119 protein-coding genes, 22 tRNA genes, 1 rRNA gene, 4 pseudogenes and 2 riboswitches (1 of these 148 only partly in view) are annotated in these 113,907 nt (G+C 36.4%); of the genes and pseudogenes, 94 read left to right on the plus strand and 52 right to left on the minus strand.

The features are described 5' to 3' along the window. Positions 1-74 precede the first annotated feature (74 nt). The 23 genes from rrf (at position 75) to DN389_RS02735 (ending at position 2,156) form a co-directional block, all read left to right on the plus strand. Positions 75-190 (plus strand): 5S ribosomal RNA (rrf, locus tag DN389_RS02625). Positions 191-194: 4 nt separating this feature from the next. Then, positions 195-270 (plus strand) — tRNA-Val (locus DN389_RS02630). A 4-nt stretch (positions 271-274) separates the two neighbouring features. Further along, positions 275-350, plus strand: a tRNA-Thr gene (locus DN389_RS02635). Positions 351-363: 13 nt separating this feature from the next. Next, a tRNA-Lys gene (locus tag DN389_RS02640) sits at positions 364-439 on the plus strand. Positions 440-453: 14 nt separating this feature from the next. Further along, positions 454-534, plus strand: a tRNA-Leu gene (locus tag DN389_RS02645). A gap of 29 nt (positions 535-563) precedes the next feature. Beyond that, positions 564-638: transfer RNA gene (locus tag DN389_RS02650), tRNA-Gly, on the plus strand. Positions 639-654: 16 nt separating this feature from the next. Next, positions 655-743 (plus strand) — tRNA-Leu (locus tag DN389_RS02655). Between the two features lie 3 nt (positions 744-746). Beyond that, a tRNA-Arg gene (locus DN389_RS02660) sits at positions 747-820 on the plus strand. A gap of 10 nt (positions 821-830) precedes the next feature. Continuing rightward, a tRNA-Pro gene (locus DN389_RS02665) sits at positions 831-904 on the plus strand. 14 nt (positions 905-918) lie between these two features. Beyond that, positions 919-991: transfer RNA gene (locus tag DN389_RS02670), tRNA-Ala, on the plus strand. Between the two features lie 21 nt (positions 992-1,012). After that, positions 1,013-1,089 (plus strand) — tRNA-Met (locus tag DN389_RS02675). A gap of 4 nt (positions 1,090-1,093) precedes the next feature. Further along, positions 1,094-1,170, plus strand: a tRNA-Ile gene (locus tag DN389_RS02680). Between the two features lie 17 nt (positions 1,171-1,187). After that, positions 1,188-1,280, plus strand: a tRNA-Ser gene (locus DN389_RS02685). A 27-nt stretch (positions 1,281-1,307) separates the two neighbouring features. Continuing rightward, positions 1,308-1,384, plus strand: a tRNA-Met gene (locus tag DN389_RS02690). A 3-nt stretch (positions 1,385-1,387) separates the two neighbouring features. Next, positions 1,388-1,463: transfer RNA gene (locus DN389_RS02695), tRNA-Asp, on the plus strand. Between the two features lie 14 nt (positions 1,464-1,477). Further along, positions 1,478-1,553, plus strand: a tRNA-Phe gene (locus tag DN389_RS02700). 14 nt (positions 1,554-1,567) lie between these two features. Continuing rightward, positions 1,568-1,643, plus strand: a tRNA-Thr gene (locus DN389_RS02705). Between the two features lie 10 nt (positions 1,644-1,653). Beyond that, positions 1,654-1,729: transfer RNA gene (locus DN389_RS02710), tRNA-Lys, on the plus strand. 13 nt (positions 1,730-1,742) lie between these two features. Then, a tRNA-Gly gene (locus tag DN389_RS02715) sits at positions 1,743-1,813 on the plus strand. A 10-nt stretch (positions 1,814-1,823) separates the two neighbouring features. Further along, positions 1,824-1,900, plus strand: a tRNA-Ile gene (locus tag DN389_RS02720). 7 nt (positions 1,901-1,907) lie between these two features. Beyond that, positions 1,908-1,982: transfer RNA gene (locus DN389_RS02725), tRNA-Asn, on the plus strand. A gap of 6 nt (positions 1,983-1,988) precedes the next feature. After that, positions 1,989-2,079: transfer RNA gene (locus DN389_RS02730), tRNA-Ser, on the plus strand. Between the two features lie 5 nt (positions 2,080-2,084). Further along, a tRNA-Glu gene (locus tag DN389_RS02735) sits at positions 2,085-2,156 on the plus strand. Between the two features lie 111 nt (positions 2,157-2,267). Here DN389_RS02735 and DN389_RS02740 read toward each other — a convergent pair. Continuing rightward, positions 2,268-2,432 (minus strand): annotated as a pseudogene (locus DN389_RS02740) (IS4 family transposase); the annotation flags it as partial. Positions 2,433-2,896: 464 nt separating this feature from the next. Between DN389_RS02740 and DN389_RS02750 the strand changes: the two are divergent. Continuing rightward, the gene (locus DN389_RS02750) at positions 2,897-3,841 is read left to right on the plus strand and encodes an L-lactate dehydrogenase (RefSeq protein ID WP_000715343.1); all 945 of its coding nucleotides are present in this window, start codon (positions 2,897-2,899) and stop codon (positions 3,839-3,841) included. Positions 3,842-4,014: 173 nt separating this feature from the next. Here DN389_RS02750 and DN389_RS02760 read toward each other — a convergent pair whose 3' ends face one another. Next, positions 4,015-8,238: a S8 family serine peptidase gene (locus DN389_RS02760; RefSeq protein WP_149236781.1), complete on the minus strand. Its 4,224-nt coding sequence runs from the start codon at positions 8,236-8,238 to the stop codon at positions 4,015-4,017. Between the two features lie 32 nt (positions 8,239-8,270). Then, positions 8,271-8,876: a CalY family protein gene (locus DN389_RS02765; RefSeq protein WP_088123627.1), complete on the minus strand. Its 606-nt coding sequence runs from the start codon at positions 8,874-8,876 to the stop codon at positions 8,271-8,273. Positions 8,877-9,346: 470 nt separating this feature from the next. Here DN389_RS02765 and glgB point away from each other — a divergent pair, with 470 nt between their 5' ends. The 5 genes from glgB to glgP all read left to right on the plus strand — a co-directional run bounded on the left by glgB (position 9,347) and on the right by glgP (position 17,386). Next, positions 9,347-11,284, plus strand: coding sequence for a 1,4-alpha-glucan branching protein GlgB (gene glgB, locus DN389_RS02770; RefSeq protein ID WP_060486611.1), 1,938 nt, complete (start codon positions 9,347-9,349; stop codon positions 11,282-11,284). Beyond that, on the plus strand, positions 11,232-12,362 hold the full coding sequence (gene glgC / locus DN389_RS02775; RefSeq protein WP_000057613.1) for a glucose-1-phosphate adenylyltransferase: 1,131 nt from the start codon (positions 11,232-11,234) through the stop codon (positions 12,360-12,362). The genes glgB and glgC overlap by 53 nt, the downstream gene beginning before the upstream one ends. Before the next feature lie 18 nt (positions 12,363-12,380). After that, positions 12,381-13,415, plus strand: coding sequence for a glucose-1-phosphate adenylyltransferase subunit GlgD (gene glgD / locus DN389_RS02780; protein ID WP_000504142.1), 1,035 nt, complete (start codon positions 12,381-12,383; stop codon positions 13,413-13,415). Positions 13,416-13,528: 113 nt separating this feature from the next. After that, positions 13,529-14,959 carry a glycogen synthase GlgA gene (gene glgA / locus DN389_RS02785; protein ID WP_002203738.1) on the plus strand — a complete coding sequence of 477 codons (1,431 nt, stop codon included), beginning with the start codon at positions 13,529-13,531 and terminating at the stop codon, positions 14,957-14,959. A gap of 18 nt (positions 14,960-14,977) precedes the next feature. Continuing rightward, a complete protein-coding gene (gene glgP, locus DN389_RS02790) occupies positions 14,978-17,386 on the plus strand; it encodes a glycogen phosphorylase (RefSeq protein ID WP_149236782.1) in 2,409 nt (802 codons plus the stop codon). 157 nt (positions 17,387-17,543) lie between these two features. On the opposite strand, the gene DN389_RS28720 is transcribed toward glgP, so the two are convergent. The 3 genes from DN389_RS28720 to DN389_RS02805 all read right to left on the minus strand — a co-directional run bounded on the left by DN389_RS28720 (position 17,544) and on the right by DN389_RS02805 (position 19,433). Next, complete coding sequence (locus DN389_RS28720; protein WP_000911073.1) at positions 17,544-17,678, minus strand: hypothetical protein; 135 nt, start codon at positions 17,676-17,678, stop codon at positions 17,544-17,546. 76 nt (positions 17,679-17,754) lie between these two features. Further along, positions 17,755-18,477 (minus strand): lipase family protein, encoded by a 723-nt coding sequence (locus DN389_RS02800; protein WP_001260119.1) that lies wholly within the window; start codon positions 18,475-18,477, stop codon positions 17,755-17,757. 173 nt (positions 18,478-18,650) lie between these two features. Continuing rightward, positions 18,651-19,433: a TIGR00266 family protein gene (locus DN389_RS02805; RefSeq protein ID WP_149236783.1), complete on the minus strand. Its 783-nt coding sequence runs from the start codon at positions 19,431-19,433 to the stop codon at positions 18,651-18,653. Between the two features lie 321 nt (positions 19,434-19,754). Here DN389_RS02805 and cspD point away from each other — a divergent pair, with 321 nt between their 5' ends. Beyond that, positions 19,755-19,955, plus strand: coding sequence for a cold-shock protein CspD (gene cspD / locus DN389_RS02810; protein WP_001193052.1), 201 nt, complete (start codon positions 19,755-19,757; stop codon positions 19,953-19,955). A 44-nt stretch (positions 19,956-19,999) separates the two neighbouring features. Here cspD and DN389_RS02815 read toward each other — a convergent pair whose 3' ends face one another. Continuing rightward, on the minus strand, positions 20,000-20,731 hold the full coding sequence (locus DN389_RS02815) for a yteA family sporulation protein (RefSeq protein ID WP_149236784.1): 732 nt from the start codon (positions 20,729-20,731) through the stop codon (positions 20,000-20,002). 109 nt (positions 20,732-20,840) lie between these two features. Next, complete coding sequence (locus tag DN389_RS02820) at positions 20,841-21,794, minus strand: 1,4-dihydroxy-2-naphthoate polyprenyltransferase (protein WP_088082644.1); 954 nt, start codon at positions 21,792-21,794, stop codon at positions 20,841-20,843. Between the two features lie 194 nt (positions 21,795-21,988). Here DN389_RS02820 and DN389_RS02825 point away from each other — a divergent pair, with 194 nt between their 5' ends. The 16 genes from DN389_RS02825 to DN389_RS02905 all read left to right on the plus strand — a co-directional run bounded on the left by DN389_RS02825 (position 21,989) and on the right by DN389_RS02905 (position 39,795). Beyond that, positions 21,989-23,383 (plus strand): isochorismate synthase, encoded by a 1,395-nt coding sequence (locus tag DN389_RS02825; protein WP_149236785.1) that lies wholly within the window; start codon positions 21,989-21,991, stop codon positions 23,381-23,383. Then, entirely contained in the window at positions 23,380-25,134 is a 1,755-nt protein-coding gene (menD, locus tag DN389_RS02830; protein ID WP_098189488.1) for a 2-succinyl-5-enolpyruvyl-6-hydroxy-3-cyclohexene-1-carboxylic-acid synthase, read from the plus strand. Before DN389_RS02825 ends, menD begins: the two co-directional genes overlap by 4 nt. Then, positions 25,131-25,943 carry a 2-succinyl-6-hydroxy-2,4-cyclohexadiene-1-carboxylate synthase gene (gene menH / locus DN389_RS02835; protein ID WP_098189489.1) on the plus strand — a complete coding sequence of 271 codons (813 nt, stop codon included), beginning with the start codon at positions 25,131-25,133 and terminating at the stop codon, positions 25,941-25,943. The genes menD and menH overlap by 4 nt, the downstream gene beginning before the upstream one ends. 68 nt (positions 25,944-26,011) lie before the next feature. Further along, positions 26,012-26,830 (plus strand): 1,4-dihydroxy-2-naphthoyl-CoA synthase, encoded by an 819-nt coding sequence (gene menB, locus DN389_RS02840; protein WP_000963888.1) that lies wholly within the window; start codon positions 26,012-26,014, stop codon positions 26,828-26,830. 448 nt (positions 26,831-27,278) lie between these two features. After that, on the plus strand, positions 27,279-28,724 hold the full coding sequence (locus DN389_RS02845) for an o-succinylbenzoate--CoA ligase (RefSeq protein WP_142343559.1): 1,446 nt from the start codon (positions 27,279-27,281) through the stop codon (positions 28,722-28,724). Continuing rightward, positions 28,725-29,831, plus strand: coding sequence for an o-succinylbenzoate synthase (gene menC, locus DN389_RS02850; protein ID WP_098189490.1), 1,107 nt, complete (start codon positions 28,725-28,727; stop codon positions 29,829-29,831). Positions 29,832-30,221: 390 nt separating this feature from the next. Further along, positions 30,222-30,920: a response regulator transcription factor gene (locus DN389_RS02860; RefSeq protein WP_149236786.1), complete on the plus strand. Its 699-nt coding sequence runs from the start codon at positions 30,222-30,224 to the stop codon at positions 30,918-30,920. Then, positions 30,913-32,010, plus strand: coding sequence for a sensor histidine kinase (locus DN389_RS02865; RefSeq protein ID WP_046956086.1), 1,098 nt, complete (start codon positions 30,913-30,915; stop codon positions 32,008-32,010). Before DN389_RS02860 ends, DN389_RS02865 begins: the two co-directional genes overlap by 8 nt. Positions 32,011-32,100: 90 nt before the next feature. Then, complete coding sequence (locus DN389_RS02870; RefSeq protein ID WP_149236787.1) at positions 32,101-32,961, plus strand: M15 family metallopeptidase; 861 nt, start codon at positions 32,101-32,103, stop codon at positions 32,959-32,961. A gap of 359 nt (positions 32,962-33,320) precedes the next feature. Beyond that, entirely contained in the window at positions 33,321-34,421 is a 1,101-nt protein-coding gene (locus tag DN389_RS02875) for an amidohydrolase/deacetylase family metallohydrolase (protein WP_098189492.1), read from the plus strand. Next, positions 34,399-35,502: a DgaE family pyridoxal phosphate-dependent ammonia lyase gene (locus DN389_RS02880; RefSeq protein ID WP_016077169.1), complete on the plus strand. Its 1,104-nt coding sequence runs from the start codon at positions 34,399-34,401 to the stop codon at positions 35,500-35,502. The genes DN389_RS02875 and DN389_RS02880 overlap by 23 nt, the downstream gene beginning before the upstream one ends. 1 nt (position 35,503) lies before the next feature. Further along, the gene (dagF, locus tag DN389_RS02885) at positions 35,504-36,259 is read left to right on the plus strand and encodes a 2-dehydro-3-deoxy-phosphogluconate aldolase (protein WP_088123615.1); all 756 of its coding nucleotides are present in this window, start codon (positions 35,504-35,506) and stop codon (positions 36,257-36,259) included. Further along, positions 36,252-37,268, plus strand: a complete 1,017-nt coding sequence (locus tag DN389_RS02890) for a sugar kinase (protein ID WP_149236788.1) — start codon at positions 36,252-36,254, stop codon at positions 37,266-37,268. Before dagF ends, DN389_RS02890 begins: the two co-directional genes overlap by 8 nt. Beyond that, the gene (locus DN389_RS02895) at positions 37,268-37,993 is read left to right on the plus strand and encodes a GntR family transcriptional regulator (RefSeq protein ID WP_000539264.1); all 726 of its coding nucleotides are present in this window, start codon (positions 37,268-37,270) and stop codon (positions 37,991-37,993) included. The genes DN389_RS02890 and DN389_RS02895 overlap by 1 nt, the downstream gene beginning before the upstream one ends. Before the next feature lie 109 nt (positions 37,994-38,102). Next, the gene (gntP, locus tag DN389_RS02900; protein WP_098802280.1) at positions 38,103-39,428 is read left to right on the plus strand and encodes a gluconate permease GntP; all 1,326 of its coding nucleotides are present in this window, start codon (positions 38,103-38,105) and stop codon (positions 39,426-39,428) included. 169 nt (positions 39,429-39,597) lie between these two features. Then, the gene (locus DN389_RS02905; protein ID WP_001290407.1) at positions 39,598-39,795 is read left to right on the plus strand and encodes a YjcZ family sporulation protein; all 198 of its coding nucleotides are present in this window, start codon (positions 39,598-39,600) and stop codon (positions 39,793-39,795) included. A gap of 50 nt (positions 39,796-39,845) precedes the next feature. Here DN389_RS02905 and DN389_RS02910 read toward each other — a convergent pair whose 3' ends face one another. From DN389_RS02910 to DN389_RS02935, 6 genes are all read right to left on the minus strand, one after another. Then, positions 39,846-41,825 (minus strand): FtsX-like permease family protein, encoded by a 1,980-nt coding sequence (locus tag DN389_RS02910; protein ID WP_088123611.1) that lies wholly within the window; start codon positions 41,823-41,825, stop codon positions 39,846-39,848. After that, on the minus strand, positions 41,822-42,574 hold the full coding sequence (locus DN389_RS02915) for an ABC transporter ATP-binding protein (RefSeq protein ID WP_000393250.1): 753 nt from the start codon (positions 42,572-42,574) through the stop codon (positions 41,822-41,824). Before DN389_RS02915 ends, DN389_RS02910 begins: the two co-directional genes overlap by 4 nt. Positions 42,575-42,594: 20 nt before the next feature. Next, positions 42,595-44,550, minus strand: a complete 1,956-nt coding sequence (locus DN389_RS02920) for an ABC transporter permease (RefSeq protein ID WP_097889144.1) — start codon at positions 44,548-44,550, stop codon at positions 42,595-42,597. Between the two features lie 67 nt (positions 44,551-44,617). After that, positions 44,618-46,597, minus strand: a complete 1,980-nt coding sequence (locus DN389_RS02925) for an FtsX-like permease family protein (protein ID WP_098189495.1) — start codon at positions 46,595-46,597, stop codon at positions 44,618-44,620. Between the two features lie 94 nt (positions 46,598-46,691). Continuing rightward, positions 46,692-47,714: a sensor histidine kinase gene (locus DN389_RS02930; protein ID WP_000765337.1), complete on the minus strand. Its 1,023-nt coding sequence runs from the start codon at positions 47,712-47,714 to the stop codon at positions 46,692-46,694. A gap of 2 nt (positions 47,715-47,716) precedes the next feature. Beyond that, positions 47,717-48,412: a response regulator transcription factor gene (locus DN389_RS02935; protein WP_098189496.1), complete on the minus strand. Its 696-nt coding sequence runs from the start codon at positions 48,410-48,412 to the stop codon at positions 47,717-47,719. A gap of 208 nt (positions 48,413-48,620) precedes the next feature. Here DN389_RS02935 and DN389_RS02940 point away from each other — a divergent pair, with 208 nt between their 5' ends. Both DN389_RS02940 and DN389_RS02945 read left to right on the plus strand, forming a co-directional pair. After that, positions 48,621-48,893, plus strand: coding sequence for an autorepressor SdpR family transcription factor (locus DN389_RS02940; RefSeq protein ID WP_088064669.1), 273 nt, complete (start codon positions 48,621-48,623; stop codon positions 48,891-48,893). After that, on the plus strand, positions 48,890-49,528 hold the full coding sequence (locus tag DN389_RS02945; RefSeq protein WP_088123608.1) for an SdpI family protein: 639 nt from the start codon (positions 48,890-48,892) through the stop codon (positions 49,526-49,528). The genes DN389_RS02940 and DN389_RS02945 overlap by 4 nt, the downstream gene beginning before the upstream one ends. Before the next feature lie 42 nt (positions 49,529-49,570). On the opposite strand, the gene DN389_RS02950 is transcribed toward DN389_RS02945, so the two are convergent. Continuing rightward, positions 49,571-50,443: an AraC family transcriptional regulator gene (locus DN389_RS02950; protein ID WP_098189497.1), complete on the minus strand. Its 873-nt coding sequence runs from the start codon at positions 50,441-50,443 to the stop codon at positions 49,571-49,573. A 306-nt stretch (positions 50,444-50,749) separates the two neighbouring features. Between DN389_RS02950 and DN389_RS02955 the strand changes: the two genes are divergently transcribed. From DN389_RS02955 to DN389_RS02970, 4 genes are all read left to right on the plus strand, one after another. After that, complete coding sequence (locus DN389_RS02955) at positions 50,750-51,520, plus strand: ABC transporter ATP-binding protein (protein ID WP_000859653.1); 771 nt, start codon at positions 50,750-50,752, stop codon at positions 51,518-51,520. Beyond that, positions 51,507-53,456 (plus strand): ABC transporter permease, encoded by a 1,950-nt coding sequence (locus tag DN389_RS02960; RefSeq protein ID WP_149236789.1) that lies wholly within the window; start codon positions 51,507-51,509, stop codon positions 53,454-53,456. The genes DN389_RS02955 and DN389_RS02960 overlap by 14 nt, the downstream gene beginning before the upstream one ends. A 144-nt stretch (positions 53,457-53,600) precedes the next feature. Further along, complete coding sequence (locus DN389_RS02965; protein ID WP_046956099.1) at positions 53,601-54,179, plus strand: class I SAM-dependent methyltransferase; 579 nt, start codon at positions 53,601-53,603, stop codon at positions 54,177-54,179. Then, positions 54,179-54,778 carry a DedA family protein gene (locus tag DN389_RS02970; protein WP_149236790.1) on the plus strand — a complete coding sequence of 200 codons (600 nt, stop codon included), beginning with the start codon at positions 54,179-54,181 and terminating at the stop codon, positions 54,776-54,778. Before DN389_RS02965 ends, DN389_RS02970 begins: the two co-directional genes overlap by 1 nt. A 71-nt stretch (positions 54,779-54,849) precedes the next feature. On the opposite strand, the gene DN389_RS02975 is transcribed toward DN389_RS02970, so the two are convergent. Together DN389_RS02975 and DN389_RS02980 are read right to left on the minus strand one after the other, a co-directional pair. Then, complete coding sequence (locus DN389_RS02975) at positions 54,850-55,233, minus strand: hypothetical protein (RefSeq protein WP_087984913.1); 384 nt, start codon at positions 55,231-55,233, stop codon at positions 54,850-54,852. A gap of 73 nt (positions 55,234-55,306) precedes the next feature. Then, on the minus strand, positions 55,307-55,765 hold the full coding sequence (locus DN389_RS02980) for a helix-turn-helix transcriptional regulator (RefSeq protein WP_088123603.1): 459 nt from the start codon (positions 55,763-55,765) through the stop codon (positions 55,307-55,309). A gap of 216 nt (positions 55,766-55,981) precedes the next feature. Between DN389_RS02980 and DN389_RS02985 the strand changes: the two genes are divergently transcribed. The 3 genes and pseudogenes from DN389_RS02985 to DN389_RS02995 form a co-directional block, all read left to right on the plus strand. Next, complete coding sequence (locus DN389_RS02985) at positions 55,982-56,335, plus strand: YxeA family protein (protein ID WP_060486635.1); 354 nt, start codon at positions 55,982-55,984, stop codon at positions 56,333-56,335. A 69-nt stretch (positions 56,336-56,404) separates the two neighbouring features. Next, positions 56,405-56,584, plus strand: a complete 180-nt coding sequence (locus tag DN389_RS02990; protein ID WP_071757572.1) for a hypothetical protein — start codon at positions 56,405-56,407, stop codon at positions 56,582-56,584. 40 nt (positions 56,585-56,624) lie between these two features. Beyond that, positions 56,625-56,845 (plus strand): annotated as a pseudogene (locus DN389_RS02995) (hypothetical protein); the annotation flags it as partial. A gap of 39 nt (positions 56,846-56,884) precedes the next feature. Here the strand turns inward: DN389_RS02995 and DN389_RS03000 are convergent. Next, on the minus strand, positions 56,885-57,892 hold the full coding sequence (locus DN389_RS03000; RefSeq protein ID WP_098189500.1) for an Rpn family recombination-promoting nuclease/putative transposase: 1,008 nt from the start codon (positions 57,890-57,892) through the stop codon (positions 56,885-56,887). Positions 57,893-58,023: 131 nt separating this feature from the next. On the opposite strand from DN389_RS03000, the gene DN389_RS28345 reads away from it, so the two are divergent. Both DN389_RS28345 and DN389_RS03005 read left to right on the plus strand, forming a co-directional pair. After that, positions 58,024-58,161: a DUF7003 family protein gene (locus DN389_RS28345; protein ID WP_179874285.1), complete on the plus strand. Its 138-nt coding sequence runs from the start codon at positions 58,024-58,026 to the stop codon at positions 58,159-58,161. Between the two features lie 24 nt (positions 58,162-58,185). After that, positions 58,186-58,692 carry a DUF2199 domain-containing protein gene (locus DN389_RS03005; protein WP_149236791.1) on the plus strand — a complete coding sequence of 169 codons (507 nt, stop codon included), beginning with the start codon at positions 58,186-58,188 and terminating at the stop codon, positions 58,690-58,692. Between the two features lie 40 nt (positions 58,693-58,732). Here DN389_RS03005 and DN389_RS03010 read toward each other — a convergent pair whose 3' ends face one another. Together DN389_RS03010 and hpt are read right to left on the minus strand one after the other, a co-directional pair. Further along, positions 58,733-59,635 carry a diacylglycerol/lipid kinase family protein gene (locus tag DN389_RS03010; RefSeq protein ID WP_046956106.1) on the minus strand — a complete coding sequence of 301 codons (903 nt, stop codon included), beginning with the start codon at positions 59,633-59,635 and terminating at the stop codon, positions 58,733-58,735. 86 nt (positions 59,636-59,721) lie between these two features. Continuing rightward, positions 59,722-60,249, minus strand: coding sequence for a hypoxanthine phosphoribosyltransferase (gene hpt, locus DN389_RS03015; RefSeq protein ID WP_149236792.1), 528 nt, complete (start codon positions 60,247-60,249; stop codon positions 59,722-59,724). Positions 60,250-60,409: 160 nt separating this feature from the next. Here hpt and DN389_RS03020 point away from each other — a divergent pair, with 160 nt between their 5' ends. From DN389_RS03020 to DN389_RS03045, 6 genes are all read left to right on the plus strand, one after another. Beyond that, complete coding sequence (locus tag DN389_RS03020) at positions 60,410-60,625, plus strand: hypothetical protein (protein ID WP_097889152.1); 216 nt, start codon at positions 60,410-60,412, stop codon at positions 60,623-60,625. A gap of 183 nt (positions 60,626-60,808) precedes the next feature. Further along, positions 60,809-61,141 (plus strand): hypothetical protein, encoded by a 333-nt coding sequence (locus DN389_RS03025; protein WP_098189501.1) that lies wholly within the window; start codon positions 60,809-60,811, stop codon positions 61,139-61,141. A 177-nt stretch (positions 61,142-61,318) separates the two neighbouring features. After that, on the plus strand, positions 61,319-61,807 hold the full coding sequence (locus tag DN389_RS03030; protein ID WP_097808224.1) for an LPXTG cell wall anchor domain-containing protein: 489 nt from the start codon (positions 61,319-61,321) through the stop codon (positions 61,805-61,807). Between the two features lie 88 nt (positions 61,808-61,895). Beyond that, positions 61,896-62,516 (plus strand): class D sortase, encoded by a 621-nt coding sequence (locus DN389_RS03035; protein ID WP_097889154.1) that lies wholly within the window; start codon positions 61,896-61,898, stop codon positions 62,514-62,516. 39 nt (positions 62,517-62,555) lie between these two features. Further along, entirely contained in the window at positions 62,556-63,245 is a 690-nt protein-coding gene (locus DN389_RS03040; protein WP_060486642.1) for a response regulator transcription factor, read from the plus strand. Further along, positions 63,242-65,092 (plus strand): sensor histidine kinase, encoded by a 1,851-nt coding sequence (locus tag DN389_RS03045; RefSeq protein WP_149236793.1) that lies wholly within the window; start codon positions 63,242-63,244, stop codon positions 65,090-65,092. Before DN389_RS03040 ends, DN389_RS03045 begins: the two co-directional genes overlap by 4 nt. A 209-nt stretch (positions 65,093-65,301) precedes the next feature. Here the strand turns inward: DN389_RS03045 and thiT are convergent, their stop codons facing one another. Then, the gene (gene thiT, locus DN389_RS03050; RefSeq protein WP_097856768.1) at positions 65,302-65,970 is read right to left on the minus strand and encodes an energy-coupled thiamine transporter ThiT; all 669 of its coding nucleotides are present in this window, start codon (positions 65,968-65,970) and stop codon (positions 65,302-65,304) included. An 86-nt stretch (positions 65,971-66,056) separates the two neighbouring features. Beyond that, positions 66,057-66,158, minus strand: a riboswitch (TPP riboswitch). A gap of 194 nt (positions 66,159-66,352) precedes the next feature. On the opposite strand from thiT, the gene DN389_RS03055 reads away from it, so the two are divergent. From DN389_RS03055 to DN389_RS03065, 3 genes are read left to right on the plus strand one after another with little or no spacing between them, the layout of a single operon-like run. Beyond that, positions 66,353-66,580, plus strand: a complete 228-nt coding sequence (locus tag DN389_RS03055; protein ID WP_000060518.1) for a FeoA family protein — start codon at positions 66,353-66,355, stop codon at positions 66,578-66,580. Further along, positions 66,577-68,565 (plus strand): ferrous iron transport protein B, encoded by a 1,989-nt coding sequence (gene feoB / locus DN389_RS03060; RefSeq protein WP_088064653.1) that lies wholly within the window; start codon positions 66,577-66,579, stop codon positions 68,563-68,565. Before DN389_RS03055 ends, feoB begins: the two co-directional genes overlap by 4 nt. Before the next feature lie 16 nt (positions 68,566-68,581). After that, positions 68,582-68,749: a FeoB-associated Cys-rich membrane protein gene (locus DN389_RS03065; RefSeq protein ID WP_000989599.1), complete on the plus strand. Its 168-nt coding sequence runs from the start codon at positions 68,582-68,584 to the stop codon at positions 68,747-68,749. Positions 68,750-68,785: 36 nt separating this feature from the next. Here the strand turns inward: DN389_RS03065 and DN389_RS03070 are convergent, their stop codons facing one another. Next, positions 68,786-69,364, minus strand: coding sequence for a lipoprotein BA_5634 family protein (locus tag DN389_RS03070; protein WP_097889156.1), 579 nt, complete (start codon positions 69,362-69,364; stop codon positions 68,786-68,788). A 404-nt stretch (positions 69,365-69,768) separates the two neighbouring features. Here DN389_RS03070 and DN389_RS03075 point away from each other — a divergent pair, with 404 nt between their 5' ends. From DN389_RS03075 to DN389_RS03095, 5 genes are all read left to right on the plus strand, one after another. Beyond that, positions 69,769-70,434: a PspA/IM30 family protein gene (locus DN389_RS03075; RefSeq protein ID WP_000110287.1), complete on the plus strand. Its 666-nt coding sequence runs from the start codon at positions 69,769-69,771 to the stop codon at positions 70,432-70,434. A gap of 79 nt (positions 70,435-70,513) precedes the next feature. After that, positions 70,514-70,918: a DUF350 domain-containing protein gene (locus DN389_RS03080; protein WP_000220323.1), complete on the plus strand. Its 405-nt coding sequence runs from the start codon at positions 70,514-70,516 to the stop codon at positions 70,916-70,918. A 21-nt stretch (positions 70,919-70,939) separates the two neighbouring features. Then, positions 70,940-71,446 carry a DUF4178 domain-containing protein gene (locus tag DN389_RS03085; RefSeq protein ID WP_000051753.1) on the plus strand — a complete coding sequence of 169 codons (507 nt, stop codon included), beginning with the start codon at positions 70,940-70,942 and terminating at the stop codon, positions 71,444-71,446. A gap of 12 nt (positions 71,447-71,458) precedes the next feature. Further along, a complete protein-coding gene (locus tag DN389_RS03090; protein ID WP_098189503.1) occupies positions 71,459-72,274 on the plus strand; it encodes a DUF4247 domain-containing protein in 816 nt (271 codons plus the stop codon). Positions 72,275-72,371: 97 nt separating this feature from the next. After that, the gene (locus DN389_RS03095) at positions 72,372-72,590 is read left to right on the plus strand and encodes a hypothetical protein (protein ID WP_000180096.1); all 219 of its coding nucleotides are present in this window, start codon (positions 72,372-72,374) and stop codon (positions 72,588-72,590) included. Between the two features lie 109 nt (positions 72,591-72,699). Here the strand turns inward: DN389_RS03095 and DN389_RS03100 are convergent, their stop codons facing one another. Both DN389_RS03100 and DN389_RS03105 read right to left on the minus strand, forming a co-directional pair. Beyond that, positions 72,700-73,572 carry a YitT family protein gene (locus tag DN389_RS03100; RefSeq protein ID WP_000411242.1) on the minus strand — a complete coding sequence of 291 codons (873 nt, stop codon included), beginning with the start codon at positions 73,570-73,572 and terminating at the stop codon, positions 72,700-72,702. A gap of 187 nt (positions 73,573-73,759) precedes the next feature. Beyond that, positions 73,760-74,794 carry a YdcF family protein gene (locus DN389_RS03105; RefSeq protein WP_088123594.1) on the minus strand — a complete coding sequence of 345 codons (1,035 nt, stop codon included), beginning with the start codon at positions 74,792-74,794 and terminating at the stop codon, positions 73,760-73,762. 710 nt (positions 74,795-75,504) lie between these two features. On the opposite strand from DN389_RS03105, the gene DN389_RS03110 reads away from it, so the two are divergent. Then, on the plus strand, positions 75,505-75,915 hold the full coding sequence (locus DN389_RS03110; RefSeq protein WP_098189505.1) for an excalibur calcium-binding domain-containing protein: 411 nt from the start codon (positions 75,505-75,507) through the stop codon (positions 75,913-75,915). An 80-nt stretch (positions 75,916-75,995) separates the two neighbouring features. Further along, positions 75,996-76,229: a spore germination protein gene (locus DN389_RS03115; protein WP_033658693.1), complete on the plus strand. Its 234-nt coding sequence runs from the start codon at positions 75,996-75,998 to the stop codon at positions 76,227-76,229. A gap of 162 nt (positions 76,230-76,391) precedes the next feature. Here DN389_RS03115 and cydB read toward each other — a convergent pair whose 3' ends face one another. After that, the gene (cydB, locus tag DN389_RS03120; RefSeq protein ID WP_149236794.1) at positions 76,392-77,420 is read right to left on the minus strand and encodes a cytochrome d ubiquinol oxidase subunit II; all 1,029 of its coding nucleotides are present in this window, start codon (positions 77,418-77,420) and stop codon (positions 76,392-76,394) included. Then, positions 77,410-78,759, minus strand: coding sequence for a cytochrome ubiquinol oxidase subunit I (gene cydA / locus DN389_RS03125; protein ID WP_048541033.1), 1,350 nt, complete (start codon positions 78,757-78,759; stop codon positions 77,410-77,412). The genes cydB and cydA overlap by 11 nt, the downstream gene beginning before the upstream one ends. A 224-nt stretch (positions 78,760-78,983) precedes the next feature. On the opposite strand from cydA, the gene DN389_RS03130 reads away from it, so the two are divergent. After that, positions 78,984-79,547, plus strand: a complete 564-nt coding sequence (locus DN389_RS03130) for a beta-class carbonic anhydrase (RefSeq protein WP_000838167.1) — start codon at positions 78,984-78,986, stop codon at positions 79,545-79,547. On the opposite strand, the gene yidD is transcribed toward DN389_RS03130, so the two are convergent. After that, positions 79,544-79,780, minus strand: coding sequence for a membrane protein insertion efficiency factor YidD (gene yidD, locus DN389_RS03135; protein ID WP_000809334.1), 237 nt, complete (start codon positions 79,778-79,780; stop codon positions 79,544-79,546). The genes DN389_RS03130 and yidD overlap by 4 nt on opposite strands. Positions 79,781-79,908: 128 nt before the next feature. Between yidD and luxS the strand changes: the two genes are divergently transcribed. Next, a complete protein-coding gene (gene luxS / locus DN389_RS03140) occupies positions 79,909-80,382 on the plus strand; it encodes an S-ribosylhomocysteine lyase LuxS (protein ID WP_001141371.1) in 474 nt (157 codons plus the stop codon). Between the two features lie 227 nt (positions 80,383-80,609). Here the strand turns inward: luxS and DN389_RS03145 are convergent, their stop codons facing one another. The 6 genes from DN389_RS03145 to ytzI are packed head-to-tail and all read right to left on the minus strand — an operon-like array spanning position 80,610 to position 81,991. Continuing rightward, entirely contained in the window at positions 80,610-80,840 is a 231-nt protein-coding gene (locus tag DN389_RS03145) for a YczI family protein (protein WP_000916679.1), read from the minus strand. Between the two features lie 11 nt (positions 80,841-80,851). Further along, positions 80,852-81,091, minus strand: a complete 240-nt coding sequence (locus tag DN389_RS03150; protein WP_149236795.1) for a hypothetical protein — start codon at positions 81,089-81,091, stop codon at positions 80,852-80,854. A gap of 24 nt (positions 81,092-81,115) precedes the next feature. Then, complete coding sequence (locus DN389_RS03155; protein WP_149236796.1) at positions 81,116-81,349, minus strand: DUF3953 domain-containing protein; 234 nt, start codon at positions 81,347-81,349, stop codon at positions 81,116-81,118. Between the two features lie 28 nt (positions 81,350-81,377). After that, on the minus strand, positions 81,378-81,608 hold the full coding sequence (locus tag DN389_RS03160; RefSeq protein WP_088123588.1) for a YczI family protein: 231 nt from the start codon (positions 81,606-81,608) through the stop codon (positions 81,378-81,380). Positions 81,609-81,621: 13 nt separating this feature from the next. Next, the gene (locus DN389_RS03165; RefSeq protein ID WP_147786656.1) at positions 81,622-81,849 is read right to left on the minus strand and encodes a DUF3953 domain-containing protein; all 228 of its coding nucleotides are present in this window, start codon (positions 81,847-81,849) and stop codon (positions 81,622-81,624) included. Further along, a complete protein-coding gene (gene ytzI / locus DN389_RS03170; protein ID WP_000472802.1) occupies positions 81,842-81,991 on the minus strand; it encodes a YtzI protein in 150 nt (49 codons plus the stop codon). Before ytzI ends, DN389_RS03165 begins: the two co-directional genes overlap by 8 nt. Positions 81,992-82,074: 83 nt before the next feature. Here ytzI and DN389_RS03175 point away from each other — a divergent pair, with 83 nt between their 5' ends. The 3 genes from DN389_RS03175 (at position 82,075) to DN389_RS03185 (ending at position 83,609) form a co-directional block, all read left to right on the plus strand. Next, the gene (locus DN389_RS03175) at positions 82,075-82,392 is read left to right on the plus strand and encodes a hypothetical protein (protein ID WP_000448410.1); all 318 of its coding nucleotides are present in this window, start codon (positions 82,075-82,077) and stop codon (positions 82,390-82,392) included. A gap of 84 nt (positions 82,393-82,476) precedes the next feature. Continuing rightward, positions 82,477-82,956 carry an antimutator 8-oxo-(dGTP/GTP)ase gene (mutTA, locus tag DN389_RS03180; protein WP_000276386.1) on the plus strand — a complete coding sequence of 160 codons (480 nt, stop codon included), beginning with the start codon at positions 82,477-82,479 and terminating at the stop codon, positions 82,954-82,956. Positions 82,957-83,069: 113 nt separating this feature from the next. Beyond that, a complete protein-coding gene (locus tag DN389_RS03185) occupies positions 83,070-83,609 on the plus strand; it encodes a DUF3267 domain-containing protein (protein WP_149236797.1) in 540 nt (179 codons plus the stop codon). A 90-nt stretch (positions 83,610-83,699) separates the two neighbouring features. Here the strand turns inward: DN389_RS03185 and DN389_RS03190 are convergent, their stop codons facing one another. After that, the gene (locus DN389_RS03190; RefSeq protein ID WP_149236798.1) at positions 83,700-84,371 is read right to left on the minus strand and encodes an HAD family hydrolase; all 672 of its coding nucleotides are present in this window, start codon (positions 84,369-84,371) and stop codon (positions 83,700-83,702) included. Positions 84,372-84,464: 93 nt separating this feature from the next. Here DN389_RS03190 and DN389_RS03195 point away from each other — a divergent pair, with 93 nt between their 5' ends. Both DN389_RS03195 and DN389_RS03200 read left to right on the plus strand, forming a co-directional pair. Then, positions 84,465-85,556, plus strand: coding sequence for a recombinase family protein (locus tag DN389_RS03195; RefSeq protein ID WP_149236799.1), 1,092 nt, complete (start codon positions 84,465-84,467; stop codon positions 85,554-85,556). Positions 85,557-85,737: 181 nt separating this feature from the next. After that, the gene (locus tag DN389_RS03200; protein ID WP_000849118.1) at positions 85,738-85,965 is read left to right on the plus strand and encodes a hypothetical protein; all 228 of its coding nucleotides are present in this window, start codon (positions 85,738-85,740) and stop codon (positions 85,963-85,965) included. Positions 85,966-85,998: 33 nt separating this feature from the next. On the opposite strand, the gene DN389_RS03205 is transcribed toward DN389_RS03200, so the two are convergent. Genes DN389_RS03205 through DN389_RS03215 form a run of 3 tightly spaced genes read right to left on the minus strand, consistent with a single transcriptional unit; the run spans position 85,999 to position 88,581 of the window. Then, entirely contained in the window at positions 85,999-86,805 is an 807-nt protein-coding gene (locus tag DN389_RS03205; RefSeq protein ID WP_000368763.1) for an ABC transporter permease, read from the minus strand. Next, positions 86,798-87,562 (minus strand): ABC transporter ATP-binding protein, encoded by a 765-nt coding sequence (locus DN389_RS03210; protein WP_149236800.1) that lies wholly within the window; start codon positions 87,560-87,562, stop codon positions 86,798-86,800. The genes DN389_RS03205 and DN389_RS03210 overlap by 8 nt, the downstream gene beginning before the upstream one ends. 11 nt (positions 87,563-87,573) lie before the next feature. Then, complete coding sequence (locus DN389_RS03215; RefSeq protein WP_149236801.1) at positions 87,574-88,581, minus strand: ABC transporter substrate-binding protein; 1,008 nt, start codon at positions 88,579-88,581, stop codon at positions 87,574-87,576. 120 nt (positions 88,582-88,701) lie between these two features. On the opposite strand from DN389_RS03215, the gene DN389_RS03220 reads away from it, so the two are divergent. The 3 genes from DN389_RS03220 (at position 88,702) to DN389_RS03230 (ending at position 91,654) form a co-directional block, all read left to right on the plus strand. Continuing rightward, complete coding sequence (locus DN389_RS03220) at positions 88,702-88,998, plus strand: DUF3986 family protein (protein ID WP_088123584.1); 297 nt, start codon at positions 88,702-88,704, stop codon at positions 88,996-88,998. A gap of 11 nt (positions 88,999-89,009) precedes the next feature. Further along, entirely contained in the window at positions 89,010-89,240 is a 231-nt protein-coding gene (locus tag DN389_RS03225; RefSeq protein WP_098189510.1) for a hypothetical protein, read from the plus strand. A 272-nt stretch (positions 89,241-89,512) separates the two neighbouring features. Next, positions 89,513-91,654 (plus strand): LTA synthase family protein, encoded by a 2,142-nt coding sequence (locus DN389_RS03230; protein ID WP_149236802.1) that lies wholly within the window; start codon positions 89,513-89,515, stop codon positions 91,652-91,654. Positions 91,655-91,866: 212 nt separating this feature from the next. Here DN389_RS03230 and DN389_RS03235 read toward each other — a convergent pair whose 3' ends face one another. Then, the gene (locus tag DN389_RS03235) at positions 91,867-92,676 is read right to left on the minus strand and encodes an alpha/beta fold hydrolase (protein ID WP_098189511.1); all 810 of its coding nucleotides are present in this window, start codon (positions 92,674-92,676) and stop codon (positions 91,867-91,869) included. Between the two features lie 16 nt (positions 92,677-92,692). Then, positions 92,693-93,728 (minus strand): annotated as a pseudogene (locus DN389_RS29050) (catalase). Between the two features lie 182 nt (positions 93,729-93,910). Here DN389_RS29050 and DN389_RS03245 point away from each other — a divergent pair. Together DN389_RS03245 and DN389_RS03250 are read left to right on the plus strand one after the other, a co-directional pair. Then, a complete protein-coding gene (locus tag DN389_RS03245) occupies positions 93,911-95,167 on the plus strand; it encodes an ATP-binding protein (protein WP_149236803.1) in 1,257 nt (418 codons plus the stop codon). After that, positions 95,164-96,381 carry an ATP-binding protein gene (locus DN389_RS03250; protein ID WP_088123581.1) on the plus strand — a complete coding sequence of 406 codons (1,218 nt, stop codon included), beginning with the start codon at positions 95,164-95,166 and terminating at the stop codon, positions 96,379-96,381. The genes DN389_RS03245 and DN389_RS03250 overlap by 4 nt, the downstream gene beginning before the upstream one ends. 264 nt (positions 96,382-96,645) lie before the next feature. Here DN389_RS03250 and DN389_RS03255 read toward each other — a convergent pair whose 3' ends face one another. Further along, positions 96,646-97,509: a collagen-like domain-containing protein gene (locus DN389_RS03255; RefSeq protein ID WP_149236804.1), complete on the minus strand. Its 864-nt coding sequence runs from the start codon at positions 97,507-97,509 to the stop codon at positions 96,646-96,648. Positions 97,510-98,013: 504 nt separating this feature from the next. Between DN389_RS03255 and DN389_RS03260 the strand changes: the two genes are divergently transcribed. Then, on the plus strand, positions 98,014-98,337 hold the full coding sequence (locus tag DN389_RS03260) for an iron-sulfur cluster biosynthesis family protein (protein ID WP_048540845.1): 324 nt from the start codon (positions 98,014-98,016) through the stop codon (positions 98,335-98,337). 223 nt (positions 98,338-98,560) lie between these two features. Next, a complete protein-coding gene (locus DN389_RS03265) occupies positions 98,561-99,466 on the plus strand; it encodes a DMT family transporter (protein WP_149236805.1) in 906 nt (301 codons plus the stop codon). 28 nt (positions 99,467-99,494) lie between these two features. Here the strand turns inward: DN389_RS03265 and DN389_RS03270 are convergent, their stop codons facing one another. Next, complete coding sequence (locus tag DN389_RS03270) at positions 99,495-99,716, minus strand: hypothetical protein (protein ID WP_000639043.1); 222 nt, start codon at positions 99,714-99,716, stop codon at positions 99,495-99,497. A gap of 291 nt (positions 99,717-100,007) precedes the next feature. On the opposite strand from DN389_RS03270, the gene DN389_RS03275 reads away from it, so the two are divergent. Further along, complete coding sequence (locus DN389_RS03275; RefSeq protein WP_060486665.1) at positions 100,008-100,391, plus strand: ATP synthase subunit I; 384 nt, start codon at positions 100,008-100,010, stop codon at positions 100,389-100,391. Between the two features lie 115 nt (positions 100,392-100,506). Here the strand turns inward: DN389_RS03275 and DN389_RS03280 are convergent, their stop codons facing one another. Both DN389_RS03280 and pckA read right to left on the minus strand, forming a co-directional pair. Further along, the gene (locus DN389_RS03280; protein WP_149236806.1) at positions 100,507-100,704 is read right to left on the minus strand and encodes a hypothetical protein; all 198 of its coding nucleotides are present in this window, start codon (positions 100,702-100,704) and stop codon (positions 100,507-100,509) included. A 273-nt stretch (positions 100,705-100,977) separates the two neighbouring features. Then, positions 100,978-102,564, minus strand: a complete 1,587-nt coding sequence (gene pckA, locus DN389_RS03285; RefSeq protein WP_048540837.1) for a phosphoenolpyruvate carboxykinase (ATP) — start codon at positions 102,562-102,564, stop codon at positions 100,978-100,980. A gap of 228 nt (positions 102,565-102,792) precedes the next feature. Further along, a riboswitch (SAM riboswitch) is annotated at positions 102,793-102,914 on the plus strand. 169 nt (positions 102,915-103,083) lie between these two features. Here pckA and metK point away from each other — a divergent pair. After that, positions 103,084-104,283 carry a methionine adenosyltransferase gene (gene metK / locus DN389_RS03290; RefSeq protein WP_000163113.1) on the plus strand — a complete coding sequence of 400 codons (1,200 nt, stop codon included), beginning with the start codon at positions 103,084-103,086 and terminating at the stop codon, positions 104,281-104,283. A 41-nt stretch (positions 104,284-104,324) separates the two neighbouring features. Here the strand turns inward: metK and DN389_RS03295 are convergent, their stop codons facing one another. Then, entirely contained in the window at positions 104,325-104,504 is a 180-nt protein-coding gene (locus tag DN389_RS03295; protein WP_149236807.1) for a hypothetical protein, read from the minus strand. A 6-nt stretch (positions 104,505-104,510) separates the two neighbouring features. Beyond that, complete coding sequence (locus DN389_RS03300; protein ID WP_088080084.1) at positions 104,511-104,690, minus strand: hypothetical protein; 180 nt, start codon at positions 104,688-104,690, stop codon at positions 104,511-104,513. A gap of 330 nt (positions 104,691-105,020) precedes the next feature. On the opposite strand from DN389_RS03300, the gene DN389_RS03310 reads away from it, so the two are divergent. Both DN389_RS03310 and DN389_RS03315 read left to right on the plus strand, forming a co-directional pair. After that, entirely contained in the window at positions 105,021-105,530 is a 510-nt protein-coding gene (locus tag DN389_RS03310; RefSeq protein ID WP_000117134.1) for a MogA/MoaB family molybdenum cofactor biosynthesis protein, read from the plus strand. After that, positions 105,527-106,129 (plus strand): molybdenum cofactor guanylyltransferase, encoded by a 603-nt coding sequence (locus tag DN389_RS03315; protein ID WP_149236809.1) that lies wholly within the window; start codon positions 105,527-105,529, stop codon positions 106,127-106,129. Before DN389_RS03310 ends, DN389_RS03315 begins: the two co-directional genes overlap by 4 nt. A 278-nt stretch (positions 106,130-106,407) precedes the next feature. Here the strand turns inward: DN389_RS03315 and DN389_RS03320 are convergent, their stop codons facing one another. From DN389_RS03320 to DN389_RS03330, 3 genes are all read right to left on the minus strand, one after another. After that, positions 106,408-107,550: a glycosyltransferase family 4 protein gene (locus tag DN389_RS03320; RefSeq protein ID WP_149236810.1), complete on the minus strand. Its 1,143-nt coding sequence runs from the start codon at positions 107,548-107,550 to the stop codon at positions 106,408-106,410. A gap of 12 nt (positions 107,551-107,562) precedes the next feature. Continuing rightward, on the minus strand, positions 107,563-108,096 hold the full coding sequence (locus tag DN389_RS03325) for a phosphatase PAP2 family protein (protein ID WP_000868583.1): 534 nt from the start codon (positions 108,094-108,096) through the stop codon (positions 107,563-107,565). A 295-nt stretch (positions 108,097-108,391) separates the two neighbouring features. Further along, positions 108,392-108,904, minus strand: a complete 513-nt coding sequence (locus DN389_RS03330) for a gamma carbonic anhydrase (RefSeq protein WP_000640213.1) — start codon at positions 108,902-108,904, stop codon at positions 108,392-108,394. A gap of 74 nt (positions 108,905-108,978) precedes the next feature. Here DN389_RS03330 and DN389_RS03335 point away from each other — a divergent pair, with 74 nt between their 5' ends. The 3 genes from DN389_RS03335 to DN389_RS03345 all read left to right on the plus strand — a co-directional run bounded on the left by DN389_RS03335 (position 108,979) and on the right by DN389_RS03345 (position 111,162). Further along, on the plus strand, positions 108,979-109,782 hold the full coding sequence (locus DN389_RS03335) for an alpha/beta hydrolase (protein WP_046958673.1): 804 nt from the start codon (positions 108,979-108,981) through the stop codon (positions 109,780-109,782). Positions 109,783-109,823: 41 nt separating this feature from the next. After that, positions 109,824-110,888: a tetraprenyl-beta-curcumene synthase family protein gene (locus DN389_RS03340; protein ID WP_141499258.1), complete on the plus strand. Its 1,065-nt coding sequence runs from the start codon at positions 109,824-109,826 to the stop codon at positions 110,886-110,888. A gap of 61 nt (positions 110,889-110,949) precedes the next feature. Continuing rightward, positions 110,950-111,162, plus strand: a complete 213-nt coding sequence (locus DN389_RS03345) for a hypothetical protein (RefSeq protein ID WP_088064624.1) — start codon at positions 110,950-110,952, stop codon at positions 111,160-111,162. A gap of 35 nt (positions 111,163-111,197) precedes the next feature. Here DN389_RS03345 and DN389_RS03350 read toward each other — a convergent pair whose 3' ends face one another. The 4 genes and pseudogenes from DN389_RS03350 to DN389_RS03365 form a co-directional block, all read right to left on the minus strand. Beyond that, a complete protein-coding gene (locus DN389_RS03350; protein WP_149236811.1) occupies positions 111,198-112,499 on the minus strand; it encodes a PepSY-associated TM helix domain-containing protein in 1,302 nt (433 codons plus the stop codon). 114 nt (positions 112,500-112,613) lie between these two features. Next, a complete protein-coding gene (locus tag DN389_RS03355) occupies positions 112,614-113,138 on the minus strand; it encodes a tetratricopeptide repeat protein (RefSeq protein WP_088123560.1) in 525 nt (174 codons plus the stop codon). Next, positions 113,135-113,796 (minus strand): annotated as a pseudogene (locus DN389_RS03360) (aspartate/glutamate racemase family protein). The gene DN389_RS03355 and the pseudogene DN389_RS03360 overlap by 4 nt, the downstream one beginning before the upstream one ends. Positions 113,797-113,820: 24 nt before the next feature. Continuing rightward, positions 113,821-113,907 carry the 3' portion of an ABC transporter permease gene (locus tag DN389_RS03365; protein ID WP_098802290.1) on the minus strand. Its footprint extends 594 nt past the window's final position, so only the last 87 of its 681 coding nucleotides appear in the window; the start codon falls outside the window, past its right edge; the stop codon is at positions 113,821-113,823.

Genomic DNA, 113,907 nt, shown 5'->3' on the forward strand with positions numbered 1-113,907 from the left:
TGAAAGAATATAAAAAACTTGTTGACTTTAAAAGTTAAATAAGTTATAATGATTCTTGTCTTAAATGAATACAGTCTGGTAATGATGGCAGAGAGGTCACACCCGTTCCCATACCGAACACGGAAGTTAAGCTCTCTAGCGCCGATGGTAGTTGGGACCTTGTCCCTGTGAGAGTAGGACGTTGCCAGGCAAATGGAGGATTAGCTCAGCTGGGAGAGCACCTGCCTTACAAGCAGGGGGTCGGCGGTTCGATCCCGTCATCCTCCACCATTTAGCCGACTTAGCTCAATTGGTAGAGCAACTGACTTGTAATCAGTAGGTTGGGGGTTCAAGTCCTCTAGTCGGCACCAGTTTTTATTGCAAGAGCCATTAGCTCAGTTGGTAGAGCATCTGACTTTTAATCAGAGGGTCGAAGGTTCGAATCCTTCATGGCTCACCATTTTAATGAAATATGCGGGTGTGGCGGAATTGGCAGACGCACTAGACTTAGGATCTAGCGCCTTTGGCGTGGGGGTTCGACTCCCTTCACCCGCACTTTTAATAAAATAACTCAAACATGTCTTGCGGAAGTAGTTCAGTGGTAGAATACAACCTTGCCAAGGTTGGGGTCGCGGGTTCGAATCCCGTCTTCCGCTCCAATTTTCAATATGACATGCCGGGGTGGCGGAACAGGCAGACGCACAGGACTTAAAATCCTGCGGTGGGTGACCACCGTGCGGGTTCGACCCCCGCCCTCGGCACCATATGCGCCCGTAGCTCAATTGGATAGAGCGTTTGACTACGGATCAAGAGGTTAGGGGTTCGACTCCTCTCGGGCGCGCTTTTATTAACGGGAAGTGGCTCAGCTTGGTAGAGCACCTGGTTTGGGACCAGGGGGTCGCAGGTTCAAATCCTGTCTTCCCGATTTTCCAAAAACATGGGGCCTTAGCTCAGCTGGGAGAGCGCCTGCCTTGCACGCAGGAGGTCAGCGGTTCGATCCCGCTAGGCTCCACTTATTTTAATATATTTTTATGGCGGTGTAGCTCAGCTGGCTAGAGCGTACGGTTCATACCCGTGAGGTCGGGGGTTCGATCCCCTCCGCCGCTACCATAAAGGACCTTTAGCTCAGCTGGTTAGAGCAGACGGCTCATAACCGTCCGGTCGTAGGTTCGAGTCCTACAAGGTCCACCACTAAAGCTTTATATCTCGGAGGTATACCCAAGTTCGGCTGAAGGGATCGGTCTTGAAAACCGACAGGCGGCGAGAGTCGCGCGGGGGTTCGAATCCCTCTACCTCCTCCATTTTTTCTAAATTAAATATTTTATCATCGCGGGGTGGAGCAGCACGGTAGCTCGTCGGGCTCATAACCCGAAGGTCGCAGGTTCAAATCCTGTCCCCGCAACCAAATGGTCCCGTGGTGTAGTGGTTAACATGCCTGCCTGTCACGCAGGAGATCGCCGGTTCGACCCCGGTCGGGACCGCCATTTTTTTACATAAAGGCTCGGTAGCTCAGTCGGTAGAGCAGAGGACTGAAAATCCTCGTGTCGGCGGTTCGATTCCGTCCCGAGCCACCATTTTGAAGTCGCAAGCCGACTTAGCTCAACTGGTAGAGCAACTGACTTGTAATCAGTAGGTTGGGGGTTCAAGTCCTCTAGTCGGCACCACTTTCAAAATGAGCCATTAGCTCAGTTGGTAGAGCATCTGACTTTTAATCAGAGGGTCGAAGGTTCGAATCCTTCATGGCTCACCATTTACAATTTAATGCGGGTGTAGTTTAGTGGTAAAACAAGAGCCTTCCAAGCTCTGGTCGAGAGTTCGATTCTCTTCACCCGCTTTTCAATTATGGGCCTATAGCTCAGCTGGTTAGAGCGCACGCCTGATAAGCGTGAGGTCGATGGTTCGAGTCCATTTAGGCCCACCATAATTATTCCGCAGTAGCTCAGTGGTAGAGCTATCGGCTGTTAACCGATCGGTCGTAGGTTCGAGTCCTACCTGCGGAGCCATATTATAGAGAAGTACCCAAGTGGCTCAAGGGGCTCCCCTGCTAAGGGAGTAGATCGCGAACGCGGTGCGAGGGTTCGAATCCCTTCTTCTCTGCCAGAATTGGCCCGTTGGTCAAGTGGTTAAGACACCGCCCTTTCACGGCGGTAACACGGGTTCGAATCCCGTACGGGTCATACTAAAAGAGATAGCATAATCTGCTATCTCTTTTTTGTTGTGTAAAAGCGGACTTTGGATAGTCTGCTTTTTTATGCAATAGAAGAAATATGAAGTATTCGCTGTTGCAGTGGGGTACATAGAGAGCCGTAAATACAATCATGTTGTTTATTTGGACCTGTATGAATATGAAGGAACTATCTATCTAACAAATGATACTCAAGTTGAACTTTTACCCCAGCTGTATGGCTGTAGCCTCCTACACTTGGAGAAACCGATGAAAATACATCCGGGAGCTACTGTGGAAAATAAATAATATATAGAAGAAGCTGTCTCTCAATAGGGGTGATCTACTGGAGACAGCTTTTTTTATGTTGTCATTATTGTCGAGTTTTGTCGGTAAGTCGATATTCCTTGTCGAATCGTTGATATATTTTGAGTTACGGTAGATATATTCTAAAAATCGTTGATATATGAAAATAATCGCCGATATAATTTCACTTACCGACAAAAACGTAAGAAAATCCCTTTCACAATCTAAAGAAAACGCCTCCATTGAAATGGATTCCACACCTATTCCATCAACTTTACACTCTATGTGAAAAAGTTCACAAATAGGTCATAATTTGTGAACTTTTTCACAATAATACGTGCTACAATATGAATGTAAAGAAGTTAAACAACATTAAATTAGTATTTTAATTAATTACTTAAACAATCATAAAAAAATATATGTGAACAATAGAGAGGGGAAATTACCATGAAAAAAGGTATCAATCGTGTAGTATTAGTAGGAACAGGAGCTGTAGGTTGTAGTTACGCTTACTCAATGATCAACCAAGGTGTAGCTGAAGAATTCGTATTAGTAGATGTTAATGAAGCAAAAGCAGAAGGGGAAGCAATGGACTTAAGCCATGCGGTACCATTCTCTCCATCACCAACAAAAGTTTGGAGCGGTAGCTATGCAGATTGTAAAGATGCAGATCTAGTTGTTATCACTGCTGGATTACCACAAAAGCCAGGTGAAACTCGTTTAGATTTAGTTGAGAAAAACACAAAAATCTTTAAACAAATCGTTCGCGGTATTATGGATAGCGGATTCGATGGAATCTTCTTAATCGCAACTAACCCAGTTGATATTTTAACTTACGTAACTTGGAAAGAATCTGGTTTACCAAAAGAGCGCGTAATCGGTTCTGGTACTACTTTAGACTCTGCTCGTTTCCGTTACATGTTAGGTGACTACTTAGATGTAGATCCACGTAACGTTCATGCTTACATCGTTGGTGAACACGGTGACACTGAACTTCCAGTATGGAGCCACGCTACTATCGGTGTACAAAAACTAGAAACAATCTTAGCTAACAATGAACAGTACAAACAAGAAGACTTAGACAAAATCTTCGAAAACGTACGTGATGCAGCTTACCATATCATCGAGCGTAAAGGTGCAACTTACTACGGAATCGGTATGTCATTACTTCGTGTAACTAAAGCAATCTTAAGCAACGAGAACAGTGTATTAACTGTATCTGCATACCTTGAAGGACAATACGGTGAGAAAGATGCTTTCGTAGGTGTTCCAGCTGTTATTAACCGCGACGGTGTACGTGAAATCGTAGAACTTGAGTTAAATGAAGAAGAAAAAGCGAAATTTGCTCATTCTGTAAAAGTATTAAAAGAAACAATGGCACCAGTACTATAATAATTGCTAAATAATTCAGAGGCGGAAAACTGCTTCCTACCTCTGAGTTTTTATATAATTTAATATAAATTCCTTTTCCGGTTTCCCTTGTATATCCCCAATATACCCCTTTTGCTGGATTAGGGTCGTTTATAGAAAAGAGCACTCTACTTTATATAGAGTGCTCTTTATTATTATTTTTTAGGTGTTAATCCTAATTTCTTTAAAATATCTGCCAGTGTACCGCTTTTTGATTTTTCAACAGGTATTTGTGATTTAGATGCATCTGGACCTTTTTTCAAGAAGTTCTTTTCAACGAAACGAATATCTTTTTCATCGACAATGCCATCTTTGTTAAGGTCGCCGTCTTTCACAGATAGTCCTTTTTTACCATAGTTGCTAGCGATAATTTCAGCATCTTTTATATCAATTACTTTATCACCATTTACATCGCCAGCAAGATTTTCATCAGGTCGTGCATAATAATATTGACCAAGCAGCTTACCATCTTTTTCAGTACCTAGTTTTGTAGTTAGTCGGCTTGTTAAATGTCCTGGAACCTCCACGTATAAGTTATAATCACGTGTATTAACAGGAAGTCCATTCAATTTGAAGTAACCGTATTTATCAAGTGAGCCTTCAAACTTATGACGGTAAGAATCCGTTGCATATACTTTTACACCAAGCTTTGTATAATCGAATTTCTCATCTAAATATCCACGTTCATTTAAGAATGCACCAGGTTTAATATTTCCTTCTACTTTTGAGTTTAAAGACATAACTGAGAATGTTTGATCTTGAAGTACACGCATTCTGTTTGGCTCTGATTCACCTTGTTTCCAGTAAACGAACACTGGTAAATCTAATTGAGCATTTGCTTCATAAAACTCATCATTTTCTACCTTGAAAGTTACATCAATGAACGGGAAGTCACCATCTAATCCGGCGAAGTTTTTATCATCGATAGCTCCGCCTACTGTAACAGAACCTTCTTCTAGTTTCGGTTCATTCACTTTTGCGGTTACCCCTTTTTCAGAAAGGAGTTTTTCAAAAGCAGGATTCAATTTCGCATTTGCAAATTTGAAGTTCTTCTCTAGGAATTTTACGTTAAATTCTCCAGATACAAATTGTTTCACATGTTTGGCGTTTAGTGTCACAGTGAACTCATCATCTTTATATAATTCTTTTTTATCATAACTAGCTTTCGCATATTGAGCACCTTGCGGAATAAACCAATAGTTATTTACACCGCTTGGATAGTCAGGACCTGCAGTTGCATAATCGAAAATATATACGCCTGTGTTCATTGGACCTTCAGTTTTAAAGGAATCAGGTGTAATACCAACTTTAAAGTCACCATTTTCAGTAATAGGTAAAAACTTGTGCAAGTATGGAGAATAGTCATAGTACATAACGCCGTTCGCTTCTTGCGTAATGTTTAATCCTTTTCCTCTTAAGTAGTCAACGTTAGAATCATATACATTTCCTTTAATCCATAGTGCTTTTTTACCGTCTTCTACTGTATAGTTTTCTTCATTTAATTCATAAATACCAGGCTGTAATCCAGTTAATTTCACTTCTGGTGGTGTATTATCAATTACGACGTAATCGCCTTTCACACGTGCCTTCCCGGCTTTATCGTAGCCAACAAATTCAATTGTGTAATCTCCTTCAGGGAAGTCGATTTTCTCATCACCAATTGGTTTTGCCGGATCATTTGTGAAAGGATACACTTTTCCGTTAAAGAATGAATCTAAGTAGTAGTACACATCCGTTTGTAGTCCACTCGTGTTTAACGTTCCAAGGAAACCGAGAGCTTTATTTGTTTTCGAATCTTTCACGATAAGATCTAACGTTTCAAGTTCGCTATTTAATTGGAACGCCCCGTGAACATATGATTCACGGTATGGATTGAATGTAGATGTATCAGTTGAGATTGTTTTTCTTGATAATAGTGCATTTTCAATACCAGGCTCTGACACACGAATAGAGAACGGAATTTGATACGTTTCTTCTTTATTTTTCGTGTTTGTAATATGAATATATCCTTCATATCGACCTTGCTTTGCACCAGCAGGAATATTAATTTTTGCTTCAATTTCATCTGATTTACCAGCATCAATCGTAATTGTTTCAGAAGTAGAAATTTTTACACCGTTTGCGGTAGCGTCGTTAATGGCAGAAGAAGCTGGTGTATAAGAAATTTCTGTTTTAAATTCTTTCTTCTCTTGTTTATTGCGGTTTTCAATTTTAATTTTTCGTTTTTGTTCAATTGATTCCCCGTCTTTTTGATAGTATTTACCGAATGCAATGGATCCAGTTTCTTCTGGTACTTCAATCACTTCATCATTGACAATTGTTTTTGTCGTATCTAACACTTTAAAACTGGTTTCTGTGTGAACAGAGTTATAAGCATCTACTCGTCCAGCTCCAACTTCATATACAGAATACTTCTCTTTTAAATCGTCAGCTGTGTTCATAAGAGACGCTTTTACATCGAATGGAGAGTATTCTGGGTGTTCTTGCAAAATAAGAGCAGCAACGCCAGCGATATGAGGAGATGCCATGGATGTTCCTTGCATACGTTCATAGGAAACATCGTAGTTTTCACCTTCTTGCGGGTCGTTAATATATTCAGGTACTGTTGAAAGTACCGCAACACCAGGCGCTGTAATATCAGGTTTAATATCATCATTTGATGTAACAGGGCCGCGTGAGCTAAAGTCTGCAAGATGATCGCCTTCTGTTTGAATGTAATTGATTTCATCGAAAGTTAAGGATGTTTTACCTTGTTCAATTTGAGCTTTTAGTTTTTCGCCATCTTCTTTCGTTAGGCGGAATGCTGGAATGTATTTTGTACTTTCGCCAATATAGTAAGGAATTTCTCCATCCACATTGTTATAAATAATAACTGCTTTTGCACCAGCTTGTTTCGCATTTGCGATTTTTTCATCAAATGAGATTGTACCACGTGCAACGAGAGCGATTTTTCCTTTTACATCCTTTTTACTAAACTCGTCAGGAGTACCGATTCCTACAGATTCAATAGGGAGAGATTGTCCTTTGAAATCCTCTATTTTATCAGTGAAGTTTTTGCCGAATAAAATTAGGTTAGGGAATTGTAATTGTCCAGCATGACCTGATAGTTTCGTTAATGAAATAGAGCTATCACTTGCTCCAACTGTAATAGCAAATGGAGAAGCGCCTGGTGATCCGAGTGTCGCTGGATTTGGGCCAGAGTTCCCGGCAGCAACGACTGTAACAACGCCCGAAAGCATTGCGTTATTGACAGCGATAGACGTTGGATCAAGCGGGTTGTTGCTATCGTCACCTAACGATAAGTTAATGACGTTCATACCGTCAGAAATAGATTTATCGATTGCAGCAATAATACCAGAACTATCGCCGCTTCCATAAGGACCGAGTACACGATAGTTATACAGTTCAATGTCAGGTGCAACACCTTTTACTGCGGAATCTGATTTGTTTTTCTTTTGGGCAGAAACGATACCTGCTACGTGAGTACCATGCGCAGTATAGAAGGAAGAACCACGATCATCAAATTCAGGAGCGCCAGATTGTTGCCACTCTGTATAAGTTGTTTCCATCGGATCTGCATCGTTATTAATAAAGTCCCAACCTTTTACGGAGTTTGGGTCTACCTTACTAGAATCTTCACCCGGTTTTGCGCGATAGCCTTTATACACGTCTTTTAAGTCAGGGTGATTGTAATCAATACCTGTATCTAATACACCAACTTTAATTCCTTTTCCAGTAATGCCCTCGCTATGTAACTTATCTACCCCAATTTGCGGAATGCTATCTGTTAGTTTTTGAGGTGCTTTCTGCTCCGCTTGTTTTGGTAAATTTAATTTCACTTCGTAATCTTTCCAAATACGTTTTACAACGCCAATTCGTAACAATTCTTCCACTGTATTTGCAGGTAATGTCAGCGCAACGCCATTTATAGCGTGCTTATAAGAACGTTTAATTTGTACAGACTGGAAATTCCCTGATTTTACTGATGGGCTAAATTGATAAAGACGTTTGAGTCCTTTTTGGAATTCCTCATGTTCTTGATCAATACGTGCCTTTATATTTTCAGGAGCAGCTTGTAACCCTTTTTCTTTTTGTTTTAATTCATTAATCTTTACTGGAGCAGTTTGAAATTCTACAATGATATTTACTGGTTCAGGACTACTCGTATTAATGTCTGGTGAAATAGTAAAACCAGGATTGGCATCTAACGTTTGTAATGCCTGGCGCTGTTCTTTAGAAAGTTTTGATAGTAAAGACTGGGCGTTGGAAGAGTCAATTTGGTTAATAGGATTTTCAGCAAGTACATTGAATGGAAGGGCAGTTGAAAATAGAACGCCAGCCGTTACAATTCCGGTAACAAAACGATTTTTCTTTTTCATATATAGGCCTCCGATAATTTATATTTTAAAAATTATTTCTCCACACCTGGTGTTTGCTCTGCATGGAATGTCCAGTTTAGCTGCAGGGAATCACCCTGGAATTTATTTTGATCTTGGTCGTTATCTTCAAAGGAGAAGAGAACGTGTAAATAATCTGTGTCACCAGACTTAATACCGTCTATTAAGTTATGACGTTCTAGAGAAGTAGCTACATCCTCAGGTTTCATAGTTTTTAATTCTGATAGTTTTGTTTCCCACAAAATTTCATGATCATCGTTTGGGTTAGATGGCTTTCCATCATTCACTAAAAATTTGACGATGATGTGATCACCTAAATCTTCACCATCATTATTTTGCTTTGCATCTGTAACCTCATAGGATGTTTCAAGTGCTACTTTTGCAATATCTAATGTTCCTTTGTTTTCAAGCTTGAAATTTCTTTCAATCAAATCACCTGGTTTTAAATCTTTCACATTAACAATTACGCTTGGGTTAATAGAAAGATCTAGTGTACCAGCTTGAAATGAGTTACTAGATGTTTCAGAATCACTGAAATAGGCGAATACACCGCCGAATGTAAGGGATAAGCCAAGTGAAGCTGTGACAACTCCCATTCCAACTTTTTGTTTTAATGACATAAGAAAGCCCCCTAATTTAATTTTTTATCGAACTTTCGCCTGGAGCATGGATAGAGTAAACATAGTGTTTCAGTATGAATTATAGTTGCGAAGGTTCGTCGTTCTTTATTGAGAACAAGTATATGCTTATGAATTTTCCATTTCAATAAAATTGTGACAAAAAATGTTGAGAAACATTTTTTTATGACAGATTATTTTGTTACGATTTTAAGTGATAAATAGCGGGTAAAATAGGATAACTCTAATGAAATAAAGGTTGAGAAATAAATAATAGGATGAAAGACTAGTAGGTAATAAAGCGTTTACAATGAATATTCGTCAAAATTCGATATTTTACACAGTAAATTTGAATATTTTAAGCGAAATTAAAGAAAAAAACGAATGTTTTTTTAAAAATAACAAGGATATTTCAGTTTTTCGCAGAATTGGTAAAGTATAAAAAATTCTGTCATCTTAGTGAGGTGAACATATTGGATGTAATAAATTGTGAAGAAGTGAAACGAGATGAGTTTCATACAGAAAAGTACTATGACAGTTATAACATCTTTGGGGCACATATTGTGACGGAAGATGGGATGCGAGGTGTACGATTCACAGTATGGGCTCCTCATGCGAAAGCAATGAGTGTTGTTGGAGATTTTAATGAATGGGATTATGAGCAACATAAGATGCTACAAGTGACAGAAGAGGGGATTTGGTCCTTGTTTGTACCGCATATTGAAGAGAATGAGATATATAAGTATGCGATTGAAACGATGGATGGTGACGTTATTTTAAAAGCAGATCCTTACGCAGTATATGCAGAAGTAAGACCAAATACGGCATCTGTAGTTTTTGATATAGAGGGATATGAATGGAATGATAAAAACTGGATTCGTAAGAGAAAGAAAAAATCGATTTATAAAGAAGCGATGACAGTTTATGAATTACATTTCGGTTCTTGGAAAAAGAAAGAAGATGGCGCTCTGTATTCTTATAGAGAAATGGCCGAGGAGCTCATTCCGTATGTGGTGGAACATCAATTTACACATATTGAAATTATGCCGCTTGTTGAGCATCCATATGATCGTTCTTGGGGATATCAAGGGACGGGGTATTATGCAGCGACAAGTAGATTCGGCACGCCACATGATTTGATGTATTTTGTCGATGAATGTCATAAATATGGAATCGGTGTCATTTTAGATTGGGTGCCGGGGCATTTTTGTAAAGATGCTCACGGTTTATATTTGTTTGATGGGACACCGACTTATGAATATAAAGATATAGATGTACAAGAAAACCTAGTATGGGGAACTGTTAATTTTGATTTAGGGAAGAGGGAAGTACGTAATTTCTTAATTTCAAATGCGTTATTTTGGATGAAGTATTTCCATATTGATGGTTTCAGGGTGGATGCAGTTGCGAATATGCTGTACTGGAATAAAGAAGGACAAGAACAAAGTAATGAGCACGCTGTTTCATTTTTACGAGAATTAAATGAAGCGGTGTTTGCAGAAGATGAAGATTTTCTTATGACAGCAGAAGATTCAACAGCTTGGCCACTTGTAACAGCTCCAACGTATGAAGGTGGGCTTGGGTTCAATTACAAATGGAATATGGGCTGGATGAATGATGTGCTGAAATATATGGAGTGTGCGCCTGAGTATAGGAAGTATATTCATGAGAAAATGACGTTCTCTTTAATATATGCTTACTCTGAAAATTTCATATTACCGCTTTCTCATGATGAAGTCGTTCATGGGAAGAAGTCGTTATTAAATAAAATGCCAGGAGATTACTGGGATAAGTTTGCTCAACTTCGTTTATTATATGGATATTTCTTTACTCATCCAGGGAAGAAATTGCTCTTTATGGGTGGAGAATTCGGGCAGTTTGATGAGTGGAAAGACCTTGAAGATTTAGATTGGAATTTACATGATTTTGAAATGCATCGTTATATGCATGATTACTTTAAAGAGCTCATAGCATTGTATAAGCGCTCCAAACCACTTTGGCAGCTTGATCATTCACCTGAAGGATTTCAGTGGATAGATGCTAATAATCATGAGCAAAGTATTTTCTCGTTTATCCGCCAAGGGGATAAACAAGAAGATGCGTTAGTTGTCGTATGTAATTTTACGAAAGCTACATATGAAAACTATAAAGTAGGTTTGCCAGATTTCGAGTATTATAACGAGATTTTAAACAGTGACGCTGAGCAATATGGCGGATCGGGGCAAGTGAATAAGAAACGTCTCAAGACGATTCAAGAACCGTATCATAATCAAGCGGCACATGTAGAAATTACAATTCCACCATTTGGCGTATCCATATTACGACCAGTGAAGACGAGAAAGGGGAGCAAAAAACAAGATGGCTCAAAAGCAAAAGTGCGTAGCAATGTTACTAGCAGGGGGAAAAGGTAGTCGATTAAGTGCATTAACAAAAAATTTAGCCAAGCCAGCTGTTCCATTTGGTGGTAAATATCGCATTATTGACTTTACGCTAAGTAACTGTGCGAATTCTGGTATTGAAACGGTTGGGATTTTGACGCAATATCAACCACTCGAACTTCATAATTATATCGGAATCGGCAATGCTTGGGATTTAGACCGAGTAAGCGGTGGAGTCACAGTGTTACCTCCTTATGCGGAGTCTTCAGGTGTGAAGTGGTACACAGGTACAGCAAGTGCCATTTATCAAAACTTAAACTATTTAAGTCAATATGAACCAGAGTATGTTCTGATTTTATCAGGCGATCATATTTATAAAATGGATTACAGTAAAATGCTAGATTACCATATTGAGAAAGAAGCGGACGTTTCGATTTCTGTTATTGAAGTGCCGTGGGATGAAGCGAGTCGCTTCGGTATTATGAATACGAACGAAGAGATGGAGATTGTTGAATTTGAAGAGAAACCGCAATTTCCAAGAAGTAATCTTGCATCAATGGGAATTTATATTTTTAACTGGGCAATTTTGAAAGAGTATTTAGAGATGGATGCAAGAAATCCTGAATCTAGTAATGATTTCGGAAAAGATGTACTTCCGCTTTTATTAGATGAAGGGAAAAAGCTGATGGCGTATCCGTTTGAAGGATATTGGAAAGATGTTGGAACGGTGAAAAGCTTATGGGAAGCGAATATGGATTTACTTCGCGATGAAACATCGCTGAATTTAAACGATCGTAATTGGCGTATTTATTCTGTGAATCCAAATGAGCCACCTCAATATATTGCAGAAAAGGCAAAAGTAGAAGAATCACTTATTAACGAAGGATGCGTCATTGAAGGGGACGTGAAGCATTCTGTATTATTCCAAGGGGTGACGGTGGAAGAAGGTAGTATGGTTATTGATTCTGTCGTTATGCCAGGAGCGAAGATTGGTAAAAATGTTGTGATTGAAAGAGCGATTGTTGGATCGGAAATGGTTATTGAAGATGGAACAATTATTCGTCCAGAAAAAAATGTCGACGATGTAGTACTCATTGCTGAAGGGAAATAGAAAAGGGGGATGAAATGAATGGGAGAAAAAATGTTAGGAATTATTAATGCAACGGGAAGTTTTCCTTCCTTAAAGAAAGTAACAGGGCATCGTTCATTAGCGGCGTTACCATTTGGGGGCCGTTATCGACTCATTGATTTCATGCTTTCAAATATGGTGAATTCTAATATTCATAGTGTAGCGGTTTTTACAAGTCATAAAAACCGTTCACTAATGGACCATGTTGGTTCAGGAAAACAGTGGGATTTAGATAGAAAAAGAGACGGACTGTTTTTATTCCCGCCAAATTGCCAATGTGACCAAGATGAATTTGGGTCTTTTGCACATTTTAGAAGACATATTGATTATTTTTTAAGAGCTAGAGAAGAATACGTTGTTATTACGAATAGCCATCTCGTAACAGCATTAAATTTTCAAGCGGTGTTAGAGCGACATATACATACGGCAGCTGATATTACTGAAGTTTGCCATGAAGGGGTTTCGCTTCAAACATACGTGTTAAAGAAACAATTATTGTTAGATTTATTTGAGACATATAAAGATGTGGAGCAATACAGTTTATTTGATGTAGTGAGAGAAAAGCGCGGAAAATCACTGCATATTGCTACGTATGAGCATACAGGATATGTAGCTATTATTGATTCGATTGAAAGTTACTATAAACATAGCTTAGAAATTTTGCAACCTGCTATTTGGAAGCAATTATTTAAGAAAGAAGCACCGATCTTTACGAAAGTAAAAGATGAACCACCAACTCGTTACCTGAAGGGTGCAGCCGTGAAAAATACAATGATTGCAAACGGCAGTATTATTGAAGGAGAAGTAGAAAATAGTGTTATCTCCCGTTCTGTTAAAATTGGAAAAGGTTCAATTGTTCGTAATAGCATTATTATGCAAAAGAGCAAAATTGGAGATAACTGTATAATAGACGGTGTTATTATTGATAAAGACGTGAAAATTGGTGACGGTGTAGTACTAAAAGGAAACGCCGATGAGCCATATGTTGTAGAAAAAGGAAGCATTCAAAACAGTACGATTAATAGTTATTCTTAAAAGAATCAGTGGGGGTTTTTCCTCCACTGATTAAAGCATTCATTCAAATGAAAACTCGAAGGGAGGAAGCTGCAAGGGAAGTCGTATAAGCTTTTCGTGCAGTGGGACAACAAGTGAATATTTTATTTGCAGTATCAGAATGTGTACCATTTGTTAAATCGGGAGGATTAGCTGATGTAGCAGGTGCACTCCCAAAAGAGCTAAAAAAATTAGGCGTGGACGTTCGCATTATACTTCCAAATTATAGTCTTATTCCGCAAAAATTAAGGGATGGATGTACGTTACATAAAGTAATTAACGTCCCGCTTGGGTGGAGAAATCAATATTGCGGAATTTTAAAAGGTGAGCAAGACGGGATTACGTATTACTTAATAGATAATGAATATTATTTTAAGAGAGATTCTCTATATGGTCATTATGATGACGGAGAGCGTTTTTCTTATTTTTCGAAAGCAGTTTTAGAGTGTATTCCGCATCTTGATTTCGAAGTGGATGTTCTTCATAGCCACGATTGGCATACAGCTATGGTGAATTTCTTACTGCGTGAAAAGTATCAAGATAATCCATTATATGAGCATATTAAAACGGTGTATACGATTCATAACTTGCAGTTCCAAGGTGTATTTCCTCCTGAAGTGATGTACGACTTGTTAGAACTTGGTGACGAATATTTTCATAGTGAGCAGCTAGAGTTTTATGGAAATGTGAACTTTATGAAGGGCGGAATTATCGCTTCTGATCAAATTACAGCGGTTAGCCCGACATACAAAGAGGAAATTCAATATGAGTTTTTCGGTGAGAAGTTAGATGGGTTGTTACGAAAAAATAATGGTAAGCTTAGCGGCATCGTAAATGGAATTGATACGAGCGTATATAATCCAGAAACGGATTCGTATATTACTGCTCAGTATGATGCAGAGTCATTAGAGGAAAAGAATGAAAATAAACGCGCCTTGCAGCGTTATTTTGGTTTGCCAGAAAAAGAAGATACACCAATTATTTCGATGGTAACGAGATTAACGAAGCAAAAAGGTCTTGATTTAGTACGTACTGTATTCCGCGAAATAATGGAGGAAGATGTGCAATGTATTATTTTAGGATCAGGTGATTCTGAATATGAACAATTCTTTGAGTGGATGGCATACGAGTATCCTGAGAAGGTAAAAGTGTATATCGGATTTAATGAAGAGCTAGCCCATCAAGTGTATGCGGGAAGTGATTTATTCTTAATGCCATCACTATTTGAACCGTGTGGACTTGGACAACTTATAGCATTAGCGTACGGTACAATTCCGATTGTAAGAGAGACAGGCGGATTAAATGATACTGTACAATCTTATGACGAAGAAACTGGAGAAGGAAATGGTTTCAGTTTCACGAACTTTAATGCGCATGACATGTTGCACACGGTTCTTCGTGCAATTGAATTTTATCATGATAAACCGGTATGGGAGCAGCTTGTAAAACAAGCGATGACTGAAGATTATAGCTGGGAGAAATCAGCTCTTGCCTATAAGAAATTGTATAAAAGTCTCATGGAATAACATGTAGGTGGTGAAGAAATGTTTACTCATGTTGAAAGTTTCAAATCAGCTTTTCTAGAAAAGTTAGAGACGATGTATGGTAAAAGTTTTAAAGACTCTACAGCTCGTGATCAATACAATACGCTTGGGTACATGGTACGTGAGTATATGAATAGTCAATGGATTGCAACGAACGAAAGTTATCGGTCTGGAGAGCAAAAGCAAATGTATTACTTATCCATTGAGTTTTTACTTGGGCGTTTGCTTGGAAGTAACATATTAAATTTAGGCATCAGGGATGTATGTGAGCAAGGACTTTCTGAGCTTGGGATTTCTTTACAACAGTTAGAAGAGGTGGAAGCAGATGCAGGTCTTGGAAATGGTGGACTTGGACGATTAGCAGCCTGTTTCCTTGATTCACTTGCATCTTTAAACTTACCAGGTCATGGCTGTGGAATTCGTTACAAACACGGTTTATTTGATCAAAAAATTGTTGATGGTTATCAAGTTGAATTTCCAGAGCAGTGGCTTCTTCATGAAAACGTATGGGAAGTAAGAAGGCATGATCAAGCTGTAGAAGTAAGTTATTTCGGCAATGTTGAACCGCTATACATTGACGGGCGTTTAGAGTTCAGGCATACGAATGCAGAAGTGATTATGGCAGTACCATATGACGTTCCAGTAGTAGGTTATGAGACGAGTACTGTAAATACACTCAGACTTTGGAATGCTGAACCAGTTCCTTTCCCGCAAAATTGCAAAGATATTTTGAAATATAAGCGTGAAACAGAGGCGGTATCGGAGTTTTTATATCCAGATGATACGCATGATGAGGGGAAAATACTTCGTTTGAAGCAACAGTATTTCCTCGTATCAGCAAGCTTGCAAAATATCGTTCGTATGCACAGAGAAAGATATGGTGACCTTCGTCAATTACATGAGAAAATTGCGATTCATATTAATGATACACATCCAGTTTTGGCGATTCCAGAACTAATGCGTATTTTATTAGATGAAGAAAAACTAGCATGGGAAGAAGCTTGGCATATAACATCGCAAACGATTTCTTATACGAATCATACGACGTTATCAGAAGCGCTTGAGAAGTGGCCAATTCACATTTTTAAACCGTTATTACCGAGAATTTATATGATTATTGAAGAGATTAATGAACGTTTCTGTCATGAACTTTGGGAACGTTATCCATATGAATGGCATCGTATTGAAGAGATGGCGATTATTGCGCATGATCTTGTGAAAATGGCTCATTTAGCAATTGTCGGTAGCCATAGCGTAAATGGTGTAGCAAAAATTCATACGGAAATTTTAAAGCAACGTGAAATGCGACTGTTTTATGAGTTTTATCCAGATAAGTTTAATAATAAAACGAATGGAATCGCTCATAGGCGTTGGTTAATGAAGGCGAATCCGCAGCTGACGAACCTTATTTCAGAGGCGATTGGAACAGAGTGGAAGAAAGAACCGATTAAGCTTCAAGCGCTGCAAACAGTTCAATACGATGCGAGTTTCCAAGAGAAATTTGCAGAGGTAAAACAAGAGCGCAAAGAGATTTTAGCGGAGCGTATTTATAATAAAATGGGGATTACAATTGATCCTAATTCTATTTTTGATGTGCAAGTAAAAAGACTACATGCTTACAAACGACAACTATTAAACGTTCTTCATATTTTATATTTGTATAACCGTTTGAAAGAGGATGCTAGTTTTACATTTTATCCGCGTACGTTTATCTTTGGAGCGAAAGCATCACCTGGCTATTACTATGCGAAAAAAATTATTAAATTAATCAATGAACTCGCAAGGAAAGTGAATAATGATCCGTATGTGAGTCAATATATGAAAGTTATCTTTCTAGAAAACTATCGAGTGTCTTTAGCGGAAGATATATTCCCAGCTGCGGATGTGAGTGAGCAAATTTCAACTGCGAGTAAAGAAGCATCAGGAACAGGGAATATGAAATTTATGATGAATGGTGCGATTACACTCGGAACGTTAGACGGAGCTAATGTTGAAATAAAAGACCGGGTCGGTGATGATAACTGTTTCATTTTTGGCTTAACAGCGGAAGAGGTTCTTCATTACTATCAAAATGGTGGATATCGTGCAAGTGATTATTATCACCACAATATGCATATTAAAAAAGTAGTAGATCAGTTAACGAATGGTTTCTTTGCACATTCGGGAGCTGAATTTGAAGCGATTTATGATTCTCTCGTAATTCAAAATGATGAATACTTCGTTCTGCGAGATTTTGGTCCATATGCGGAAAGGCAAGAAGCTATTGGTAGAGCGTATGAAAACCGAACGAAGTGGCTAGAAATGTCGATTTTAAATATTGCACAGTCTGGTCATTTTGCGAGTGATCGAACGATTTTACAGTATAGTAATGAGATTTGGAGTATTGGTAATGCGGTTACACAGTATTAAGTGAAAGTCCCTTTTGAAGGGACTTTTATTCATGGAGACAAAGTGTAAAAATGAATAATACGTATAGGGACGCTAAAGTGTATTCACTTTTAAAAGAGGAATATAATCACTTAAAAAACCGAGCTTAATCTCATTAAGCTCGGTTTTCTTTTTTTGCTTAAGAAAGAAATGGGATAGCGGTATATATGATACCTGTTCCACCATATTCTCCCGTCGCAAAGTATGAAAATGTAAAGAAACCTGTAAACGTAAAAATTACAATTAGAAAAAGTGCAAAGATAAATTTTAGCATGTAAGGTCCCCTCATCCAAAAATAACTTCATATATTATTATAGTATAAGGATATAGGGTTTCCAATCATTACCTGGTTAAAAATGAGAAGTCAGACATGTTTTGTATGTTGTCATGGCATGATTATTTGTAATAGATTTTGTGTTTTTTGTAAAAGTCATGTTGTGATGAACGTGTGCATATTCCCAGTCTTGGTCATTAAAATGGACATTGCGCGGAGGGAGAAGAGGAACGACATCAAATAGATTAACGAAGCGAAAGCTACTAGCTACTTGTAGTTTATAATAATTACGAAATGCAATATCGCCCACTTTGGGAGAGGCAAATGTATAAAGACCGTACTGTGCGAAGGCGGTGTTGATACGCGCATCGAGTATATGTAGTGTGGCGAGCGCGCCGCCTAAGCTATGACCTGTTGCAAGAAGTTTTTTATGGGCTGGTAGTGATACGAGCATATCCATAATAGAATCTCGGCAAGATTCATAAATGGAAAGAAAGCCGTTATGGACATTCCCGCTGTTTAAAGCATATGGGTATGGTTTTTGGTTAACGAGTGAATCGATAATCCAGTCTGTATCTGTTTGTGTCCCGCGAAAAGCTACAATAATCGTATCCTCAGATTCTAGTATGAATCCGAACCATTCTGTCGTTTGAATGGTTTTTCCTTGAAAGCCTTGTACATATTGAAAACCATCCGGTATTTCGAAAATCCCATTTTGTTTATATTGTTCATACGTTAACTCACAACAAGAAGCTAACAATATGGCAGTATCTTTATCGAAGGATAAAGGAGTACGCATTAAGGAAGCCCTCCTTAAGAAAAGGTATAGTTCAATATATGCAGTGAGGGACTTGATTCATTCTTTTGGATGGGGCAAATAGTTTGTATCGCGTATTTAAATTAGTGGATAAAATTATAGCGACTTATGGACGAATCATGCCAAAATAAAACAGCACCCCATAAGGGCACTGTTTACTCTTTTCCATCTAATAAACGTCCAAGTCCGCCTAAAACGCTGCCTTCACCGCTGTTTTGAGCTGCTGGGCTTGTAAGGCGTGCTGCTAAACGGCTAAGTGTTAAGGACTGAATCCAAACCGTTCCAGGACCTTCTAACGTTGCGAAGAATAAACCTTCGCCGCCAAATAGAGCTGTTTTTACTTTTCCAACGAACTCGATATCGTAGTTAACGTCTTTTGTCATGGCAACGAGACAACCTGTATCGATGCGAAGTCTTTCGCCAGGTTTTAATTCACGCTTATATACAGTTCCTCCTGCATGCATGAAAGCGAGTCCATCACCTTCAAGTTTCTGCATGATGAAACCTTCACCACCGAAGAAACCAGTTCCAATTTTTTTCGTAAACTCAATTCCGATAGAAACGCCCTTTGCTGCACAAAGAAACGCGTCTTTTTGACAAACGACTTTCCCTTGATATTGTGTTAAATCAACAGGGATGATTTTTCCTGGATAAGGAGCGGCGAATGATACGTGGCGCTTGCCATGACCTGTATTTGTAAAGACAGTCATAAACATACTTTCACCTGTAACAAGACGCTTACCAGCGCCCATTAATTTACCGAATAGACCACTAGATGGGCCAGAACCATCACCGAAAATGGTTTCCATTTCGATACGATCTTCCATCATCATCATTGCGCCAGCCTCTGCGATAACGCTTTCTTCTGGATCTAATTCAATTTCAACAAACTGCATATCATCGCCATATAACTTATACTCGATTTCATGTGCTTGCATTTTTTCACCTCATCATATGTAGTAATTATATTGTACAGAAATCAAAGGAATTAGAATACTGTAGATTTGTTAATTTTTGAATAAAAATAGAATGAAAATTTAAGGTTATACTAGGATTATAAAAAACGATGGATTGAAAGTGTTCTCATTTGACGTTTTTGACATAGCATGATATAGTGAAAGAACTATTGAGCTACATAATGTGGTACGGAAATAAAGCACGTTGTATTAAAGGCTGTAAGCTTGTTATACATTCATGTCCTTTATATCCACCTTTTCATGTGGATTCATAGTTTCATTTTTATTTAGGAGGTACATGACATGCAAACAGGTAAAGTTAAATGGTTTAACGGCGAAAAAGGTTTTGGCTTCATCGAAGTTGAAGGCGGAGAAGACGTATTCGTACATTTCTCAGCTATCCAAGGCGACGGCTTCAAAACTTTAGAAGAAGGTCAAGAAGTTTCTTTCGAAATCGTTGAAGGAAACCGCGGACCACAAGCAGCTAACGTTACAAAAAACTAATTAGCTAGCGATAAAAAGCATTCCGATTTTCGGAATGCTTTTTTTTATTCTTTGGAACTAGATTCATTTGAAGATAATTCGCCCTTAAAGGTACGCTCTTCAAAGTCATCAAGCATTTGTTCATATTCTTCATGCTCTTCCGTAGCGAAAACTTGCGGATTTTTTCCATACATATCTGTACCGATAAAGTTTTCGAAGTCCTCTACGTAGCCTACATTTTCCTCGCTATTTACGTACATGCCATTATAGTTTTTTGAATCCTGTCTTTCTAAATCGGACGGTGTTTCTGATGTCCCGTAATTTGCGACATCTTGCCATGCATCTTCAGCATCGTATTCTACAGAATGATCTTCGTCGTGCTTGTGAAAAGAAGGAGCCAACACCTCTTCTTCAACTGGTCGCGTGTTCATATTTAATTTATTTGTAGTGTGCTGAATACATGTTGTAGCGGTTGGCATTGCCTCTAATCTTTCAAACGGAATTTCTTCGCCAGATACTTCGCAAATTCCATACGTACCTGCTTCAATTTTTTGCAGGGCATGTTTTGTATCTTCTAGCTGCTTATGCCAAAATTCGATGAGCCCGAAATCTTTCTCACGTTCGTACAATTCTGTAGCCATATCACCTGGATGATTGTCATAGCTAGATAATTCTCCAATAGAATCGCGTTCAGAAGCACGATCTGTATTCTCATGAGTTTGTATTGTTTGTTCAACTTCTTGCTGTTGTTTTTCTAAAATAGATTTAAATTGATTTATTTGTTGTGGAGTTAACATAGTCGTCCACCTTCCTACAATTCAGTTTCTTTACATAGTATGAGCGTCGAGAGGAGGAATTATGAGCTGAAATTGGTATATGAAAAAAGAGCTGCATAAGCAGCTCCTTTTAGAGGAAATATCCAAGCAATAATCCGATTCCCATGAGGAGACCGAAGATTGTATTTGTTTTCGCTGTTGCAATCATCGCAGGTACCATTTCCATTGGAATGCTTTTACCAACAAAGCCTTTCGTCGCTTTAAATGCTTTCGGTGCACTTAAAAATACGATAAGCATCCACGGTGATACGATGTTCACGATAATTAGAGCGATTGTCCAAATATAAGAAACGATGAACATAGAAGCGAGTACACCAACGGCTCTTTCACGTCCAACGAGAATTGCTAACGTTTTACGACCGTTTTCTTTATCGCCATCTAAGTCACGAATGTTATTAGCTAGTAAAATGGCACCAATTAAAATGGAGCTTGGAATAGATAATAAAATGACTTCTGATGTTACAGTTCCAGTTTGAATAAAGAATGAAATCCCAATAATAATAACACCCATAAATAATCCGGCTGTTAACTCTCCAAATGGTGTATAGGCAATTGGAAGTGGGCCGCCTGTATAAAGGTAGGCAACGGCCATACAAACAAGACCGATTGCAGCAAGCCACCAGCTAGAATTCATACAAATATAAACACCTAATAGTATTGCGATCCCAAAAAATCCAAATGCTAAGTTAAGCACCGTTTTCGGCTGAATGCCATCGCGAACGATAGCGCCGCCGATACCAACTGATCCTTCGTGATCGAGTCCTCTTTTATAATCAAAGTATTCATTAAACATGTTTGTTGCTGCTTGAATGAGAAGACAAGCGAGAAGCATCATAAGAAAAAGAGGGAGATGTATTTGATTTATACCTCCGACCTGCATCGCATAGGCTGTTCCGATGAAAACAGGAACGAAAGCTGCTGTTAATGTATGGGGACGTAGTAAACTCCACCAAATGCGCCAGCCTGTTTGCTTACTTGGCTTTGGCGCCGTAGGAGAGGAATTCGTTTCGACGTTCATTTCCATGTTGAATCCTCCTTTGGTCACATATTGTACACAACTAAGTGTAGAAAAAGCATCATTTAGTGTCAACGTTTATTTTCTAGGAAGAGAAGGTGAATTTCTCAGAAATGCTAAACGTTGACAGGCCTTTCGTTTGAGGTGTATCTTAAAATCAAGCGTAATTATGACTATTTTTCGCCCATAGGGGGGAGACAATTGTGATTCAAACGAAACAAATAGGCTTGCAAGAAGTTCTTAGTGCAGCCATTAAGCGTGCAACTGATGAAAAAATATTGGTTAGCTTCGTAAAACAAATAGACTGGATAGATCCGCTTCTGTTTTATGCAGCAGGAAAAAGGATCTCATTCGAAAATAGATGTTATTTTGCAGACCCAGCTCAGCATGTAATATTTGCTGGAATTGGCTCTGTTTTCACTATAGCAACTTCTTCTCACAAACGCTTTCAAACGGCTCGTGACGAGTGGGATAAAGTAAAAGAGAAAGCATTTGTACAAAGAGAAAGATACGAATTTGGAACAGGTCCTCTTTTATTTGGTGGATTTTCATTTGACCAAGAAAAAGAGAAAACCGACTTATGGAAAGAATTTGATGATACGACATTTTCACTACCAGCATTTTTATTAACTGTAAAAAATGAAAAAGCATGGTTAACAATGAATATATTCGTTTCAGCAACTGATTGTGCAGAAACTCTTTATAACGAAATTGTTTCTTTAGAAGAGAAAATTTTTGGGGAGAGTAAATGTGCACTAGAAGGATCGAAATTAACAGTTACTTCTAAAGTAGAAGTAGATCCGAAAGGCTGGATGAAGGCCATTGAGAAAGTGCAAGATGAGATGAAGCAGGGGAACGTGCAGAAGGTTGTATTAGCGAGGGAGCTAAAAGTAGAAATGAATCATCATATTGATTCTGCTCTTGTTTTAGAAGCGCTTCGCATTGGGCAACCAGATTGTTACGTATTTTCTTTTGATTATAAAGGAGCATGCTTCTTAGGAGCGACGCCAGAGAGATTAATTCGCAAAGAAGATGAGAAGTTTACTTCGATGTGTCTTGCTGGTTCAACTGGTCATGGTCAATCTATAGAAGAAAGTAAACGAAATAGTAATGCGCTTCTTCATGATGAAAAGAATTTAGCTGAACACGGTTATGTTGTGAACATGATTCGAGGAGTACTAAATGAGCACTGCGAATCCGTTAATATTCCGGAAAGTCCGGGCTTATTAACAACGAAAAACTTAATTCATTTATATACGCCTGTAGAGGCAAAAGGCGATGCGAGTCTTTTAACAATGGTAGAAGAATTGCACCCAACACCAGCTCTTGGCGGGACACCTCGTTTGGAAGCGATGAAACTGATTCGTGATGTTGAATTGTTAGACAGAGGGTTATATGGTGCACCGATTGGCTGGATAGATGATGAAGGAAATGGTGAATTTGCGGTTGCACTTCGCTGCGGATTATTAAATGGCGCAAAAGCATCCTTATTTGCCGGGTGCGGGATTGTAATTGATTCAGTACCGCAACTTGAATATGAAGAAACAAGCTTGAAGTTTAGACCGATGCTTGGTGCTTTGGAGGAATTAATGAAATGAACAATCATATAGAAGCATTATCATATTATTTAGGCGCGTTCGTGGATGAACTGACGCGTCTAAATGTATGTGATGTTGTCATTAGTCCAGGCTCACGGTCAACACCGATTGCTCTACTAATGGAACAACATGAAGGAATGAACACATATTTACATGTAGATGAAAGATCAGCGGGATTTTTTGCGCTCGGTATCGCAAAAGCCAAAAAACGCCCTGTTGCATTATTATGTACGTCAGGAACGGCAGCAGCGAACTACTATCCAGCTGTATGTGAAGCTTTTCATTCACGAGTGCCGCTTATCGTCTTAACGGCAGATAGACCGCATGAATTAAGAGATGTTGGTGCACCACAAGCGATGAATCAATTCAATTTATACGGTACATTTGTGAAGCAATTTACAGAGATGGCACTTCCAGAAGCGAGTGAAGCGATGTATCATTATGCTCGCATGACGACGCAGCGCACGATAGCAAGCGCACTTCTAGCGCCGCAAGGACCTGTTCATCTTAATTTTCCAGTTCGCGAGCCGCTTATCCCAGATTTCTCATTAGAAAGTTTATGGGATAAAGGACGCGGAGAATATACAGGAGTAGTTCAGCAAGGGAACGTGATGATGCCGAGTGAATATGTAGATTCTCTTGTAGGGCGCCTTTCACATATGGAAAAGGGGCTTATTATTTGTGGAGATGATAGTCATTCAGAAATCGCAGCGTTTGCGGCAGAACTAGCTGAGAAAACGGGATATCCAATATTAGCGGATCCACTTTCTAACATTCGTAGCGGACATCACGATAAAACGATGGTAATCGACTGTTACGATACATTTTTACGAAATGAGCTGTTAAAAGAAACGTGGAAGCCAGAAGTTATGATTCGCTTTGGTGGTATGCCTGTTTCGAAAGCATTAACGCAGTTCATTAAAAAACAGACGAAAGCCGTTCATATCGTTGTTGAAGAATCTGGACAATGGAGAGATCCAGCTCTCGTTGCGACAGAAGTTGTACAGGCAAGTGATATTACATTTTGCAGGGCACTAATAGAAAAAATGCCAGTTATGAAAAAGAATGATTGGTTCGGAATGTGGCAACATATAAACGAAAAAACGAAGGAAACGCTTCGTGAAATGGAAACATATGAAACTGCATTTGAAGGGAAAGTTATTACGGATATCGTCCGCGTACTACCAGAAGGGGCAACATTATTTGCGAGTAATAGTATGCCAATTCGTGATACAGATTCATTCTTCTTCACATCGGATAAAAATATTCAAGTGATGGCAAACCGTGGTGTAAACGGGATTGATGGAATCATTTCGACAGCTTTAGGAGCGAGTATTATTTGCGATCCGCTCGTATTAGTTATTGGTGATTTATCATTTTATCACGATTTAAACGGATTATTAGCCGCAAAATTACATGAATTAAATATAACAATTGTCGTTGTAAATAATGACGGTGGTGGTATTTTCTCATTCTTACCACAGTATGAGAAAAAGGAACATTTCGAATCATTATTTGGAACGCCAATTGGACTTGATTACGAGCATGTTGTCAAAATGTACGGCGGTTCATTTAGCCGTGTAAATGGTTGGGAGCAATTCCGAGAAGAGGTACAAAAAGGAACGACGACGGAAGGTTTACACGTTGTAGAAATTTGTACGAACCGTGATGAAAACTTAACATTGCACCGTAAATTGTGGGCAAAAACGCAGGACGTAATTACTACATCGTTGCAAGGTGAATCAAAATGAACGTAACGCTGCAAGGTGTATCGTATGAATATGAAGTGGTCGGAAGCGGGGAACCACTTCTACTTCTTCATGGTTTTACGGGAAGCATGGAAACGTGGCGTTCCTTCGTTCCTTCTTGGAGTGAGCAGTTTCAAGTCATTTTAGTAGACATTGTGGGGCACGGAAAAACGGAAAGTCCTGAAGATGTGACTCATTATGATATTCGAAATGTAGCATTGCAAATGAAAGAACTACTAGATTACCTTCATATTGAAAAAGCGCACATACTCGGCTATTCAATGGGCGGTAGACTGGCGATTACGATGGCATGTCTATATCCAGAGTATGTACATTCTCTTTTATTAGAAAATTGTACAGCTGGGCTTGAAAGTGAAGAGGCTAGAAAAGAACGCTGTGAAAAAGATGAGCGACTTGCCGATAAAATTGAGCGAGAAGGCATCAATAGTTTTGTAACGATGTGGGAAAATATTCCGCTGTTTGAAACGCAAAAACGTTTAGCACAAAACGTACAAGAAGCAGTGCGAAAAGAAAGACTTGCTAACAATCCAAAAGGAATTGCAAATAGCTTGCGCGGCATGGGAACAGGGGCTCAGCCTTCATGGTGGAACGAGCTGCAAAACTTAAAAATACCTGTTCTTTTAATGAATGGGGAGCATGATGAAAAGTTCTTTCGCATATTAAAAAACATCGAAAAATGCGTCTCTGACGCGAAAATTGTCAAAATTGATGGTGCTGGCCATGCAATTCATGTGGAACAACCGGAAAAGTTTGATACAATAGTAAAGGGATTTCTAAAAACTATGCAGTGATGCTTTTTCATCTAAGAAGGAAGCTACACTTATAGAGGAGATCAGAAATATACAAGGAGGTAGTTGTAATGGCTATTGAATGGGTAAAAGAAGGCAATTACGAAGATATTATTTATTCAACATACAATGGTATCGCAAAGATTTCGATTAACCGTCCTGAAGTACATAACGCATTCCGTCCTAAAACGGTAATGGAGTTAATCAACGCTTTTGCACACGCTCGTGATGATGCAAATGTTGGCGTTATCATTTTAACAGGTGAAGGTGGACGTGCATTCTGTTCTGGCGGCGACCAAAAAGTTCGCGGTCATGGTGGATATGTAGGTGACGACCAAATCCCTCGTTTAAATGTATTAGACCTACAACGTCTAATTCGCGCAATTCCTAAACCAGTTATCGCAATGGTAGCAGGTTATGCAATCGGTGGTGGACACGTACTTCATATCGTATGTGACTTAACAATCGCTGCAGACAACGCTGTATTCGGACAAACAGGTCCTAAAGTAGGAAGCTTTGACGGTGGATACGGAGCTGGTTACTTAGCTCGTATGGTAGGCCACAAGAAAGCTCGCGAAATTTGGTACCTATGCCGTCAATACAGCGCACAGGAAGCGCTTGATATGGGCTTAGTAAACACAGTAGTACCATTAGAAGAGCTTGAAGCAGAAACAGTACAATGGGCACAAGAAATCTTAGCAAACAGCCCAATGGCACTTCGTTTCCTAAAAGCTGCATTCAACGCAGACACAGACGGTCTAGCTGGTATTCAACAACTAGCTGGAGATGCAACGTTATTGTACTACACAACTGACGAAGCAAAAGAAGGTCGCGACGCGTTCAAAGAAAAACGCAGTCCGGACTTCGGTCAATTCCCTCGTTTCCCGTGATCAAACCAGAAGCGGAGCCGACTGTTTAGCCTCGTAGGCTAAGGTTCTTTCGCACAGAAAGTGTTTTTTACTTTCTCGTGCGGAAGGTTCTTAGACGGAATGGGCTAGGAGGCGCAGCTAGATGAGATCAAAAGCGGAAGCGGCTCGTTTAGAACAAGAGGGCGTTGGAACTCCTGACGTAGAGGCGCTTTTTGCCTCGTAGGAAGAAGTGAAGCCACCAAATGTTCTAGCTGCTGTAGCTAGATGAAACCAAAAGCGGAAGCAGCTCGTTCAGAATGTGAGGGGGATGGAGCTTCTGACAAAGAGGCGCTTTTTGCCTCGTAGGAAGAAGTGAAGCCACCGAACGTTCTAGCTGCCGTAGCTAGATGAGATCAAACCGGAAACAAAACAACTAAGAGACTTGATGTCATATCAAGTCTCTTTCTTTCATGAAAGGAGAATGAATATGATGGAGACGATGCCGAATTGGTTAATGCAACGTGCATTTTTAACACCAGATCGCACTGCAATTGAAATAGAGGATGAAAAGGTTACTTTTATGCAGCTGCATGAAAAAGTAGTATCTGTTTGTGAACACCTTTCATATGTTGGGATAAAGCGTGGGCAAAAGGTGGCTGTTCTGATGAAAAATGGTATGGAGATGATTACAGTTATTCACGCCCTATCTTACGTAGGTGCAGTAGCTGTGCTTTTAAATACGCGTCTTTCAAGAGAAGAGCTACTTTGGCAAATGGATGATGCTGAAGTTATTTGTTTAGTGACGGATCAAGATTTCGAGGCTAAAGATGTTCCTGTATATTCATTTGCCGAAGTGATGAATGGACCAAAGGCGGAAGCCTCTATACATGAAGAATTCTCTTTAGAAGAAGCGATGACAATCATTTATACGTCAGGGACGACAGGGAAACCGAAAGGCGTTATTTTAACATACGGTAATCACTGGGCAAGCGCAGTCGGTTCTTCGCTTAATTTAGGACTTCGTGATGATGATTGCTGGTTAGCTTGTATGCCGATGTTCCACGTTGGCGGTCTTTCCCTTTTAATGAAAAACATTATGTACGGAATGCGCATTTTACTCGTTCCGAAATATGATGCGAATTTCATTCATAAAGCACTTCAAACGAGAGGTGTTACGATCATTTCTGTCGTTTCTAAAATGTTAACTGATTTATTAGAGATACTTGGAGGAGAGACATATCCATCTTCTTTACGATGCATGTTACTTGGCGGAGGACCAGCCCCGAAACCACTACTAGAAACATGTGTAGAAAAAGAAATTCCTGTGTATCAAACGTATGGTATGACAGAAACGTCGTCGCAAATTTGTACGTTATCCGCAGATTATATGTTAACGAAAGTAGGATCAGCTGGAAAACCACTATTTCAGTGTCAACTTCGTATTGAAAAAGACGGCGTAGTAGTACCGCCGTTTGCAGAAGGCGAGATCGTAGTAAAAGGACCGAACGTAACAGGTGGTTATTTTAACCGTGAAGATGCGACGCGCGAAACCATTCAAAACGGATGGCTTCATACTGGTGATCTCGGTTATTTAGATGAAGAAGGATTTTTATACGTACTAGATCGCCGCAGTGATTTAATTATTTCTGGCGGAGAGAATATATATCCGGCTCAAATTGAAGAAGTGTTACTCTCTCATCCGATGGTAGCGGAAGCCGGTGTTGTCGGTATGACTGACGATAAATGGGGACAAGTACCCGCTGCTTTTGTTGTGAAAAGTGGAGAGGTAACAGAAGAAGAAATCCTTCATTTTTGCGAGGAGAAATTAGCGAAATATAAAGTGCCGAAGAAAGCGTGTTTCTTAGAGGAATTACCACGAAATGCTTCGAAAAAATTGTTAAGAAGAGAGTTAAGACAATTAGTGGAGGAGATGTAAGTGGAAATAAAAAAAGCGACACTTTATATAACAGAAATGCCACTCGTCATTCCGTTTGCTGCAAGCTACGGAACGTATGAAAAGCGTGAGAGTATCGTCATTGAATTAGAAGATACGGACGGATACATTGGATTTGGTGAAGTCGTTGCTTTTTCTGAACCGTGGTATACGGAAGAAACGGTGAAGACAGCACTGCATGTACTGCAAGACTTTTTATTACCTGATTTATTAAAGGCTGAAATTTCTCATCCGAATGAAATGCCGAGTTTGTTCCAGCATATAAAGAGAAACCGAATGGCAAAGGCAGGAATCGAAGGGGCTGTTTGGGATTTATATGCAAAGCGTCAAAAGAAGTCATTAGCGACATTACTTGGCGGAACGAAGTCTGAAATTGAAGTCGGTGTTGTAATTGGAATCAATACGATTCCGGTTATGTTAAAACAAATCGAGAAGTACGCGGAAGAAGGATACGAGCGTTTTAAAGTAAAAATAAAGCCAGAGCATGATTACGAATTATTGAAAGAAATTCGTAAAGAGTTCCCGCATATCCCGTTAATGGCTGATGCAAATTCAGCGTACACGTTAGCGGATACGGAGAAACTGAAACGATTAGATGAATTTCAATTGCTGATGATTGAGCAACCGCTAGCGGATTATGATTTTCTTGATCATGCACAGCTGCAAAAGAAAATTGAAACGCCGATTTGTTTAGACGAAAGTATCCATAGTTTAGAAGACGCGCGCGTTGCGATTACGCTTGGCAGTTGCCGCATCGTTAATATTAAACCAGGGCGAGTGGGCGGATTAACGGAGTCGATTCAAATCCATGATTATTGTATGGAGCATAACATACCTGTTTGGTGCGGAGGTATGGTAGAGATGGGGATTTCACGAGCTCAAAATGTTGCTCTCGCCTCATTGCCGAACTTTACGATTCCAGGAGATATATCTGCCTCTAGTAGACATTGGGAGAGGGATATTATTTCGCCGGAAGTGATGCTTGAGGGCGGGAAAGTGATTGTACCGCAAAGTGTTGATGCTGAGTATGAAGTTGACCGCGGAAGGTTAGCGGAAATTACGAAGCAGCGGATAGTTTTGGAGCGGTGAATTTAATATTTAATCAGGATGCCCGCAAATAGAGATAGGATTTTGTCGTTAATTGTCGGTAAGTCGATATATTAAAAAAATCGTTGATATATTTCAAGTTATGTTCGATATATTTGGAAAATCGTCGATATAATTTCATTTACTATCACAGTACAATACGAAAAGGTTACTCCTGCGAGTAACCTTTTCGTATTGTACAAATTGGATAGACTAGTTTACAATCGAGCGTATAAAGTGAAACTTTAATCAGTGGGGGCATCCCCACTGATTATTAGTTGAACCAATCGGGCTTTTATGGGCAGTTGATCTTCCACCTAACTTCTTTGATTCACCCGAATTTTGAGGTGGGAGTCTTACTGCCCGCAAATAGCGGGGTAAAGGGGGAGTAAAATGAAGTGCATTTCAATTTTAATAGTGGATGATGAGGCAGAAATTGCTGATTTAATTGAGATACATTTAGAAAAAGAAGGGTACCATGTTGTGAAGGCAGCGGACGGGGAAGAGGCAATTCATATTATTGAAACGCAGCCAATCGACTTAGTGGTTTTAGATATTATGATGCCGAAAATGGATGGGTATGAAGTGACGCGTCAAATTCGCGCGAAGCATCATATGCCAATCATTTTTTTAAGTGCGAAAACATCTGATTTTGATAAGGTGACAGGTCTTGTATTAGGTGCAGATGATTATATGACGAAACCTTTTACACCTATTGAATTAGTCGCACGTGTAAATGCACAATTACGCCGATTTCTTACACTAAATCAGCCGAAAGTAGCGGCGAATAAATCTGCTTTAGAGGTAGGAGGAGTCGTTATCGATCCTGAGCGAAGAACAGTAAATGTGTACGGAGAACAAGTTGAATTAACACCGAAAGAGTTTGATATTTTATATTTATTAGCGAGCCATCCGAAGAAAGTGTACAATGTGGAAAATATTTTTCAGCAAGTATGGGCAGATGATTATTATGAAGGCGGAAATACAGTTATGGTACATATTCGTACATTGCGGAAAAAACTTGGGGAAGATAAAAGAAAGAATAAATTAATAAAAACAGTGTGGGGGGTAGGTTATACTTTCAATGGGTAACATGATGAAAAGTTTTCGATTTAAAATGATTGCCTTATTTGCGTTAAGTATGGTGCTCGCAGCAACTGTAACTTATATAATTTATAAAGGATTGCAGCTGTATTATAAAACGATGGTGCGCTACGAAGAGCCTTTAGCGCAATTTCGGTCAATGGTAAGGGAATTTGGAGACATTAACTTCTTTTTAATTTTCTTTATTCCGTTATCTATTATCTTTTTCTTCTTTTTAACAAAACCGTATTTAAAATACTTTGATGAAATTTCTAATGGAATTCATCATCTTTCAAATGGAGATTTTACAAAACAAGTTCAAGTTTCATCAAATGATGAATTTGGAAATATCGCGCGTGAAATAAATGTTGCGAGTGAGAAATTAAAAGAAGCGGTTGAACGAGGAGACTTTGCGGAAAGTAGTAAAGATCAGCTCGTTGTGAATTTGGCTCATGATTTAAGAACGCCATTAACATCCGTGTTAGGATATTTAGATTTAATTCTTAAAGATGAGAACTTAACAAAAGAACAAATTAAACATTTTTCCACGATTGCATATACGAAATCGCAAAGGCTAGAAAGTTTAATCGATGAGTTATTTGAAATTACACGTATGAATTATGGCATGTTAAAGTTGGATACAAAGCCGATCGATGTAAATGAGCTACTTATACAGTTAGATGAGGAATTGTATCCGTTATTAGAAAAACATCATTTAGAAGCTAGATTGAATGTTGATCCTCATTTGCCGATTAACGGTGATGGAAAATTGTTAGCTAGAGTATTTGAAAACCTGTTAACAAATGCCGTTCGATATGGATATGATGGGCAATTTGTTGATATGAATGGGTATATCGATAATGAAGAAGTTGTCGTACAAGTTATTAATTACGGAGATAGCATTCCAGAAGAAGATTTACCGTATCTTTTTGATATGTTTTATACAGGTGATAAATCGAGAACTGAGAACCGTGGCGGGACAGGCCTTGGACTATTTATTGCGAAAAATATTGTTGAGCAGCATAACGGTACGATTTCTGCTGAAAGTAATATAGTTAGAACGGTATTTGAAGTGAGATTACCAAAAGACGAGACTTAACAATTTAATAAAAATTTAAACTTTACCCCACTTTTTATTTTAATAGTTTTTTCTATTCTATACGTAAGTTACGTTAAGGAGGAACTAGAAATGAAAAAGTGGGTATTTATTTCTCTTTTTATAGCATGCACAATCTGTGTGGGCGTTTATATATCACCGTTATTTCAAAAAGAAATCGATGTTAAAATTGCAGAAAAAGATAATAAGGTAAGAGCTGCGAATACTGAAAAGATAGAGATTACAAAAGAGGAGATTTATAAAGGTAATCTGTTATTAGTTAATAAAGATTACCCAGTAAAAAAAGATAGCATTAGGCCTGACATTATAAATGTAAATCATAATAGTGAATTAGTAAGAGGTTACGTAATATTTGATAGAAATCTTCGTTTATCAAAGGATGTTGTAAAAAAGTTTTTAAACGTTGTCGATGCGGCTGGAAAAGATGGCGTACAACATTTCTTAATGAGTAGTGGCTATCGAGATTTTAAAGAGCAAAGTAAATTATATAAAGAAATGGGATCAGATTATGCACTTCCAGCAGGATATAGTGAACATAATTTAGGATTATCACTCGACGTTGGATCTACGCAAAAGAAAATGGAGAGAGCCCCTGAAGGAAGATGGATTGAAGAGAACGTATGGAAGCACGGCTTTGTATTACGCTATCCAAAAAATAAAAGTCATATTACAGGTATTCAATATGAGCCATGGCATATCCGTTACGTCGGTCTACCTCATAGTGCAATTATGCAAAAAAAGAATTTCACACTAGAGGAATATTTAGATTTCTTAAAAGAGGAAAAAGAGATTTCAACTGAAGTAGAAGGTAAGAAATATACGGTTTCTTATTATAAGGTTTCGGGGAATATGAAAGTGAATGTTCCAGCGAATAAGCAGTATGAAATTTCGGGGAATAATATGGACGGGGTTATTGTGACGTTTCAGGAATAGATAAAGAGGTTGTTCCGTTTTGGGACAGCCTTTTCTTATATAAGAAAGGAATTGACGTTTTTTTCGGTAAATCGATATTTCTTGTTGAATCGTTGATATATTTTGAGTTACGGTAGATATATTTGAAAAATCGTTGATATATTGCAGGTTATGATAGATATATTCGAAAAATCGTTGATATAATTTCCGAGACTATCATCATTTTAGAGGAGCATCTTTTTTATTTACTTTTAAACATTATAACGTTATATTTACTTCTCCTTTTTTTTATGTTACGCTAAACGTGTGAAAGACATATAAAATGAAATTTTAATGTAAGCGTATTCTTATGGCTTCTTATAGAAAAGGGTGGAAGTACAATGACAGAACGATTCGTACTACGTAATGTGAAACGTGTGAACGGGGAAGAGATTGACATTGTAATTGAAAATAATAAAATCGCACAGGTGATGAAAGCTGGTGCTGGCGAGGGTGGAACGATTTTTGATTACTCGGGTACTTACGTATCGAGTGGCTGGATTGATTTGCACGTTCATGCTTTTCCAGAGTTTGATCCGTATGGTGATGAGGTGGATGAAATTGGCGTTAAGCAAGGGGTAACGACAATTGTTGATGCAGGTAGCTGCGGAGCTGATCGCATTGCAGATTTAGTACAAAGTAGAGAGCAGGCAAAAACGAATTTATTTGCCTTTTTAAATATTTCTCGCATCGGTTTGAAACGAATTGATGAATTATCCAATATGGAATGGATAGATAAAGAGAAAGTAATAGAAGCAGTAGAAAAGTATAAAGATGTAATCGTTGGGTTAAAAGCGAGAATGAGTAAAAGTGTCGTTTGTGATAGTGGAATTGAACCGCTTCATGTAGCCCGCGATTTATCTCGTGAAACATCATTACCGATTATGGTACATATCGGTTCAGCGCCACCTCGCATCGAGGAAGTTGTACCTCTTTTAGAAAAAGATGATGTCATTACACATTACTTAAACGGGAAAGAAAATAATTTATTTGATGAAGAAGGCAAACCGCTACCTGTATTACTAGATGCAGTGAATCGCGGCGTACATTTAGATGTTGGTCACGGTAATGCTAGTTTTTCTTTTAAAGTAGCAGAAGCGGCGAAGCGTCACGGTATTGCCTTTAATACAATTAGTACAGATATTTACCGGAAGAATCGTATACACGGCCCAGTGTATAGTATGGCTCACGTTCTTTCGAAATTCCTTTACTTAGGTTATCCGCTAGAAGAAGTAATTGATGCGGTTACGAAAAATGCGGCAGAGTGGCTGAAAAAACCAGAGCTTGGCCGTATTCAAGAAGGCGATATTGCAAATTTAACTTTATTTACGGTGAAAGATGAACCGATTACGTTAATTGATTCAGAAGGGGATCAGCGCATTGCTGAAAGAAGAATTGATACGAAAGGGGTTGTAATCAATGGGTCATTCATTGAATGCTAAGTACGGATTAAAAAGAGTAATTAATGCGAGCGGTAGAATGAGTATTTTAGGTGTATCAGCTCCTACAGATACAGTTATGGATGCGATGAAACATGGTGGACAAAATTATGTGGAAATTGCAGATTTAGTAGATAAAGCAGGAGACCATATTGCGAGAATTCTAGATTCAGAGGCAGCGGTCGTTGTGAATTCAGCATCGAGCGGAATTGCACTTTCTATCGCTGGTATCGTGACAGAAGGAAATCGCCGTAAAAGTGAAAGACTTCATCAAGAGGTCATCGCGAAAAACGAAGTGATTATGTTAAAAGGTCATAACGTTCAGTATGGTGCTCCTGTTGAAACGATGATTTACTTAGGCGGCGGTAAGCTTGTAGAAGTCGGCTACGCAAATGAAGGGAAAGCAGAGCATATTGAAGATGCGATTGGTGAAAATACAGCAGCAATTCTATATGTGAAATCCCATCATGCCGTGCAAAAAAATATGATTTCTGTTGAAGAAGCATGGGAAGTTGCGCAGCGAAATAACGTACCACTTATCGTCGATGCGGCAGCTGAAGAAGATATTCAAAAGTACGTAAAGTATTCAGACCTTGCCATTTATAGCGGTTCAAAGGCAATTGAAGGACCAACTTCTGGTATTGTCGGCGGGAAACGAAAATATATCGAGTGGCTGAAAGTGCAATTACATTGCATCGGAAGAAGTATGAAAGTTGGAAAAGAAACAACTTTCGGCTTACTTCAAGCACTTGATGAGTACGGAGTAAAAGAAGATAAGAGTGAGCAAGAAAAAGAGTTATTACAAGTACTTATGCCGCTAAAAGAATTAAACGGTGTAAATGTAACGATAGTTCAAGATGAAGCAGGAAGAGCAATCTTTAGAGCGCGTATTCACATTAACGAGAACGAGTTAAATAAATCAGCAAAAGACGTCGTAACAGCATTACGAGAAGGGGAAATCGCAATTTATACACGTGATTACGGAGTAAGACAAGGATTCTTTGATATTGATCCACGTCCACTTCAAGGTGATGACATACATGTAATTGAAGAAAAAATGAGAGAAATTGTAGGGGGAAACTAAAATGACAAACATTCAAAAACGTTTTTATAAAGGCCGCGTAGCATTAAATGTATTAGCGAACAATATCGAAAATGCGAAAGACATTTTTGAGGCAGCAGAAGGTTATGTAGTTGTTGGAGTGTTATCAAAAGACTATCCAACAGTAGAAGAGGCAGTTAAAGCGATGAAAGCATACGGAAAAGAAATTGATGACGCTGTATCAATCGGACTAGGAGCAGGAGATAATCGCCAAGCAGCAGTTGTAGCTGAAATTGCGAAGCATTATCCTGGTAGCCATATTAACCAAGTGTTCCCTTCAGTTGGAGCGACACGTGCAAATCTTGGCGGAAAAGATAGCTGGATTAATAGTTTAGTATCACCAACAGGAAAAGTAGGGTACGTAAACATTTCTACTGGTCCAATTAGTGCAGCTGGAGAAGAAAAAGCAATCGTTCCAATTAAAACAGCAATCGCACTTGTACGTGATATGGGCGGAAATTCATTGAAGTACTTCCCAATGAAAGGTTTAGCTCATGAAGAAGAATATCGCGCAGTTGCGAAAGCATGTGCGGAAGAAGGCTTTGCATTAGAGCCAACAGGCGGAATTGATAAAGAAAACTTTGAAACAATTTTACGTATCGCATTAGAGGCAAATGTAGAGCAAGTTATCCCGCACGTGTACTCTTCTATTATTGATAAAGAAACTGGTAATACGAAAACAGAAGATGTGCGTGAGTTATTAGCGGTAGTGAAGAAGCTAGTTGATCAATATGCGTAAGAAAATTGCAGCATTTGGCGAAGTAATGATGCGCCTGCAAGTACCAGGATATGAATTGTTGTCACAAGCTAACACATTAAATTACTCATTTTCTGGTACAGGTGTGAACGTTGCAGCGGCGCTTTCTCATCTAGGACATGAAGGTTTTCTTATTTCAACTTTACCGGAAAACTCGGTTGGAGATGCTGCGGTATCGCACATTCAAAAGTTAGGCATTCGGGCACCGTTTATTTCAAGAGGCGGTAAATATGTCGGCATGTACTTTTTAGAAAATGGATTTGGAGCACGTGCAAGCCGCGTTACATATTCAAATCGATTAGAAAGCAGCTTCAATACGGCATGTGAAGAGATGTACCAATTTGAAGAAATCGCAAAGGAAATTGATATCGTTCATTTTTGCGGGATTACACTTGCGATGAATGATACGGTGCGCCATCATATGAAATCTTTAGCGAAAGCAGTGAAAGAAAACGGAGGAACTGTCGTCTTTGATTGCAACTATCGTCCATCTCTTTGGGGAGAAGACGGGTATGAGCAAGCGAAAACGCATTATGAAGAAATGCTAGCTCTTGCTGATATCGTTATGATGAACGAAAAAGATGCAATGTACGTTCTTGGAATGAAAACAGAGGAGACAGAGCGAGAGGCGCAACTTGTTGATCTTATTCCAAAGGTTGCTGAAACATATCATATCGCTACAATTGCTGGTACACATCGCTCTATTAATAGCGATAATACACACTCGCTTCGCGGGTTTATATGTAAAGATGGTGCGTTCACTTTTGCAAAAACACTTACGTTTTCTGTATATGATAGAATAGGTGCTGGAGATGCTTATACGAGCGGGATTATTCATGGCGAGATAGAAGAGTTTGCACCAGAGAAAGCTGTTTCATTTGCGTCAGCAGCTGGAATGCTTGCACATACAATCGTCGGTGATACGCCAATGTCATCAGAGAAGGATATACTTCGGGCAATGACGGCATCAGTAGGTGATGTAGAAAGGTAGTGGGTGTAACGGTGAACGTAACGAGGAAAAAAGGACCATTATATTTACAAATAAAAAATATTATTCGTGATCGAATATTGCATGGTGTATATGCGATTCATACGAATATTCCTTCCGAACCGCAGTTAGAAGAAGAGTTCAAAGTGAGCAAAATTACAGTGCGTAATGCGATTAAAGAACTTGCTCAAGAAGGATATTTAGAAAAGAAAAGCGGTAAAGGAACGAAAGTGATCCGCAATACTTCTGCGACAAAGTTGTCAAAGGGTAAGAAATTTACAGAAGTGTTAGTGGAAGAAGGATATAAAGTACAGAAGAAATTGCTCAAAGCAGAAATCGTTCATAATGAAGAAGGAACGGTGCCATTTCGATTATTCGGTAAGGAAAGTTTTCGCATTGAACGTTTATATACGTTAAATGATGCACCATACATTCATTATACGCACTATTTCTCAGCACACATGGCAAGTACAGATTTATCGGACTTTGACTTGCAATCGCTTTACGATTTAGTGGAAGACCGAGGTATACATTTGGAAAACTTCAGAGATGAATTCGCTGTTGGGCTTGCGCCTAGTTTCGTTGCAGAAGCGTTAGGTGAAAAAGAGGGGACAGCGCTATTAAAACGTATGCGCTATTCTTACGATGAAGTTGGAGAAGTAATTGAATATAGCGAAGGCTACTACAATACAGAAATGCAGCATTATGTAGTGAATTATGACGTATAAAAGGAGGGTATTCGCCCTCTTTTTTTATAAAGCGTTTCATTAGATTCATCCCGCACCAATTAGGTGTTTATTGCCTGCAAATACGGGATAAAAGTAAGGGGAATGAGAGATGGATATATACTTATTAATCGTCACGTTATTTGCAATCGCGATTGTTATTTTAGGGGTATCATGGTGGAAATGGCATGCATTTATTAGTTTAACAGTTGCGAGTTTATTTTTAGCTATCATGTCTGGATTGAATTTGACGAAAATAGTGACTGCCTATGAAACTGGTGTTGGTAGTGTACTAGGGCATCTAGTTGGTATTTTAGCTCTCGGAACAATTTTAGGAAAAATGATGTCCGATTCAGGGGCCGGCATGCAAGTGGCAGACTTCTTTATTCGATTTTTCGGTGTAAAGAAACTACCGTGGGCTATGTTATTTGCAGGATTTGTTATAGGGATTCCAGTATTTTTTGAAGTGGGAATCGTCATTTTATTACCACTTGTTATTTCAATTCGAAAAACGACGAAGCAAAATATATTATTAATTGCGTTACCTGTCATTGCGGGATTATCTATTGTGCATGGGCTAGTGCCACCACATCCAGGGGCGATGACAGCAATCGGTATTTATAACGCGAACTTAGGAAAGGTACTTTTATATTCATTAATTATCGCGTTACCAACAGCCATTATCGCAGGACCGATATTTGCAAAGTGGGTGCATAAAAGGGTTATACCTGAAAATGAACCAGAGCTTGTTCGAGTTACGACAGTATCAACTGATTTACCGAGTCGTAAAGTTTCATTTTTTATTATTTTATTACCAGTTGTATTGATGATTTTATCAGTAGTGGCACCATATATTTCATTACCGAAAAAGATAACTGAATTTTTTGTATTTATAGGAAGTCCAGTAATTGCTTTACTTATTTCATGTTTTGCAGCATTTTATTTACTTGGAATAAGACAAGGAATTAATAAAAAGGTCATTAAAAAATTAACGGACGAAAGTTTACTACCGGTCGGTTCCATTATTTTAATTATCGGTGCAGGCGGTGGATTTAAACAAATATTAATTGAAAGCGGCGTTGGAACGGCGATTGCACAAATGGCAGAACATATATCGTTATCACCAATTGTATTAGCTTTTATGGTAGCTGGATTAATTCGAATTGCAACAGGTTCAGCGACAGTAGCATTAACGACAGCAGCAGGAATTGTTTCACCAGTTATTCAGCACATGTCAGGTGTAAATTTAGAATTGCTCGTTATTGCAACAGGTGCGGGATCATTAATGTTTTCTCACGTAAATGATGCAGGATTCTGGCTTGTAAAAGAGTATTTAGGATTAACGGTGAAGGAAACGTTTAAAACGTGGACGGTACTTGAGACATTGTTATCATTTATTGCATTTGGCTTTGCGCTTTTATTAAATACTTTTATTTAGAAGATACCTTAATTGGTATCTTTTTTTTGATGAAGCCCATTTCCAAAAACAAGCCCGTTTTTAGGTGAGCCAAGCTTCCTATTCGCCCTGAAAACATACTATAAATGGAATCCCCTCATTTAGAGCAAGGTGAACTTGTTATGAATGATACTAAAGGAGGAATAGAGTAATGAGCGAAAAGTGTGAACACAGACATGATGATTGTAACCGCAGAAACCATGGTTGCGGAGGCGGTTTTGCGCTTCTAATCGTATTGTTTATTTTATTAATTATCATCGGTGCTAGCTGCTTCGGCGGAGGCGGAGGCGGTTGTGGTTATGGTGGTTACGGCGGTTATGGCGGCGGCTATGGTGGATATTGCTGCTAATTAAAAACTATTGAAAATAGCCTTGTGCATTATGCACAAGGCTATTTTATTCATATTTTTATATGCTGTGATAATTTATTAATGTACAGAGAACGGATTAAGAAGAAGAAAATAATCTCGATAATCCCGAAAAAGGTGAGTACAATCAATAACTCTTTTAGTAAAGAAAAAGCGAACATGCTTTGTAAAAACTTAACCGCAAATAACGTGTGAACACCAGCAACGATATAAGGAACGAAAAATAAAATTCCTAATTGAATCGTTGCAGAGCGAAACATTTCTGATTCAGTTAAGCCTAGTTTTGTAATCGTAATGTATTTTTGTTTTTCATTCGTTAAGTCGTTATACATACGGAAGTATAAAACGCTAGCCGCACCGATAAAGAAGATAAAGCCAAGAAATGCCCAAATAAAGAATTGAGCAACTGCATTTTCTTTATTATGGAGTAACTCATCAGTAGCTGTATAAATATTAAAAGGAACGGGAGATGCATGCTTATCGTCTTTATGTGCCTCATAATATTTTTCGGTGTCATTACTAATACTTTTTAATATATTTTTTGTTGGAATAATTGCATTTTCCCAATTATCCACGAAGTAGTTATAAACTGTAATGGTTTCAATATGAGGAATCATAGTATCGATTGCATAATCTTGCATAATAACTAAATTTGCTAATGCAAATGGTGGTGCTATCCCTTTATTAATAAATCCCTTTATATAAAACTCCTTTTTATTGGATTCAAGCGTAATTGTATTTTGTTTTACAAATGGATTTGATACAAGGTTTAATAGCTCTGGTGAATAGCCAGAAATAATGTAAACTTCTTTTGAATCAAGGGTGATTGTAGGTCTCTTTAACTGTTTAGCAATTTCGTTATAATCACTCATTTTCATAATTGCAATCTCTTCTTTTGAAGCAGTATCTTTTAAAAGCGTAAATTTATATTTTTTATATTGAAAATGAGCATTGGAAAGTTCGGATTCAATAGTATTAACGTGCTTTCGTTCAAGGGAATGATCCCCTTCTAATTTGTATGTGAAGGGAATAGGATATCGCTCTAGTATCGACGCTTTTGTATTATTATTCGCAGCAAATAGTCCGATAATAATCGTAAATGCAAGCGCAGATAGCATAGAAACGATAAAGAGTACATTAATATTACTACGGGTACGAGAAACTAAATCTGAAATCCATAACATATTTATTTGTTTCAAATAAAAATTTCTTCGTTTCTTTAAAATATAGATAAAGAGAAGAAATGTTTGTGAAAAGAATAAATATGTCCCGACTACTACGAGCGGTAAAATAGATAGCATAATTAAGAATACGGATCCATTTTGCACATTTTTTTCGGTTACGTAGCCTTGCGGGTAACCGGCAATATAATAGCATAACCCTAAACAAGTTAAAGCAAATATCGAAATGAGTATAGACGGCCTTTTTTCGGCTGTCACTTTCTTGTTCCCTTTAATAAGGTGGACTGTTTTACGAGTACGAATAAACATTGGTGTAAACGTAGAAACGATTAAAAATAAAATGATAAACGTTACGGTTGTCACGATAATTGCTTCTGTTGGCCAATATAAATAAAGGCCTTTCGCACTTGTTAATTTCGAAGTGACTAATAAGAAAAAGTTAGAAAATACAAGCCCACCTTGTATACCGATAAAAATAGATAATATCCCGATGATCATGTTTTCAGTAAATAAAAGTCTTTTTAATTGTCTCTGTGAGATACCGAGAATCGTGAGTATCCCGAATTGCTGCTTCCGAACATTTAAAAAGGTTCCGATTGAATATAAGAGAAAGAAGAACGAGAACATAACGATAACGAATTGAGCTGTACTAGCTAAATTCATTAGAGGATCTCGATCTTGAAAGTTTTGTACACTTTGTAAGCGCGGATGATATGCGTATACAGTAAATGAAAAGAAAACCATGATAGAAAAAGCACTACTTACAAAATAAGCGAAATATGCTTTAGAATTACGCGAGACATTTTTAAATGCAAATTGCCAAAATGTCATCCACGTCTTCCTCCTAATAATGCTAAAACATCTAATATTTCTTGATAAAACTTCTCGCGATATAGCCCGCGGTGTAGTTCGTTGTAAAGCTCGCCATCTTTAATGAAAATGACACGGTTACAATAACTTGCTGCAAACGGATCATGCGTAACCATTAAAATCGTTGCATCTTCTTCTTTATTTAATTTCGTAAATAACTCCATTACATCGATTGCTGCTTTCGAATCTAAATTTCCTGTCGGTTCATCGGCAAGTAGAAGTGACGGGTGATGAATAACAGCACGTGCTACTGCGGTACGCTGTGCTTGTCCTCCAGAAACTTCAAAAATACGTTTATCCAAAATATGATCAATTCCAAGTTTCTTGGAAATATTATCAAGCTTTTCATCCATCTCTTTTAATGGAACATTATCCAAAGTTAAAGGTAGTACGATATTTTCACCGATTGTTAATGTATCTAGTAGGTTAAAGTTTTGGAAAACAAATCCTAACTCTTGGCGACGAAAAATAGCTAACTTCTCTCTACGAAATGTGTGTGGTTTCTTTCCGTTAATAACGACGTCACCAGAAGTAGGAGAATCAATTGTGGAGATAACGTTTAAAAATGTAGATTTCCCGCTCCCAGAGGGTCCCATAATGGCAACGAATTCTCCTTTATCTACATGTAAATTTATATTTTTTAAAGCGGTATGAGGGACTTTTCCCTCATACACTTTTGAGACGTTTTTTATGTGTAAAACTTCTTCCATAATAATCACCTTTCTATCTGTTAAAACTTAATGTGTTGTGATAATTTTTGCATATAAAAGGAACGAATTAAAAGGAAAAATAGAATTTCAACTGTTCCAAAAATCATAAGTACGACTGTAATTTCAGCGAAGAACGAGAGATTTAATACTTCTTGTAACATCTTTGTCGCAAACATCGTATGGATCGACGCCATAATGTATGGAACAAAGAAAAGAATCGCAAGTTGAATGGTAGCAGATCGCTTCATTTCGGATTCTGTTAAACCAATTTTCGTAATCGTTACATACTTTTCTTGCTCATTTGTTAAATCTGTATACATTCGGAAGTAAAGAACACTACCAGCACCAATAAAGAAAATAACACCAAGGAAAGTTCCGATTAAGAAAAATGAAGCGACATTTAGTTTCGTTTTGTATAGAGAGTCACTTGCTTCACTTGCATGGAATGGTGCATGTTCTGCTTGAATCGATGCATTGTCGTTACTGATTTTTGTTATAAATGCAGCACCGATATTATATGCCTTTTCCCAATTCGGCACTTTGAAGTTATATACACTCATTTGTTTGGAAATAGTTGATAAGCCTTCTACATTTTCATCAGATATAATGAGTAACTTCGGTACTAACCAGTTTGGGAACGGACTAGTACTTTTATAATCCTTCACTTTCAAATGTAAAGAGTTTTGAGTAAGTGTAAGACTATCTTTTTTTTCTTTATCATAAAATGTTCCAATGAAATGATCATCTATTTCTTTCATAAGGATATAAGATTCATTATTCTTTACGATGAGTGGATCCAAGTTTAATGCATTAGCGAGTACATTATAGTCACTTTGTTTCATTACATGATAGAGCTGCGTGTTATCTTCAGCTAAAGATACTTCGTATATATCCGTTTTAAATTTTTCATAAGTAAATTGTTCTTCATTAAATTTTTGTTCTAACCAGTTTAAATGTTCATCACTTAACGTGTTTTCAGTATGTGATAAATAAGTAAAAGGGAACGGGTTTTTTCTTATTTCATTAAACTTTGTAAACTTCCCAAAACCATATAAAAATGTAATCATTGTAAAAGCGAGCGTTGATAGCATCGCTACTATAAAGAGCATATTAATATTCGTTCGAATGCGTGATGCTAAATCCGAAATCCAAAGCATATTAATGCGTTTCATATAAAACGTTCTTCGCGCTTTTAATATACGAATGAGTAAAAAGCTAATTTGCGAGAAGAAAAAATATGTTCCAGCTGCAATAAGAGATGGGATGACAAATATACTAGAGACGGCATATAAAAGCCCAATGATGTCACCTAGCGACAGAAAATATAATGGATTTGCGGCTAACGCATATCCAGATATTAAACATATCGCACCAAATAGGGAGATGAGCAGGGATGCTTTTCTTTCTTTTTGTTTTGTTCCTTCTTTTAAAAGACGTACAGCTTTTCTCGTACGAATGAGCATCGGTGTAAAAGATGATACGAGAATAAAGAGCCCGAGAAAGATGATGATAGTTAAAATAATGGCGCTTGTAGGCCAATATAAATATAAACCAGGTACATGTGTAATTTTGGCGGTAACTAATAAAAAGAACTGTGAAAAGACAAGTCCAAGTTGAATGCCGAAAAAGATGGAAAGAACACCAATTAGCATGTTTTCTAGAAATACGAGTCTCTTTAATTGTTTTTGAGATATGCCAAGTACTGTTAAAATCCCAAATTGCTTTTTTCGTACTTTTAAGAAAGTACCGATTGAATATAGTAAAAAGAAAAATGAAAAGAATACAATGACAATTTCTGAAATTGTCATTAATATGCTCAAAGCATAATTAACGTCTGTCATATGCAATTTCGGATGAAATAAATAAACTGCAAATGAGAAAAAAATTGCGATGGAGAACGCACTGCTTACAAAATAGGCGAAATAAGCTCTGGCGTTCCGTGTGACGTTTTTAAATGCAAACTGCCAAAATGTCATTTGCCTAGCCTCCTAGTAGGATGAAGATGAAAAGAGTATAAGAAATACTCTTTTCATTAAGTTTGTTTTAAATGATTTGTCCACTCGTGTACTGTGATAATTTTTGCATATAAAGCGAACGAATGAAGAAGAAAAATACAATTTCAACGAATCCAAAAATAATAAGAACGGCTGAAACTTCTTTGAACAAAGATAAACCAATTACATCTTGTAGCATTTTCGTTGCGAACATTGTATGAATGGATGCCATAATGTACGGAACGAAAAATAAAATACTAAGCTGAATGGTTGCAGATATTTTCATCTCTACATCTGTTACACCAATTTTTGAAATTGCTACATATTTTTCTTGTTCATTCGTTAAATCAGTATACAGTCTAAAATAAAGAACGCTACCTGCTCCAATAAAGAAAATGACACCTAAGAATGTCCCGATTAGGAAGTATGCGGCACTTCCTGATGTAATTCTATATAATGAGCCTGCTGATTCATAGGAGCGTATAAGGGGTCCTTCGTATTGGAATTCCTGTCGATCTCTTTGTATTTTTTTCATAAAATCATCAGCAATTTCATACGTCTTTTCCCAGTTTTGTACGTTATAATTGTACGCTGCTACATGCTTTGTTGTATTTGGTAAGTTGTTTACAACAGCGTCAGGTAAAATTAAAGTTTGATATGAAAAGTCAGAGGGAATGGCCCCTACTTGTTCATATCCTTTTACTTGTAATGTCGTATTTGTGCTAGAAAGTGTAATGGATTTTCTATTGTAGCTTGGCTCAAATTGGCTGAATAAGGTGAAATAAGCGCTACCTGTTAAGACATATGCTTCGTTATCGCTCATGAATAGTTGTTTCATTCGCAGGGAAGCTGCAAGTTTGTTATAGTCACTTTGTTTCATTGCATAGATGTCATTGTAAGTCGTTATACCTTCATCTTCTTTCAGTGGTGTTTCATATAAATCAGCTTTTAGTTTTTTATAAGAGAAATCTTCCTTTTGTAACTGCTTTTCAAGCCAAGTTAAATGCTCGTTAACAAAAGGATTTGCGTCATATGAAAAATAAGAAAATGGAAAAGGTGAAGTTCTCGCAACATCTAGCTTTGTAAACTTTCCGAATCCATATAGGAACGTAATCATTGTGAAAGCAATTGTAGAAAGCATCGCTACAATAAAAAGCATATTGATATTCGTTCGAATACGACTTGCTAAATCCGAAATCCAAAGCATGTTAATTCGTTTCATATAAAAATTTCTTCTTTTCTTTAAAATATAAATAAGTAAGAAACTAATTTGAGAAAAGAAAAAATATGTCCCAATTGTAACAAGTACTGGAATCACAAAAACACTTGAAACCATATAGATAACGCCTACTTGCGTGTTTATTGAGAAGAAATATTTAGGGTTTGCAGCTAAAATATAACCACCTAATAAACAGATAGCACCAAATAGAGAAATGAATATGGATGGTTTTCTTTCCTTTTGTTTCCCACCATTAGTTTTTAAAAGGTTTACCGTCTTTTTCGTACGAATTAGCATGGGTGTAAATGAAGATACAGCGATAAAGAGACCAAGAAATACAATCGTTGTTAAAATGAAAGCATTCGTAGGTGGATATAAATATATCCCTGGTAGATGTGTAATTTTCGCTGTCACTAATAAGAAAAATTGTGAAAATACAAATCCAAACTGCATACCGAAAAAGATAGATAAAATACCAATTAACATATTTTCAGTGAAAACGAGTCGATGTAATTGTTTTTTTGATATACCTAAAATAGTTAAAATACCAAATTGCTTTTTACGAACTTTTAAAAACGATCCAATTGAATAGAGTAGAAAAAAGAACGAGAACAAGACAATAACAACTTCTGAAAAAATCATTAATCCTGAAATTTCAGAGATCATAGTGGGATTTTGTAATTTCGGATGAAACAAATAAACAGCAAACGAAAAGAAAACAGCAATTGAAAAGGAACTGCTTAAGAAATAAGCAAAATAAGCTCTGGAATTACGCGTTACATTTTTAAAGGCAAACTGCCAAAATGTCATAATATGTACCTCCCGTTAGAAGGTAAATATGTAGTTTTATTGCAAAAAATGTATGAGAGTAAGTTCTCATACATTTTGCTAGCATATGTTCCGATCATGCTTCGGTCACCTTCTCCGTATGTTCTGCTTGATTATTTGCAGCGTTGTGGAAGATGATTTTAATCGTCGTTCCTTTACCAACTTCAGAATCTAGTTTGACAGAGTGACCTAAATAATCACAAATTTTACTTACAATATAAAGTCCCATACCAGTAGATTCTCCGAATGCGCGACCATTTTTCCCAGTGTAAAACGGTTCAAATACTCTTCGAATATCTTCTTGCGGAATACCAACACCTTCATCGCGAACTTCTAAAATAATATCTTTTCCGTTTCGGTAAGCAGATAAGAAAACTTTCTTTCCACGCTCACCAGAGTAACGAACGGCATTTGTCATTAACTGATAAATAATGAATTTTAGCCATTTCGCATCAGAAGCGACCTTTAAATCGGAATGAACTTCTAAAACAGGGAAGACCCCGTTTCGAATGAAGAGTTCTTTTAATCCATTAATATTTTTTGTTACCGCATCTTTTAATGAAATCGTCTCAACATGGAAATCTTCATGGAAGTTATTCAGCCTTGCCATATATAAAGCCATATCGAGCCCTTGATTTAATCGTTCTAATTCTTTTTTGAATTTCGGAATCAAATGTTCATCTTCCATTTCGAGCACCATAAGCTGCATAACAGAAACAGGTGTCTTCATTTGATGCACCCAGTGGTTAATGAATAATTGATGTTCTTGTTGTTTTACTTCATACGATTGTAGTTCTTTTTGGAAGAGACGATACTGCGTACGCACGAGTTCATTTACGCCGTGGGGCATCGGAGCAGTTGCTCTTTCAATAAACGCATCTTCCATTTTCTCTGGTTGCTCACTTAATCTATGGTACATTCTACGATTGCGAACGTAACGATAAGCGAGGAAACAAATGAATAAATATAAACTTAAAACGACGAAGTAAAATTTATTATTTTGAAATCCATCTACTGCATCATAAAGAACGAAGATGATACCGAAGTTTAATACGTATAGTAGAAAAAATGCAAAATGATCACGTAAAAATAGCTTCATGCTTATTCACTCCAAGTTGTGTTAAAACGATACCCAAGTCCACGTACTGTTTCAATAGCATTTTCAATACCAAGCTCATTGAACTTTTTACGAAGACGCGTAATGTTTACGTTTAATGTATTTTCTTCAACGAAGCTTTCGTCGTCCCATAGGGCAGCTAGTAAATCTTCACGGCTCGCTGTACGAGGGAATTTAGATAATAACATTTCTGCTAAAATAGCCTCTTTCTTCGTTAAAAGAACTTGCTTAGTTCCAAAATGAATTTCTGGGCGTTCAGGGAATAGTTTTAAACCCTCCACTTCAACGATACGTTCTGAAATATTTGGTGCATAATCACCGTAAATACGGCGTAATTGACCTTTAATTTTTGCCATTACAACGTCGTAGTGGAACGGTTTTGTAATATAATCATCCGCACCGCTTTCAATCGCCATAATTTGTTCCATCTCGCCAGCACGCGCTGAAATGAAAATAATTGGACAAGTAGATTCATGACGAATTTGACGGCACCAGTAGAATCCATCGAATTTCGGTAAGTTTACATCAAGTAAAACAAGATGTGGTTTCACTGCATTAAACGATTCCATAATATCATCGAAATTCTCTGCAACAACAGCTTCATAGCCGTATTTTTGAATGTGAGATTGTAGTAATGATGAAATATTTGGATCGTCTTCAACGATTAAAATTTTATACATATGTATATTCCTCCTAAAAAAACAATTGTAGCTATAGTGTATCATGTGTTTCAAGTCTTTTCATTATGTTGAAATGTAGGCTAATAAACAGTATAGGTCAAAAGCGTGAAAAGTAAAAAGGGCGCTGGATACAATTGACAAATAACGGCAATCGATTTAATATTTAGATAAATATCTAAATGTCTAATTATCGAAAGGAAGAAAGACATTGAATCAAGCATTCAAAGCATTAGCAGACCCAACAAGGCGAAAAATTTTGGACTTATTAAAAGAAGATGATTTAACTGCTGGTGAGATTGCTGAACATTTCAATATGACAAAGCCAAGTATTTCACACCACTTAAACGCACTTAAAAATGCTGAACTTATTCAAGATGAAAAAAAAGGGCAATTCGTTATGTACTCTTTAAACACAACTGTATTTCAAGATTTATTGACTTGGGTGTTTACATTTACGAATAAGGGGGAAGAGGGGAAATGAAGAAGCATATATTTCCGTTACTATTAATTGCTTTAACGATTATTGCATGGTGTGCCGCGTGGCCGAATTTACCGGAGGAGGTTCCGAGTCATTGGAATCTTGCTGGTGAGGTAGATGGACATATGTCAAAAATGGGAATTATGATTTTTGATGTATCAATTATGGTTTTTATATATGCGTTATTGACTTTATTGCCTAAGATAGATCCGAAGCATGGGAATTATAAGAAATTTTCTAAAGGATATAATGTAATGAATTATAGCGTATTAGTCCTATTATTTTTAGTAAGTATCATTGGAATTGGTGCTGGATTAGGTTATGACATTCCCATGAATAGTACACCGCATATTCTTGTTGGTCTTTTATTTATAGTCATCGGCAACTATTTACCACAGTGCAAACCAAACTACTTTGTAGGTATAAAAACACCTTGGACATTAAGTAACGAGGAGGTGTGGAGGAAGACACACCGTTTTAGTGGAAAAGTGTTTGTTGTATTAGGAATTATTATGATGTTAAGTATTTTTGCTCCAGTAGTATGGAAAGCTTTCTTAATAATTGGGATTATTATCGGTGCAGTAGGACTAACGATGGGATATTCCTACGTCGCTTATAAAAAAGAACTAAAAATATAAATAAAAGCTGCTTTTCCTTTTAAGGAAGAGCAGCTTTATTTTTTATTTCTTCAAAACAGGTATCCAAATTTCACTTTTAAAGTTTGGAGAAGATATATCTTTCTGTTCATTCCACAATATTTCTGGTCCTTCCGCTAGTTCATAGTTTGAGGAAGGAAACCATTCGGAATAAATGCGTCCCCATACATTTTGTAATGTTTCAGGAAATGGACCTACAGCTTCAAATACGGCCCACGTTGAAGCTGTGACTTCAAGTTGCGCGAATTGCGCTGGACAATCTTTCGTTGAGGCTACTCCAATGTAGTGATCGAGTTCTCCCTTTTCCTCCATTCTACCTTCAGAAAAGTTAGTAGAAGCACTAATAATTCCAGTAGGTTCAATGTTTGAAAGGGACTTTAATGTTTGAATGGACTCTGGATTTAAACTTTTCCACATAGAAGCAATTTCTTCATTTACACCGTTAAATACAATCGGTACGCGTTTTGTAATACCTATAATTCGAAATGAGTCTTTTTCTTCAATTCGATAGTTCATTTCATTTCCTCCTTGAATGGATAGTTGGAAGGTCATTGGTGAATAAGCTTTCAAAGAATAGCTACTATTTCGAGCCTCTGAAGGTGTTATGCCATGCAAGTTTTGAAATGCACGAGCAAATGAATCTGGTGAATTGTAGCCATATTTTATAGCGACATCAATGACTTTTACATTGCTGTTTTTTAGTTCAAAGGCAGCGAGAGTAAGGCGTCTACAGCGAATATAATCTGACAGCGATATGCCAGCTAGAAATGAAAACATTCTTTTAAAGTGATACTCAGAGCAGAGTGCTAGCCGTGCAACTTCTTTAAAATTAATTTCATCTGTCAGGTTGTCTTCAATATATTGCATTGCAGCATTCATATTTTTTAGTGAATCCATTAAATGACCTCCTCTGTAAGTAGAATAGCAGGAAAGAAATAGCCACATCCGACATTTCATGCACAACTTTGTAGGGTGCATTTTTCACCTTACAAAATTGTAATGTTCCTGTAAGGAGAATGAATGGATGGTATGATATCCCAATGTTATAGTAACAAAGTACTTTTGTTCAGTAGGTTAAATTTTTATATCTTTACTTATGCGTCTTACATAACTGTCATGTTTGTGTAAGAAACATCGATAGTGGCAAGAGTAGAGAGTGTATATAGTTGAAAATAGAGAATAGAAGAAATGAGGGATGTCGAGATGAAAACAGTGTTAGAAGCAAAAAATATTGAAAAAGTGTATGACACGGGTGGTAATAAATTTGCAGCGTTAAAAGGTATTAACTTACAAGTAAAAGAAGGTGAGTTCGTTGGAATTATGGGACCTTCTGGTTCGGGTAAGACGACTTTACTAAACGTTCTTTCTACAATTGATAATGCGACGAACGGTGAAATTTTAATTGATGGAAAAGATATCGTGAAGATGAACGATGATAAGTTAGCGTTATTCCGCCGCGATCATTTAGGTTTCATTTTCCAAGATTATAATTTATTAGATACGTTAACGGTAAAAGAGAATATTGCGTTACCTCTTGCGTTATCAAAAGTAAAGGCAAATGAAATTGATCGTCGTGTTCTTGAAATCTCGAAAAAGTTCGGTATCGATCATATTTTAAGTCAGTTCCCATATCAAGTATCTGGCGGACAGAAACAGCGCTGCGCAGCATCGCGTGCGATTGTTACAAATCCAAGTATGATTTTCGGGGATGAGCCAACTGGAGCGCTTGATTCTAAATCAGCAACAGATTTACTTGAAAGTATGAAGTCGTTAAATGAATATGATAACTCTACAATTTTAATGGTAACGCATGATGCGTTTGCGGCGAGTTACTGTAAACGAGTTATTTTCATTAAAGATGGTGAGTTATATAAAGAATTGCACCGCGGTGAATTAACGCGCAAACAGTTCTTCCAACAAGTCGTTGACGTAATGTCTTCTATTTCTGGAGGTATGGCTGATGACCTTATCTAGCATTGCCCTCCGCAACATACAGCGGAACTTTAAAGACTACTTTGTATATTTTGCATCTATGATTTTTAGTATTGTTATTTATTTTACATTTAAAGCACTGCAATATAATTCACAAATGGAAAAAGCAGCGGAAGCTTCTAAAAAAATTAGTGGAGCGTTCCAAGTTTCCAGTGTCATGCTAATTATATTCGTAGCAGTGTTCATTATATATTCAAACGGTTTCTTTACACGAAAACGTAAAAAAGAAGTTGGACTCTATTCCTTATTAGGTATTCGTAAAAGACAAATCGGTAAAATGCTCTTTTATGAAAATATGTTAATGGGATTAATGTCTTTAATTATCGGGATTGCGGTTGGTAGCGTCCTTTCAAAATTATTCCTTGAGTTATTAGTAAGTATGATGGGATTAAACTTAAATGTTCATTTTGAAGTACCGATGGCTGCCATTATTGATACAGCAATTATTTTCTTTGTGATTATTTTATATACATCACTTCAAGGATATCGTTTAATTTATCGTTTTAAGTTAATTGAACTTTTCCGCGCAGAACGTGAAGGAGAAGCAATGCCAAAAGGCTCTGTCATTATGGCATTAATTTCAGTGTTCTTAATCGGTTCAGGTTATTTCTTAGCGTTAATGTACATGAAAGCAGTTATGTATGCAGACTTTATGGTCGTTGCATTATACATTTTATTAGCGACAGTAGCAGGAACTTATTTATTGTTCATGTTCTTCACAGTATTTGTATTGAAACGTGCAAGAAATAACAAGTCAGCGTTTTATAACGGTATGAATATGGTAACGACATCGCAGTTACTATATCGCATTAAAGGAAATGCGAAATCACTTGCGACAATTGCTATTTTAAGTGCAGTAACATTAACGGCGGTTGGTACGTCAGTTACGATGTATTACAATACATTCACGCAATCAAAAGTGGCTGCACCGTATAGTTATTCTTATGAGAAAAAAGATGAAGCATTAGATAAAAAAGTAAATGAAATACTTGCTGGAGAAAAGAATAACCATCCAGTGACATATGAAGCAGAAGTTGAAATGATTCCTGTGAAAGGAACATTTAAAGGTGAAAGAGCGGATCAAGTTCTGAACACGCACTATAATGTTACGAAGCAGTACGAGCTTATTTCTCAATCAAACTTTAATGCACTTGCGAAACATTTAGATATAGAACCTGTAAATTTAAGTGCGAATGAAGCTTTTGTATATGATAGCTTATATATTGAAAATCTTGATTTTGGTCCTCTTTACACAGGAAATACAGCTGTATTCCCTGCCGGAAATGAATCAAAAGAGTTAAAGATTAAAGGTGTAAATAGTAGAAGTGTTACAAACTTAAATGAACTATTTGTAATCGTTCCGGATCAAACATATGAGCAAGTGAAACAAGTAAACGAAACGCGCATTGTAAAAAATATTGATGTAAAAGGTGAGCGAAATAGTAAAGAGTTAACAGCGAAATTAGCAAGCATTATGCCAGCTGGTGAATCAGAAATTTTAAAACCATTTAATGATTTCTATACAGGATTCCAAATGGGGCTGGAAACGACAGGCTTAATGATGTTCATTGGACTATTTTTAGGATTAGTCTTCCTATTAGCGACAGGCTCAATCATTTACTTCAAGCAGCTTACAGAAGCAAGTGCTGACCGTGATCGTTACGTTGTCCTTCATAAAGTCGGTGTAACGAAGCAAGAGATGAAGAAAGCTATCGCAAAACAAGTGAGCTTTATCTTCGCTATTCCGTTAGTAATCGGAATCCTGCACAGCTTATTTGCACTAAAAGGTTTAGCAAATATATTACCATTTGAAATTATGATCCCGCTCCTAATTAGTATTGGAGTATACGGCGTCATTTATATTGGATATTACTTCCTAACAGTTCGTTCTTATTATAAGATTGTGAGTGCGAAGTAATAAATGAGCAGCTATCGCTATATAAGCGGTAGCTGTTTTTTCATTCTTCATAAAATCTTAAGAAATCTCCTCAATTTTTATTAAGAAACGATAGTTATACTTAGAAACAAGTTAAAACTATTGAACGAATGGGGAGAGGTTTACATGCAACTCATAACATTCTTACATGAATTTATAAAACATCCGAAACATACTGGTGCAATTGCGCCAAGTTCAAAAATATTAGCAAAGAAAATGGTAGATGTAATTGATTTTAATAAAGCAAAATGCATCGTAGAGTTAGGGCCTGGTACAGGAGTCTTTACGAAAGAAATTATGAAGAGAAAGAAGAAGGAAACAATATTTCTTCTTATTGAAATTAATGAAGTGTTTTGCAAAGAGTTAAAGAGAAAGTTTAAAGATGAGCAAAACGTCATTGTTGTACATGGTTCAGCCGAAAATATAAAGAGGTATATGGAAGAGTTCCATATAGAATGCGTTGATTACGTCTTATCAGGATTGCCTTTTACTTCTTTGCCAGAAGAAGTTTCAAAGGGCATTTTAAACAATGTAATGGAAGCGATACATGAGAATGGCGAATTCATAACATTTCAATATTCACTTGTGAAAAAAGGATTTATACAGCTTTTCTTCCCTGAAATTACACTAGAAAAAGTGTGGCTCAATTTCCCACCAGCGTACGTCTTTAGCTGTAAAAAAGAGCTAAGGAGAGCATATGCATAATGGAATTACATGAATTATTATCTTATATTGAACAATACGGTTATTGGGCATTATTTTTCTGTTTATGGTTAGGTATTATCGGTATGCCAATTCCAGACGAAATGATCGTAATGAGTGGTGGCTTTGTATCTTCACTAGGGATATTAAGTGTCATTCCTGCATTTTTATTAACGTATTTAGGCGTTGTATCAGGGCTATCTTTAGGGTATATATTTGGAAAAATATTTGGTACGCAGGTACTTGATAAGCTAATGAAAAAGAAAAAGGCGAAATATCTTTTGAAATCTCAACAAATGGTAGAGAAGTATGGCCATTATGCGTTAGTCACAAGCTACTTCATACCAGTCGTCAGACATATCGTACCGTATTTAGTTGGAATGAATAACATGTCATTTAAGACGTATGCTTTGTATTCCTATACGACAGGACTTGTTTGGACACTTGCTTACTTTGTACTCGGTTCTTTATTCGGACAACATATTGAAAGGATTGTAGCGCTTGCGATAGAGTATGGCGTGTATTTTGGCGGAATTGTTTTTTTTGTTGCGAGTGGTGCTTATTTGTATAAGCAAAGAAGAAGTACGGTGATGAGTAAATAAATAGAATGAGGGCTTACGCTTATTGAGAGTAGTATAAAAGGGAGAGTTATTTTGTAGAATAACTCTCCCTTTTAATGTAATAGCTTTTCATTACTTACATTAGGTGTTGTTTGAAATACAGTTATATAAATTGTTAATATGATTGTATTGATTAGATTAGCTAGTATAGTCATAAAATCACTTGATGGAGTGATAAGAACAAAGATTGAAAGTATGGCAGAAGCAAGTGGAATAAACTTTTGTAGTGTAGTTAACTTTCCGTCTTTATGAAGCTTCGAAGATTGAAAGAAGCAAAGTAAGAAAATAAAGGACGTAAATAATAATCCTAGATAGCCCCATCCATCTTCAATATACCAAGGTAAAAAGCTCATTCTTGATGTGAAAATAAATAAATTGAATACTAACGTGCTAATGATTAGCGTATTTAAAATCGTGATATTTGTCTGTTTTTCCATTTGAATTATACTCCGAAATTTATTTTATCCCGTATTAAAGGGCAGTAAAATCCCCACTGATTAAAGTTTTACTTTATTGAGATGTTTTTGCCATTTCCATAAATCGCTGTTCAATTTCATCGAAATCGAATGAATGGCATATTCTGCGGTCTTCTTTATCTAAAATTCGATAATGTTGAGATAAAATATTTTGTTGTATTTGATAACTGTTTAATTCTTTTATTTGTCGCCACCACACTTTTCCGCCTAACGTCTTCGGGAAGTTCGTATTGTAATGTGTAAAGGCGATTGTTTTTATAATTTCATTCACATCATCTCCAAATGTCATCTGGACTGTATCGCTCTGTTCGAAGAGTGTTACGACACAAACTGCACCTGACCATGTTAGCGTGCGTCTTCCTTTTTCGATTTCGACTAATGTTTTCTTTGATAAACCAATAATTTCTGACATTTTATCTTGTGATAAATCATTTTCAACACGGATGAGTTTTAATTTTGAATTAACGAGTTCAATAAATTTTTGTTTATCCATAATGCAGCTCCTTTTTCTTATAGTGTAAAATTACACTAAAGGTGTAATTTTGTCAATTGGAGTGTGAAAAGTTATTTTTTGTCTATTTCAATCTTTTTAATTAATATTTTACTTTTAGTTTAAGAAAATGTTAAGAAATCGAACGAGTTTTTATTAAGAAATAAGCTCTATACTTAGAAAGATCTTAAAGAAAACATAATGAAAGGTAGAATATAGATGAAAAGATTTATTTTTGGATCACTACTTGTTATCGTCGCAGGAGCGGCATATTTATTAAAGGGGAGCGCTGGGATTGATAGAATGAATCCATTTCTTTATATAGAGCACCATTATGCAATAATTGATAAGGATGGTAAAGAATTAGATGGAAATAAAGGTCGTGAATATAAAGTGAAAGCTTATGATGAAAATGGTAAGGAAAAAGAAGTGACAATTGACGGAGTAGATGAATTACCAAAAGGTTCATACTGGCATGTGCTTACGAGAGGTAAGTTCTTATATGATAAAGTGAAAGTAACGATAGATAAAATTCCTGATGGAGCAAAGATGAAGTTAGGATTGCAAGTATAAAACCGATTCTCAATATGGGAATCGGCTTTATTATTTTATGGTAAAATATAGAAGGGAGGAGTGAGAGTTATGCTACTCATCGTTAGCCTTATATTAATCGGGATTATGTGCAGTATGAGAATAGTATCCTTACATATGATAGAACGAGAAAAGATAGAAGAGCGATATGTATATTGCCCAAAATGTAATGCGAAAATTAGGAGAGGTAATTCCGCTCCTTTTTGTTCGAAATGTAATGTAATATTTTAGCGAAAGTAAATCCGAAATCATTTTGTATGATTTCGGATTTTTTATGTTGAAAATAGAAGAAATAAAAAGCAAAAAAAGTTTGAACAAGGGATTGAGTATACGAATATTATTGAAGGATATCCCGTTATTATGAAGTATTTTGTAGAGATTGATAGAGAAGTTTTGAGGGGGTTATTACCTGATGAAAGAGGGATTCTTCCTACTATGCTAGAGTGCGATGAATGTTATAAGACCCAATTGGATGATATCGAGGGAAGTTGATAAAAAAGAGCTTGAAACAATTCAAGCTCTTTTTCATTATTATTTATGTCTTAAAATATGCTCAACCTCATGCGCACTTAATTTACTTGCCTTAGCAATTGTTTCAAGTGGTATACCAAGATCATGCATACTTTTAATCATTTGAATTTTTCCTTGTTGAACCCCTTCTTTTCGCCCTTTTTCTATACCTTGTTCTAAGCCCTTTGCTAAGCCTTTTTCCATACCTTTTTCCAAGCCTTTTTCCAAGCCTTTTTCCATACCCTTTTCCATGCCCTTTTCCATGCCTCTTTTCATACCTTCTGTCTCTGCATGGGCGAATTTTGCGGCTTCATCCATTAAAACTTTCTCCCTTGCGTCATAGGCTTGTCGGAAAGAGGAATCTTGACTCATACGTTCCCACTTGTTTATTGCTTTTTGTAAAATAGGGTCTTGGTTCATAGCAATATCCTCCAATGTTTTAGTTAAGTGTTCATCCTCATTTGCTGAAAGCAATAAAAGCCAACGAACAAATGGATCTTTCCACGGATTTACTTTTTCTTCATGCCATTGTTTTGTTAACTTTGGAATTTCTACAATGTGAATTTCTATGTCATCACTCAAGAGTTTTTGTTGCTGTGAATTCCATAATGTGCCCGTTGTATGAAATTCTTTGTGGTCTGAGAACATTATAAAGTTCAATAAATTAATGGTGATGGTTTTATGAAGCGAACTGTAAGGCATACCTTTTTGTAATTGAGATGTGTATAATTTTCCCCAATAATATAAACTACGTTTCATCATATCGTGATTATTATTGAGCTGTATTTCTACATTTACTTTTGTTCCTGTGTTTAATGTCGCTGAAATATCTAAAATAGATAACTTATCCTCTTCATATTCCCGATGTAAATGTGGATCTTCTAGTTGTAGAGAAGCGATGGGTGATTCTAAAGACTCCTGTAACGTAGCGTTTAAAAATGCAATTAGAATATCTTCACTACCATTCGTACCAAACAATTGTTTAAATGCAAAATCAATGCGTAAATTAACTAACTGTTGGTTGAACAAAGTTTGTCCTCTCCCTTGTGTCAGGTTGCTTCTTTCTTTCTTTCATTCATTGTATCTAAAAAGAACTAGGGCATGCAAATAGACCATTCTGTTATTTTATTAGGAGTATTATTAGAAAGTGAAAGGCAATTATGTCTATGTTATACTCTAGTGAAATTGAATTCTTCCAATCAGTAGCTGCTACAATAGAGAAGAAAGATCCAGGCATTATTGTGAATAAGGATTCTAATACGCACTGGAAAAATTGGGTGGAGTTTGATTGTGACTGAAAAGAATAGGAGAAAGAATAATAAATGAAAAGAAGAAAATCCGGAGAAAAAGTACAAATGAATCGTTTTGCACTACCTCTATGCTACGGAAGTGAAGCACCATATTATTATTACGAGGTAGCGCCTCATGAAAGAGAGGAACGCTTCCATTTAACATCAGAACTTTGCGTAATGGACGATGAACATTACTTTATTAGAGGTTGTTTAGAGATTCCTATCATTGATTACCACGAAAATTTCATATGGACTGTGTGGGTATCACTTAGTAAAGAAAGTTATGATGAAGTATTAGAAAAGTGGGATGAGAGAGGCCGAGAAAATAGTGCCCCTTATTTTGGTTGGTTATCTGTAGAAATACCAGTTTATCCAGAAACATTAAATTTAAAAACAAATATACATATAAGAGAAGTTGGAATGGCACCGTATGTTGAATTAGAGTCAATCGAGCATCCTTTAGCGATCGAACAAAGAAATGGAATTACTTTAGAGAGAGTTAAAGAAATACAAGAAATGATTCAACGATATAACTAGATTAGAAGAGAAAAAACGAGTGCTAGCACTCGTTTTTTTATTACACAACCGCAGGATTATAAATCATCGTAAAGTGTCCTTGTAATAATTCAATTTGACAAGGTGTATGAAGCGAGCTTTCTCCATCTGTATCTACTTCTTTTTCTTCTTCTGTTTCAATATGAATGGATTTCGCTTTTACGTGGAAGATGTCATTTTCATTTGAGTCTTCAAATAGTTTCTTTCCGATATAATCTTTAAACGCTTGAATGCCTGTTGATTTGACTACGAAAATATCAAGTGTTCCGTCGTCGCATTTTACGTTCGGGATAAAGGACGGGATCCCGCCAAGATATTCACCGTTTCCAACCATAACAAGGACAGCTTCGTCTTCATATACTTGTCCGTCGTACGTAATTTTTACTGGGAATGTTTCAGCATTTTTGACAGTTCGAATTGTGCTTAAGTAGTAGCCGATTTTTCCAAGCTTTGCTTTCTCTTCTGCATCAATATTGTTTGATACTTCAGAGACCAGTCCAATGCCCCAGAAGTTTAAGAAGTGTAGGTCATTTGCTTTTGCGACGTCAACTGGTTTTACATGTCCTTGTGTAATAAGTTTTGCTGCTTCTGCGATGTTTTGCGGAACGCCAAGTGTGCGAGAGAAGTCATTGCAAGTTCCGCCTGGAATGATTGCAAGTGTAGGTCTAGTTTCAAGAGGTGCTAAGCCATTTGTGCATTCAAATACAGTGCCGTCACCACCAAAGACGATAATTAAATCTACTTTACTAGCAAACTCCTGACAATATTTTGTTGCATCACCTTGCTTTTTCGTATGAAGGATATGTAAGTCAGGAAAAGCTGCCGCAAGAGGTGGTACAATTTTCGTTAAATTCGTATGTAAATCGCCTTGCCCTGCTTTTGGATTTACGATGAGGAGTACTTTTTCAAATTTTGTTTTTGTCATTTTTATTCTCTCCCTTTGTCTTTTACGAATCGTGATAGAAAATAAACTTCCACCAGTAATTGATGGTGGAAGTTTATTCTATTATATTATTCCGTTACAACTGAAGCGATAAATGGTAAGTTACGATATTTTTCTGCGCAGTCGATACCGTAGCCAACGATAAATTCGTCTGGAATTTGGAAGCCAACATATTCAGCTTTTAAGTCCACTTTACGACGCTCAGGTTTATCAAGTAACGTACAGAATTTCAATGCTTTCGGTTTATGCATAAAGAAGTGATTTTTTAAGAAGTGAAGTGTTAAACCAGAATCGATAATATCTTCTACGACAATTACGTTTTTTCCAGTAATGTTTACATCGATATCTTTTAATAGTTTTACTTTTCCAGTTGTTTCTGTTTGATTTCCGTAGCTAGATGCAGAAATAAAGTCGATTGTTACATCGTTTTTAATGTGACGAATTAAATCGGCAGCGAATACGAAAGATCCTTTTAATACAGCGATTACTACGATTTCTTCTCCTTCAAAGTCACGTTCGATTTGAAGTGCTAGTTCTTTTACTTTTTCTTGTAATTGTTCTTCAGAAATTAAAGTATCTTTTATTTCAAGATTCATTGGAGTCCTCCTACAGTGTAAAACTTGTGAACATTTCGACTGTAAAGGAAAGAAGGGGAAAAGTCAAAGAAGATATAAGTTTTTTACAGAAATCCCCACAAAATAGTCAGATGATATGATATACTGATTACATCAAGAAAACGCTTCCAAAAGGATGATTATGATGAGAAAGAAAGAGTATACAAGTGCAACATTTATAAAAGCATTACTTTTAACAATTGTTCTTGGTAGTTTGGCTTACATAATTGATGTACCAGCGATTCGGATTTCACTAATTGGAATGACTTTAGTATTAGGCGCAATTTCCCACGGTATGATGTCACAGCTACAAGAAGCTGGAGTGGATCATATGAAAAATCATATAGATAAGAAATGAGAAACCTTCACGTATAGAGAGTGAAGGTTTTTTGTTTCTTACAAAAATGTAAGGTAGTTGTAAGGCAAATCGATAGTTGCATAGTAGTGTTTTGGATAAACTATAAGTGTAAGGTAAAAGGCAAGCATATTTTAGGTAAATTAAGTTTTAGGCACTCTATATGTGAAAAAGGAGTAGGAGGGCATGGAGAAACGTTGGACGACCTTTTCTTTTTTAGCAACTAGCAACACCGTAATGCTAGCTGGCGAAATGGATTTTTTGCACTTGTTTGATCGAAAAGACGATCATTTTTCTTCTAAATTTACAATGAAATGGAATAAATGGAGCGAAAGTTGTAGGTTTGAAGAAGAGGCCCCTAACGAAGAGCAAAAGATTATTTTGACAAACCCTATTAAAGCGTGGGTTGTTCAACGTCGTAAGTGTAACGTCAAAAATCACTTAAAGAAAACTGAGCCGAGACAATTAGTTATCGCTCCGGCCTGTTCTACTTCTACATCACGCGAAAGTAACATGTAAATATTGAGACACACACCCGAAAAAACATCGCATATATTGCGATGTTTTTTTATTTTTCTACAATGAAATCTTTAAATGAAATATATTTCATCTGCATCTTATATTTATATCTCTTGTTTATTCTAGTGATACATCCGATGCGAGTTGATGTGAATAAAATATAAGGAGAGAATGAAGATGAAAAAGAGACTATTACCAATTTGTGCAATGGCACTTTTAACAGTAGGATATTCTTCAGTAGCGAGTGCGGATACTGGAACAGTAACAAAGGAAGAACAGGCACAACTGCAGCAAGATAAAGCGAAAAAAGAAGCATTGATTAAAGAACAGCAAAAAAGTGAAGAAGAGAAAAAGCGAATAGCGCAAGAGCAGTTGAAAAACGATAAGGCGAAAAAAGAAGCATTGATTAAGGAACAGCAAAAAAGTGAAGAAGAGAAAAAGAGAATAGCACAAGAACAGTTGAAAAATGATATGGCAAAAAAAGAAGCAGCACAAGTACAACAAAAAAATGGTGCGGTAAAAAAAGAAGTAGCGAAGCCAGCTGTACAAGGTGAAAAATTACCAAACACAGCATCTAATAATGTAGCAATGATGGCACTAAGCGCATGTCTTGTAGGGATAGGGACATTATTTGGTTTGAATCGTCGCAATAAAGTTAAGGCGTAAATAAAATATTGTCCTATAAAGAATGGAATAATTTCATATATTAAAAATGGTAGGTTATTCCTACCATTTTTGGCATGGAGGGATGAACATGAAGTTACTCAATTATATAGGTATCATATTGATGGCCATAGGGCTATTCACGGGATCATATTACGCTATGGAATGGTATAAAGGAAAAAGCTCTGCTCAACAATTAACGAAAGAAGAATTAAAGAGGCTTGAAAATATACAACATAATCAACTTTCTTACGAAACACCTGTAACTTCCCAAGTACCTTCTTCTCAAACAGAACATAAAGAAGGAGAAAAGGTTGCACTGTTAAATATACCGAAAATAAAGAAGAAGTTTTCTATATACTGGGGAGCGGATGATGCAACGTTGAAGAAAGGAGTTGGAATGTTCGTTAGTGATGTAACGACAACACCATCTGGAGGGGGACATACTGTACTGAGTGGACACCGGGATACTGTCTTTACAGATTTAGGAGAGTTAAAAGAAAAAGACACTCTTGTTTTAGAGTATGATAATAAAACTTACACATACGAAATTCAAAAGATATGGATTACCCATGCGGATGATCGTACTGTTATTATAAAAAAAGAAGAACCGATATTAACACTAACGACTTGCTATCCATTTGATTATATAGGGGATGCACCAGATAGATATATTATCGAGGCGAAGTTAACGGCTAGTTATTCAAAATGAAGTGATAGTTTCTGAAAGCGGAAGGGGGATACATAAGTTATGTCAAAAAACATTTTAATTGTGGAAGATGAAGATATTTTGCGTGAAATATTAAAAGATTATTTTTTGAGCGAGCAATATGTAGTGTTTGAAGCAAGAGATGGGAAAGAAGCTTTAGTTGTATTTGAGGAAGAAGAGGTTGATTTAGTTATTTTAGATATTATGTTGCCGGAACTTGATGGATGGTCTGTTTGCCGAAGAATTCGTAAAACATCTGAGGTTCCTATTATTATGCTGACGGCACGTGTAGATGAAGATGATACGTTACTTGGATTTGAACTTGGGGCGGATGACTATGTGACGAAGCCGTATAGCCCACCAATTTTATTAGCAAGAGCGAAAAGGCTGTTAGAAAGTAGAAAAGTAACGAAGCAACTTCTAGAGAATGAAGATGATACATTATCCATCCACGGTATTCACGTCCACTTCCCATCGCGCACTGTTACGGTAGATAGGACAGACATTAATTTAACACATACTGAATTTGAAATATTAGCGTATTTCATGAAAAATCAAGGGATTGTTTTAACGCGAGAGCAACTCATTTCAAGAATTTGGGGATATGAATTTGCTGGTGACGATCGAACGGTTAATAGTCATATTCGTAATTTAAGAAATAAATTAGGAGAGAAAGCAAAGTGCATTACAACTGTAGTACGAACAGGTTATAAATTTGAGGGGAATGTATGAGAAAGGGGATTGTACTAAAATTATTTGCCCTCACAACAGCATTATGTATGTTAATTTTAGCGACGATATTTATTGGACAAACGATATTTTTTAAACAATATTATGCGAATCGAAAAGTAGAAGATATTAAAGTGAATTTAAATTCCTTTGAGAAGAATTATTTGAATTATGCAGGAAGTGCAGAAGGAATTCAGAAGCTGGAGCAAGACTTTTTAAGAGAAAATAATACGTGGATTACAACGTTAGATCAGAATGGGAATTTAAAACATGCGGATGATTTTTATTTTGAAGTAACGATAGATCGTAGGCAACAAAAGAGCTTTGGACAACAAATATTCAAAATTCCTTTATACAATCTCGTCAATATAGAGGAGATTGATAATAAGTTATCAGATCCGTTTTTAGGACAAGAAATTTATTTTTCTGGCGTGAAAAAAGGTGATAGTTTTATTCCATTCTCTTTCGCGTTAGGTAAGCAAAATTTAAATGGATCTAATAAACCGTTAGAAAAAGCGTTTCAGGAGAAAATGAAATTAGATGAGGAGAAAAAGAGAGCGGATCAAGAACAACTTGTTAAAGAAAAGAAACCAGCTGTTCAGGAAGAATCTGCTCAGGAATTAGATACTTACATAAGAGGACGTGTTACGAAAGTACAGTTTCCTGATGTAAAAGGTCTTGTAAATCCAATTTATAAAAATAGTCTATTCTTAGATAGCATAAAAGAGTTTCAAAGGGATGTATTACTAAATGAAAGTAATCAAATAGAATATTCAATAAAAACAATGGACTATGAAAAAAATGATATAAAATATAAATTATTAATGAAACCAATAACAGAAAGAGACGGATCAGTCACATATATTTATGCGATGGCTTCTTTACAGCCTGTAGATGAAGCTGTACAAATGGTGCAAGATTACTACATTTACATCATTGCATTTGTAGTCGTTCTTATTTTTCTAGCTTCGTTCTATTATTCAAAACAAATTGCAAAGCCGTTATTAAAAATAAATGATACGACGAAGAAAATAGCACACTTAGATTTCACAGAACAAATACCGATTACTTCAAAAGATGAAATTGGTGATTTATCGAAAAATATTAATGCATTATCTAATAAGCTCCATTCGCATATTGGACAGCTAGAACAAGATATTGAAAAGGAAAGAAAGTTAGAAAATACGCGGAAAGAATTTATTTCTGGTGTTTCGCATGAATTAAAAACACCGCTGAGTATTATGAAAAGCTGTATTTCTATTTTAAAAGATGGAGTAGCTGAGCATAAAAAAGAATACTATTTTCAGGCAATGGAACGAGAAGTAGATAAAATGGATACTTTAATTTTGGATATGCTGGAGTTAGCTAAATTTGAGTCAGGTACATATAAAATGAAAAAGGATGTATTTTATATCGATACAGTAATTGAAGATATATGTGAACACCTTTCTGTGGACATAGAGAAAAAAGAACTTCATGTGCATAAGAATATATGTTCATTTGAAGTAGTCGCAAATCAAAGTCGGATTGAACAAGTAATCGTGAACTTCATTACGAATGCCATACGTTATACACCGAATAAAGAGGATATTATTATTTCTACAATAGATGAGAAAGATCGTATAAAAGTGTGTATTGAAAATAAAGGTACTCACATTGAAGAAGAGCAATTAGATAAAATTTGGGACCGTTTTTATCGCGTGGATGCAGCTCGCCACCGTTCACAAGGTGGAACTGGGCTTGGTCTAGCTATTTCTAAAAATATTTTAGAACTACACGATGCTGAATATGGGGCAGAAAATACAGAAGATGGTGTATTATTTTACTTTTATTTACCTAAAAAAGTGTAGATGATGCATGCTACGCTTTTTTTAATTTATTTTCATATTATCTTTACCTAATCTTTATTTTTAAACGATATAATCTGGGTAGAAAATGAGGTTATGTAAGGAGTCGATGAACCGTGCATAGCAAGTGGCTAAGTATAATGGTATTTATTTTCTTTTGTGCATTTATTGTATTTTTAATTGATATTACGATATAACAAAAAGAGCGCTTATTAAGCGCTCTTTTTGTTTGAATTTATTTGATAAGCATTGATGCTCTTGAATAAGCGAGGTGAAGTAAGAAATAAAAATATAAGTAAAACGGTACATAAAATAAAAGAACCGAGCATTGTACTGCCGTTTACGATTAATGAGTATAGAACTGCTGATTGACCTTTCGGTGCATATTGTCCCCAGAAAATAATACCAGCAATAAAGTGGCAGAAATAGCGAGCAAAGCTACCGATAAATGTAGCAAGGATAATATAAGCAAGGACTTTCTTACCTTCGTTTTGTTTTGATGAAGGTTTTTCTTTACGGGTACCTAAACTTGATTGTTCTAAGTTATTTTCATTAGACGTTAAAAGTGCTTTTTGAATTGGACGATAGAATAAGCCAGCAAATCCGATAAAAGCAAAGGCAATGAAGTACTCAATGAAAGCTTGAATAGGTGTTAAAATGTAAGCATCTCCTACGACAATTTGTAATAGTCCCCAAACTAAACCACCTAAGAAAGCTGATTTAAAGCCCCAGCGGTATGCAATAATAAAAATAGGAATCATAGCGAATGAAATGGAACCGCCTGTTGGAAGTTTGATTGATAATGGTAAAATGTCGATGACCAAGGCGAAGGCTGCAAGAATTGCAGATTCGATCATCGCTTGTAAATTGGTGTTACGCATGTTGTCTCCCCCTAAATCCAAGTTGTACAAAAAAGAATAGATATCATAGGAGGATACGAAATACGTAAATAAAAAAGAGGTATGTATTTCGGACGTTTGCACAATCCCTGCGTTAGCATTAACTAACAGGTTCGAAGGGTCGGAACGAAGTGTTCCCTCTCAGCGGCATGGCTCCCCCAGTGATAACGAGATTCTTTATTTGCTATTGTTTATTGTAAGCGAAATGGATGAGAATGGCAAACGAATACAGTATGACAATGATTGAAATAGAATTGTAGTGAAATGTTAATAAATATGAAGCAAAAGGGTATAGTACAAGAGAAATAGAGTGTGCTATAATTTTTTTGAAAATAATTATCATTCTCTTCTGAGGGGGAAGGTTATGAGCTTAGTAGATATTAAAATCGGTGAGAAAGTGTTAGTAAAAAGCGTTCAGTCTTTAGATCATTTACTGAAGAGAAGATTGGCTGCTTTCGGTCTTTCTGAAGGAAGCGAACTTCGCATGAAGCAGAAAGCGATGTTCAAAGGTCCTTGTACATTGGAGTGTCGTGGACAGTTAATTAGTATTCGTCATTGTGACGCGAAAATGATAAAGGTGGAATTAGCGTGAATAAGGTAGCTTTGCTAGGGAATCCGAATACAGGGAAGACATCATTATTTAATGCACTTACTGGTTCTTATGAATACGTAGGAAACTGGAGCGGTGTAACAGTAGAAAAGAAGGTTGGTAAATTAAAAGATAAGCAAGGAACATTAATTGATTTACCAGGTGTTTATGATTTGAATCCAGTTTCGCGTGATGAAGGTGTCGTTACAAATTTTCTACTAACAGACGAATTTCATCATATGTTAAATATAGTGGATTCTTCGCAATTCGAGAGAAATATGCATTTAACGTTGCAATTACTTGAGTTTGGAAAGCCGGTTTCAATCGGATTAAATATGGTCGATGTGGCAAAGCAACGAGGCATTGTAATTGATGTAAAACGATTATCAGAGCTATTAGGTGTAACAGTCGTTCCGGTCGTTGCAAGAAGTGGAAAAGGCTGTGAAGAACTACTTGCTACTCTTAAAGAAAATGACAAAAACGAGAAAAAGCCATTCATTATTTCATATGGTGTACAGATGGATGAAGGAATTGGAGAGGTAATAGCTCTTTTAGAGACAGCGAATTATAAGCATCCAAGATGGTTAGCCCTTCAATTTTTAAGCAATAACGAAGTAGTAGAAAAAGAAATGAAAGCATTACCAATTTATAAGGAACTTGTAGCCATTCGATCTCGCTTAGAAGGAAAACTTGATTGTACGTTGGAAGAGCACATTTACAAAACTCGTGAAGCGTATATTGAAAAGTTAAAAACAAATGTTATGAAGCATGAGAAAGAAGGAAAAATTCCTTTTTCGGAAAAAATTGATAGATTAATTACACATAAAATTTTAGGACTTCCAATCTTTTTAGCAGTTATGTTTTTTATTTTTCAGGTTACGTTTACGTGGATTGGTACACCTTTATCCGATATGTTAGATGAATTTTTTGGTGGACAGCTTACGGATTGGGTAACGGCTGGGCTCACAAGTGTTGGAGCTTCTGATTTTATTCAAGCACTCGTTACAGAAGGTATTATTGCCGGTGTTGGTGCGGTATTAGTATTCGTTCCACAAATCTTTGCACTATTCTTTTTCATTTCATTATTAGAAGACTCAGGATATATGGCGCGAATTGCAGTTGTTATGGATAGAATTATGGAGTTCTTCGGTTTAAATGGAAAAGCATTCATTCCGATGATTATCGGTTTTGGATGTAATGTTCCAGGTATTATGGCAGCGAGAACGATTGAACAAGAAAAAGAACGTTTACTTACAGTTCTTGTAACACCATTTATGTCTTGTTCGGCACGTTTACCTGTATACGCATTATTTGCGGGAGTATTCTTCCCTCATAGTCAGGCAACTGTTGTGTTTTCTTTATATGTTGCAGGTATTGTTCTTGCATTATTAGTTACAAAAATTATGTCTCTTACCATTTTAAAAGCGGAAAAGTCTATTTTCGTCATTGAACTACCTCCTTACCGCGTGCCACAAGCGAAAACGTTATGGCTAAGCACGTGGGAGAAAGGGAAAGGATTTGTTCGTAAAGCAGGTACATTCATCTTCGGTGGTTCTGTTGTCATTTGGTTATTAAACTATGCAGGTCCATCAGGATTTGGTGTTGATATGGGAGATAGTTACTTAGCGATGATTGGTGGATTTATTGCACCACTATTTGCACCGCTCGGCTTTGGAACGTGGCAAGCTGCAGCATCTCTTTTAACAGGATTTTTAGCGAAAGAAGTTGTCGTTTCTACAATGGCAATTATTTATGCGGTGAAAGAAGATGTGCTTGGAAATGTAATGGGAGCACATTATACTGCGTTATCAGCATATGCATTTATGTTCTTTATTTTATTATATGTTCCGTGTTTAGCGACAGTAGCTGTTATTAAACGTGAAACAGGATCAACGAAGTGGACAATTTTCTCTGTCGTTTATCCACTCGTTGTTGCTTATGTATTAACGTTCATTATATACCAAGTTGGATCCTTACTCGGATTCTAGAAGGAGATGTATTAGAGTGATGGTCAATATTATAATCGGAGCTATCATTTTTGGTTATGCAGCATACACGTTAGTTAATTTTGTAAAGAGAAGTAAAAAGGGAAAATGCGCAGCATGTTCTTTAAATAAATCATGTCAGTCGCAAACTTGTAGTCCGGATATGGAGCAAGTTGCTCATAAATAGAAAAAAGCTTTGCGAATTTCGCAAAGCTTTTTTGTTTTACTTTTTAATTTTTACAAGTTGAGAAGCTTCTACACCGTTGTAGCCAGGGAATTCTTTACTAGGGTCTTTATCGAATTTTAATACCCCAACAGATTTTTCATCGCCTTTTACATTTACGTAAGTTGCATCATCAACAATCGCGAACATGTCGGCATATGCACGTCCACTTCCGATAATTGTATTGCCTTCGTATTTTAATTTTGCCCCATCAAGTGTAGCATTTTCTACTTTTTCTTTAGCAAATAATACACCTTGTTCTGCTGTTACAGCTGGTAATTTATTAAGTGGTTTCGTGTCGTCTTTTTCATCAACTTTGCTAAGTAACTCTTTCTTCACGAGTTCTTCACCAGTTTTCTTATCCATGACAAGAACTTTTTTACCCTCTAATGTTGTCATTTTCATTTTATAGAAGTCTTTTTCTTTCACTTCTTTTTTGTTTTTATCTGTAATTTGTTGAACTTGTTCTTCTGATCCGTACAGTACAAAACCGTTTGCTTTCTCTCCTAATAAAGAACAACCTGATAATGCTCCGAATGAAATTGCTGCTGCTAATCCGATGCCTACTAATTTTTTCATGATGATTTCTCCTTTTTATATGTTTTATTGTAAATACAGTTTTTGTATTAGTTCTGAAATGATGAGAAGCTTGTTCGTTGCTTCTGGTATTAGTGTATAAGAAATATTGCAACGTAACTATCGAGTTAGCTTACAGTAACATTACAATAATGTAATTTAGTGAAAGTGCATAAAAATAAGTCAATTCTGAAGAGGGTTAATGAGAATATATTAGGAATACAATGTTTTATATAGAATGTCATATTATATTGGCTGTATTTTGGAAATAACATGTAAGGACATATTAGTTTTGTTATAATAAACACGTAGGCTGTAAAAATGAATATTCTTTACTGTTAAGGGAGATTTTTCAGTTTTCCAAGTAGTGAATTTGAAATATGAGGTAAGTCATAGGAGGAATTAGAATGTCTGTATTTAAACGATTACGAGATTTAACAATGTCGAATGTATATTCATTAATTGAAAAAGCGGAAGATCCAGTTAAGATGACGGATCAATATTTACGCGATATGCAAGCGGATGTACAAGAAGCTGAGAAAAGTGTAGCAGCTCAAATTGCACTTGAGAAGAAATTCAAAATATTATTTGAAGAGCAAGAAGCACTTGTGAAAAAACGTGAAGAGCAAGCTCATATGGCTGTTCAAGCAAGCAATCTTGATCTTGCACGTCGTGCTCTTGAAGAAAAACAAAACGCAGAGCAAAAGATGAATGAGTATAAAGCAAGCTATGAGCAAAACAAAGCTGCTGCCGATAATCTTCGCCTGAAGCTAGAAGAAATGCGTAAGCAATTAACAGAGCTGAAAAATAAACGTGAAACACTTGTAGCACGTGTAAATGCGGCGAAAGCACAAAAGAATATTAATCAGGCGATGTCTGGATTTGATTCAAATTCAGCAAAAGCTGGTTTAAGTCGTATGGAAGAGAAAGCTCTTCAATTAGAAGCTGAAGCAGAAGCAAGTGGTGAAGTGTATAAAAAAGAAAAGTCATTAGATGATGAATTCGCAAGCTTAAACAAAAATTCTGCTGTTGACGATGAATTAGCTCGTATTATGAAGCAGTATGAGAAATAATATAGAATAGACAAAGAAACCGACATGTCTGAAGAGAATTCATGTCGGTTTTCTATTACATTTTAGAGGAGGTTTTGCAATGACATGGACAAATGTGTTAGCCATGCTTGTATGGACTGGAGCAAGTGCAGTACTTTTATTTGCAATTATGTGGGTTGATTCAATTTTTACTAAATACAATGATTTAAAAGAAATAAAGAATGGGAATACAGCTGTAACAACGCGTTTCGTTATGAAATTATTCGCGCAAGGGTACATTTTATCTCAATCCATAACGAAAGCAAATGACTTATGGCAAGCGCTACTTGCATCAGCAGTTTCTTTCGTTATTTTATTAGTGGTAGAAATGTTTATCGAATTTGTGTTAAAGAAAATGTCCGGTTTAGATTTAGAAGAAGGTACGAAAGAAGGCAGTGTTGCGCATGCGATGTTGGCCGGATCATTACATATCGTTGGTGCACTTATTTTAGGTGCTTGTTTATAAAGAGAGAAGGAGGGGTAAATCATGAGTTTATTTAAACGAATTAAAAATATAATGAAGAGCCCAGAACCGCCGAAACCGGAGAAGAGTTTGTTAACGTTAGCTCCTGGCGATATGATTGAAGTTTCATTAGTCATGTACGAATTAACTGGGAAAACGAGTATGCATTCTCGTAAAGAAATTGTTTTAACACTGCAAGACGGGAAAGATATTCGTTATTTAAAAATTGAAGATCGTGAAAATACGTATTACAAATTATATACACCAATCGATGGTCGTTTAGATTCAATTGATGAAGTTCCGACGACAATTGAAATGGATGATACAGAGTACCATATGGAAGAGCAATATAACGGACGTGTTGTTGTGATGGGGAAAACACCATTCTCTGCTTCAGAGGAACAGTACGTATGGGAATTCCAATCAGATAACCGAAAATTATTACGTATTGAATGGCAAAATGGTCGCACAATGATGTATGAGGGAGAAGCAATTATTCCTGCTGATGTACAAATTATAAGAGCAACGTAAGGGGGCGTAATCATGTCAAACCGATTGTTTACCATGATTAAATCGTTCGTAATCCCTATACTTGCTATCGTTCTATTACTTGTTGTTGCTGGATATGCCTTATCAGGTTGTCAAGGCGGGCAGACAAAGTCGATTCAAGACCGTTATCCACTTGAATCTGTCGCAAAGGAAGGTAAACAAGAATCTTACGTGTATAGGGCCGTCAATCGGTCAGTTCCTGAAGTCGCAAAGGAACTCATTAATGAAAGAGAACCGAAGCAAGCATCTAAAGAAGACGAAAATCAAATGTTCCTCGTTTATTCTGATAAGATTTATAACCTGCAAAAGGATAAAGAGAAACCTTCTGATACGTTAATTGAAATAAGTAATAAAGAATTTGTCCGTCAAAATTACCAACCATCCTTCCTGCAAGGATATATTATGGGAAGTATATTAAACGATATATTCGGTTCACGAAAATCATCATACGGTGATTATCGCGGATATAATGACAGACAAAATCATAAACCGGTTATTCCAGAAAGACCACCGACGAAAGAAGAAAAGAAAACCCCGCCTCCAATTACGAAGGAAGGGAAAGGATCTATCATTAAGCGAGGCGATAATGTAGATTCGAAACCTTCCGTAGGAGATACAGGAAGTATTACGAAAAAAGGAAGTAGTACGCCTCCGCCTTCTACTGGAAGCAAAGGAAAAATCACAAAAACACCAGGTGGCTCAAGCGGATCAGATGTGAAGCCGAAATCATCTATTAAAACGCCGCCAAGGAATACATCTCCTCCGAAAACGAGGGTCGGTGGTTCAGGAAAAATTACGAAGAGAAGATAGTTATAGAGACCGAAAAGTGGAAGTTGCTTTTCGGTCTTTTTATTGTGGAAATTAATTCCTTGTAGCTGGTACAATTAATGTATAAGGAGGGATTAGTATGACTATGTATAAAAGATTTAGTGTAATTATGTTCCTCGTCTTATTTCTCAGTTTGTTTATTAGCACAACGATGAAATTCCACTTTGTAGTAGGTATTCTATGGATACTATGTACATGTACTCTTTTTCTATATGTTCCGCTTCGTTTTCAACAAGAAGTGCCCGCCTTTCAAAAATACGTAGCATGGATTAAAAGAGGAAGAAGATGGGGAGAGTAAAATTATATCAGCGATTATTAGAATATATCGACTTACCGACAAAGACTGCAACTTAATAATAAGAAGAGGGTGTGCCAAATTGTTGGCACACCCTCTTTATTCATAATGATTAATGAATATCACGTTTCTTAAAGTTACCGCCTTTTACTTCTGCTACGTCATAAACAGTAATAAAGGCATTTGGATCGATTTCATTAATCAAGTCTTTCATTTTACTTTCTTCTAAACGGTTAATTACACAAGAAATTTCTTTAAATTTCTCTCTTGAATAACCACCGTATACTTCGTTATACGTTGCGCTTCGGCCTAAACGATCACGAATTGTTTCTACCATTAATTCAGGTTCTTTCGTGATGATTTTAAATGTTTTCGAACCACTTAAACCAACTTCAACGATATGAATGACTTTCGAAGCGATAAAGTAAGCAATTGCCGAAAGGATAGCTCCTTGAAGACCGAATACTGTTGATACGAAAATAAATACGAACATGTTTAAGAATAAAATAAGGTCACTTGTTCCAAAAGGTAACTTACGAGAAAGTAATACAGCTAGCATATCGATTCCATCTAATGCGCCGCCGTTACGTAATGCTAGTCCCATACCGAAACCGATAATAATACCACCAACAACTGTAACGAGTAGTGTATCGCCTTCAATAATAGTAGGTATTCCGTGCATAACAACGGTACCTATTGCTAATGAAGCAATCCCGATAATAGAATAAATTGCAAAGCTTTTACCTATTTGTTTATATCCTAACCAAACGAAAGGAATGTTAATAACTGCGATTAGAGCTCCTAATGGCAATCCAAATAATCTTGAACTAACGATACTTAAACCAGTCACACCACCGTCTGATACGTTATTTGGAATTAATACCGCTTCTAATCCGTATGCTGTGATAAATGCCCCAATAATAATCATCAAAGCTTTTGAAGCGATTTTTAGCTTATTGGGCTTGTTTTTGATAATTTTCTCCATGTAATTTCCTCGTTTCAAACTAGTTTCTTATTTGTTACGTCATTCACACCTACATTCCATTTTAACATTTAATTTGAAAAAATACTCCTTTAATGGATGTATGCAGGGAATATTATCACCATATTATATTTAAAATATTTTTGAAATGAGTATAAGAAATCCCATCCTTTCAAAGGATGGGAGGTTATTAAGAAATGATAAAACTAAGCACGGATAGGAATAAAGAAAATCCTAAAATAGCTCCGCAAACTTTCATATGACGTTTACGCCCCATCACAACAATTGCGACATACTCACGAATCATTGCATTAGGCCAGTAATAAAATGCAGTTTTTGATCCGATTCCTTGGCTATTAAGACCGGCTTGCCTTGCGTATATGCCAGCACGGAAAAGGTGGAAATTATTTGTTGTAAAAATACTTCTATACTTACCTTCAGGTTTTAAAGAATCCATAATTTCTTTAGAGAACGACATATTTTGATATGTGTTTACAGAGCGATTTTCTTGCACTGTATGTTCAAGCGGAATACCTTTTTCAACAGCATACTTTTGCATCGCTTCTGCTTCAGGAAGACCTTCATCTGGACCCTGTCCACCAGAGAATATAATTGTTGGTGGTGTATTCACAGCGGCCTGTTTCCAGTAAAAGTCGATTGCTTTATTAATACGACTTGCAAGTAAAGGCGGTACTTTATCATTAATTAAGCCGCTACCAAGAACAATAATGAAGTCTTGATTACGTCTTGGTCTGTTGAATTGATATAAAAAATAAGCGCTTAAGAAGTTAGATAAGTGTATAAAGAAATATATGGTTATAAGAGAAATTCCAGCAAAAATAGGTTGCAAATGTGATGAGAAGAAACTTGCTGGACTTATGAAAAGGAATAATATAGAGAATAAAATACCTAAAGCAGCAATAAGTGTTAAACAGTTAGTAAAACGTCGTCCTTCTCGTTTCATTAAAATTCTCGCATTCAGAAATAGCCCAAACATTAAAGCAACAACACCGAAAGGAATCATAACGACAAATGCTAAAATAGGTAAGACTATTATGTAGCCTAGGATAGTGTTACTTGAGTCCCAAGATACAATCACACAAAACAGAAGGAAAAAACAGAAAAAGACATTAAATAAAAAGCCATTTATTATTTTTCGTGGATCCTTTAAGTAAGAGATAAGAAAAATAATAAACAATATAAGAGGAATAATTCCGAAATACATAAATATAGTACACCTCAATTTGTATAATAATTTGACATACCTTCTATATTACATGATTTTATAATTGAAAATGAAAGGAAAAATGATTTCGAATTTTCTCAATAAAGTGTATGGATACATATGTTAAAATGTATGTAAGGTGATTTATTAGAAGTAAAATGGTTGAAAGGGCACTCTATGGAGTGTCTTTTCTTTTTGATATGTAATTATGCATATTATATTTATTTTCAAGTAAAGAGGATTAAAATATAAGTGGTAGGCAGACTATATAAAGCAGAATTTCTTACAAACATTTCCCTCTACTTTTTGTATCTAACAATCGTATAACAATAAATAATTCTGTTTTATAGCGTCTGTTTATGAAAGGTGCCCTCTTTGAAGGCACCTTTTTGTTGTTTCATGTAGATACTTTTCACTGTTAATATAGTGGAAAGTATCTATACTAAACATTAGCAATCTTCCGTATAAACATTATCAATTTACTATATATTCCAGTGGTGTTAACCTACATATGAAAGGCTTTCTTTTTCAAAATATTACCCCTAATAAATTTTTGAAGAAGTCAACTGTCTCCAAAATTGCCATTCATGCTTAGCAAAAAAGAATCCAGCAGGATTCTTTTTTGTGTTCGCCATGATATGACAAATTGTATCCTGATAACTTATTATTATGTTAAATGGTTATTAAGAAAAGTAAAAGGGAATCTTAGAATGAATTTAAAGAAAATATTTTTAACAGGCGCGATTGTCGTAACAACTCCCTTTACATCTATTGGAACGGCACAAGCAAGTATTATTTTCAAAGATGTTCCAACAGGGCATTGGTCTTATAAAGCAATTTTAGATTTAACAAGTAAAAATATTGTTAGTGGGTACGGAAATGGAATTTTTGGGTTTGGTGATGATGTGACTCGTGAACAATATGTACAGTTCTTATATAATGCGACATTACCATATGAGGAAAGACCAGGAGCAAATCAAGAGCCAAAGCGCTTTGCTAATTGTAAAGAAGCAAACGATGCTGGATTTTATGATATTACAAGAGATAGTCCGTACTATGGTAAGCATTTAGATCGTGATGGCGATGGAATTGCTTGTGAGAGAGAGAAGAGCGGTAAATAAAAAAGCACTCACCCTGAGTGCTTTTTCTTATGGAAACATGCTATTTTTTTAGGCGATTCTCATAAACTAAAAGTAAGGAAATGAAAGTAGGTGACAAAATGCCGTCAGTTGTGGAAGGGGTTATTATTGAAAACTGCAATGGAACGATTAATTTAGGAGATAAATATAACGTGCAGCCTATTGAAAAAACGAAAGCTTATAATGGATCAGGATCATCGAATACAGGAAAAAAAGTACAAACATTTAGTGGTATTAGTACAGCAGATGTAAGGGATAGCGATGTGAACGATCAAGGAATACAGTTTACTTTATAGAGAAATATGTAAAATTGCATAAAATGATGAACTTGCCCTGTGCTACAATCTAGCTGTGAGCTGTTAATGATTCTTCTGTATTATAGTTGTTAGATTGGAAATATAACATCTTATCGAAAATCATACGTAAAAAAGACACTTCAACGAAGTGTCTTTTTTATTTTAGTGATACCCTTTAGCAGAGTCTTTATGAATTTTATTTTTAAAGATACTGTAGCTCCAAAGTTGATATCCAATAACAATTGGTACCATAACCATTGCAACGAAGAACATAATTTTTAAGTTTAATTGACTACCAGCTGCGTTATATAGCGTTGTACTATAAGCATCGTTAATACGAGATGGTAACATTCTTGGGAACATACCTGCAAATCCTGTTGTCATAAACATTGCGATTGTTAAACAAACGAATGTGAATGCGAGACCTATATTATGTTTGTACACCATAATAAGTGCGAGTACACTCATTAACATGGCAAGTACCGGAAGAATGAATAGTACCGGATATTCTGTGAAGTTTTGGAATAAATTTGTACGATTTGCAGTTGCTACATAGAAAATAGCTAAAATGATAGCAGCTGCCATTGAAAATGGTCTTGCGATTTTATAAGCACGATCAGATACTTCACCAGTTGTTTTAATCATAACCCAAAGGGCGCCAGATACGACGAATATAGCAGTGAAGAACAGACCACCTAAAATACCATAATGATTTAGTAAGCTTAGTAAATTTCCTTCATAGCCATTTTTTCCGATTTGTAGTCCGTAATAAAGGTTAGCGAACGTAACACCGAATAAGAAGGCGATTAGGAAACTACCAATTGTAAATGCCCATTTACAAGTTTTTTGCCAAATTGGTGGATCGTCTTTATGCATAAATTCAAGTCCGGCAGCACGAGCAAACAGTGCGAGTAATACTAAAAATAGTGGTGTATATAGGTAACTAAACATATTTGCATATGTGACTGGGAAGGCAGCAAATGTTGCGCCACCAGCTGTAATTAACCATACTTCATTACCACCCCAGAATGGGCCGATTGCTTCTTGTAATTGATTTCGTTCTTGTCGGTCTTTCGCAACGAAAGGAAAAATCATTCCGTTACCAAGTGCATATCCATCAAGAATGAAGTAAACTGTCCAAATTACGCCCCATAAACAAAACCAGATAATTGCAAGCATATCATGAGACATGAGCTGCACCTCCCTCAGTAGCAGGTTCTTCTAATGCTGCTGGTCCTTTTTTCGCGAACTTTAGCATTAAGTATACGTCTGCGATTAAAAGTAATGTGTAGAACAAGATTAAACTAATTAATGAGAACCAAATTTGTGGAACAGATATAGGTGATACAGATTCTGCTGTACGCATTAGTTTATAAACTGTCCATGGTTGACGACCTACTTCGGCAACAATCCAACCAGCGTTAATTGCGATATATGGTAGTAAGACAGACCATATTGTAATTTTTAAATAACGTTTTGAGTTTTCTAGTTTTCCTTTTCGGTTTAAGTAGAAACCGTACCAAGTTAATGCCATAAAGAACATACCAAGTGCAACCATTAAGCGGAAGCTATAGTACACGAGGTTAACATTTGGACGTTCATCTTTCGGGATATCTTTTAAACCAACAATTTCGCCATTAAATGAGTTTGTATAGAAGAAACTCCCTAGTTTCGGAATAGTAAGGAATTCAAAGTTCTTTTCGTTTTTTACATCCGGAATTTGAACAATCGAAAAGCCTTGTCCTTTTCCAGTTTCCCAAACTGCTTCCATCGCAGCTCCTTTAGCTGGTTGATATTTAGCTGCTGATACACCAGACTGATGACCCATAAACGGTGTAACAGTTGCAGCGAATAAACCTAACATTAAACCAAATTTAAATGATTTTTTGAAGAATTCCACTTCATTTTTACGTAATAAATGATAGGCGCTAATTGCCATAACGAAGAAAGCACCAACGATATAACAACCAATTACAGTATGGAAGAACATGTTCCAAGCATATGGATTTGTCACAAGTGCCCAGAAATCATTTAATTCAGCGCGGCCGTTACGTACGACGTAGCCAACAGGATTTTGCATAAAACCGTTTGCTGTAATAATCCAAAGGGCGGAAATATTTGTTCCAAGTGCAACCATCCACATACAGAAGGCACGGAACTTTGGTGAAATTTTGTCTTTACCGAATAACCATATTCCCATGAAAGTAGATTCTAAGAAGAAGGCAACGAGTGCTTCGATTGCGAGAGGTGATCCGAAAATATCTCCCATATATTTGGAGTACTCAGACCAGTTTGTTCCAAATTGGAATTCCATCGTAATCCCAGTTATAATCCCCATTACGAAGTTAATTGTAAATAATTTACCCCAGAAATTTGCCATTTTGCGGTATGTTGGATTCAATGTGCGGGCGTATTGAGTTTCCATACATGCTACTAAAATAACAAGTCCGATTGTCAAAGGTACAAATAAAAAGTGATAAAAAATAGTAATTGCAAATTGAAAACGACTCAGTAACAGAACGTCGGACATAATGAATATTCACTCCTTTTTTACATTATCTACAATCAGTTTATAGTGAAAATACGTTTTAAATAGGAGGGACTTGTTACAAAGGTGTGTGTATATTTTGAAAGAATTATGTCGGTTATCTGAAAATATCTTATTTTCACTATAAAGTAATATCCTTTTTGAGTTTTTTAAATTTTGGTACACTATATAAGTAATGTAAATGAGAGAAAAGAGGGTTCTTTACTATGAAGTCATTAGAAGAGATTTTACAATACAATGAAAAATTCGTTGAAGAAAAAAAATACGAAGAGTACGAAACAGGTAAATTTCCAAACAAAAAGATGGTAATTATCTCTTGTATGGATACTCGTCTTGTTGAATTATTACCGAAAGCGATGAATATGCGTAACGGTGATGTGAAAATTATTAAAGTAGCAGGCGCTGTTATTTCACATCCGTTTGGAAGTATTATGCGTAGTATTTTAGTTGCTGTATATGAACTTGGTGCTGATGAAGTTTGTGTAGTTGGTCACCACGATTGTGGTATGGCAAAAATTCAAGCAAGCAGTACAATTGAGAAGATGAAAGAGCGCGGTATAACAGAAGAGAAATTAGATACACTTCGTTATTCTGGAATCGATTTAGAAAGATTCCTACAAGGATTCTCTAGTGTAGAAGAAAGTGTAGAACATAGCGTATCAATACTTCGCAACCATCCATTACTTCCTGAAGAAGTACCTGTTCACGGTCTTGTTATAGATCCTGACACAGGAAAATTAGATTTAGTTGTGAATGGTTACGACAATTAAGAATTTACTTTGTCATCCTTTTTATCTGGGACAGGATCAAATCCTCCCGGGTGGAAAGGGTGACATTTTAATATACGCTTGCATGTAAGCCAAAACCCTTTCAGAGCACCATGTTTTTGAAATGCTTCTAATCCATAATGAGAGCAAGTTGGGTAAAAGCGGCACGTTGGTGGTGTCATCGGAGAAATGAACTTTTGATAAAAGCGTATAATGCCAATAAAAATCTGTTTCATAATGGTCTCCTTTTCAGCATAGTCTTAAAGTATTATAGCACGACTGTACATAATACTTTACTAATGTTGATTTCCGTTATATCATATTGGATATAACGGAATTAAATTAAAAGCGGGAGAGATGTTGTATGCCATCAGTAGAAAGCTTTGAATTAGATCATACGATTGTAAAGGCGCCTTATGTAAGACATTGCGGAGTTCACAACGTAGGTAGTGACGGTATTGTAAATAAATTCGATATTCGTTTTTGCCAACCGAATAAACAAGCAATGAAACCAGATGTTATTCATACGTTAGAACATTTATTAGCATTTAATTTACGTAAATATATTGATCGTTATCCGCATTTTGATATTATCGATATTTCACCAATGGGCTGCCAAACAGGATATTATCTTGTAGTAAGCGGAACACCAACGGTTCGAGAAATCATTGATTTATTAGAATTAACATTAAAAGATGCGGTTCAAATTACAGAAATTCCAGCTGCAAATGAAACACAGTGTGGCCAAGCGAAGCTTCACGACTTAGAAGGAGCACAACGCTTAATGAACTTCTGGTTAAGCCAAGATAAAGATGAACTTGAGAAAGTATTTGGATAAAAAGAAAAAACTGCCTGTGAAAGGGCAGTTTTTTTGTAACACGATGATAAATGAAATTATATCGACGATTTTTCGAATATATTGAACACAACTTGAAATATATCAACGATTTTTTTAATATATCGACGTTTCGACACTGGATATCAACTTGCCGACAAAAACTGACAATATTATGAATCAAATAAAAAGAAGAGGTCGTCTAACATATGTGTTGGACGACCTCTTTTTTATGAAAGTATACTAGACACCCCAACATATAAAACAAAGGCAGAACCGAGAAAATAAACAAATGCCTTAGCTTTTTCTTGTTTCTTCATTTCATCAATTCCAAACAGGATAAACATAATACTTAAAAGGATAAACACGTAAGGTAAAAGAATAGTGAAGTTTGCAAATAGGCTAAATAGTGCAAGAGAAAGAGCGATAGTGGCGATTATAATTCGAATGTTTTTTAACATATAATCCTCCTTTAAAAGAAAATTATAAATGGAATAACAAAAACAATCGTAAAAAGACTTAAACCGATGCTAATAGCTCCAATTTGTTTTTGCTGTTTTTGAATCGTCTCAATTCCTACTAAACTGCCATATAAACTAAAGAGGAACAAAATGATAGGTGAAAAGATTTGAAAGTTCATTGTAAATGTGCTGTATAAACATAAGATCAAAGTAATAAAAACGATGGTTAGCTGTACTTTTCTTATATGCATTTTAACCTCCTAGTAGAAAAATAATTACCGAGAGACAAAAATTATAATAGCAACGATTAAAGTGAATACGCCAGAAAAGAAGGAGAGTGTACTATGTACTTTCTTTTGTTTCTGTTTTTCTTCTGCGCTCATGATGAAGGTCATAACAGATAAGGCGATGAGCATATAAGGCATTGTAACAAATGCGTTTGTAAATATTACGGATAGAGCGAGAACGATGACGATAAGAGCGGATAAAATGCGAAAGGTTTTTAGCATATAAATCTCCCTTTTTTAAATAAACTATTTACCGAAATATTTCTGAGAGGCCAAGTAATAAAGCACCAGCTCCAGCCATGAACGCAAGTATGCTGCTAGATTGTTTCTGTTTTTTTATTTCCTCTAAACCTATAGTGAAAGCCATAGCTCCTAAGAAAATGAACATGTAAGGCATAATGTCTCTGTTACCGCTAATAAAACTATAGGTTGCTATAGATAAAGTGATAAGTGCAAAAGTAATTCGAACGCCTTTTAACATAAAAGCCCTCCTTCTAGTTTATGTAGGTAATGATGAGAACAATCAAAGAGAAAGCTCCAGCAGTAATACAAATAAAGCCTGTTCCTGAATCCTTTTTCCTTATTTGTTCAATGGCAATGAGAAACAGTAAAGCTCCTAATAGAAATTGTGAAAGTGGTAGAAAGTTATGTTGAAATGTCAGTAAATTAATACTGGATAGGATGTGGGCTAAAATAAGTAGTATATGAAGCGTATTATGAATTCTTCTTGCTGTTTTTTGTATAAGGATTATCTTCTGGCTTATCAACAGAATGTTTATAAGCGTAGCCTTTATTAATCGTCATGACGGAGAGTACTAGTATGACTAGGACGATTATAATACCGATAATTAATATTTTGAACATGGAATCCCTCCTTTTCTTTATTTTACATAATTTTGTAATTGATGAAAACAATAGAAATTAAAAGGATGAAAGAAGGGTGTTACATGGAGACGAAAAAAACATATTATATATCAATAGGAAACGGTCAAATTTCACAAGTGAAGACGGCGGATACGTATAATTTTGAGATTTCCGCAAGTGATGAGGAAATTACGGAGTTAAGAGAGTACTTTGATCAAGCATATGTAGAGGATTTAGGTTCATTTGTACGTTCTCACGTTCCATTTGTTGAGTATCATCACGATTCGAATAATGACCGATATGATGAACAACTACAAAAAGCATATAAAATGATTTACGATTTAGGTAATCATGAGACGAAAGAATTAGTCGCGCAAATGGGAATAATCAATGGATTGTAATTGGATAATATTATGCAGAAAAGCGAGAATATGCTACAATTTGTGGTAGGAAAAACTTGTAACCATCAATAGGGGAGTAATGGCATGTACAAATTTAAAGATTATTACCACAACACTGTACAATTATCGTTTGAACGTTATCCATTTTCTCCTGAGCCAAAGCATGTTTGGGTTGTATGCCGGTACGGGGATCAATGGTTATTAACGCATCATTTACGTCGCGGTCTTGAATTTCCAGGTGGTAAAGTAGAATTAGGGGAAACACCGGAAGAAGCGGCAGTTCGAGAGGTTCATGAAGAAACTGGCGGCATAGTTTCTGATTTAACTTACTTAGGACAATATAAAGTATCTGGAAAAGACAAAATAATCATTAAAAACATTTATTTTGCAACGATTAGTGCGGTAGAAGAACATACGCATTACGAAGAAACGAAAGGGTCTGTTTTATTAACAGACATTCCTGATAACATTAAAACGGATAGAAAATTTAGCTTTATAATGCGTGACGATGTACTGGCGCGCACGATGAAACATATAGAAGAAATCGGCTGTTTTACGAAGTAAAGTGGCCGGTTTCTTTTTTTTGTGTGTAAGAATAAATGTAAATATATCTTTATATACTTTTGGGTATATTATACAATTTTGTGAAGATATATTTACATTTTAGGAGGGTGAAGATGGATAACAGAAAAGAAACGACTGTTACTGTTTCAATGGTTAAATTAAATATCTATGCATGTCTTATAATATTCGCTTTGGCGTTTGGAATTGGTTATTTGCATATATTTCTTTCAGGCGGGGTTCAATTTGAATTTACATTGCCCGTTATGTTTCTTTTGATTATTGGAATGATTGTTCTCATTTGTATTCATGAAGCGATACATTTAATAGGGTTTCGTTATATCGGAGGTGTTCCGTGGAGCGAACTAAAATGGGGTGTCAATTGGAAATTAGGTGTTGCATATGCTCATTCTAAAAAGGTGATTACAGTAAAGCAAATGAAGAAAGTATTAATGCTGCCGTTTTTACCGACTGGTATTTTGCCAATTGTAATTGGATTAGCTACGAATGTGCAATCAATCTCATTTTTAGGAATTTTACTAACAGCAAGTTGTATCGGTGACATTGCCTTATATCAAAAAGTTTCAAAGTTTCCAGGTGATGCGCTAGTTAAGGATCATCCGAGTAAACCGCAGTTTACAGTATATGAATCATAAAGGAAGAGGAGGCGCTAGAGTAGCGACCTCCTCTTGTTATTGTCGGTAAGTGGATATATTGTGAAAATCGCTGATATAATTTATTTACTATTATTTTGTTTTCATCTCTACCTCTAAAAACGAAAGTATCTCCAATAAATCATCCACTACACGTGAATGCTCAAAATCACCCCAAAATGAATCTCTCTTCCAAACATCAAGAACCCCTACTCGTTCAGAACCAAGCACATCGTTTTCTGGATGATCTCCAACATAAAGACACTCTGCGGCTTTAACGTCTAGCTTTTGCAAAGCTCGTTCGAAAATTTCAGGATGTGGTTTTTTAATTCCTTCCGCTTCGGAAACGAGAATTGTATTTGTATACGTATGTATGTTTAGTGCGCGGAGATTGTTCGTTTGAAAGTCAGTAAAGCCGTTTGTAATAATGCCAATTTTAATATTTTGTTGTGTTAAACGTTGAAGTAATTCATGCATGTTTTGGAAAGGAATACAATGATGTTGAAAATTTGTAATGTAGTCGTGCAGCAGTTGCTCTGGTGTTAAAGTGGTAATGTTGTATTCGCAAAGGAGAGTAGCATATACTTTATCTTTCCACGTATAGCCATTATTATCGAGCTCAAGAAATCGAGAACAATACTCTGATTTTTCTATGTTCATTAAGTGAGAGGCAAAGCGATTATATTGATCATGAATAAACTGTTCTAGAGATTGGCGCCGATCTAATAGTGTTCCATCTAAGTCGAATAAGACTGCTTGGATCATGCGAAACCTCCTTATAGTTTGTATAATTAAGTATCGCACATTTGTTAGAAATTGCTTATGATATTTTTGTAGAATGGAACGACGGAGGTTTATATGAAGAGACTGTATGGTAAGTTAGTAGCGGTTGTCGTCGCAATTGGTTTAGTAGCAGGGTGTGATATTTCTATGAAGAGTGTGAAGGAAAAAGAAGTTTGTAAAACAGAAGAAGAATGCGTGGAAATAGGAGATAAGAAACTTCAAAAAGTATATGAAAAAATAGATGGATTATCTGAGCTTGAAGCAGTAGAAGATTATGATATAGAAGAGCATGAAAGTGCGGATATGAAAGGAGCAGAACAGAAAAAAGAAGAGGATGAAAATTACTTCTTTTTAGTTTCTTATTATATTGATGGTGATGAAATTGTAGATCCTTATTTTGAAAAAATAGAACGGAAACGTTTAAATAAAGTATTCGCTGAAGATAAAGAAGCGAAAGAAGAGGTGCTACAACAGCGTCAAGATAGAGGTTATCATGAAGACTTATGGGATATGTACCGCACGCTCATTCCAGCTAAATATCGCGGGAATATAACCGGATTTGATTTAATAACGGACGGTTATGACGGTGTTGTTGCTCACGTTATGCCTAGTATGGAGAATCCGAAAGATTGGACCCTAAGCTTAGATACACTTGATTCGGCGGTAAATATCGATGAAGTGATGAAAACATTAATTCATGAGACGGCTCACGTGTTGACGCTCGGGCATAAGCAAATACCAGTAGATGAAAACTATGTAAAGGATTTTGAAGAATATAAAGATATTTCAACGTACCGAAATAACTGTGAAACTCTTTTCTTACAAGAGGGATGTGCGAGGGGAAAATCTTATATTAATCAATTTTATAACTCTTTCTGGAAGGACATTGAGCAGGAGTGGATAGAAAAGAAAGTAGAAGAAAGTGAAGAAACTCAAATTGAATTTTTTAAAGAAAAGCATGAGGAGTTTGTCTCACATTATGGAACGACAAACGTAGCGGAAGATATTGCAGATACGTTTACAGCATTTATTTTGCAAGATTCAAAAAAGGTGAAAGAAGGATCGGAGTTAAAGTATAAAAAAATTGCGTTCTTCTATCAGTTCCCTGAGCTTGTAAAAAGGAGAGCGGAAGTGTTGACGGGATTATATGATGTTTCGAAAACGTAAAGAATTTTAGTTCTTTGCGTTTTTCATGTTGATAAAATTGAAAATTATGTCTTTTTATCAAAAAGAAGAAGGAACTGAAGCTTTAAAAGAGAATTAGTATAAAAATGTCACAAATTAGACACAATTATAATGCGCATATTGTAGGGACTATAAGTTTACTCTCAAGGAGGTAATGAAACGTATGAAAACGATTCTTGCGGTTGCTGGTCTCATTTGGGTAATGTCTCACGGTTTTCCGATTTTTGAAGGAGAGCAAATTCGTAGTGCATTAAATAAAAAGTATGATGATTATCATGTAATAGATCGAAAAGAAAATGTCGTTACAGTACGTGTGAAAGATTGTTTCCATACAGTTACAGTTGCGGATGGAAACGTTACAAATGAAACAAAGATGTGTGATAAAAGGTAAAGAAAGAAGCTGACTATAGTCTATCGCTCTAAGTCAGCTTCTTTTTCGTTTTCCAATTAAAAGTTTTTCAAATGCCTCAACAAACACATACATAAGTGTTGCGAGGACGCAGGTGAGTAGTACGCTCAGTAAGACGAGCGTGAAATTAAATACTTGGAATCCGTAGCTAATTAAGTAGCCAAGACCTTGTTTAGAGACGAGAAGTTCGCCGAATATAACACCGACCCATGATAAACCAACGTTCACTTTTAACGTTGAAATAATTGCTGGGAAGGATGCAGGGAGAACGACTTGCTTATAACATTGCCATTTATTTGCGCCAAATGTGTCCATCACTTTTATATAGTTAGAATCGACTTCTTGAAATGCGCTGTAAATAACGAGAATGGTAATGATGATGGAAATGATTACCCCCATTGCAATCGACGAAGAAATATTTGGACCGAAGATTACAATGATAATAGGTCCAAGTGCCACTTTTGGCATGGCGTTTAGGACGACGAGATAGGGGTCGAGCACGCGAGCGAGAAGTGGCATCCACCAAAGGAAAGTAGCGATAATAGCGCCGAGCACTGTTCCAAGAATGAAGCCTACTCCTGTTTCAAGTAATGTCGTCCATATGTGAACCAAAAGCGAACCGTCAATCCATTTACTAAGGAAGAGATCCCAAATGCTTGAAGGAGAGCTAAAGAGTAAAGGATCAATCCACTCTTTTTTGCTAGCTATTTCCCATAGTGAAAAGAAAAGAATGAGCAGTAAAAGCTGCAGTGAGCGTGCTAACCATGCGCGCTTGCGTTCTTTTTTCTGAAACTGTTCATGTAGTTGCTTTATATTATCCAAGTCGCTCCAGCTCCTTCCATATATCTTGGAAGAGGGATGGGAAGTCGTGGTGATGGCGTGATTCTAACGGTGATAAGGAACGGATGCTTTCAGGGACGATAAATGTTTTTGCAATTTTCCCAGGATTCGCTTGTAGTAAATAAATACGATCACTCATCGCAATGGCTTCCTCAATATCATGTGTTACGAGTAGTGACGTTTTCTTATATTTGCGTAGTAAGTTGAAAACGAGATCTTCTAGTTTCAATTTCGTTTGATAATCGAGCGCTGAGAATGGTTCATCTAGCAATAAAATTTTAGGATCGGTCGCTAACGTTCGAACGAGAGCGGCACGTTGACGCATACCGCCGGACAGTTCACGAGGGTATTGCTCTTCTACATCATGTAGACCGACTTGTTTTAAAAGCTGTAAAGTATGTTCTTTCGTCTGTTCAGTGTAAATTTTTCGGGTGTGAAGTCCGAGCATAATATTTTCTTCAATTGTTTTCCAAGGAAACAAGTAATCTTGCTGCAACATGTACCCCATAGATGAAGTTTTCGTTGTAATAGGCTCACCATCTAAAAAGACGATGCCTTCAATTGGATCAAGCAGCCCAGCAATAATGGAGAGGAGTGTCGTTTTGCCGCAACCACTTGGACCGAGTATAGAAATAAATTCGCCTTCTGCCACTTGTAAACTCATGTCTTCGAGAATCAATTTAGCATTCTCTTTTGCGAAAAAGCAGTGAGAAACGTTACGTATTTGTAAAAAACTCATACACTTCGCCTCTATTTCTTAATAACGCTTTCGGCAATTTTTGTATTGACGAGCGCTTCATGTGGAACTTCTTTTTGTAATTCGCCAGCTTCTTTCATAATCGTTTGGAGCTGTTTCCATTCTTCAGCATCTAATAGCGGATTTGTCGCATAAGAATGTTGCTTTTTATAACGTTCAATTACTTTTACTGCAATGTCCTTTGAAGTGTCTTTAAATAACGGAGAAACGGTGTCAGCAATCTCTTCTGGACTATGTGTATCAACCCATTGTTGTGCTTTATAGAGCGCACGTGTGAATTTTTCAGCAGCATCTTTATCTTTCTTTAAGAAGCTTTCTTTTGCCATGAACGTTGTATACGGAACAGTTCCAGATTCATTTCCGAACGAAGCGACGATAAACCCTTTTCCTTCTTTTTCAAATATACTTGCAGTCGGTTCAAAGAGCTGTACAAATTCCCCAGTACCAGATGCAAAGGCACTTGCAATGTTAGCAAATTCGATGTTTTGAATTAAGTTTGTATCTTTGTGGGGATCAATGCCATTTTTCTTTAAAACGTATTCTCCAACCATTTGCGGCATGCCGCCTTTACGCTGTCCTAAAAACGTAACACCTTTTACGTCATTCCAATTAAAAGAGTCTAATTTTTTACGCGAAACTAAAAATGTTCCGTCTGTTTGTGTAAGTTGTGCGAAGTTAATGATAGGGTCTTTTGCACCTTGTTGATGAACATAAATAGACGTTTCAGAGCCGACGAGAGCAATATCAATTCCGCCAGATAATAGGGCGGTCATCGTTTTATCTCCGCCAGCTGTTGTTTGGAGGTCAATATTTAATCCTTCATCTTTAAAAAATCCTTTTTCAATCCCGACATATAAAGGGGCGTAGAAGAGAGAATGGGTAACTTCGCCGATGCGAATGTTTTGCGTTTGTTCTTTCGTACCTTCCTTTTTACTACTGCAAGCAGCAAATGTGAAAACAGCTAGTAACATGATGCAAAAAACAGCTATTAATTTTTTCACTATATGACACCTCCTAGAAGTCACTCTACAAGCATGATATGTAGGTAAGTGCCCATATGTGAGTGTGGATAGAAGGAATTTTTCGGGTGATAAAGAAGTACAAATATAAGGGGTGATAAAATGGATTACGAATATGATGATAGCGTACATTTACATCTTGATTATTTCGGAACAGAATGTGATATGGAATCGATTGCTTATAAGCGGAAGAATGAAGACGTGTGGGATGTGTATTTTAATTTTGGGGCATATGGTCTTCAGAAAGATGAGATCGAGACAGGTAGATTTATGGATGAATATGCTGGTCATTACGTTTTTTCTGTACATGCTCGTGATCTTAGCTGGGAATTTGGAAGTGCTCAATTTGAAGAGTGGGTTTTGAGAAATCAAATAGTAGAAAAATCGCTGCAAAAATAGGGAGGAATTTTGTGGTCGATTTTCTCATTTTCTTGTTCATTTTCGTAGTCGGATTTTTTATTATGCAAGTACTCGTTTATCGATTTGCAAAGAAAAACATTCAAAAATATACAAGAATAAAATGGATTCATATGTGGCTAGAGATAAATATGAAGAAGGGCCCAAGATTAGATCTTTTTGATTTTGTAGTTATCGTACTTGTATGTGTTATATGGAAAGTATGGATGTATTCTCTTATATAATAAATATGTTAATGTCTGTTAGAATGAAGGAGAACCTGTCAGTGTTGGTAGGTTCTTTTTTTTATGGTAATAATTTTATGAAGCATAGTTCATTTATGCTGTTGGAATATAGAGCGAAGAAGTTTTATCCCGTTCAATCCTGAGTGGTTCGGGCTTATTAAGTTTCACTGTATTTTTAAGGGGAAATTAAGGATACACGTGTATAATACAAACACATAGGGAGACTAACTGTATACAAATATTTTATTTTGTATATGACAATATGTTTGTGGATGCGAGACGAAGGGGTAAAGGAAAGAGGGAATAAATTGCGTTTTAATGTTTTTACACAACGACGAAGAAGAGATGAATTTCATTTTAGTTTTTCTCCTCAGCAGCCGAGGAAGAACCTATTAATTTCTATCATTCTTAGTGGAATGTGGGCGATTTGTTTAGAGACACTGTTTTTTGTTATGTTAAGGTCGTTCGAATTCGAGAGAATTAAAGAATTTTTTAATGGGAAAATACAGCTGAGTATACTCATTATTGTTTTGTGGAGTGTACTATTATACATCATTCATTTAAATAAAGGCATTAGTCATAAGCTTAGGCCGGCTATTCAAGCTTACGTCTTATTATTTTTAATCGCTCATACAATGAATTGGATGTATATCATGATACAGGAGAATATGAGCCTTATATTAGTTAATAACTGGGTTAATGTCCGATACGGACAGTATATATTAAGCTTATTATTTATTTATATGATATATGTTTTTATGTATAGTTTGCTTGGACGAATCTTTTTGAGTATCACGATAACAAGTTTGGTGCTAATTGTTTTTGGGATTGTGAACCATTTTAAACTTATTTTTAGAGGAGATCCATTCTATCCGTCTGATTTCACACAGATTACTCAAATGCAGTCCGTGATACCAATGGTTATGGACTATTTTAGTTGGTGGACTATATTTTTGGGGATATTCGGGATTGCTCTGCTTGTATATTTAGTTATGTATATACGAAAGCACATTCCAGTTATAAAGCCTAATATAATTACGAGAATTATTTTAATATGTGCTTCTACGTTTATGGTGTATGCATATAATAATTATCCTAATACATTTATGAGTAATGTATTTCAAAAATATGGGGTAACCTTCGTGGCTTGGAATCAAAATGTAAACTATAATGATAATGGTTTTGTTTTGGGATTTGTCAGTAACTTAGACACAACTGTCATTGAGAAGCCAGAAGAATATTCAAAAGAAACTATGCTACAAATTTCAAATAATATAAAGAAACAATATGGAAGCAATGTAGGGAAAAAAGAAAAGACCGAGAAGCCAAATATTATATTTTTCATGAGTGAAGCTTTTTGGGATCCAACAAAGCTAATGAATCTTTCATTTAGCGAGGATCCGATGCCGAATTTACATCAATATATTGAGAATTTTCCGGGTGGACAAACAGTATCTCCTGTATTCGGGGGAAACACAGCGAATACAGAATTTGAAGCGTTAACGAGCTATTCAATGAGCTTTTTGAAGCAAGGTTCTATACCATATCAACAAGCGGTGACAGGGCAGAGAGAAATTCCGTCTATCGCAAGTGAATTGAAAAAACATGGATATTACACGAATGCAATTCATGCTTATGGAAGATCATTTTATAAGCGGGATGATGTATATAATGTTTTAGGAATTGATAATTTCAATGCAGAAGATACAATGAACAACATAGAGGTAGATGGGGATTATATTAGTGATGTATCTATTAGTAAAGAAATAATAGAGGAATTGAATAAGAGAAAGCAACATACGTTTATTCATGCAGTTACGATGCAAAATCATTTTCCATTCAATCCAGGACGATTTGAAGAAAAGCAAATAGAAATTAGCGGATTAACAGATGAGGGATCGAAGGCAGAATTAGAAACATATACTGAGGGTATACGTCGTTCTGATGAGGCTCTAAAATATTTAGTAGAACAAATTCAAGAGCTAGAAAGGCCTACTATATTGGTTTTCTTTGGAGATCACTTACCAATATTAGGGGTAAATAAAGCTATCTATGAAGAAGCTGGATATATAGAGAATGAAGAAACTGTAAATGAAAGGTTAGCTATGTCAGAAACACCATTGTTAATGTATGCAAATTTTGATTTGCCAAATGACAATTTAGGTTTAGTAAGTCCGATTTATTTTTCTAGTCTCGTTTTTGATTATGCAGGATTAAAACAATCACCATTTTATCAATTTTTATCGGAAATGCATAAAGAAATACCGGTTCTGAGAGAGGAGTTAAAGGTTAATAAAGATGGGGAAGAGATAACAGATTTAACAAAGAAACAAAAAGAAATGTTAGAGCAATATAAAATGATTCAATATGATTTACTTGCTGGAAAGCAGTATAGTAAAGATATACTATTTTAAATAGAACAAACAAAAAGAACTTGTATAACGATACAAGTTCTTTTTTTTATAGTATTTAACGGGGTAACCAGACAAGCTGGGTTTAGGGAGTATTACCTGTACATTTAGTATAAATGAAAATGTAATCGTTTTATTAATTGATTTGTGAGAAATATGTGAATTTTGAGCTTTTCAAAAAATGCGTTCCAATTGAAACGATTTGGTATAGATTTTTATGAATGCAAAAACTTTATAAGTTCTGCATTTAATTCATCCGCTTGATCGATTGGAGAGCCGTGACCGCTATTTGTAAGAGGATGTAACTGAGAATTTTTAATCCGCTTTTGCGTGAGCTCAGCGCTTTTGTAAGGGATAAGTTGATCGTGAACACCGTGGAATATTTTTGTTGGGACGTTAATTTTACTTAAATCTTTCGTTACATCTTCATTTGCGGCTGCTTGCAATATTTTGATGAGAGCGTAGGAAGCAGACTGCATACCGAGATAAGAAAACCATTCTAACGTAGCAGATCCTAAGTTTCTATTAAAAAATGATAAAGATACATCATTTAAAAATTTTGGCATATTGGCATACATTTGATTAATGAGGGTATCTGCTTGTTCTTTTGGGACACCATAGGGCGATTCTTGATTTTTAACGAAAGAGGGGGAAACAGCATCGACTAATACAAGTTTAGAAATACGATGGCCATTATAGCGGGACATGTACCGAATAGAAAGAGCACCACCTACTGAGAAACCGACTAATGTAGCATTTTCTACTTGAAGTGCTTCGAGAACAATGGCGATATCGTCTGCTAAACGATCGTATGTGTAACCAGTCCATGGTTTATCAGATTGCCCGTTTCCGCGTATATCCATAGCGATGCAGCGGAAACCATGCTGTGGTAACACATTGAGTTGATATTGGTACATTTGATGATTTAAAGGCCAGCCATGGACGAAGAACACAGTTTTACTACCGGGTCCAGGATTAACGTCTTGCACAAAAATATGCACATCTTTCTCGACGGTAACAAACATAAATTATCCCCCTAACCTATTCATATGCTCTATCCCAAAAGCGTTGTTTCGTCATGGCTTTAATGAATTCATTTGCAAGTTGCGTAGGGTTTTGTTCTATTAGGACGCCAGGCTTTCCTTCAATATTTAAAGATTGAATAACGGTAGATCCATTTTGAAAGGCACCAATTGGCTTAAAGTGATTATATGATTCTACGACAAATGAACTCGCTTTATTAAGAAACTGTTCATCAAGGTTTCCTCCAATAAGAAGTAGCCCGTCATAAAGAAGTGAAGATCCCGTTAAGAAAGTGTCATTCACGTCCCAACGTACATTTTGCGTTCCTTGCACAATACCTAATCGCTCGGAAACAATTACTGGCTGCAGCCCAACTTGTTTGAATTGATTTAGTATATGTTGCGCGTTTTGTCCGTCATATCCATTTGCAACAATGACACCTACTCGTAATGTATTAGGACTAAATGTCGTATTTGCCATACTGAGTGCTGGCGATGAAGTCCCAAAATGTATCATGTGCTGTTTGTCCCTGTGGAATCTCATTATGCGGTTCAGGTTTAAGGGCGTGAATAAGATCAGGGAATTTAATGCCATCTTGAATGAAAAAAATAGGAATATTGTTTCCTACTAAATCAAAATTTCCTTCTTCTGTATAAAATTTAACGGCGAACCCTCGTACATCTCGATTTGTTTCATTCGCCCCTTTTGATCCAGCTACTTCAAAGAAGCGAACGAAAAGGGGTGTTTTTTTTGAAGGGTCTTGTAAAAAGTGGGCCATTGTTAGCTCTTCTAAAGATTCATATAGCTCGAATATACCATGTGCACCGTATCCACGTGCGTGAACGACTCTTTCAGGAATTCGTTCACGGTCAAAATGAGCAAGCTTTTCTCGCATTAGGAAATCTTCTAGAAGAGTAGGACCACGATCACCAGCGGTTAAAGTATTTTCATCATTTGAAATGGTAACACCTGTATTTGTCTTCATTTTCTTTCCTTCATTCTCACGTGCGAAGGATTTAAGTTGTTCTGTTTTTTTATTTTTTTTGCCGTCCACATAAAACACCTCCCATAATATACGTATTATTGTTTATAGCTTTTATGCTTATATAGCCTGAAGATACTTTGCTTTATTGGGATGATTTTCCTCAAATGTTCGATTTATCTTTGTTTGTCTATGAAAATCATTTATTATAATAAATGGTATTCTTCGAGATATTATTTTGAAGGGGTGTTGAAGTGAAAGGAAGTTTTCTATCATATAAAGAAGAAGAAAGGAATGCAAAAATTTTTTTATGGGTGCTATATATCATTGTTGTTGCATACCAAATTTTCTATGCAATCGTATTAGAAAATAAATCATTAACGGATATGGGACATAGCATACTATGGCAAGTTATTTGCGGAACTGCAATACTCGGTGTGAATGTATATTTAATAAAAAAAGAGAAAGCGAACCTTGTTAAATATGCATGTGTATTTGCATACATAGGAATAGAAATCGTTAATATACTTTCGTATATGCTTTATAATGAGGCGGCATTTGATGGAGTAAATATAATAGAAATTATTTTCATCTTCTTTGTACCTATATTTTTAAATAAAAAATATTTTGTGCTTGTACTTTCGACAATTGTAGGGAAATATGTTATTTATTTATTCATATTAAAGGAAGTAAAAGGATTTATGTTCCTCATTATGTATACACTCGTATTAATAGCGGCATACATCATTTTAAATCGATTTATACAATACCTTTCAGCGGTAAAGGAAAGTATTAAGATTGCTAGTGAATCACAAAAATTAGCAGTAATCGGAAAAATGGCAGCGACAGTGGGACATGAAATTAAAAATCCACTTGCTTCATTAAAAGGGTTTACGCAATTACAACGAGAGAAGCATGAGGAGGACCCTATTTACGAACAGATGATTTTTGAAATAGAAAATATGAATAATATGATAAGTGAGTTAATGGAAGTTGCTACATGTAAACCTTCTGTTTATAAGAAACATAATATAGGTGAAATTGCATTACAAGCAGTAAAAATTGTTCGCGAAAAAATGAATGAATCTAGCGTCCAGTTTATTTCTAATGTAGAAGAAAAGACGATAGAAGTTGAATGTGATGAGCGGAAAATAAGAGGAGTCTTTCTATATGTCATAAAAAATGCTCTGGAGGCAATGGAGCAAGGTGGCACATTAGAGTTACGGTTAGAAAACAAAGGACAAGATTATGTAATGCTAAGTGTAATTGATAATGGTTACGGTATTAAGAAAGAAAATTTAGCTCGTGTTAAAGAGGCCTTTTATACAACGAAACAAGATAAAATTGGCCTAGGACTTACTGTAGCGAATCGGCTTGTTACTGAGCAGCATCTTGGTGAATTACATATTTCAAGTGAAAGAGATATTGGAACTAGAATAGATATTATGCTCCCGAAGCAACGTGGAAATAATGAAATCCAAGAGGGAGAAAAGCTAGGAGTTACGATATGAATAAAGACGATATATTTAAAAATGAAGAAATGAAGGCACTGAAAATATTTTTAAGTTTATTTTTCATTATATTTTTTGTATACGATCTTGCCTACGAATTTATTGTACCTTTAATAGGAGGAGAGCAAGAAGGAGTAGGAGAATTTGAAGATGGTTTAGGCTTATGGCTTTATTTTCTAATGGTGATTTTGTTTTGTATTGGAGTATACTTCATGAAATGGAAGAATCCATTTGCAGTGAAATATATTATTCTAATTGGATATAACCTATTAGATTTTATCCATAATTTTATGATTTACTACGGTAGTGATGCTGAGTTTGATGGTGGGAATATAGTAGAAGGATTTTTTATTTTATTTGCCCCACTCTTTGTGAACAAAAGGTATTTTTGGTTAGTTACTGGTATACTTGTTGGGAAATACGCTCTTATAGGAATCATTATTCACTCGTCACTCGTTTTAATCCCGATGGCATTATATAGCGTATTTACTATTATATGTTGGATTATGTTTTTAAGGTTTCAATCTTACGTTCGTACGCTTGAGATGATGGATAAAGAAATACAACAAACAGAAAAGCTAGCAACTGTTGGGAAAATGGCTACAGTTATTGGTTACAAAATTAGAAGACCTCTAGCTAATTTAGATAAATTTGTTAATAAGCAAGCAAATAAATATCCTGAGGATAAAATATATAGTGATATTATGAAACAAGAAGTAGAACGAATTCATACAATCGCTACAGAACTTAGTGGATTTGAGAAATCTAAATCACTAGAATCAGAAGTTCATAATATAGAAGAAATTATCGCTTATGTTATTCGAGTTATGGGAAAGCCTGCTTTAAAGCAAGGAGTGCACATACAAGGTATTTATAGTAAAGACATACCATCGATTACATGCGATGAAAAACGATTAAAGCAAGTATTTTTTAATTTAATTAAAAATGCGATTGAAGCAATGTCAGTTGGCGGAACGATTACGATTAAAGTGACTGTAGAAGATGCAATCATTGTTCAAGTTAAGGATGAAGGTTGCGGTATTCCAAAAGACAAAATTCCGAAGCTAAATGAAGCTTTTTACACAACAAAAGAAACGGGAACAGGTTTAGGTTTAGTAGTTACAGAAAAAATTATTAAAGACCACAACGGTAAAATGAGTTTTGAAAGTGAAGTTGGGGTTGGAACGACTGTGAAGATTGTATTGCCAATGTAATGAAAAAATTTTTAAAAGGGAGATTACTTATTTGAGAGTGATCTCCCTTTTTTATTGTGGATGAGAGTAAGACATGTTGATAAAGGTAGGCAAGTTAATTATATTAACATAGTGTATATAATCAAAAATCCAATATATGGATAAATTTAAAATGATAGTATATACTAAACTTGTCTGTTATTTGTTTTAATTCATTTGTATTTCTATTTGCTGACCCGAATCTCGGGTCTTTTTTTTGTTAAATAAATTATTTTTTAGTAAGGGCTATATATCAGTGATTAAAAAAATAGAATATACAGCACTCGCAGTAATTCCAGGGGTAATATAAAGGGATATAGCATCTCCTCTCGAAACTGAGTTTCCAGTTGTAATGCTAGTCCAAGTTATAGTAGCGGGACCGACTGCTGGATTAGGATTAAACACTTGAATTTGTCCTGATCCAGTATCTGTTGGTTTAATTGAAAATACCATAGTTCCTGTAATTTTGTCAGTGGTAGTTAAAGTAAGAGTAGATAGGATGTAACTAGAGGTAGGGGCAGTGAGGTTTGTTGGAACATTCCTGCAAATATTAATCGTATAAACAGCAGCAGGTAAGTTATTTACATTTATAGATGCAGCGAAGCCAACTATACTACCGGCTCCAGCAGTGACATATGGAATAACATTGGAGTCAATTCCAGGAGAACCCGCTATACGTTGAAAACCAGCATTTGTTCCTTGAAAAACAATACTTTTTGCTGATGCACTACCTGCAGTTCCAGTAGGCCCGGTATTACCAGTAGGTCCACTTTCTACTAATACGATATAATCTGGAGATACATTCGGAAATCCTTGAGGTGCATCTTTTTTTACAACATAGCCGCTGCTCGTATAAGTGACAACTTGTCCTTTTTTATAGGTGGGGGCGGCTGCTAGACTAAAGGCGGTAGTACTTTGGAAACCAGCTCCGGAAGGCCCGGCAGAGCCAGTAGGTCCAGTACTACCAGTGGGTCCGGTGTTCCCGGAAGGTCCAGTGATGCCGGCAGAGCCAGTGTTTCCAGTAGGTCCGGTGCTACCAGTGGGCCCGGTGTTTCCGTTAGAACTACTATTGCGTCTGCCGTCGCAACTAAAACAATTACGTGGGTACATGTATGTTCTCCTTTCTATATTTTGAAAAACTAGTTTTAAAAATAGAACCACTATATACATATTATGAATTCTATATTTTTGTGTGTTCAATCGTATTGTGTATAGATTTTAAAATAGAGAGGAGAGTTGAATCGTTATAGAGCCAACGTTTCTCTTGTGGGCCGAAAGTAACACCTAAGTCAAAATTAAGCTGCAAATAAATCTTAAAGTGATTCTTATTCTTTCATAGCAAGATAGGAAGCAGATAGGAAACAAATAAATCCTACAATCCAACCAATAGAAGGAGAATAAGGAAGTATATGTTGTAATACCATTCCGCTAGAAATAAAAAAGCTACCGAGTAGGCCTAAGAAGATGGGGGTATCGCAGTAATTTGAACATGAGTAATACAACCTCCTTTATTACATATATTGTATATTATTCGTAATTTTCTGTATATATTTTTAAAGAAAAATGGTGGTACAATATATGAAGGATACGAGAAGAGAGGATGAAGTTTAGAATATGTACGTTACTGTAACAGAAGCAGCATATAAAAAAATTATGGATACGATTCCAAATGAGGCGAAATATATAAAGTTATTTTACGATAATGAAGGTTGCGGTTGTGTAATGAGCGGAATTATCGATTTAGTAGCTGTAGCAGAAAAAGATGAGCGCGATGTGGATATCGAATCTAGCGCAATGAATTTTATCGCAGATCGCACAAAGCTTGTATTTATGGATGATAAGTTAACAGTTGATTGGCATGAAGTTGGAGGAACTTTTCAGCTGAAGAGCCCAAGCCAATTTTATAATCCAAATATGAAGTTACACGTTCGAGTGTAAGAAAGAAAAGATGGTCCAAAATATTTTTGGACCATCTTTTTATTATATAAGGTACTATTATTTTCGTTTTTTGTTGATAAGTCGATATATTCGAAAAATCGTCGATATAAGTTTATGTACCAAACAAAGCAAACCTCTCCATACAATACAAAGATTTTTTCACATAATGAAATGTACATGTGATTGAATTTTCTGTATAATCTTATTTGCGGAGGGGATATGCATGAGAAGGTGGGGGATTGAGTTATTAATTTTAGCAGTCGTTATTATTTGGGGGATTAATTTTACGATTGCTAAATATGGGCTTTTAGAATTTACAGCAATTGAGTTTACTGCACTTCGGATGATATCAGCGGCACCGCTTATGTTACTCCTTACATTTTTTATTGAAAAGTCGGTTTATATGGAACGAAAGGATATACCTAGATTAATCATCGTTAGTGTTGTAGGTATTGTACTGTATCAAACGTTATTTATGGAAACTGTCAAATATACGTCCGCTACAAATGCCTCTTTACTCATTTCTATTTCACCTATTTTTACAACTGTATTTGCTATTTTTTTGAAACAAGAAAAGTTTTCTTCTCGAAAGCTCATCGGTTCTATAATTGCCTTTGGTGGTGCTGCATTAGTTTTATTAGCAGGGCATTCGCTTGCTAGTTCTTTTTATGGTAACGGAATTGGATTTATTACATCAATATGCTGGGGGCTTTATCCTGTTTTAGCAGGTCCATTAATTAAAAAATATTCAGCACTACGTGTTACCGCATGGTCAGCATTAGTTGGCGCGATTCCGCTTTTATTGTTAAGTGGACCACATGTATTTATAATGCCATTTCACATTACACATGGAATGACACTATTCGCTTTACTATATTCCATTTTCTTTGTAACAGTATTTGGTTTAGTGATGTGGTATGTTGGTATTCAAAAAATTGGCGCGTCACATACGATGGTATATATGTATATAACGCCACTTGTAGCTGTTTTATTTGCAGCTATATGGGCAAATGAATATGTATCATTTCAACAAATAATCGGTGGAATGATTATTTTCTTCGGTCTATGGTTTGTGAAATCGGAGAAAGTAAAAATTCATTCTACTGCGAGGGAACCTATATCAAAATAGGAAAACAGATCATCTATGATCTGCTTTCCTATTTTTTTATTTTTGGTAAGAAGACGAGAAATAAGATAGCAGTAATAAGTGGAATTAAGTTTAAAAATGGAATACGGAAGAGTGTGATAAGAATAATACCTGGAAGAAGAACACCGAGGACAGCGTAGAAAATACTATGATTTTTCGTGTACCAATACAATGAAAGTCCAATAAGTGCAGGGATAATGAGGTGAATGAGAGCCATTAAAAAATAAATCATTAGACGCCCCCTTTATTTGTGTACTTATTACATCATATCCGTATGTTCAGAAATTGATATCATTTTTTTCATAAATGGACGAAAAATGTTTGGAAAAACGTCACAAATTATGAGAATATGATGTTTGAAATCTTGTATAATATTATTTTCTGAAAACATTCAAACAACATAAACATACTGTTTATGTTGTTTTTAATTTGAGTGAAATGAATTTTAAGTAGTATGAACTCGAAAGAAATGAGTTATACAGCTTTTGTTGGATAGATAAAAATTACTGAAGAGGAGAACAGCATGATTAGTATGTCATTAAGATCATTTAAAATTCAATCGTATTATTTACTAGGTTTTCTTTTGCTAGGATGGATGTTAACGCCGTTTTCAGCTCATTTTCTAGGTGCTGGAATTGGACTTATCGTAAGTATGTATTGTGTTTGGCTTTTAGGGAGACGAATTGAGAAGCTTGGAGATAGTATCGTAAAGAAAACGAAAGCACCGACGCTCGGTATGTTTAATCGTTTTGCAGCTGCCATTTTGGGCGCTGTTATTATGTATGAAATTGAGCACCACATGGTTATGTGGGCATTTGCAGTAGGGATTCTGGGTGGTTATTTCTTAATCGTTGTGAATTTAGGCTACTATAGTATGAAAGATGAGGAAGAATTAACAAAGGGCTAAAAAGATAAAAAGCCTCTTTTTAGATGGAATAGAGGGTCCGGCGAGAGGTAGTTACAATAGGAAGCATAATTTTGCATAAAATACAGGTTTCTGCTTCCTATAAGCTAACATGAAATCACATATTAGTATGACTCTTATGTTCTTTAAAAAAGGTGGATATAATACAACAAATTATTCCGGTAATTAAAATAATATATTTTATCGTTTCATTTGTATGCTCAAATAAATTAACGTTAAGCATCACAAGTCCCCAAAACATTTGGATCGCTCCGTAACTGAATAAAATTTTTCCTGTACGAGAAAAATTTTTCATAGGCCTCATCCTTTCCTTCATATGTAAATTTTATCATAAAAAAATAATAATGAATGAATATAAAATGAATTTTCTGTAATTTTACGAACTAAGTCATAGATGAAGAGATAAGATATAGAAAGAAGCTTACGTTTTTAACGTAAGCTTCTTTTTTATGTAAGTGTGTATAACCGTTAAGCCGCATTGGGTTTTGTCGGTGAGTACGCGGAACTTTACGGTTACACGACACTTATTCATATGAGTAAAAGGGGTATTCCAACAGAAAGTTTGTACTTAAGCGATTGGACCGCCTAAGTTAATAATATCTTCAGAAACGCTGTCGAACTTTTTGAAGTTCTCTTTGAATTCGCTTGCAAGTTCGATTGCTTTCTCTTTATAAGCAGCTTTATCAGCCCAAGTTTGTTCAGGCATTAACACTTCGTCAGGTACACCTGGTACGTGAAGTGGAACTTCAAGACCGAAGATGTCATGTTTAGCTGTTTCAGTTTTCGCAAGTTCGCCGCTTAATGCAGCTTGAATCATTGCACGAGTGTAACCTAAGTTCATACGTTTACCAATGCCGTATTCGCCACCAGTCCAGCCAGTGTTTACTAAGAATACTTTCGCATCGTGTTTCTCGATTTTTTCACCAAGCATTTCAGCATAGCGAGATGCATCAAGTGGTAAGAATGGTGAACCGAAGCAAGTTGAGAATGTTGCTTGCGGAGATGTAACGCCGCGCTCTGTTCCTGCTAGTTTACTAGTGTAACCACTTAAGAAATGATACATAGCTTGTTCTTTTGATAACTTACTGATTGGAGGCAATACGCCAGATGCATCAGCAGTTAAGAAAATGATTGTATTTGGGTGTCCAGCAACACTTGGCAGTACGATATTGTCGATCGCATGCATAGGGTATGCAGCACGAGTATTTTCTGTTAAAGTAGTATCGTTATAGTCTGCGATACGCGTTTGGTTATTAATGATAACGTTTTCTAAAACAGATCCAAATTTGATTGCATCGAAAATTTGTGGTTCTTTCTCGTGAGAAAGGTTTACACATTTTGCGTAGCAACCGCCTTCAATATTGAATACACCGTTATCAGACCAACCATGCTCATCATCACCGATTAATTTACGGTGTGGATCAGCAGATAATGTTGTTTTACCTGTTCCAGATAAACCGAAGAATAGTGCTACGTCACCTTCTTCACCTACGTTTGCAGAGCAGTGCATAGAAAGAATATCTTGTTCAGGTAGTAAGAAGTTCATAATAGAGAAGATTGATTTTTTCATTTCTCCAGCGTATTCTGTACCACCAATTAGTACGATACGTTTTTCGAATGAAACCATAATGAATGCTTCAGAGTTTGTACCGTCAACAGCTGGATCAGCTTTGAAATTCGGTGCAGAAACAATTGTGAACTCTGATTCATGAGTTGTTAATTCTTCTTCAGTTGGACGAATGAATAATTGATGTACAAATAAATTGTGCCATGCATATTCGTTAATAACTTGAATTGGTAGGCGGTAATTGCGGTCAGCGCCTGCAAATCCATTGAAGATGAATAACTCTTCTTTTTCTTTTAAGTATTCTAAAACTTTAGTGTATAATTTATTAAAATGTTCTTCAGAAATCGGTTGATTCACTGCTCCCCAAGCAATTTTGTCAGCAACCGATGCTTCTTTCACAATAAATTTATCTTTAGGAGAACGTCCTGTATATTTTCCTGTTGAAGCAGAAACGGCACCAGTAGAAGTTAATTTCCCTTCATTTCGCATTAATACTTTTTCCACTAATTGCGGAACACTTAGTTGAATCTGTGCATTGCTTCCGTTCAATAATTCGTGTAAACCAATTTGGACATTCACAGTACTCATATTTATATACCATCCTTTTCATTTAATGAAATATTTCTCGTAATCCCCAACAAGAGTATAACACAATTATATAAATAATGTATACTATTTATTTCTTTTTGTTTGTGTGAATGTATTATTTCCTTATTAATATTTCATTCCAGGCGTATTGAGAAAAACTTTCAGGAAAATGTGAATATTAATTGACAAATGAATATCATTTCTTTAGTATAGGTTGGGACGGATACTCTCTTATCCCGAGCTGGCGGAGGGACAGGCCCGATGAAGCCCAGCAACCTCACTTGTAGTGGTAAATACAGGTGAATAGGTGCTAAAACCTGTGCGAGGCTAACGGTCTCGAACGATAAGAGCAAAGGGCAAAAAGCAGTATGCAAGTAGCAAATTAAACCTTTCCTCTATGTAAAGTAGGAAAGGTTTTTCTGTATGCTTGTGTGGGAGAATAAATGTATGTCGCAGTTTGTGGCAAATTAAGGATGAGTTCCGTACAATATATACAATTACTGTAGGGAGGTTTACCACATGACAAAAAAACGTCATCTGTTCACATCTGAGTCTGTAACTGAAGGACATCCAGATAAAATTTGTGACCAAATTTCTGATTCAATTTTAGATGCGATCTTATCAAAAGACGCAAATGCACGTGTAGCTTGTGAAACAACTGTAACAACTGGTTTAGTATTGGTAGCGGGGGAAATTACGACTTCTACTTACGTAGATATTCCAAAAATCGTTCGTGAAACAATTCAAGGCATTGGTTACACACGCGCAAAATACGGATTCGATGCAGAAACTTGTGCAGTTTTAACATCTATCGATGAGCAATCTGCTGACATCGCTATGGGTGTTGACCAAGCGCTAGAAGCACGCGAAGGTCTAATGACTGACGCTGAGATTGAGGCAATTGGTGCGGGAGACCAAGGTTTAATGTTTGGCTTCGCATGTAATGAAACACAAGAATTAATGCCACTTCCAATCTCGCTTGCTCACAAATTAGCTCGCCGTTTAACTGAAGTACGTAAAGATGACACATTATCATACTTACGTCCGGATGGAAAAACGCAAGTTACAGTTGAGTATGATGAAAATGGTAAACCTGTACGTGTAGATACAATCGTAATTTCTACACAGCATCATCCAGATGTTACATGGGAAGAAATCGATCGCGATTTAAAAGAGCATGTAATTAAAGCTGTAGTTCCAGCAGAATTAATGGATGGAGAAACGAAATTCTTCATTAACCCAACTGGCCGCTTCGTAATTGGTGGACCACAAGGTGATGCTGGTTTAACAGGACGTAAAATCATCGTTGATACTTACGGTGGATACGCTCGCCACGGTGGCGGTGCATTCTCTGGTAAAGATGCAACGAAAGTTGACCGTTCTGCAGCATATGCAGCTCGTTATGTTGCGAAAAACATCGTAGCAGCTGGTCTTGCTGACAAAGCAGAAGTACAACTTGCATACGCAATTGGTGTAGCACAACCAGTATCAATTTCAGTTGATACATTCGGGACTGGTAAAGTATCTGAAGACGTACTAGTAGAACTAGTTCGTAACAACTTCGATCTTCGCCCAGCTGGTATTATTAAAATGCTAGACTTACGTCGCCCAATTTATAAACAAACAGCAGCTTACGGCCACTTCGGACGTACTGATGTAGACCTAACATGGGAACGTACAGACAAAGCTGCAGCTTTAAAAGAGCAAGCTGGTCTATAATATATGAAAAAAAGCTTTGCGCCGTGAGCGCAAAGCTTTTTTTATTTCGTTTTACTTCTAATTTGAATGCATGAGCTACAATACACTTCGCCGTCTAGCTCAATATACTTTTTCATATTCGTCATGCCACTTGCCGGAAAAGGCATATGAACCCATGCCTTTTCATACGTTTGTATTTCTTTTTCACATGATTTGCAAAGGGTTGGTTTCTTCTGGAACATATGTAATCAACCTTTCATTTGACGTGCTTTACCCGCGCAAAAGGCACTGCTTAGTAAAAATAGTGTTGCGAATATAATGCTTACTAATGTAGCGTATGGAATTGCGCCTTTTAGAGAAAAGCCAATAGTAATGGAAGCGACGAATAAGAGGATAAATGTTGTTGTTAATTTTTTATAAAGTTCCATAATATGTAGACCTCCTTATTTAGAGATAGAACGTTTAAAAATAAAATCTATTATATAGGCAAGTACGAGAGGAATTAATGTGCTAGTCAAATAGTAACGAATAACACCATCAGGCATAAGTACATACAATTTTAAAAAGTTAATATCGAACCCGTAAGCGATACATTGAAAAAGGGATAATATAATTAGGAATGGTATAATGGGTACGGATCGTTTCATATTTTGAATCATGTAAAGATCCTTTATATGGATAAATATACTTATATTGTATCATGTTGAATCCTTTGCTTCATACATAATTTTACAAGAAAATGAAAGGGAAGATATAAAATGAGCGTAACCGAACATAAAAAACAAGCACCGAAAGAAGTGCGTTGCAAAATCGTGACGATTTCCGATACACGTACGGAAGAGACAGATAAGAGTGGACAACTATTACATGAATTGTTAAAAGAGGCAGGGCATACAGTGACCTCTTATGAAATTGTAAAAGATGATAAAGAAAGTATTCAGCAAGCAGTGTTAGCTGGTTATCATAGAGAAGATGTTGATGTTGTGTTAACAAATGGCGGAACTGGTATTACGAAGCGTGATGTGACGATTGAAGCAGTATCAGCGTTATTACATAAAGAAATTGTCGGGTTTGGTGAGTTGTTCCGCATGATTAGTTATTTAGAAGATATCGGAAGCAGCGCAATGTTAAGTAGAGCGATCGGTGGTACAATTGGGCGCAAAGTTGTCTTTTCAATGCCAGGATCTAGTGGAGCAGTTCGCCTTGCGATGAATAAGCTAATTTTACCAGAATTAGGTCATATTACATTTGAGCTGCATCGCCAATGAGTAAATGGGCTGGAATTGTATTAGCGGGCGGTATGTCGAGTAGATTCGGTGAGCCGAAAGCGTTAGCGAGCTGGCAAGGGAGTACGTTTATTGAGCATATTTTGAAAGTGATGACAAGGACGCTCCAAGAGGTTGTAGTCATTAGTCATTCTGATATAAAAGAGCGAGTAGAGCAACTCGTACAAGTTCCTGTTATAGAAGATATTCCGCACTATAAAGGAAACGGACCACTTGCTGGAATTGTATCAGGAATGGAATATATAGAAGCAGATTGGTACGCTATTATGCCATGTGATGCGCCAAATATTTCGCAAGAATGGTTGACCATTTTGCTAGAGCAAACGAGTGATGAATATGATGCAGTCGTACCTATTATTAATGGAAGAAAACAACCGTTACTTGCAGCATATCATAACCGTGTGAAAGAAAAGATTTATGCTTTGCTACAGGATGAAAAAAGAAGTATGGGCCAACTTTTATCACAATGTAATGTGAAATATGTTGCTGGAGAAGATGTACAAGCGAATGCGGATTGGTTTATGAATGTGAATACGAAAGAAGAATATGTGCAGGCTCAAAAAGACCTTTCAAATGAATGAAAGGTTTTTTGATATACAGAAATTGGGGAACAATTACTGTATAAAGGTATGTGAGTAAGTTGATTTTAAGGGCAATTCTTAAAATCATCATACAGTTAAAATAGTGTATAACCATATATTAATTTTTATGGGTTTTTATTACAAGTCTGTTTGTTTATGTTTGTTTTTGTTATAATGAATATAGAAATAATATGATATTTCACCTTATGTATCATTCATTTAAGTAAATTTTACAACTGTGTAATAAACTCCCTTCGTTTTGAAGGGAGTTTTTCTATTTAAGCAAGCAACTCTGATGCGTTATGCTGAAGGACTTCTTCATATTGGTTAAGTAAGCCATGAAAGATCTCATCCCAGCTTTTTGATTTCGCATAAGATGAAGCTGCTATTCCCATCTGCTCAAGTTTTTCTTCATTTTGCAATAAAAGATAAATGGATGATAGAAATGCGTTCTCATTTTTGGGTGGACAAAGAACTCCTGTTTTTCCATCTGTAATAATATTTTTAACCCCGCCACTATTTGCACCAATGACAGGTGTACCGCATGCAAGCGATTCAAGTACAACGTTCCCAAATGTTTCAGTAGCAGATGGAAATACCATTAGATCGGAAGAAGCATAGGCTTCAGCTAAATCTTCACCTTGTAAATATCCAGTAAAAGTGACATTTGTATTCGGAACAGCTTCACGTAAATTTATTGCTAGAGGACCGTCTCCTGCAACGAGCCAATGAATGTCTTTTCGAGTATGCGCTGTTTTAGCGATAATATTTTGCAACGTATCAATATCTTTTTCAGGGGCAATCCGTCCAACATAGGAAAGGACATACTTCGCTGTAATATTATATTTTTTTCGGAATAGGTCTGTATTGTAAGATGGATGAAAGAGTGTGCAATCTACCCCGCGTCCCCATATGGAGAGGGCCTGAAAGCCTTTGTTTTTTAGTTGGTGTAACGTTTCAAAGGAAGGAACGAAATTTTTTTGCATATGACTATGAAACCATTTTAAATAGTTCCAAAGCATATTAGAGAGAAATTCAATTTTGTAATAGCGTAAATAAGCATCGAAATCAGTATGATAAGAACCGACAACTGGGATGTTTAACTTTTTTGCATAATACAATCCACAAAGTCCCATGTTGAAAGGTGTGGCAATGTGAATAATGTCAGGTTTAAAGGAAAGAAGTTTTCGTTTAATGCGCGGAGTAGGAAAAGAAAAGCGGCATTCTGGATATAATATTGTTAACGGGATACTTCTCATCTTGTTCACATTAGCTACGAAATTATCTTCAGCTGTATGCTGAGGAGCGAAAACAGAATAGGCGATCTTTTCTTTCTGAAAGTAACGTGTTAATCGTTCTAGTGTTTTCGCAACCCCGTTCACTTGTGGCGTAAAAGTATCGGTAAAAATGGCGACTCTCATCATATCACTCCTTTATGTGAAAAGTGGGATGAATTGATAAAAAGAGATGATGCCAGAGCAAGTGCCGAGGCACATACCGACGAATACATCAGACGGATAGTGAAGCCCTAAATAAATGCGAGAAATACCAACGCATAATGCTAACGGTAATAGAAAAGCAAATATGCTTGGATTATAGCAAATAAATGGAATAAGGACAGAGAAAACGGCTGTTGTATGACCAGACGGGAAAGAGTGGTCTTTTAATGGATGGACTGGATATTTCGCATCCTGAATTGTTAAATAAGGGCGTTTTCGCGGATACCATCTTTTTAATATTTGTACAGGAATATGGCTAATTGCTAAAGAAATAGCAGTTGCGATTGCAGCTTGATGCAAAGTCCCTTTTGCAAAAATTAAAAAGAAAAGTGTGAGTGCGATTGAGAAAGTAGCACCACCGATATGAGTAATATTGCTGAAAAAGATATTTAATGTTTTTTGATCAAAGTATCGGTTAATTCCTTTGAAAATGTAACATTCTATTTTATACAGTCCACTGACCTTCATGAAAATTCTCCTCCCTCGTTTACATATATATGGAGATATTAGCTTTTATTTTAATAAGATTTTATTAAGGGAGTAATAATGTTTTGTAAAGAAAAAGTTAGTTTTTATCCCGCTTTAATGGGCAGTAAGACCCCCACCTCAAAATTCAGCGAAAGCAAAGAAGTTAGGTGGGGGATCAACTGCCCATAAAAGTCCGATTGGTTCAACTAATAATCAGTGGGGGATGAAGAAAAACCCCACTGATTAAAGTTTCACTTTATATAAAAAGCTGCCACTTTAATGGCAGCTGGAAAAGTTACTTCTGTAATGATTTATAATACTGACCTTTTTCAACATATTGTGTGCGAATTCGCTCCATGTCTTTACGGTCTTCTTCTGTTAATTCACGAACGACTTTAGCTGGTCGACCGAACGCTAACGTGTTTGGCGGGATTTTCTTTCCTTGTGAAACGAGGCTTCCAGCACCGATAAAGGCTCCTTCGCCAATTTCAGCACCATCTAATATAATAGATCCCATTCCAATTAAAGCATCTTTTTTAATATGACAGCTATGTAAAATAACTTGATGCCCAATGGTCACGTCGTCTTCTAAAATAAGAGGATACTGTGGGCTTTGGTGAAGTGTACATTGGTCTTGTACATTTACCCGGTTTCCAATGATTGTTGGTGAAACATCACCGCGTATGACTGTATTAAACCAAATACTTGATTCTTCACCAATGGAAACGTCGCCTGTAATCGTAACATAATCAGCGACAAAAGCACTACTCGCAATTTTCGGATTTTTTTCTTTGTAAGGATATATCATGTAAAGTCTTCCTTTCCTAGAGACTAGTTTCAGTGTATCAAATTATGAGAAAGAGTGAAATGGAGGAGGTCCGTATGTGGAATTATGAAGCAGAGGAAGCGAAAGCTGTCGTTGTTATCGTGCACGGCGCAATGGAATATCACGGACGTTATGAAGCCGTTGCGGAAATGTGGAATCATATCGGCTACCACGTCGTAATGGGGGACCTTCCGTCACATGGAACGACTTCGAGAAATAGAGGACATATTGATTCATTTGATGAATACATAGAGGAAGTTAAATTGTGGGTGAAAGAGGCAAGAAAGTATAGGTTACCTATTTTTATATTTGGTCATAGTATGGGTGGTCTTATTGTCATTCGTATGATGCAAGAAACGAAGAGAGAAGATGTAGACGGCATTATTTTAAGTTCGCCATGTTTAGGCTTAGTAGCTGGACCTTCAGCACCACTTCAAGCTGCCTCAAAAATATTAAATATTATCGCTCCAAAATTGCAATTTGCAACGAATCTTACAGTGGAAATGTCCACTCGTAATCATGAAGTTAGGGACGCGATGGAGAATGATTCATTGTTCTTGCGCAAAGTATCAGTACGTTGGTATAGTGAATTGATTAAGTCTATCGAAATTGCTCATAAAAAAATAGATGATTTTCCAGATGTTCCGCTCTTGCTAATGCAAGCTTGTGAGGATAAACTTGTAGATAAAATACGTGTCCGCACTTGGTTTGATAATGTTAAAATAAGTGATAAGGCTTTTAAAGAATGGCCGAATTGTTATCACGAGTTATTAAATGAGTATGAGCGTGATGAAATTTTGAATTATATTCAGTCATTTACTGAAATACGCATCAATAACATAATAGAAACAAACAAATAAGTAAATTATTTGTACATCGAATAGAGGAGATGAAGGAAGAAGTGAACGTACCGAGTAATCCCATAACGCTCATGGCGAAAGTATACCGTGATGTGTTTCCGGTAGTACACCATGAGCTAGCGGTGTGGAAAGAGCGTGCCTACCATATTCCGAATGATGAGCTTCATAGTCAGGCAATCGCGAGTATTGAGAATAAAACGTTTCATTGCGAAGGCGGTGGTATTTTAGCACTGTTAGCAAATGAACACCGAGAGGAATGCATTCGTTTTATCGTAGCGTATCAAACAATCAGCGATTATTTAGATAATTTATGTGACCGCAGTACATCACTTGATCCGAATGATTTTGCCGCACTGCATGAATCTATGTTAATGGCATTATCACCTGAAGTAGAAGGTGGCGGTAATTATTATCGCTATCGTGATGACCAAGACGATGGTGGTTATTTAGATGAACTTGTTGAAACATGCCAAGATGTTTTAAAGAAAACGAAGCACTATGACAAAATTGCTCCTGTTCTTCATGAACTTGCTTGTTATTATTGTGATTTGCAAATTCATAAACACGTGAAGTTAGAAGAAAGAGAACCACGCTTACAAAAATGGTTTGAAGCACATAAAGAAAATTTACCTGAAATGAGCTGGTTTGAATTTTCAGCATGTGCCGGTTCTACACTTGGAATCTTCTGTCTTGTAGCATATGCATTTCATGATGAATTACATGATGAAGATATTGCGAAAATTAGACAAGGATACTTCCCATACGTACAAGGACTTCACATTTTACTTGATTATTTCATCGATCAAGAAGAAGACCGTATAGGCGGGGATTTGAATTTCTGTAGTTATTATGAAAACGAGCAAGCGATATTAGATCGTATGAAACATTTTGTAGAAGAAGCAGAGAAGAGCATTGGTGATTTACCTCATGCGAAGTTTCATCGTCTCATAAGCCGAGGGTTACTTGGTATTTATTTATCAGATCAAAAAGTATCAGCACAAAAGAATATGAACAAAATGGCACGGCGCATTGTAAAATACGGAGGGCTTACTTCACGATTCTTCTATTGGAACGGGAAGATGTACCGAAAGAAAATGGCGCAGTGATGAATAAAACCACTCATGTAGAGTGGTTTTTGTTATAATATGGTAAAGGGTGGTGGTGGAAATGAAGCGATTGTTTCAAAAGCTATATGAAAATATTGAAGTAACGTTACTCATGCTACTTTCCATTTCATTTGTAACTGGAATGTATATGATGATGAATAAAGCGGGTGGTCCTACTACAATGGATTATGTGGCTCAAATTATCATCGCATTGATTATCATATTAGATATTATCTTTTTAATAAGTAGTAGAAAAAAAGAAAATAGTAAATAAAAAGCATTTGTACACGGGAGTACAAATGCTTTTTATTATGATCGTATTTTTGCAAATACATATATGAGAAGTTCAATCGCAAAAATAACTAAAACAGATAGTCCGAATAAAGGCATGACAGCGCCTAGTATAACCATCATGATAAAGAAAACGATTATGCTTTTCTTATCTCTTTGCTTTGGTGGTGCTGCTAATTTTCCTTTCGGCTTTCTTGCAAACCACATTTTTACTCCGTAATAAATAAGAAGTAATAAAGATAATGTCGTTAGTAAGCATAATATTTTATTTGGCCATCCGAATAAATGACCTTCGTGAAGCGGGATACCGTAAGTGAACCATTGTGCAAATAAGCCATAATCACGATAGTCCGTTTTTGAAATGAGTTTTCCGCTATATTGATCAAAGTAAGCTGTTATTTCTTCATTTGGTGCCACATCCATGCCCGTAATACCAGAACCGCTCGATTTCGAAACGGTGAATACACCTTTCGGATCAGTTGGTAGTGAGATAACGTATGGCTTCTTTATTTCAATTCCTTTTTGTAATTCATCGACAGAAATTGTTTTTGGCTCATTTGAATTCGATTCAGGAGGAGCTTCTTTTCTTGTTGCCCACGGCAATTCTTTTACCTTTGATTCAGGAGGTGCCATATACAACTTTGGATATCCAATCGATTCATTCGACGATGCGATTTTATAAATTTGGTTACCCATAAATCCTGACCATGGCAATCCAGATGCGACTAACAAAACGAGTGGAATTGTAAATATAATACCGATAATAGAATGACGTCGTTTTGCTTTTTCTCGCTTAGTGGATGCCGGTGTGTTTTTGAATTGGCGTATACTCATATACAATCCAGTCACAATTAAAAAGATTGTCCAGCATGCCGCAAGCTCTACAGTATAGTTGACGACAGTGCCACCAACTAAAAGAGAACTATGTAATTCCCGCATTATATTGGCAAACGTTTCACTTGCATTTTGATCTCCAATAATTTGATTATTGCTATCTAAATACACATATTTTTGTTGCCCCGTATATTCATTTGCAATAGTAAGCCTCGTATTATAATCCCCATTAAACTCACTAATTTTCGCCACACTATAATGTGGATATTTTTTCTCTGTTAAGGAAATAGAATCAGACATCGAAATAGATTCCGTTTGGGCGCTCTTCCCAAAATATAAATCTTTATAGATGAAATCTTCAACTTCTTCCCGAAATAAATACCCAATCCCGCTCAGTGACAATGTAATAAGAAGCGGCGTAATAAAAAGCCCAGCATAAAAATGCCAACGCCAAAAAATGTAATGAAGCGAACGATTTGCTTTCATACTTTCAGTTCCCCTAACCTTCCCTATATGAATAAATTCCTCATTTTAATATAGCGAGATTAAGTGTGGATATTTTGAAGGAATTGTGAAAAATGTTAAAAGTTTTGGGGATTTTCATCGGTGAGACATACAATACGTAATACAAAGCTTAGTTGAGTGAATCAACTCTTCATTTCCTTTTTGTAGTCTGATTTGAAGTGCCTTTTGAAAATAAGATAAGGCAGTATGGAAGTAACCTTCATCTAATTTACTTTTTCCGTAATGTTGGTAGAAGAAGTCTTCATAAGCCGGTAAGTCTGGTAGTGTTTGTAGAAGTTCGGTAAAGAGTGCATTTGCAGCAGGAAATTTTCTTTCCCAATGATATGTATGTGCAAGACGAGGTTTGTTAATAAAAAGCCCCTGGATGTTATCCGTTTGTGTGTAATTTTCAATTGCCTCCTGTAAGTAATATTTACTTTCAGAAAGGTTGCCAGCGATTCGTTCATAAACGCCAATTAATCCGCAGCTTTTTCCATATAACGAATCTTCATGTAAATGTTCTTTCAAAAATACAATCCCCTGCTTCATTTCAGCAAGGGATATAGGCTTTTCTCTAAGATTTTCATCAAATGTGTATCCCATTTCAAAAGGTATATTCATTGGGACCCCTTTATAGTTTCTGCATCCATCTTCACAACCGCCTCAGCAAGACATTGAGCGGAATCGACAAATTCCTCATTCGCCACAACATTCAAATCAGTACATGCGATAATTGTGGTATCTACTTCATCTTTTAACTGTAAAACAAGCGCACTCCACAATTCTTGAGCTGCTTCAATTTCTCCACTTTTAATACAAGTAATAATTTGATTAATCATTGTTTGCCATTTTTCATGATGAATGTATTCTATATTACGTTTTGTAATCCCATCTTGGTAAATACCAGCTTGAATTGTCGCTTCTGTTGCGAGAAGAGCGACTCTTTTTGTATTTTAAGGAATAGCTTGTAACGTCTCGTCGACTATATTCAAAATAGGAATAGAAATAGAACGTTGTAATTCCTCAAAATAAAGATGTGCCGTATTGCACGGCATAGCGATAAATTCTACACCAGTACTTTCAAGTTTTTGTGCCCCTTCAATAATCGCTTTTTTCATCGCCTCGTGATCAATAGGCTGATCCATATAAAACGGTGTTGGACAAGAATAAATCATCATATGAGGAAAGTCTATATCATGCTTTGCTCCGTATATTGTACAACTGTATCGACGAATGGTCCAGTTGAATTTGGCCCCATTCCTGCTAGTATTCCGATCATTGGTTTGTCTCCTTTAGTATGTAATTAAAAACGTTTTTTGCGCACGATAAAAAGAAATAAAGTAAGTAATAAAAATGAATATACGATAGCCCAAGCTGTGAGCCATAGCGT

It is taken from the genome of Bacillus sp. AY3-1 (assembly GCF_008368785.1).
Taxonomy (GTDB): Bacteria; Bacillota; Bacilli; order Bacillales; family Bacillaceae_G; genus Bacillus_A; species Bacillus_A wiedmannii.

What these genes read in the sequence shown, in the direction of transcription:
- DN389_RS02750 (WP_000715343.1), top strand. Translation starts at nt 2,897, where the DNA reads ATGAAAAAAGGTATCAATCGTGTAGTATTAGTAGGAACAGGAGCTGTA.
- DN389_RS02760 (WP_149236781.1), bottom strand. Translation starts at nt 8,238, where the DNA reads ATGAAAAAGAAAAATCGTTTTGTTACCGGAATTGTAACGGCTGGCGTT.
- DN389_RS02765 (WP_088123627.1), bottom strand. Translation starts at nt 8,876, where the DNA reads ATGTCATTAAAACAAAAAGTTGGAATGGGAGTTGTCACAGCTTCACTT.
- glgC (WP_000057613.1), top strand. Translation starts at nt 11,232, where the DNA reads ATGGCTCAAAAGCAAAAGTGCGTAGCAATGTTACTAGCAGGGGGAAAA.
- glgD (WP_000504142.1), top strand. Translation starts at nt 12,381, where the DNA reads ATGGGAGAAAAAATGTTAGGAATTATTAATGCAACGGGAAGTTTTCCT.
- glgP (WP_149236782.1), top strand. Translation starts at nt 14,978, where the DNA reads ATGTTTACTCATGTTGAAAGTTTCAAATCAGCTTTTCTAGAAAAGTTA.
- DN389_RS28720 (WP_000911073.1), bottom strand. Translation starts at nt 17,678, where the DNA reads ATGCTAAAATTTATCTTTGCACTTTTTCTAATTGTAATTTTTACGTTT.
- DN389_RS02800 (WP_001260119.1), bottom strand. Translation starts at nt 18,477, where the DNA reads ATGCGTACTCCTTTATCCTTCGATAAAGATACTGCCATATTGTTAGCT.
- DN389_RS02805 (WP_149236783.1), bottom strand. Translation starts at nt 19,433, where the DNA reads ATGCAAGCACATGAAATCGAGTATAAGTTATATGGCGATGATATGCAG.
- cspD (WP_001193052.1), top strand. Translation starts at nt 19,755, where the DNA reads ATGCAAACAGGTAAAGTTAAATGGTTTAACGGCGAAAAAGGTTTTGGC.
- DN389_RS02815 (WP_149236784.1), bottom strand. Translation starts at nt 20,731, where the DNA reads ATGTTAACTCCACAACAAATAAATCAATTTAAATCTATTTTAGAAAAA.
- DN389_RS02820 (WP_088082644.1), bottom strand. Translation starts at nt 21,794, where the DNA reads ATGGAAATGAACGTCGAAACGAATTCCTCTCCTACGGCGCCAAAGCCA.
- menD (WP_098189488.1), top strand. Translation starts at nt 23,380, where the DNA reads ATGAACAATCATATAGAAGCATTATCATATTATTTAGGCGCGTTCGTG.
- menH (WP_098189489.1), top strand. Translation starts at nt 25,131, where the DNA reads ATGAACGTAACGCTGCAAGGTGTATCGTATGAATATGAAGTGGTCGGA.
- menB (WP_000963888.1), top strand. Translation starts at nt 26,012, where the DNA reads ATGGCTATTGAATGGGTAAAAGAAGGCAATTACGAAGATATTATTTAT.
- DN389_RS02845 (WP_142343559.1), top strand. Translation starts at nt 27,279, where the DNA reads ATGGAGACGATGCCGAATTGGTTAATGCAACGTGCATTTTTAACACCA.
- DN389_RS02860 (WP_149236786.1), top strand. Translation starts at nt 30,222, where the DNA reads ATGAAGTGCATTTCAATTTTAATAGTGGATGATGAGGCAGAAATTGCT.
- DN389_RS02865 (WP_046956086.1), top strand. Translation starts at nt 30,913, where the DNA reads ATGGGTAACATGATGAAAAGTTTTCGATTTAAAATGATTGCCTTATTT.
- DN389_RS02870 (WP_149236787.1), top strand. Translation starts at nt 32,101, where the DNA reads ATGAAAAAGTGGGTATTTATTTCTCTTTTTATAGCATGCACAATCTGT.
- DN389_RS02875 (WP_098189492.1), top strand. Translation starts at nt 33,321, where the DNA reads ATGACAGAACGATTCGTACTACGTAATGTGAAACGTGTGAACGGGGAA.
- DN389_RS02880 (WP_016077169.1), top strand. Translation starts at nt 34,399, where the DNA reads ATGGGTCATTCATTGAATGCTAAGTACGGATTAAAAAGAGTAATTAAT.
- dagF (WP_088123615.1), top strand. Translation starts at nt 35,504, where the DNA reads ATGACAAACATTCAAAAACGTTTTTATAAAGGCCGCGTAGCATTAAAT.
- DN389_RS02890 (WP_149236788.1), top strand. Translation starts at nt 36,252, where the DNA reads ATGCGTAAGAAAATTGCAGCATTTGGCGAAGTAATGATGCGCCTGCAA.
- gntP (WP_098802280.1), top strand. Translation starts at nt 38,103, where the DNA reads ATGGATATATACTTATTAATCGTCACGTTATTTGCAATCGCGATTGTT.
- DN389_RS02905 (WP_001290407.1), top strand. Translation starts at nt 39,598, where the DNA reads ATGAGCGAAAAGTGTGAACACAGACATGATGATTGTAACCGCAGAAAC.
- DN389_RS02910 (WP_088123611.1), bottom strand. Translation starts at nt 41,825, where the DNA reads ATGACATTTTGGCAATTTGCATTTAAAAATGTCTCGCGTAATTCTAAA.
- DN389_RS02915 (WP_000393250.1), bottom strand. Translation starts at nt 42,574, where the DNA reads ATGGAAGAAGTTTTACACATAAAAAACGTCTCAAAAGTGTATGAGGGA.
- DN389_RS02920 (WP_097889144.1), bottom strand. Translation starts at nt 44,550, where the DNA reads ATGACATTTTGGCAGTTTGCATTTAAAAACGTCACACGGAACGCCAGA.
- DN389_RS02925 (WP_098189495.1), bottom strand. Translation starts at nt 46,597, where the DNA reads ATGACATTTTGGCAGTTTGCCTTTAAAAATGTAACGCGTAATTCCAGA.
- DN389_RS02930 (WP_000765337.1), bottom strand. Translation starts at nt 47,714, where the DNA reads ATGAAGCTATTTTTACGTGATCATTTTGCATTTTTTCTACTATACGTA.
- DN389_RS02935 (WP_098189496.1), bottom strand. Translation starts at nt 48,412, where the DNA reads ATGTATAAAATTTTAATCGTTGAAGACGATCCAAATATTTCATCATTA.
- DN389_RS02945 (WP_088123608.1), top strand. Translation starts at nt 48,890, where the DNA reads ATGAAGAAGCATATATTTCCGTTACTATTAATTGCTTTAACGATTATT.
- DN389_RS02950 (WP_098189497.1), bottom strand. Translation starts at nt 50,443, where the DNA reads ATGGATTCACTAAAAAATATGAATGCTGCAATGCAATATATTGAAGAC.
- DN389_RS02955 (WP_000859653.1), top strand. Translation starts at nt 50,750, where the DNA reads ATGAAAACAGTGTTAGAAGCAAAAAATATTGAAAAAGTGTATGACACG.
- DN389_RS02960 (WP_149236789.1), top strand. Translation starts at nt 51,507, where the DNA reads ATGACCTTATCTAGCATTGCCCTCCGCAACATACAGCGGAACTTTAAA.
- DN389_RS02965 (WP_046956099.1), top strand. Translation starts at nt 53,601, where the DNA reads ATGCAACTCATAACATTCTTACATGAATTTATAAAACATCCGAAACAT.
- DN389_RS02970 (WP_149236790.1), top strand. Translation starts at nt 54,179, where the DNA reads ATGGAATTACATGAATTATTATCTTATATTGAACAATACGGTTATTGG.
- DN389_RS02975 (WP_087984913.1), bottom strand. Translation starts at nt 55,233, where the DNA reads ATGGAAAAACAGACAAATATCACGATTTTAAATACGCTAATCATTAGC.
- DN389_RS02980 (WP_088123603.1), bottom strand. Translation starts at nt 55,765, where the DNA reads ATGGATAAACAAAAATTTATTGAACTCGTTAATTCAAAATTAAAACTC.
- DN389_RS02985 (WP_060486635.1), top strand. Translation starts at nt 55,982, where the DNA reads ATGAAAAGATTTATTTTTGGATCACTACTTGTTATCGTCGCAGGAGCG.
- DN389_RS02990 (WP_071757572.1), top strand. Translation starts at nt 56,405, where the DNA reads ATGCTACTCATCGTTAGCCTTATATTAATCGGGATTATGTGCAGTATG.
- DN389_RS28345 (WP_179874285.1), top strand. Translation starts at nt 58,024, where the DNA reads ATGTCTATGTTATACTCTAGTGAAATTGAATTCTTCCAATCAGTAGCT.
- DN389_RS03005 (WP_149236791.1), top strand. Translation starts at nt 58,186, where the DNA reads ATGAAAAGAAGAAAATCCGGAGAAAAAGTACAAATGAATCGTTTTGCA.
- DN389_RS03010 (WP_046956106.1), bottom strand. Translation starts at nt 59,635, where the DNA reads ATGACAAAAACAAAATTTGAAAAAGTACTCCTCATCGTAAATCCAAAA.
- hpt (WP_149236792.1), bottom strand. Translation starts at nt 60,249, where the DNA reads ATGAATCTTGAAATAAAAGATACTTTAATTTCTGAAGAACAATTACAA.
- DN389_RS03020 (WP_097889152.1), top strand. Translation starts at nt 60,410, where the DNA reads ATGATGAGAAAGAAAGAGTATACAAGTGCAACATTTATAAAAGCATTA.
- DN389_RS03025 (WP_098189501.1), top strand. Translation starts at nt 60,809, where the DNA reads ATGGAGAAACGTTGGACGACCTTTTCTTTTTTAGCAACTAGCAACACC.
- DN389_RS03030 (WP_097808224.1), top strand. Translation starts at nt 61,319, where the DNA reads ATGAAAAAGAGACTATTACCAATTTGTGCAATGGCACTTTTAACAGTA.
- DN389_RS03035 (WP_097889154.1), top strand. Translation starts at nt 61,896, where the DNA reads ATGAAGTTACTCAATTATATAGGTATCATATTGATGGCCATAGGGCTA.
- DN389_RS03040 (WP_060486642.1), top strand. Translation starts at nt 62,556, where the DNA reads ATGTCAAAAAACATTTTAATTGTGGAAGATGAAGATATTTTGCGTGAA.
- DN389_RS03045 (WP_149236793.1), top strand. Translation starts at nt 63,242, where the DNA reads ATGAGAAAGGGGATTGTACTAAAATTATTTGCCCTCACAACAGCATTA.
- thiT (WP_097856768.1), bottom strand. Translation starts at nt 65,970, where the DNA reads ATGCGTAACACCAATTTACAAGCGATGATCGAATCTGCAATTCTTGCA.
- DN389_RS03055 (WP_000060518.1), top strand. Translation starts at nt 66,353, where the DNA reads ATGAGCTTAGTAGATATTAAAATCGGTGAGAAAGTGTTAGTAAAAAGC.
- DN389_RS03070 (WP_097889156.1), bottom strand. Translation starts at nt 69,364, where the DNA reads ATGAAAAAATTAGTAGGCATCGGATTAGCAGCAGCAATTTCATTCGGA.
- DN389_RS03075 (WP_000110287.1), top strand. Translation starts at nt 69,769, where the DNA reads ATGTCTGTATTTAAACGATTACGAGATTTAACAATGTCGAATGTATAT.
- DN389_RS03080 (WP_000220323.1), top strand. Translation starts at nt 70,514, where the DNA reads ATGACATGGACAAATGTGTTAGCCATGCTTGTATGGACTGGAGCAAGT.
- DN389_RS03085 (WP_000051753.1), top strand. Translation starts at nt 70,940, where the DNA reads ATGAGTTTATTTAAACGAATTAAAAATATAATGAAGAGCCCAGAACCG.
- DN389_RS03090 (WP_098189503.1), top strand. Translation starts at nt 71,459, where the DNA reads ATGTCAAACCGATTGTTTACCATGATTAAATCGTTCGTAATCCCTATA.
- DN389_RS03095 (WP_000180096.1), top strand. Translation starts at nt 72,372, where the DNA reads ATGACTATGTATAAAAGATTTAGTGTAATTATGTTCCTCGTCTTATTT.
- DN389_RS03100 (WP_000411242.1), bottom strand. Translation starts at nt 73,572, where the DNA reads ATGGAGAAAATTATCAAAAACAAGCCCAATAAGCTAAAAATCGCTTCA.
- DN389_RS03105 (WP_088123594.1), bottom strand. Translation starts at nt 74,794, where the DNA reads ATGTATTTCGGAATTATTCCTCTTATATTGTTTATTATTTTTCTTATC.
- DN389_RS03110 (WP_098189505.1), top strand. Translation starts at nt 75,505, where the DNA reads ATGAATTTAAAGAAAATATTTTTAACAGGCGCGATTGTCGTAACAACT.
- DN389_RS03115 (WP_033658693.1), top strand. Translation starts at nt 75,996, where the DNA reads ATGAAAGTAGGTGACAAAATGCCGTCAGTTGTGGAAGGGGTTATTATT.
- cydB (WP_149236794.1), bottom strand. Translation starts at nt 77,420, where the DNA reads ATGTCTCATGATATGCTTGCAATTATCTGGTTTTGTTTATGGGGCGTA.
- cydA (WP_048541033.1), bottom strand. Translation starts at nt 78,759, where the DNA reads ATGTCCGACGTTCTGTTACTGAGTCGTTTTCAATTTGCAATTACTATT.
- DN389_RS03130 (WP_000838167.1), top strand. Translation starts at nt 78,984, where the DNA reads ATGAAGTCATTAGAAGAGATTTTACAATACAATGAAAAATTCGTTGAA.
- yidD (WP_000809334.1), bottom strand. Translation starts at nt 79,780, where the DNA reads ATGAAACAGATTTTTATTGGCATTATACGCTTTTATCAAAAGTTCATT.
- luxS (WP_001141371.1), top strand. Translation starts at nt 79,909, where the DNA reads ATGCCATCAGTAGAAAGCTTTGAATTAGATCATACGATTGTAAAGGCG.
- DN389_RS03145 (WP_000916679.1), bottom strand. Translation starts at nt 80,840, where the DNA reads ATGTTAAAAAACATTCGAATTATAATCGCCACTATCGCTCTTTCTCTT.
- DN389_RS03150 (WP_149236795.1), bottom strand. Translation starts at nt 81,091, where the DNA reads ATGCATATAAGAAAAGTACAGCTAACCATCGTTTTTATTACTTTGATC.
- DN389_RS03155 (WP_149236796.1), bottom strand. Translation starts at nt 81,349, where the DNA reads ATGCTAAAAACCTTTCGCATTTTATCCGCTCTTATCGTCATCGTTCTC.
- DN389_RS03160 (WP_088123588.1), bottom strand. Translation starts at nt 81,608, where the DNA reads ATGTTAAAAGGCGTTCGAATTACTTTTGCACTTATCACTTTATCTATA.
- ytzI (WP_000472802.1), bottom strand. Translation starts at nt 81,991, where the DNA reads ATGTTCAAAATATTAATTATCGGTATTATAATCGTCCTAGTCATACTA.
- DN389_RS03175 (WP_000448410.1), top strand. Translation starts at nt 82,075, where the DNA reads ATGGAGACGAAAAAAACATATTATATATCAATAGGAAACGGTCAAATT.
- mutTA (WP_000276386.1), top strand. Translation starts at nt 82,477, where the DNA reads ATGTACAAATTTAAAGATTATTACCACAACACTGTACAATTATCGTTT.
- DN389_RS03185 (WP_149236797.1), top strand. Translation starts at nt 83,070, where the DNA reads ATGGATAACAGAAAAGAAACGACTGTTACTGTTTCAATGGTTAAATTA.
- DN389_RS03190 (WP_149236798.1), bottom strand. Translation starts at nt 84,371, where the DNA reads ATGATCCAAGCAGTCTTATTCGACTTAGATGGAACACTATTAGATCGG.
- DN389_RS03195 (WP_149236799.1), top strand. Translation starts at nt 84,465, where the DNA reads ATGAAGAGACTGTATGGTAAGTTAGTAGCGGTTGTCGTCGCAATTGGT.
- DN389_RS03200 (WP_000849118.1), top strand. Translation starts at nt 85,738, where the DNA reads ATGAAAACGATTCTTGCGGTTGCTGGTCTCATTTGGGTAATGTCTCAC.
- DN389_RS03210 (WP_149236800.1), bottom strand. Translation starts at nt 87,562, where the DNA reads ATGAGTTTTTTACAAATACGTAACGTTTCTCACTGCTTTTTCGCAAAA.
- DN389_RS03220 (WP_088123584.1), top strand. Translation starts at nt 88,702, where the DNA reads ATGGATTACGAATATGATGATAGCGTACATTTACATCTTGATTATTTC.
- DN389_RS03230 (WP_149236802.1), top strand. Translation starts at nt 89,513, where the DNA reads ATGCGAGACGAAGGGGTAAAGGAAAGAGGGAATAAATTGCGTTTTAAT.
- DN389_RS03235 (WP_098189511.1), bottom strand. Translation starts at nt 92,676, where the DNA reads ATGTTTGTTACCGTCGAGAAAGATGTGCATATTTTTGTGCAAGACGTT.
- DN389_RS03250 (WP_088123581.1), top strand. Translation starts at nt 95,164, where the DNA reads ATGAATAAAGACGATATATTTAAAAATGAAGAAATGAAGGCACTGAAA.
- DN389_RS03255 (WP_149236804.1), bottom strand. Translation starts at nt 97,509, where the DNA reads ATGTACCCACGTAATTGTTTTAGTTGCGACGGCAGACGCAATAGTAGT.
- DN389_RS03260 (WP_048540845.1), top strand. Translation starts at nt 98,014, where the DNA reads ATGTACGTTACTGTAACAGAAGCAGCATATAAAAAAATTATGGATACG.
- DN389_RS03265 (WP_149236805.1), top strand. Translation starts at nt 98,561, where the DNA reads ATGAGAAGGTGGGGGATTGAGTTATTAATTTTAGCAGTCGTTATTATT.
- DN389_RS03270 (WP_000639043.1), bottom strand. Translation starts at nt 99,716, where the DNA reads ATGATTTATTTTTTAATGGCTCTCATTCACCTCATTATCCCTGCACTT.
- DN389_RS03275 (WP_060486665.1), top strand. Translation starts at nt 100,008, where the DNA reads ATGATTAGTATGTCATTAAGATCATTTAAAATTCAATCGTATTATTTA.
- DN389_RS03280 (WP_149236806.1), bottom strand. Translation starts at nt 100,704, where the DNA reads ATGAAAAATTTTTCTCGTACAGGAAAAATTTTATTCAGTTACGGAGCG.
- pckA (WP_048540837.1), bottom strand. Translation starts at nt 102,564, where the DNA reads ATGAGTACTGTGAATGTCCAAATTGGTTTACACGAATTATTGAACGGA.
- metK (WP_000163113.1), top strand. Translation starts at nt 103,084, where the DNA reads ATGACAAAAAAACGTCATCTGTTCACATCTGAGTCTGTAACTGAAGGA.
- DN389_RS03295 (WP_149236807.1), bottom strand. Translation starts at nt 104,504, where the DNA reads ATGTTCCAGAAGAAACCAACCCTTTGCAAATCATGTGAAAAAGAAATA.
- DN389_RS03300 (WP_088080084.1), bottom strand. Translation starts at nt 104,690, where the DNA reads ATGGAACTTTATAAAAAATTAACAACAACATTTATCCTCTTATTCGTC.
- DN389_RS03310 (WP_000117134.1), top strand. Translation starts at nt 105,021, where the DNA reads ATGAGCGTAACCGAACATAAAAAACAAGCACCGAAAGAAGTGCGTTGC.
- DN389_RS03315 (WP_149236809.1), top strand. Translation starts at nt 105,527, where the DNA reads ATGAGTAAATGGGCTGGAATTGTATTAGCGGGCGGTATGTCGAGTAGA.
- DN389_RS03320 (WP_149236810.1), bottom strand. Translation starts at nt 107,550, where the DNA reads ATGAGAGTCGCCATTTTTACCGATACTTTTACGCCACAAGTGAACGGG.
- DN389_RS03325 (WP_000868583.1), bottom strand. Translation starts at nt 108,096, where the DNA reads ATGAAGGTCAGTGGACTGTATAAAATAGAATGTTACATTTTCAAAGGA.
- DN389_RS03330 (WP_000640213.1), bottom strand. Translation starts at nt 108,904, where the DNA reads ATGATATATCCTTACAAAGAAAAAAATCCGAAAATTGCGAGTAGTGCT.
- DN389_RS03335 (WP_046958673.1), top strand. Translation starts at nt 108,979, where the DNA reads ATGTGGAATTATGAAGCAGAGGAAGCGAAAGCTGTCGTTGTTATCGTG.
- DN389_RS03345 (WP_088064624.1), top strand. Translation starts at nt 110,950, where the DNA reads ATGAAGCGATTGTTTCAAAAGCTATATGAAAATATTGAAGTAACGTTA.
- DN389_RS03350 (WP_149236811.1), bottom strand. Translation starts at nt 112,499, where the DNA reads ATGAAAGCAAATCGTTCGCTTCATTACATTTTTTGGCGTTGGCATTTT.
- DN389_RS03355 (WP_088123560.1), bottom strand. Translation starts at nt 113,138, where the DNA reads ATGAATATACCTTTTGAAATGGGATACACATTTGATGAAAATCTTAGA.